A 94,594-nucleotide genomic window follows, 5' to 3' on the forward strand; every position below is an offset into this window, starting at 1 on the left:
CCCGCCTGAGGACAGCCCCATGAGCCAGAACCTCCAACTCTTCAGCGCCGACGCGTTCACCGCCATCGAAGCCGAGGCAGAACGCCTTGCCATCGCCAACGACGCAGACCCGCGCGAGGCCGACCTGAGCGGCATCCGCGTGATCGAACTGCACTTTCCCAAGTTCAACGATGGCCGCGCTTTCAGCCAGGCCTTCCTGCTGCGCCGCCGCCTGGGCTTCAACGGCCAGATCCGCGCCACCGGCGACGTGCTGATCGACCAGCTGGTGCAGATGCAGCGCAGCGGCTTCACGCAGGCCGTGCTGCGTGCCGACCAGAACCTGGCCCACGGTCAGGCGCTGCTCGCGCACTACCCGGCCTTCTACCAGGGCGACGCGGTGCACACCTCGCCGCACTTTGCCACCGCCTGAGCACCGAAAGCCGACACCATGAGCAGCATCGACCTCGCACAAGTCAACGCCGAACTGGGCCGCAACGCCTCCGGGCTGGTGGCGTGGGCACTCGGCCTGGGCCAGCCCGCCATCGTCACCACCAACTTCCGCCCGTTCGAGGCCGTGATCTTGCACCTGGTCACACGCGTGAAGCCCGATGTGCCCGTGATCTGGATGGACAACGGCTACAACACCGAAGCCACCTACCGCTTTGCCGACGAAGTGAGCAAGCAGCTGAATCTGAACCTGCGCATCTACCTGCCGCGCCGTTCGCGCGCGCACCAGGAAGCGGTGGACGGCCCGGCACCGGCACTCGACGACCCGCGCCATGCCGCCTTCACGGAGGAAGTGAAGCTGGAGCCTTTTGCACGCGCGCTGCGCGAGACGGCACCCAAGGTGTGGTTCACCGCGCTGCGCGCCACCGACACCGCAGTGCGCGCCCAGATGGACCCCGTCAGCATCAACCCGGATGGCCTGATCAAGGTGGCGCCGCTGCTGCACTGGTCTTCCAAAGAGCTGCACCAGTACTGCGAAGACCATGGCCTGCCCAACAACTTCGACTACCAGGACCCGACCAAGGCCGAAGACAACCGCGAGTGCGGCCTTCATCTGGCCCACTGAACCGCACCGATCCGAGCTTGAACCAAGGTTCCCCACACCCATGAACGCCCGCACCGAAACCGCCGTGATCCAGACCGCGCTGCAACACGCCAGCGACCACCACCTGAGCAATGCCCACCTGGACGCGCTGGAAGAAGAAACCATCTTCGTCCTGCGCGAAGTTGCCGCCGCCTTCGAGCGCCCCGCGCTGCTCTTCTCTGGCGGCAAGGATTCGCTCGTCATGCTCCGCTGTGCCGAGAAAGCCTTTGGCGTGGGTCGCATCCCCTACCCGCTGCTGATGATCGACACCGGCCACAACTTCACTGAAGTGACCGACTTCCGTGATCTGCGCGCGAAGGAACTGGGCGCCGAGCTGATCGTGCGCAATGTCGAAGACTCCATGGCACGCGGCACCGTGCGCCTGGCGCACCCGGGCGAAAGCCGCAACGTGCACCAGTCGGTGACGCTGCTGGAAGCGATTGAAGAGTTCCGCTTCGACGCCTTGATCGGTGGCGCCCGGCGCGACGAAGAAAAGGCACGCGCCAAGGAGCGCATCTTTTCCCACCGCGACAGCTTCGGCCAATGGCAGCCCAAGGCCCAGCGCCCCGAACTCTGGACGCTGTTCAACACGCGCCTGCAGCCGGGCGAACACTTCCGCGTGTTCCCGATCAGCAACTGGACCGAGCTGGACGTCTGGCAATACATCGCCCGCGAGAACATCGCCCTGCCCTCGATCTACTACACGCACAAGCGCGAAGTGGTGGACCGCCGCGGCCTGCTGATGCCGGTGACCGAACTCACACCGCCGCGCGACGGTGAAACGGTGCAGGTGCGCGACGTGCGCTTCCGCACCGTCGGCGACATCACCTGCACGGCACCGGTCGAGAGCCTGGCCGCCTCGGCCGACGACATCGTGATCGAAACCCTGGCCGCCGAAGTGAGCGAGCGCGGTGCAACCCGCATGGACGACAAGACCTCCGACGCCTCGATGGAGAAGCGCAAAAAGGACGGGTACTTTTGACGCCCCGCGCCGCCCTTGAACAGACATCTCTCGCAGAAAGATCGCCATGACGACTGTTGAACACATTCCCACCGCCCAGGACACCCGTTCCGCCCTGCGCCTCATCACCTGCGGCAGCGTGGACGACGGCAAAAGCACCTTGATCGGCCGCCTGCTGGTGGACAGCAAAGCCGTGCTGCAAGACCACCTGGCCGGCGTGCAGCGCCAGGGCCAGACCGACCTTGCCCTGCTCACCGACGGCCTGTCTGCCGAGCGCGAACAGGGCATCACCATCGACGTGGCCTACCGCTACTTCAGCACCGAGGCGCGCAAGTTCATCATTGGCGATGCCCCTGGCCACGAGCAGTACACGCGGAACATGGTGACCGCCGCATCCAGCGCCGACGCCGCCGTCGTGCTGGTCGACGCCACCAAACTGGCCTGGGCCGATGCCGCACTCAAGTTGCTGCCGCAGACGCGCCGCCACAGCCTGTTGCTCAAGCTGCTGCGTGTGCCTTCGGTGGTGTTTGCGGTCAACAAGCTCGATGCCGTCGAAGACAGCACGCTGGCTTTTGAGCACATCGGAGCGGCACTGCGCCAGTTCGCCGAACAGGCCGGCATTCCAGTCACCGCCATCGTGCCGGTCTCCGCCCTCAAGGGATGGAACGTGGTCGACGCCAGCGAGCAAACCAACTGGTGCGGCTACAACGGCCCCACGCTGTTGCAGATCCTCGAAGGCCTGCCGGTCACGCCGGCCGACAGCGAGCTGCCGTTCGCCTTTGCCGTGCAATGGGTGGAGAAGTTCAGCAGCTCGGCCGACACATCCAAAGGCCGACGCGTGTTCTGGGGCCGCGTCGCCACCGGTAACGTGCAGGCCGGCCAGGCCGTGCGCATCCTGCCCAACGGACAAACCGCCGTGGTGGCACAGGTGCTCAACCACGTGCGCCAGCCACAAGGCGTGCAGGCCGGCCACAGCGCCGGCATCGTGCTCGACCGCGAGGTCGACGTCTCGCGCGGCGACTGGCTGCTCGCCGACGGCGAAGGCGGCGCCCTCGCGGGCAGCCGCGAGATCCGCGCCACGGTCGCCTGGCTCGACGACGAAACCCTGGTGCCCGGCCGCGTGTACTGGGCGCTGCACGGCCACCGCTGGGTCAAGGCCAAGATCAAGCGCATCGTGCACCGCCTCGACATCCACACGCTGGCAGAAGAAGACGCCACGCAGCTCGAACCCAACGCCATCGGCCACATCGAACTGAGCCTGCAAGAGCCCCTGGCCACCCTGCCTTTTGCGCAGTCGCGAGCCCTCGGCTCACTGGTGCTGGTCGACACCGCCAGCCACCGCACGGCCGGCGCGCTGCTGGTGCAATGAGGCCAGCCGCCACGCATGCCCTTTCGCTTCTCCCTGGCAAGGGCCACGCTGCGGCCCGGCTCCGCCGGACCGCCTAAAATCACGGCTTCCACCGATTCTCCAGAACACCATGACTCACGTTGTCACCGAAGCCTGCATCCGCTGCAAATACACCGACTGTGTGGACGTTTGCCCAGTGGACTGCTTCCGCGAAGGTCCGAACTTCCTCACCATCGATCCGGATGAGTGCATCGACTGCGCGGTCTGCATCCCCGAGTGCCCGGTGAGCGCCATCTACGCCGAAGAAGACCTGCCCAAGGACCAGCAGCACATGATCGCGCTCAACGCCGATCTGGCGCGCCTGCCAGGCTGGAAGAGCATCACCAAGCGCAAGGCTGCGCTGGACGATGCCGAAGAATGGAAAGACCGCACCGACAAGCTGTCGGAGCTGGTGCGCTAAGCTCAGCGCACGATGACGCCGGAGCCCAACGCACACCCCATCCCCTCACACCCCCATACGTTAGACGGCGCGATCGAAACCGATGCCGTCATCGTGGGGGCCGGCCCCGTGGGCCTGTTCCAGGTGTTCGAGCTGGGCCTGCTGGAAATCCAGTCCCACGTGATTGACGCCCTGCCCTACCCGGGCGGGCAACCGACCGAGCTGTACCCCGACAAGCCGATCTACGACATTCCGGCCATTCCGGTGTGCACCGGCCAGGAGCTGACCGAGCGCCTGCTGCAACAGATCAAACCCTTCGGCGCATCCTTCCACCTGGGCCAGGAAGTGAGCCAAGTGCAGCCTCAGCCAGACGGGCGATTCCTCGTCGGCACATCACAAGGCAACCGCTTTCTCACCAAAACGCTGTTCATCGCAGCCGGCGTGGGCGCCTTCCAGCCGCGTCCGCTGAAGGTTGAGGGTATCGACCGCTTCAACGGCACACAGCTGTTCTACAACGCACGCAACCCGGCGCAGTTTGCCGGCAAGCAACTGGTCATCGTCGGCGGTGGCGACTCCGCACTGGACTGGGCACTGCACTTCGCCAGCGAAGGGCCGCACCGCGCCGAGAGCGTGATCCTGCTGCACCGCCGTGACGGCTTCCAGGCCGCGCCCGCCTCCGTGGCCAGGATGCGCGCGCTCTGCGAGCAACACCAGATGCAGTTCGTGGTCGGCCAGGTCAACGGCTTCGAGGAACAGGCGGGCCGGCTCAGCGCCATCAAGGTCGCCGGCGCCGATGGCGTCACGCGTGTGGTGCCGGCTGACATGCTGCTGGTGTTCTTTGGCCTCTCGCCCAAGCTCGGCCCGATCGCAGACTGGGGCCTGGACATCGAGCGCAAACAACTGGTGGTGGACACGGAGAAGTTCTCCACCAGCATCCCCGGCATCTTCGCCGTCGGCGACATCAACACCTACCCGGGCAAGAAGAAGCTGATCCTCTCGGGCTTCCACGAATGCGCACTCGCAGCCTACGGCGCAGCACCCATCGTCTTCCCCGACAAGCAGGTGATGCTGCAATACACAACCACCAGCCCGAAGCTGCACAAAGTACTGGGGGTGGATTCACCGGTCTTTGACTGAGGCCGGTATCGGTGGCCATTCGCTGAGCGAGTGGCACCAAAAACAAAGGCCTTCCGAAGAAGGCCTTTGTCTGTCTGTCTATGGCTCCCCGACCTGGACTCGAACCAGGGACCTGCGGATTAACAGTCCGTCGCTCTACCGACTGAGCTATCAGGGAACAGCCTCGAATTATAGCGTTGTTTTTGCCAATTTTTTATGTCACGCCCAATCTCTTTGTTCAAAGTACTTTTCTGGCTGAGTTTGATGATGCTCACCATCGCTTCACTCGTGCCCGTCACCATGCTGCCGCCGCAGACTTTCAACATCTGGGACAAGGCGCAACATGCGTTTGGCTTCGGCTGGCTGGCCTTGATCGGATTGCTCGCCTACCCCGAGCGGCCCTGGCGTCTGGCCGCGTGCTTGCTGCTCTACGGCGGCGCCATCGAACTGGCGCAAGCCGCCACAGGCTGGCGTTATGGTGAGTGGCTGGACCTGTTGGCCGATGGGGTGGGCATTGCACTGGGCGCGCTGCTGTGGTTTGGTCTGCGCAACGTGCTGCCGACACAGCGCTTGAAAGCCTTTGGCCGCCGCGCACAATAGCGGCATGTCGCAGAGTCCACCCAACCGCGCTTTGCCCTGGCTTGAGCCCGGGCAGGCGTTTCCTCCGGTCGAAGAAGCCTGGAAGGAAACCGACCCGGCGCCGGGTCTGCTGGCGGCCGGTGGTGTGCTGGACGTACCCACCCTGGTGGCAGCCTACTCGCGTGGCATCTTCCCCTGGTACAGCGCAGGCCAACCGATCCTGTGGTGGAGCACCGACCCGCGCATGGTGCTGGAAACGGCGGCATTCCGTCTGCACCGCTCCTTGCGCAAGACCATCATGCGGCTGTTGCGCGAAGGCCGCCTGGAGGTGCGCTTTGACCACGGCTTCGAGCGCGTCATCAAGGCCTGCGCGCACACCGTGCGCGACGGCCAGAGCGGCACCTGGATCCTGCCCGCCATGGTCGATGCTTACGTGCGCCTGCACCAGACCGGCGTGGCGCACAGCGTGGAGACCTGGATAGACGGCGAACTTGCAGGCGGTCTCTATTGCATCAACCTGGGCGCGATGGTCTACGGCGAATCCATGTTCAGCCGCCGAAGCGACGCATCCAAGATCGCACTCGCCGCACTGGTCGGCTTCTGCCGCGCCCATGCGCTGCCCCTGATCGATTGCCAGCAGAACACCGCCCACCTCGCCTCGCTCGGCGGCAAGCTGATGGCCCGAGACGCCTTCTCGCGCCATGTGCGGATGGCACTGCTGCACCCGACCCCGCGCTGGAATTTCACGCCCATATACTGGCAGCACATTCTCTCTGAAGACGGTTCTCAGGCGTGACCCATCTCAAAGAACTCCCGCTTCAGGCGCTGCAGTTTTACGCGACAGCGCCTTACCCTTGCAGCTACCTGCCCGATCGGCAGGCACGCTCGCAAGTGGCCACGCCCAGCCACCTGATCCACAACGACGCCTACTCGGATCTGGTGACGCACGGCTTTCGCCGCAGCGGCATGTTCACCTACCGCCCCTATTGCGACGGCTGCCAGGCCTGTGTGCCCCTGCGTGTGCCGGTGACCACGTTTTCACCGACCCGCAGCCAACGCCGCTCCAGGGCGCAACACGGCGCCCTGCAAACGCGTGTGCTCAAGCTCTGCTTCATTCCCGAGCACTACCAGCTCTACCTGCGCTACCAGAACAGCCGGCACGCTGGCGGTGGCATGGACCACGACAGCATCGACCAGTACACCCAGTTCCTGCTGCAGAGCCGCGTCAACTCGCGGTTGGTGGAGTTCCATGCACCCGGTATCGACGGCCAGCCGCCGACATTGAAGATGGTGTCCATCATCGATGTGCTCAACGACGGCCTGTCCGCGGTCTACACCTTCTACGAACCGGAAGAAAAAAGCAGCTATGGCACTTACAGTGTGCTGTGGCAGATTGAGCAGGCACGCGCATTGGATTTGCCGCATGTGTACCTCGGCTACTGGATCGCACAGAGCAGCAAGATGAGCTACAAGGCAGGCTTTCGCCCCCACGAGCTGCTGGTGAATGGCCGCTGGGTCGAAAACCGCTGACGTGGGCACGGTTGCCCCGCATGCTGCGGCGTATGGCGATTTCATCTTGTAAAATCGCGCACAACTTCAGGCCACCATGACCAAACGCTCCGAGTCCCCTCCCAGTACGCCCACCGTCCAGGTCATCGAACGCATGTTCAACCTGCTGGAGGTTTTGGCGTCTCGCGAAGAGCCGGTGTCGCTGAAAGAGATCAGCGAAAAAACCGGCTTGCACCCCTCAACAGCACACCGCATCCTCAATGACCTCACGATCGGCCGTTTTGTCGATCGCCCCGAGGCCGGCAGTTACCGCCTCGGCATGCGGCTGCTCGAACTGGGCAATCTGGTGAAGGCACGCCTGAGCGTGCGTGATGCCGCGCTGCTGCCCATGCGCGAGCTGCACAAGCTGATCCAGCAGCCGGTCAACCTCAGCGTGCGCCAGGGCGACGAGATCGTGTACGTTGAGCGCGCCTACAGTGAACGCTCGGGCATGCAGGTGGTGCGGGCCATCGGTGGCCGTGCACCGCTGCACCTGACCTCGGTGGGCAAACTGTTCCTGGCCGACGACGAGCCGCAACGCGTGCGCGCTTATGCAACCCGCACCGGTCTGGCCGGCAATACGCGCAACAGCCTGACGCAACTCAGCACGCTGGAACGCGAGCTGCTGCAATGCCGACAAGCCGGCGTGGCGCGCGACAACGAAGAACTGGAGCTGGGTGTGCGCTGCATGGCCGCCGGCATCTACGACGACCAGAGCAAGCTGGTGGCGGGCCTGTCGATTTCCGCGCCGGCCGATCGCATCGATGAAAACTGGGTGCCCAAGCTGCGCTCTACTGCGGCCGACATCTCCGCCGCCCTGGGTTGCCCGAAGATTCCGGAACCGTTGGTGGCTTACGCGCGCTGAGCACCATCGCTTGCAGCGTTTGAAGCCCCATGAAAAAACGGCCCCGCGGGGCCGTTTTTTTCATGGGCAGTGAGCCCGCGGGCTTCAGCCTTGCGGACGCACCAGCTGGCGCGCGTCGTTCTGCACTTCCACCCAACGCCGCACGCGCTCGGCGTCCTGCATGCGGTTGAGTTTGCCGGTGGCGTCCAGGAACACCATGATCAGCTGCCGACCGGCCACCGTGGCCTGCATCACCAAGCAACGACCAGCCTCGGAGATGTAGCCGGTTTTCTGCAGGCCGATGTCCCAGGACGGGTTCTTGATCAGGCCGTTGGAGTTGTTGTAGTGCAGCGTGCGGCGACCCAGGTCCACTTCGTGGCTGGGCGAGGTCGACAGGTTGCGCAGGATGGGGCGTTGGTAGGCGACCGACACCAGCGTGGCCAGGTCGCGTGCGCTGGACTGGTTGGAGCTGGACAGGCCGGTGGGCTCCACATAGCGCGTGTCGAACATGCCGAGCTCGACCGCCTTGCGGTTCATGAGGCGCACGAATTCGTTCAGACCACCGGGATAGGTGCGGCCCAGTGCGTGAGCGGCGCGGTTTTCGCTGGACATCAGAGCCAGGTGCATCAGTTCGCCACGGCTCAGCGTGGTGCCCACGGCCAGGCGCGAACTGCTGCCCTTGTAGGTGTCCACATCGTCCGTCGTGATGGTGATCATCTCCTGCATGTTCAGGTGCGCGTCGGCCACCACCAGGCCGGTCATCAACTTGGTCAACGAAGCGATCGGCAACACGGCCGCATCGTTCTTGCTGAACAGCACTTCGTTGGTGGCCTGGTCCACCACCAGGGCGACGCTGGAATTGAGCTCGAGCGCGTGGTCGCCGAGGGAACGCAGGCCGAGGCGCTCACCTTCCGAAAGTCGGGGCGCCACGGCAGCGCGCACCACGGCCGCGCGCGCCTCGGTGGGCTTGCGTTGCACCGCCACCTTGTGCAGCGAAGTGGTCTTGCCTGCCGCAATCTGCACCTTGACGCGGCCTTGCTGCGTCTTGCGAGATGCCACCACCGGCGTACGGGCCGTGGGGTTGGCCTTCGCCTTGGCGGTTTGCTGGGGTTTGCTCTTGGCGCTGGCGGCGACGGTGCGTTTGGCCACAGGTTTGGCCGCAACCGCTTTTTTGCTGGTCTTCGCCGTTTTGGCCTGCGTTGCCGCGGTGGCGGGTGTCGGCGCGATCGAGAGGATCACCCAGCCGGCAACGGCCGTGGCCAGCAGGATTTTGCGAAAGCGATCAACGCCGATGACCATGGCTTACTCCAACAACAGATTTGCGCAGGACCGGAGTATAGACAAGCAGAAAAAAACTAGCAATATCAATTGCTTGGGTTGCTGTCTTGATTGATCAGTGGAACAGATGCTACTTTTGGCACCAATTCCAAAGATCAAGAAACAATTTCACCCAAGTCTTTGATTCTTATAGATTTTTATCCCTGCGCCGCGACACGGTCAGATTTGCTGTGCAACTTGTTGAGTGCGCTCAGATACGCCTTGGCCGAAGCCACCACGATGTCCGGATCTGCGCCCACGCCGTTGACCACGCGTCCGCCGTGCTGCAGGCGCACCGTCACTTCGCCCTGGCTTTCGGTCGATCCGCTGGTGATGGCGTTGACCGAGTACAGCACCAGCTCGGCGCCGCTCTTGACGTGCAGTTCGATCGCCTTGAGCGATGCGTCCACAGGCCCGTTGCCATCGCTTTCGCCATGGATCTCGGTGCCATCGACGGTGAAAACCACGTGGGCATGCGGGCGCTCACCGGTCTCGCTGCGCTGCTTGAGCGACACCAAGCCGTATTGCTCCTTCTCCGCCGTGACGCTCTCGTCGCTGCACAGGGCCAGGATGTCCTCGTCGAAGATCTCGCTCTTGCGGTCGGCGAGTTCCTTGAACGCCGCAAACGCGGTGTTGATCTCACTCTCCGACTCCATCTCGATGCCCAGGTCCTGCAGGCGCTGCTTGAACGCATTGCGGCCACTGAGCTTGCCCAGCACGATCTTGTTGGCGCTCCAGCCCACGTCTTCGGCGCGCATGATCTCGTAGGTGTCGCGCGCCTTGAGCACGCCGTCCTGGTGGATGCCGCTGGCATGCGCGAAGGCGTTGGCGCCCACCACGGCCTTGTTGGGCTGCACCACGAAACCGGTGGTCTGGCTGACCATGCGGCTGGCCGGCACGATCTGCGTCGCGTCCACACCGACCTCCAGGCCAAAGTAGTCGCGCCGCGTGCGCACGGCCATCACGATTTCTTCCAGCGAGCAGTTGCCGGCGCGTTCGCCCAGGCCGTTGATGGTGCATTCCACCTGACGCGCGCCACCGATCTTCACACCGGCCAGCGAGTTCGCCACCGCCATGCCGAGGTCGTTGTGGCAGTGCACCGACCAGATGGCCTTGTCGGAGTTGGGCACGCGCTCGCGCAGCGTGCGGATGAACTCGCCGTACAGCTCGGGAATCGCATAACCCACGGTGTCGGGAATGTTCAGCGTGGTGGCGCCTTCCTTGATCACGGCTTCCAGCACGCGGCAGAGAAAGTCGGGGTCGCTGCGGTAACCGTCTTCCGGGCTGAATTCGATGTCGCTCACCAGGTTGCGCGCAAATCGCACCGACTGCCTGGCCTGCTCCAGCACCTGCTCGGGCGTCATGCGCAGCTTCTTCTCCATGTGCAGGGCACTGGTGGCGATGAAGGTGTGGATGCGCGCGCTCTGCGCCCCCTTCAGGGCCTCGGCCGCACGCGCGATGTCACGGTCGTTGGCGCGCGCCAGCGAACACACGGTGGAGTCCTTGATGGTGTTGGCGATGGCCTGCACGCAGTCGAAATCGCCATTGGAGCTGGCGGCAAAACCGGCCTCGATCACGTCCACCTTCAGGCGTTCCAGCTGGCGCGCGATGCGCAGCTTTTCGTCCTTGGTCATCGACGCGCCGGGCGACTGTTCGCCGTCACGCAAGGTGGTGTCAAAAATGATCAGTTTGTCGCTCATGGGGAGGCTCCGTTGGAAGGGTGTTCGTGGGCCGGTCGGTTCAGCCGACCTGCTGGATCTCGGATGTTTGGTTCGATGACGGCGCCACGCGCTGCAGGCCGGACACGATGGCCTTGAAGGACGCGGAGACGATGTTCGCATCGATGCCCACACCGAACAAGGTGCGGCTGTCATCGACGCGCAATTCGACATAGGCGACGGCGCGCGCTTCGGCGCCCGAGCCGATCGCATGCTCATGGTAGTCGAGCACGCGAAGCTGCCGGCCGGTGGCCGCGGCCAGGCCGTTGACGAAGGCTTCGATCGGGCCGTTGCCCTGCCCGTCCACCGCCACCGGCCCGTCAGCCAGTTCCAGCCGCGCCGAGACCCGCACGCTCTGACCGTCCACGTCCTGCATCACCGGCTGCAAGGGCACCGGTGCATCGGCCAAGCCGTACTCGCGCTCGAAGATCTGCCAGAGGTCGGCCGCCGACAGTTCCTTGCCCGCCGCGTCCATGACGGCCTGCACCGCCTGGCTGAACTCGATCTGCAGGCGCCGCGGCAGCTCCAGGCCGTACTCGCTGGCCAGCAGATAGGCCATGCCGCCCTTGCCCGACTGGCTGTTGACGCGGATCACCGCCTCGTAGCTGCGGCCCAGGTCCTTGGGGTCGATCGGCAGGTAGGGAATGGCCCACACATCGCCGTCCTTGCGGACCGCAAACGCCTTCTTGATCGCATCCTGGTGCGAACCCGAGAACGAGGTGTAGACCAGCTCGCCCACGTAGGGATGGCGCGGGTGCACCGGCAACTGGTTGCAATGCTCCACCTCGGAGCGGATGGCATCGATGTCGGAGAAGTCGAGGTTCGGCGAGACGCCTTGCACATACAGGTTGAGCGCGACGTTCACCACATCGAGGTTGCCGGTGCGTTCGCCGTTGCCGAACAGGCAGCCCTCCACGCGATGCGCGCCGGCCATCAAGGCCAGTTCGGCGGCGGCGGTGCCGGTGCCGCGATCGTTGTGCGGGTGCACCGACAGGATCACGTTGGGCCGGTCGGCAAAGCGCCGGCTCATCCACTCGATCTGGTCGGCGAACACGTTGGGCGTGGCGTTCTCCACCGTGGTCGGCAGGTTGAGGATCACCGGTCGGCCCGCACCCCAGGCCTCGATGGCGGTCTCACAGGCCTGCGCCGAGACGTCCAGTTCGGCCATGCTGAAGGTCTCGGGCGAATACTGCAGCACCCACTCGGTCTCGGGCTGCGCGTCGGTCAGGCGGCGGATCTGGCCCACGCTGCGCTGCACCAGGCCCATCACCTCGGGCACGCTCATGCCGAACACCACCTCGCGCCAGACCGGCGCCACGGCGTTGTAGACGTGCACGATGGCCTTGCGCGCACCCCGCAACGACTCCACGGTGCGGGCGATGAGCTCTTCACGCGCGGGCGTCATCACCTGGATCGTCACGTCGGCCGGGATACGGCCCTCATCGATCAAGCGGCGCAGAAAATCGAACTCCACCTGCGAGGCCGCGGGGAAACCGACCTCGATCTCCTTGAAACCGATCTTCACCAGCAGGTCGAACATGCGCAGCTTGCGCGCCACGTCCATGGGTTCAATCAGCGCCTGGTTGCCGTCGCGCAGATCGGTGCTCAGCCAGATGGGGGCCTGCGTGAGCACGGCGTCGGGCCAGGTGCGGTCCTTGAGGCCAATCGGCTTGAAGGCGGGGTACTTGCTGGAAGGCTGTTTCAACATGCTGCTCTTTCAATGTGATCGAAACCCACAGCCCCAAAATGCAAACGGCCCGCTGCGGGTGCAAACGGGCCGTTTTGAATGGAATGCGCGCGCGCTACCAAGCCTGCCCGTGTCGGACACCCAGTAGTAGAGCGAAAGCGCGAAAAATCATGCTGGGAACTGTATCACAAGCCCGAGCCGTATTGCGTTGAAGCCTTCAATCGTGCAAGCCACGTTCATCTGGCTCATCGGTCGAGGTGCTGATCACGCTGGTCGGGCGGCCCTTGGCCTTGCGCCAGAAGTACATGCCATAGCCAGACAGGCCATACACCACGAACAGCGCAAACAGCACGGTTGGCGGATGGATGTTGATGACTGCGATGCCGAGTGCCACCAGCACGATGGACGCGAACGGCACGCTCTTCTTCAGGCTCAGGTCCTTGAAGCTGTAGAACGGCACGTTGGTCACCATGGTCAGGCCGGTGTAGAGGGTGATGGCGAACATTGGCCAGGTCACGTCCTGCGGCTCGACGCCGAGTTCGGTCATGAGCCAGATGAAGCCGGCCACCAGGGCGGCAGCCGCAGGCGATGGCAGGCCCTGGAAGAAACGTTTGTCCACCACCGCGGTGTTGACGTTGAAACGCGCCAGGCGCAAGGCGGCACAGGCGCAGTACACGAAGGCCGCGATCCAGCCCCAGCGGCCGATGTCGCGCAGCGTCCATTCGTAGGCGATCAGCGCAGGTGCGGCACCAAAAGACACCATGTCGGACAGCGAATCCATCTGTTCACCAAACGCGCTCTGCGTGTTGGTCAGGCGGGCCACCCGGCCGTCGAGGCTGTCGAGCACCATGGCCACGAAGATGCCCACCGTGGCGAGGTCGTAGCGGCCGTTCATGGCCATGACCACCGAGTAGAAGCCGCCGAACAGTGCGGCCAGCGTGATCATGTTGGGCACCATGTAAATGCCCTTGGGGCGGCGCGGCCGTTCTTCACTCGGCGTCATGTGGGATTCGGTTCCGTCGTGCATCTGTGGTTTGTGGCTACTTTGTGTGTCGCGGGCCCGGGGTTATGGCACAGCGCACCGGGTCAGAAAGCCCAGTGTAAGGCAGTGCGCCACCGCATGGCAGAAACGAAAAGGGCCACCGAAGTGGCCCTTTTGTGTGGCGGGCGCGCTGGCGGGCAGCGCGTCCGGGCACGATCAGTTGCGGGTCTGGTCGACCAGCTTGTTCTTGGCGATCCAGGGCATCATGGCGCGCAGCTGGGCACCCACCACTTCGATGCTGTGATCGGCGGTGTTGCGGCGGCGGGCGGTCATGCTCGGGTAGTTGGTGCGGCCTTCGGAGATGAACATCTTGGCGTATTCACCGTTCTGGATGCGCTTGAGCGCATTGCGCATGGCCACGCGCGACTGCTCGTTGATCACCTCGGGTCCCGTCACGTACTCGCCGTACTCGGCGTTGTTCGAGATCGAGTAGTTCATGTTGGCGATGCCGCCTTCGTAGATCAGGTCAACGATGAGCTTGAGCTCGTGCAGGCATTCGAAGTAGGCCATTTCGGGCGCGTAGCCGGCTTCGACCAGGGTTTCGTAACCCATCTTGATCAGCTCGACAGCGCCGCCGCACAGAACAGCTTGCTCGCCGAACAGGTCGGTCTCGGTCTCTTCCTTGAAGTTGGTCTCGATGATGCCGGCCTTGCCGCCACCGTTGGCCATGGCGTAGGACAGGGCCAGGTCACGCGCCTTGCCGCTCTTGTCCTGATGCACCGCCACCAGGTGGGGCACACCGCCACCCTGGGTGTAGGTGTTGCGCACGGTGTGGCCAGGGGCCTTGGGTGCGACCATCCACACGTCCAGATCGGCACGTGGCACGACCTGGTTGTAGTGCACGTTGAAGCCGTGGGCGAAAGCCAGCGAAGCGCCTTGCTTGATGTTCGGCGCGACGTTGTTGTTGTAGACCTCGGCGATCTGCTCGTCAGGCAACAGGATCATGACCACGTCGGCAGCCTTGACCGCGTCGTTGACTTCCAACACGTTCAGACCGGCCTTGCCGACCTTGTCCCAGGAAGCGCCACCCTTGCGCAGACCAACCACGACCTTCACGCCGCTGTCGTTCAGGTTTTGCGCGTGGGCGTGGCCCTGGCTGCCGTAACCGATGATGGCGACGGTCTTGCCCTTGATCAGGGACAGGTCACAGTCTTTGTCGTAGAAAACTTTCATGCTTTGCTCCAATGGAATAGATATCGAAGGGTTGTGCCGTTCTTCTCGAGCCTGTCGAAGGGCTCTCGGTACCTCGGCCCGCCACGGGTGCGGACCAGGGCTTCGACAGGCTCAGCGCGAACAGGCAAAGGCTGAGCCCCGAAAAAATCAGACGCGCAGGATTCTCTCACCTCGGCCGATGCCGCTGGCGCCGGTGCGCACGGTCTCCAAAATGGCGGTGCGGTCGATCGCCTCCAGGAAGGCGTCGTTCTTGCCCTGGTCGCCGGTGAGCTCGATGGTGTAGCTCTTCTCGGTCACGTCGATGATGCGGCCACGGAAGATGTCGGCCATGCGCTTCATCTCCTCGCGCTCCTTGCCGACCGCACGCACCTTCACCATCATGAGCTCGCGCTCGGTGTAGGCGCCTTCGGTGAGGTCGACCACCTTGACCACTTCGATCAAGCGGTTCAGGTGCTTGGTGATCTGCTCGATGACGTCGTCCGACCCCGTGGTCTGGATCGTCATGCGCGACAGGCTCGGGTCTTCGGTGGGTGCCACCGTGAGCGATTCGATGTTGTAGCCCCGGGCCGAAAACAGGCCGACCACGCGCGACAGGGCGCCGGGTTCGTTTTCGAGCAGGACAGCGATGATGTGTTTCATGTGCGATTCCTCTTTTCGCCGCCCTCCCCCACGCACGGTAATGCGTGGGCTCGGCGGACAATAGATTCGTCTGAGGGGATGAAGCGGCGGCACCCGGCCACCGATTCGCGGAAGAAAAGCGGCGCTGCTTACAGGTCTTCGGAACCCAGCAGCATCTCGGTGATGCCCTTGCCGGCCTTGACCATCGGGAACACGTTTTCCGTCGGGTCGGTGCGGAAGTCCATGAACACCGTGCGGTCCTTGAGCTTGCGCGCCTCGCGCAGCGCCGGCTCCACGTCCTGGGGCCGTTCGATCAGCATGCCGACGTGGCCATAGGCCTCGGCGAGCTTCACGAAGTTGGGCAGCGCGTCCATGTAGCTGTGGCTGTAGCGGCCTTCGTAGTCGATTTCCTGCCACTGGCGCACCATGCCGAGGTAGCGGTTGTTCAGCGCGCAGATCTTGATTGGCGTGTTGTACTGCAGGCAGGTCGAGAGTTCCTGGATGTTCATCTGCACCGAGCCTTCGCCGGTGATGGTGAACACCTCGGCGTCGGGCTTGGCCAGCTTGATGCCCATGGCGTAGGGAATGCCCACACCCATGGTACCCAGGCCGCCGGAGTTGATCCAGCGGCGCGGCTCGTCGAAGCGGTAATACTGCGCGGCCCACATCTGGTGCTGACCGACGTCGGACGTGATGTAGGCGTCGGCGTCCTTGGTCATGTTCCACAGCGTTTCCACCACGTACTGCGGCTTGATCACGTCGGTGTTGCCACGGTCGTACTTCAGGCAGTCCTTCGAGCGCCACGTCTCGATGGTCTTCCACCACTCGCCCAACGCCTTGTCGTCCGGCCGGCTGCTGCTCTCGCGGACCATGTTGATCAGCTCGGTCAGCACGTCCTTGACGTCGCCGACGATCGGCACGTCGACCTTGACTCGCTTGGAGATGCTCGACGGATCGATATCGATGTGGATGATCTTGCGCTCGTTCTGCGCAAAGTGCTTGGGGTTGCCGATCACGCGGTCGTCGAAACGCGCCCCCACCGCGAGCAGCACGTCGCAGTTCTGCATCGCGTTGTTGGCTTCAACCGTGCCGTGCATGCCCAGCATGCCGAGGAACTTGCGGTCCGAGGCCGGGTAGGCGCCCAGGCCCATCAGCGTGTTGGTCACGGGGTAGCCGAGCATGTCCACCAGTGTGCGCAGCTCGTTGCTGGCGTTGCCCAGCAGCACACCACCGCCAGTGTAGATGTACGGGCGCTTGGCCGCCAGCAGCAGTTGCAGGGCCTTGCGGATCTGGCCGCCATGGCCCTTGCGCACCGGGTTGTAGGAGCGCATCTCCACCGACTCGGGGTAGCCGTGATAGGGCACCTTGTTGAAGGAAACGTCCTTCGGCACGTCCACCACCACGGGGCCGGGCCGGCCGCTGCGTGCGATGTGGAAGGCCTTCTTCATCACCATGGCCATGTCGCGCGCATCCTTCACCAGGAAGTTGTGCTTGACGATGGGGCGCGTGATGCCGACGGTGTCGCATTCCTGGAAGGCGTCCAGGCCGATCGCGGCCGTGGGCACCTGGCCGGAGATGATCACCATCGGGATCGAATCCATGTAGGCGGTGGCGATGCCGGTGACGGCATTGGTCAGGCCGGGGCCCGAGGTCACCAGGGCCACGCCGACGTCACCGGTGGCACGGGCATAACCGTCGGCCGCGTGCACGGCCGCCTGCTCGTGGCGCACCAACACGTGCTGGATGGTGTCCTGCTTGTAGAAAGCGTCGTAGATGTGCAGCACAGCACCACCGGGGTAACCCCAGATGTACTTCACCTCTTCGGCCTGAAGGGCCTTGATGAGGATTTCTGCGCCGCGGAGGTCTTGAGAAGCTGCGCCGGATGCGGCGGCAGCCGAGGCCAGTTCGGCCTTGCTGATTTCCATGATGAACCTTTCGAGAATTTCTCTGACGAAAAACCTTGGGTGCCTCTTGACCAACTCTTGTGAAGCGGTGTCGAGACTTGAGACCAATGGCCATGAACGGGCACATACCCCGCCGGACCCTGATCCGTTTGCCTTGTTTTGAATTGCAGCGCGCATTATCGCACTGCAACACAGTCTTTTCGGCCCGCCACGCGGCGGCCACGCTCAAATAATCGCCGCCCTGTGCGGCGATGCGACAATTCCCGCTTCCCGGCCAGCCGGCCGCGCACCCGTTTTCTCCTTCTCCATGTCCGTCTCCCCGCCCTCCCCGATGCCCACCGAGGCCAGCCCCGACACCGGCCTCAGCCTGACGGCACCGTCCCTGCGCCGGCGCATGGCCTGCTGGCTCTACGAGGGCATGCTGATGTTCGGCGTGGTCTTCATCGCCGGCTACCTGTTCTCCACGCTGACGCAGACCCGCAACGCACTGGACAACCGCCACGCCCAACAGGCCTTTCTGTTCGTGGTGTTCGGCATCTACTTCACCTGGTTCTGGGCCAAGGGCCAGACCCTTGCCATGAAGACCTGGTACATCCGCGTGCTGGACCGCCAGGGCCGGCCGCTCTCGCAATCGCGCGCGCTGCTGCGGTACGTGCTGTCGTGGCTGTGGCTGCTGCCGCCGCTGGCGCTGTCCGGCCTCATGACGGTGTCGGGCGGCGAGCTCACCGTGCTGCTGATCGGCTGGATCGTCATTTGGGCCCTGCTCTCGCGTTTTCACCCGCAGCGCCAGTTCCTGCACGACGCGCTGGCCGGCACGCGGCTGGTGCACCAGCCGCCGCCCCCACCCAAGCCCCGCGCCAAACGCTGAACACGCCGCCGCCATGACCGAACAGGAACCCGTCGACGCGCAGAAGCGCCGCACCGGCCTCACACGCATGGTGCACGCCCTGGGTTATTCCCTCGCCGGGCTGCGCGCCGGCTGGGGCGAAACCGCCTTCCGCCAGGAAGCGCTGGCCGCGCTGGTGCTGGTGCCTGCGGCCTTCTGGGTCGGGCGCAGCTGGATGGAGACGGCCTTGCTGGTCGCCGCCGTGGTGCTGGTGATGGCGGTGGAACTGCTCAACACCGGCATTGAAACCGCCATCGACCGCATCGGCCCCGAGTGGCACGACCTGTCCAAACGCGCCAAGGACATGGGCAGCGCCGCGGTGCTGCTCAGCCTGCTGCTGTGCGCCGGCATCTGGCTGGCCGCCCTGTGGGCGCACTGGGGCTGAACGCCCGCCCTCTTCCCTTCATTCGATTCACCATGACTGCTCCTGCCTTCTCCCTCTGCGTTTACTGCGGCTCCCGTCCGGGCGTTGACCCGGCCTTCACCGAACTCGCCCGCACCGTCGGCCAATGGATCGGCAGCCGAGGCGGCCAGCTGGTGTACGGCGGTGGGCGCAACGGTTTGATGGGCGTGGTGGCCGACGCCACCATGGCCGCCGGCGGCAGCGTGGTCGGCATCATCCCCAAGGCCCTGGTGGAGAAGGAATGGGCCCACAACGGCTGCACTGAGCTGCACGTGGTGGACACCATGCACGAGCGCAAGCGCCTGATGGCCGAGCGCGCCGACGCTTTCCTGGCACTGCCGGGCGGCATCGGCACCTTTGAGGAATTCTTCGAGGTCTGGACCTGGCGCCAGCTCGGTTACCACGACAAGCCGGTGGGCCTGCTCAACGCGTCGGGCTACTACGACGGTCTGGAGTTGTTCCTGCGCACCGGGGTTGAACAGCAGTTCATGAACCCCTGGCAGATGGATCTGATCCGCATCGGCACAGATCCGGAGGCCTTGCTGCCCGAGCTGGTGCAGTCGGCCGGACTGGCGCCCGAGGCCCGCATCGAGGCCATCTGAGCGCCCGGCAACCGCGGCTCAGACCGCGGTTTCGTCCTCTTCACCGGTGCGGATGCGCACCACGCGTTCGACCGAGGTCACGAAGATCTTGCCGTCACCAATCTTGCCGGTGCGTGCGGCGCGGATGATGGCGTCCACGCAACGGTCGACGTCGTCGGTCTTGACCACCACCTCGACCTTGACCTTGGGCAGGAAGTCCACCACGTACTCGGCGCCGCGGTAGAGCTCGGTGTGGCCCTTCTGGCGACCAAAGCCCTTGACCTCGGTCACGGTCAGGCCCGTCACGCCCTGCTCGGCCAGTGCTTCACGCACCTCCTCGAGCTTGAACGGTTTGATGACGGCGGTGATTTGTTTCATGCGGGATCTCCGGGGGCGTTGCTTGAAGAAGTCGGTTGCGTTTCATTATGCCCAAGCACATCGGCGCGGCATGCGGGGCTCACGCGCGGTACTTGCTGGTGATCGGGTATCGCCAGTCCTTGCCGAAGCTGCGGTGGGTCACGCGGATGCCCACCGGCGCCTGGCGGCGCTTGTATTCGTTGATGCGGATCAGGCGCACCACCTTGTCCACGTCGGCGCGTTCGAAGCCCGCCGCCACGATGCTCTCGGGGCTCTGGTCGTTCTCCATGTAGCGCTCGATGATGGCGTCGAGCACAGGGTACTCGGGCAGGCTGTCCTGGTCGGTCTGGTCGAGCCGCAACTCGGCGCTCGGTGGGCGCGTGATGATGCGGTCGGGAATGGGGTCGGCACCGGTACCGTAGGGGTCGTGCGCATTGCGCCAGCGCGCCAGCTTGAACACCATGGTCTTGGCCACGTCCTTGATGACGGCAAAGCCGCCGGCCATGTCGCCGTAGAGCGTGCAATAGCCGGTGGCCATCTCGCTCTTGTTGCCGGTGGTCAGCACGATGCTGCCGAACTTGTTCGACAGCGCCATCAGCAGCGTGCCGCGGATGCGCGCCTGCAGGTTCTCTTCCGTGGTGTCCTCGGGCAAGCCGGCGAACTCGTTCGCCAGGCTGGCCTTGAAGGCCTCGAACTGCGGTGCGATGGCGATCTCGTCGTAACGCACGCCCATGCGCTGCGCCATGTCGCGCGCGTCGATCCAGGAAATGTCCGCCGTGTAGGGCGAAGGCATCATCACCGTGCGCACACGGTCCTTGCCCAGCGCGTCCACCGCAATCGCCAGCACCAGCGCGGAGTCGATGCCGCCGGACAGGCCCAGGATGGCGCCGGGGAAACCGTTCTTGCCCAGGTAGTCGCGCACACCCAGCACCAGCGCGTGCCAGAGATCGGCCTCGGGGCTGTGGTCACGGTCGGTCTCGGCGCGGATCTGCCAGCCGGCGCCGCTGCGGGCAAAGGCGACGTCGAACAGCGCCTCTTCAAAACTCGGCGCACGCCCGGCCAGCTGGCCATCGGCCGCCAGCACGAAGCTGCGGCCCTCGAACACGATCTCGTCCTGCCCGCCCACCAGATGCGCATACACCAGCGGCAGGCCGGTCTGTTCCACGCGCTGGCGCATGGTCGCCTCGCGCTCGCTGCCCTTGCCGGCATGGAAGGGCGATGCGTTGATGACCGCCAGCAGCTCGGCGCCGGCGGCGCGGGCGTCGGCCGCCGGCGCCGGGAACCAGGCGTCTTCGCAGATCAGCAGACCCACACGCACCGGCTTGCCGCCGTCGGCCTGGACGTCGATGACGCAGTGGCCCTCGCCCGGCACGAAGTAGCGCCGCTCGTCAAACACCTGGTAGTTGGGCAGCTCGCGCTTGGCGTAGGTGTGTGTCACCCGGCCTTCGAGCAGCACGCTGGCCGCGTTGTGCAACTGCGCCACGGCAACGCCGCGCTCGCGCCGTTCGACCGCACCTGCGCGCGCCGGATGTCCCACCACGATGTGCAGGCCTTTGAGGTGGGCGGTCGCGCTGGCAATCTGTTTGAGGGCATCATCGCAGGCGTCGATGAAGGCCGGGCGCAGGAACAGGTCTTCGGCCGCGTAGCCGCAGATCGCCAGTTCGGGTGTGAGCAGCAGCCGCACGCCGCGTGCGTGGGCCTGTTCTGCGGCGTCGATGATTCTCCGGGCATTGCCCGACATGTCACCCACCACGAAGTTGAGCTGGGCGACACAAATGGAAAGCGTCATGGGGTTTGAAAACCTTGCTGGAAGGGCCGCGACAGCGCGGCGGGCAGGAGCTGCTGTTGTCTGAAATCGATTATGTCATTCGGGTTTTTGACTCGCCTGCGGGCGTGCCCGCCAGCGACTGGGACGCCCTGCTGGCGCTGGAGAGCGACCCCAGCCCCTTCATGCGGCACGCCTACCTGAGCGCCCTGCACGAGAGCGGCGGCGCACGCGAGCACGCCGGCTGGCAGGCCCAATTCGTGACGCTGTGGCAAGGCGATGTGCTGCAGGCCGCCTGCCCGATGTACCTGAAGAACCACTCGTATGGTGAGTACGTGTTCGACTGGGCCTGGGCCAATGCCTACGCCGAGCATGGCCTGGCGTATTACCCGAAGGCGCTGGTGGCGGTGCCGTTCACCCCGGTGCCGGGTGCGCGGCTGCTGGCGCGCAACGCCGATGCGCGTGCGGCTCTGGTGCGGGCGCTGATTGCCCATGCGCGCGAAGAAGACCTGTCTTCGCTGCACCTGCTGTTCGGCCAGCCGCAAGACATTCAAGCCTGTGCCGACGCCGGCATGATGCTGCGCCACACGGTGCAGTTCCACTGGACCAACGAAGCCGCCGATGGCAGGCCGTTCCAGGACTTCGAGCAGTTTCTCGCCGGCATGCAGCAGGACAAGCGCAAGAAGATCCGACAGGAGCGACGCAAGGTGCGCGACGCCGGTGTGCGCATGCGCTGGTCGCGCGGCAGCGACATTTCGGCCGTCGACTGGGATTTCTTCTACCGCTGCTACGAGCGCACCTACCTCGAACACGGCAACGCGCCCTACCTCAACCGGGATTTCTTCCAGCGCATGGCCCACACCATGCCGCAGCACTGGCTGCTGTTCGTGGCCGAGCGCGACGGCCAGCCCATGGCCTGCAGCCTCATCGGCATCGACGAGCACACGGGCACGGCCTATGGCCGTTACTGGGGGGCGCTGGAGCGGGTGGACTGCCTGCACTTCGAGGCTTGTTATTACCAGCCGCTGGTGTGGTGCATCGCACACGGCTTCAAGCGCTTTGAAGGCGGCGCCCAGGGCGAGCACAAGATGGCGCGCGCCCTGCTGCCGGTAAAGACGTCCAGCGCACACTGGCTGGCGCACCCGGCGTTCGCCGACGCGGTCGAGCGATTCCTGCAGCGCGAAGACCAGGGCATCGGGGCGTACCTCGACCACCTGGCCCAGCGCAGCCCGCTCAAGGCGCTGCCCTGAGCGGCGTCGGGACGATCAGGCCTGGTTGGCCTTGTCGTAGTTGGCGATGCCGTCAAGGATTTCCTTGTGCGCGGCATCACGACCTTCCCAGCCGATGACCTTGACCCACTTGCCGGGTTCCAGATCTTTGTAGTGCTCGAAGAAGTGCTGAATCGTGTTCAGGCGCATCGGGTTCAGGTCTTCGGGCTTTTGCCACTGGGTGTAGATCGACAGGATCTTGTCGGTCGGCACGGCCAGCACCTTGCCGTCTTCGCCGGCTTCGTCCTGCATCTTCAGGATGCCGATGGCGCGGCACGGCACCACCACACCCGGCACCAGCGGCACCGGGGTGATCACCAGCACGTCCACCGGGTCACCGTCGCCAGAGATGGTGCGTGGCACATAACCGTAGTTGGTCGGGTAGTGCATGGACGTGCTCATGAAACGGTCGACAAACATGGCGCCGGTTTCCTTGTCCACCTCGTACTTGATCGGGTCGGCGTTCATCGGGATTTCGATGATCACGTTGAACGAATCGGGAACGTTTTTTCCTGGGGTGACGTTTTCAAGAGCCATGTTGATGAGGATGGTTGGTAAAGAAACGGACGCCCTGTCGGATGTGTGCACCGGCAGGCAAACAAAAGCGCGCTCAACAGGTAGGGCGCGCCTAGGATTTACCCTGATTTTACTGATTCCAGGCTGACGCCCCGGCGCCGGGGTGGTGGTGCAAGGCAAATGCCGCTAAATTCGCGCTGTTGGCCAATCGCCCTGTTTTAACGTTGCGCAATGCAGCGTGAACCGGCAACGAGGAAGCAACGCAGCGGGGGCAGCCCCGGAGGCGTTGCCCCCTCCGTGTCGAAACAAGCAGGAGTAAATCTCATGGTTGGACAATCTGCGCTGATCTTTGCGTTGGTCTGTGGGCTGGTTGCCGTCATCTACGGCTTCTGGTCGCGCAGCTGGATTCTTTCTCAGGACGCGGGCAACGCCCGCATGCAGGAAATCGCCGGGGCGATCCAGACCGGCGCCGCGGCCTACCTGGCCCGGCAATACAAGACCATCGGCATCGTGGGCATCATCATCACGGTGCTCATCGGTTTCTTTCTCGGTGCCACCACCGCCATCGGTTTCGTGCTCGGCGCCGTGCTCTCGGGCGCCTGCGGCTTCATCGGCATGAACATCTCGGTGCGCGCCAACGTGCGCACCGCGCAGGCCGCCACCCGCGGCATCGGCCCGGCGCTGGACGTGGCCTTCCGCGGCGGCGCCATCACCGGCATGCTGGTGGTGGGCCTGGGCCTGCTTGGCGTGGCCGGCTTCTTCTGGTTTCTGGTGGGCAATGGCAACCTCACACCCGACAAGAGCCTGGCCACCCTGCTCAATCCCTTGATCGGCTTCGCCTTCGGCTCCTCGCTCATCTCCATCTTTGCGCGCCTGGGCGGCGGCATCTTCACCAAGGGAGCCGACGTGGGTGCCGACCTGGTGGGCAAGGTGGAGGCCGGCATTCCGGAGGACGACCCGCGCAACCCGGCGGTGATCGCCGACAACGTGGGCGACAACGTGGGCGACTGCGCCGGCATGGCGGCCGACCTGTTCGAAACCTACGCGGTCACGCTGATCGCCACCATGGTGCTCGGCGCGCTGATGGTGGCCGCTGCACCGATGCAGGCCGTGCTCTACCCGCTGGTGCTCGGTGGCGTGTCCATCCTGGCCTCCATCGTGGGCTGCTTCTTCGTCAAGGCCAGCCCGGGCATGAAGAACGTGATGCCGGCGCTGTACAAGGGCCTGGCGATCGCCGGCGTGCTGTCGTTGATCGCGTTCTGGTTCGTCACCGCCTGGATCGTGCCGGACAACGCCATCACCGCCACGGGCAGCCAGCTGCGCCTGTTCGGTGCCTGCGCGGTCGGGCTGGTGCTGACCGCCGCGCTGGTCTGGATCACCGAGTTCTACACCGGCACCCAGTACTCACCGGTGAAACACATCGCGCAGGCCTCCACCACCGGCCATGGCACCAACATCATTGCCGGCCTCGGTGTGTCCATGCGCTCCACCGCCTGGCCGGTGCTGTTCGTCTGCATCGGCATCGTGGCCTCTTACACGCTGGCCGGCCTGTACGGCATCGCCATCGCCGCCACCGCCATGCTGAGCATGGCCGGCATCGTGGTCGCGCTCGACGCCTACGGCCCGATCACCGACAACGCCGGCGGCATCGCCGAAATGGCCGAGCTGCCGAGCAGCGTGCGCGACATCACCGACCCGCTGGACGCGGTGGGCAACACCACCAAGGCGGTGACCAAGGGCTACGCCATCGGCTCGGCCGGCCTCGCCGCCCTGGTGCTGTTCGCCGACTACACGCACAAGCTGGAGATCTACGGCCACCAGGTCAAGTTCGACCTGAGCGATCCGATGGTCATCATCGGCCTGTTCATCGGCGGCATGATCCCCTACCTGTTCGGCGCCATGGCCATGGAAGCCGTGGGCCGCGCCGCCGGTTCGGTGGTGGTGGAGGTGCGGCGCCAGTTCAAGGAGATCCCCGGCATCATGGAAGGCACGGCCAAGCCCGAGTACGGCAAGGCGGTGGACATGCTGACCACCGCGGCCATCAAGGAAATGGTGATCCCCTCGCTGCTGCCGGTGGTGGTGCCGATCCTGGTCGGTGTGCTGCTCGGCCCGAAGGCGCTGGGCGGGCTGCTGATGGGCACCATCGTCACCGGCCTGTTCGTGGCCATCTCCATGTGCACCGGCGGCGGCGCCTGGGACAACGCCAAGAAGTACATCGAAGACGGCCATCACGGCGGCAAGGGCAGCGAGGCGCACAAGGCGGCCGTGACCGGCGACACCGTGGGCGACCCCTATAAGGACACGGCCGGCCCGGCGGTCAACCCGCTGATCAAGATCATCAACATCGTGGCACTGCTGATCGTGCCGCTGCTGCCCATGGCGGGCTGAGGCGCTTCCGCCTGGCTCAGGAGGCCCGCTTCGGCGGGCCTTTTTTCTGCCGCGCGGGCGCTGCGGGCGCTGGGGGTGCCGCGGGCGCACCGGCCAGCCGCCGCACCACCTCGCTGGCGCTGGCCGTGAGGCGGTCCAGCTGCGCCGCCTCGCCGCGTTCGATGGCCTGCAGCACCAGCTCCTGGATGCCACCCACTGCCGCCACCGCCATGGTGGGCGCGAGCACCTCGTGTTCGGCGTTGATGGTCTCGAGCATGAAGTCCGCGAGGTGCTGCATCACCTCGCGGCGCACCAGCGCGCCGGCCGGCCCGAGGTGGTGGACTTCCACGAACAGCATGCGGATCAGCTGCGGCCCCTTGGCCAGATGGGTCAGGTAGGCGCCGAGGGCGTGCTCCACCTGATCCTGCCAGGGGCGGTCGGCCTCGACCGACTCGCGCAGGGTACGCAGTGCCAAGGCGCTGGCGGCACGGTAGAGCGCGAGGAAACAGGCGTCCTTGTCGGCGAAGTGTTCGTAGAAGGTGCGCTTGGAGACCCCGGCCTCGGCCACCACGGCGGCGATGGAGGTCGCGGCCAGGCCCTGCGCTGCCGCCACGCTGGCCATTGCCTGCAGCAGGCGCGCGCCATGCTCGTTGGGCGCGGCGTCGTGCTGGCGGGAGCGGGTTTTTCGGGTCATGGTCCGGCATCTTAGAGCCATCTCCCGGTTGCCTTCGACTTGACAGCCGGGCCGCCAGCGCGCACCATCGCCCGACTGGTACCACGTCGTACCAAACCAAACACCCACACGATTCACACCCTGCCCACCGACGCCATGACCGAACTTGTTGTCCGCCGCCTGCTGATCGACCTGGAGCAACCGGTGCAGCGCCACTGGTGCGCGGGTGATGCCTTCCTCACCGCCTGGTTCAATGCCTTGTCGATGAGCTTTCCCATCGGCGAGCAGTTCTTCATCGACTCGGTGCGCGAGGGTTTCAAGGCCCTGCCGGCCGGGCAGCAGGCCGAGCTGAAGACCGAGGTGCAGGGATTCGTCGGACAGGAGGCGACACACCGCCGCATCCACGCCCTGTTCAACGCGCAGATCGAAAAACACGGCCTGGTCAACGAATGGGAGCCCCGGGCGCGCGAGCGCATGCAGCTGCTGGCCGGCACCGACCTGCGCCACAGCCTGGCCGTCACCGCCGCCAACGAACACTTCACCGCCCTCTTCGCCGAATGGCTGCTGGCGCGCCCGCAGCTGTTCGACGGCAGCGAGCCGCGCCTGAAAACCCTGTGGCTGTGGCACAGCGCCGAAGAGGCCGAACACAAGTGCACCGCCTTCGACCTGTACCACGCCCTCGGCGGCAGCCACGCCTGGCGCAAAACCTGGATGCGCCGCATCACCCTCATCTTTCTCAGCGACACGCTGCGCCAGACCGTGTCCAACCTGCGGCGCGACGGCACGCTGTGGCGCTGGAGCACCTGGCGCAGCGGCGCGCGCCACATGCTCGGCCGCGACGGCCTGCTGCGCCAGAGCTTCCGGCCCTGGCGCGCCTACTTCCGGCCCGACTTCCACCCCAGCCAGCAAACCAGCGAACTCTCGGCCGACTGGCTGCGCGACAACACCTCGTCGTACAGCCGCGTCGGCCAGCCCGAAGCGGCCTGAGCACGCCTGCACGCCAGGGGCGGCACGAGACCCTAGGGAAAACCGCAGTACCCGCCGGCAGCGGCGGTGCGGCACCGGGGCTCGCCCATAATCGACGCATGTCGGAACGTGTCATTCCCCTGATCGATCAACGCCTGCGCTCGGTGGCTGCGCGCGTGCCGTCCGTGTTGACGCCGCCCGGCGGCCTGCTCGCCGACTCCATGGGCCGGCCGCTGCGCGACCTGCGCATCAGCGTTACCGACCGCTGCAACTTCCGCTGCAGCTATTGCATGCCCAAGGACGTGTTCGACAAGGACTACCCCTACCTGCCGCACAGCTCCCTGCTCAGCTTCGAAGAAATCACCCGCGTGGCGCGCCAGTTCGTCGCCCACGGTGTGCACAAGCTCCGCCTCACCGGCGGCGAGCCGCTGCTGCGCAAGAACCTCGAAATCCTCATCGCCCAATTGGCCGCGCTGCGCACGGTGGACGGTGAGCCGCTGGACATCACGCTCACCACCAACGGCTCGCTGCTCAAACGCAAGGCCCAGGCGCTCAAGGACGCCGGGCTGCAGCGCGTCACGGTGAGCCTGGACGGACTGGACGACCGCATCTTCCGCGCCATGAACGACGTCGACTTCCCGGTCGCCGACGTGCTCGACGGCATCGCCGCGGCACAGGCCGCCGGCCTCGGCCCGATCAAGGTCAACATGGTGGTCAAGCGTGGCACCAACGACCACGAGATCCTGCCCATGGCGCGCCACTTCAAGGGCACGGGCGTGGTGCTGCGCTTCATCGAGTACATGGACGTCGGCGCCACCAACGGCTGGCGCATGGACGAGGTGCTGCCCAGCGCCGAGGTGGTTCGGCGCATCCAGCGCGAGCTGCCGCTGGTGCCGCTTGGCGCCACCACCCCGGGCGAGACCGCCGAGCGCTGGGGCTATGCCGACGGCAGCGGCGAGATCGGCGTCATCAGCAGCGTCACGCAGGCCTTCTGCGGCGACTGCAACCGCGCCCGCCTGTCCACCGAAGGCCATCTCTACCTCTGCCTGTTCGCCAGCCAGGGCCACGACCTGCGCCACCTGCTGCGAGGCAACGTCAGCGACGCCGAACTGGCCAGCGCCATCGCCGCCATCTGGCAGGGCCGTAGCGACCGTTACTCCGAACAACGCGCCAGCCTGCCACCCGACGCCGGCACCGGCACGCGGCGGGTCGAGATGAGCTACATCGGCGGCTGACCACCATGCCCCCTGCGCCGCTTCGCGCCTGCCCGGCACGCCCTCGCTTTGATCGGACCTTCCCTTGATCCACTCCAATGAAATCACGGGCCTCGTGCTCGCCGGTGGCCGCGGCTCGCGCATGGGCGGCGTTGACAAGGGTCTGCAGAACTTCCATGGCACGCCGCTGGCGATGCACGCGCTGCTGCGCCTGCAGATGCAGGAGGGCGGGCTGCTCGGCGAGCAGATGGTCAACGCCAACCGCAACCTGGCGGCCTACGAGGCCTTCGGCGTGCCGGTCTGGCCCGACACGCTGAACGACTACGCAGGCCCTCTGGCAGGTTTCATGACCGGACTGGAGCGCTGCAACACGCCCTACATGCTCACCGTGCCCTGCGACACGCCGCGCTTCCCGCTCGACCTCGCCCGGCGCCTGGCGCAGGCCTTCGAGGACAAACGCACCGAGATCGCCATGGCCGCGGCGCCGGAAGAAGACGGCCAACTGCGAGCCCAGCCGGTGTTCAGCCTGATACGGGTGGAGCTGCTGGAGAGCCTGGTGGTGTTCACCCAGGCCGGCGGCCGCAAGATCGACCGCTGGACCGACCAGCACCGCACGGTGCTCGTGCCCTTCGACCAGCCGGGCGACGACCCGCGCGCCTTCTTCAACACCAACACCCTGGCCGAACTGCACGCGCTCGAAAAGAGCTGAGCCACCGGCCCTGTCTTGCCCATGAAATCCATCGAGCAGATCGCGGCCGAGCTGCAGGGCTACGACCCGCAGGCCCTGAGCGCCGAACGCGTCAAACACTTCCTGGCCCGCCTGGTCGAGCCGGTGACCGAGACCGAGCAGATCGCCGTGTTCGACGCGCTCGGCCGTGTGCTGGCACAAGACGTGGTCTCGCCCATCAACGTGCCGCCACACGACAACTCGGCCATGGACGGTTTCGCGTTCAACAGCGCCCAGCTGCCCCCGGGCGAAGCGCTCACGCTGCGCAGCGTGGGCACGGCCCTGGCCGGCAAGGCCTGGGTGGGTTCGGTGGGCGCGGGCGAGTGCGTGAAGATCATGACCGGCGCCATCATGCCGGCCGGGCTCGACACCGTGATTCCGAACGAGTTCGTGCGCGTCGAGGGCGACCGCGTCGTGGTCCCGCCCGACGTGGTGGTGGCGGGCGACAACCGCCGCGAACTCGGCGAAGACCTCAAGGCCGGCCAGCCCGCCCTGCGCCAGGGCATCACGCTCGGCCCGAGCGCCCTGGGCCTGGTGGCCAGCCTGGGCCTGCCGCACGTCACGGTGTTCCGCCGCATCCGCGTGGCGTACTTCTCCACCGGCGACGAAATCCTGAGCCTGGGCGACGCGCCGCGCGAAGGCGCGGTGTACGACAGCAACCGCTACACCGTGTTCGGCCTGCTCACGCGCCTGGGCGTGGAAGTGATCGACCTCGGTGTGGTGCCCGACGCCCCGGCGCAGCTCGAAGCCGCGTTCCGCCATGCCGCCACCCAGGCCGACGCCGTCATCACCAGCGGCGGTGTGAGCGTGGGCGAAGCCGACCACACCAAGGCCATGATGAAACAGCTGGGCGACGTGGCCTTCTGGCGCATCGCCATGCGGCCCGGCCGCCCGATGGCGGTGGGCCGCATCCAGGGCGTAGGCCACAACCCGGTGTTGTTCGGCCTGCCCGGCAACCCGGTGGCGGTGATGGTCACCTTTCTCGCCTTCGTGCGCCCTGCCCTGCAGCGCCTGATGGGCGGCACGGCCACCGAACCGCTGCTGCTGCAGGCACACAGCGCCAAGGCCTTGCGCAAGAAGCCGGGCCGCACCGAGTACCAGCGCGGCATCGTCACGCGCGCGGCCGACGGCTCGCTGAGCGTGTGCACCACCGGCGACCAGGGCTCGGGCGTGTTGCGCTCCATGGTCGAGGCCAACGGCCTGATCGTGCTGCCGCACGAACGTGGCAACGTGGCCGCGGGCGAGATGGTGGAAGTGCTGATGTTCGTCGGCGCGATCTGATCCACGCGGCAACCACGCCACCCACAAAAAAGCCACGGCACGCCGTGGCTTTTTGGTGTCTGCTGCCTGGCAGCGACGTACGCCTTCAGCGCGGCACGCCCCGGTTGGCCAGCATGTCGGCGCGTTCGTTGCCCGGGTCACCCGCGTGGCCCTTGACCCAGTGCCATTCGATCTGGTGCACACCGCCGTGCACCATGGCGTCGAGCTTCTGCCAGAGGTCGGCGTTCTTCACCGGCTGCTTGGCGGCCGTCACCCAGCCCTTGCGCTTCCAGCCGTGGATCCACTCGGTGATGCCCTTGCGCACGTACTCGCTGTCCAGATACAGCGAGACCTTGCACGGCCGCGTGAGCGCCGTCAGCGCCTCGATCACCGCAGTGAGTTCCATGCGGTTGTTGGTGGTCACGCGTTCACCGCCGCACAGGTCGCGCTCGAACTCGCCCGACTTCAGGTACACGCCCCAACCACCCGGGCCCGGGTTGCCCTTGCAGGCGCCGTCGGTGTAGATCACCACATGGTTCAAAAGAAACACTCCAGATAAAAAAAGAAAGAGGTTGCGGCGCCACACGATGGCGCATCAGGCTCAGTGCCGGTTGGCCACCGACACCGGCGCCGACGAGGCCGCACGGCGCGGTTTCCAGGCTGGGCCCAGCAGCCGCATGCCACGCACCCGCTTGACCGCAACGACAAAATACACCGCGCCAAAAATCGGCCACCAGCGTGCGCCGGCGCGGTCCAGCCAGGCATATCGCTGCAGCCACTTCTGCGTGCGCATCGCCGGCCGGTAGCAGCCGAAGCGGTCCGACTCTACTTCAAAGCTCAACAGGCGCAGCCAGTCGCGCAGGCGCCAGGGGCCGATGAAGTCGCCGGCCGACGGCAGGTACAGGTTGGAAGCGCCGAACGCGTTCAGGCCGATGCGGCCGCACAGGTGGCCTCGGCCCTGGCGCAGGCCCCACAGGCTGGTCGGGTTGAAGCCCGAGATCACCACCCGCCCCTCGGGCACCAGCACCCGCTCCACTTCACGCAGCACGTGGTGCGGGTCGGCGCTGAACTCCAGCGTGTGCGGCAACACCACCAGGTCCAGGCTGGCTTCGGGAAACGGCAGCGCCGCGGCGTCGGTGATCAGCGCCACCCGCGGCGGCCTGGTCGGGCGGCTGGTTTTGCCCCCTTCGGGCTCGGGCCACACCTCCGGCAGGGCCAGCCAGCGGTGTGGCATGCGGTTGGCCTGCAGGCCTTCCAGCTCGGGCAAGCCCAGCTGCAAGGCGTTGTAGCCAAACAGGTCGGCCACCGCCAGGTCGAACTGCGCCTGCTCCCAGGTCAGCAGGTACTGGCCGGGCGCGGTGGCGAACCACTCGGGCAAACCTATAATTTTTGCGGTCATGGAATGTGGGACAACAGCCATCTGCGGCGGGAAGTCTGCGACACTGCAAACCACCCGCCACAAGGCCAGCCCGCACTCTACACGCCCGCCCCCATCCCGCGCCATGCACCGGTTCCCCCCCCCCGCTTTTCTGACCGCTTCGCCGCACCAGGCGGCGCACGGCCAGCAACGCCGGTGTCACCGGTCGGGCCGATGCGCGGTGTGTGCAAGACAGACCGAACTTTCCGGCACGGCCTTGCTCCATTGGGCTGAATCTGCGGATTCCCCCCTTCCTGCACAGCGGCGCCCGCGCCACCGTGCCTCCCGCCATGGCCTCCGTGCCCGACAGCGCCGCCACCATTTCGCCGATGGCCGCCATGCGCTGCGCCCGACCTGACGTTTCCCGATGACCACTGCCTGCCCGCCTGCCCACTTCCCACTCCCCGCCCTGCACGCCACACCGCTGCTGCGCCGATCACTCACCTGGGCCGCGCTCGCCGTGGCCGTTTTTCTGGCCGGTTGCGCCACCACCGTAACGCCCGACAACAGCGGCACCGCGAGCCCGGGCGGCAGCGCCAGCAGCAGTACCGGCACCAGCACGCACGCCACCGGCCGCAACACGCCTTCCGGTCTGCCGTCCTACCGCCTGCCTTCCGACGTGCCGCTGAGCGCCATCGGCACCGCAGAAACCCAGCTGCCGACCGTGATCACGCTGGACGCACCGGCCGATCTGTGGGACCGCATCCGCCGCGGCTTCGCCATGCCCGATCTGGATGGTGACCTGGTGCGTGACCGCGAGCAGTGGTACGCCACCCGGCCCGACTACATGCAGCGCATGACCGAGCGCTCCAGCCGCTACCTGTTCCACATCGTCGAGGAGATCGAGCGCCGCAACATGCCGATGGAGCTGGCCCTGCTGCCCTTCATCGAGAGCGCCTTCAACCCGCAAGCCGTCTCCAGCGCCCGCGCCGCCGGCATGTGGCAGTTCATGCCGGCCACCGGCCAGTCCTTCGACCTCAAGCAGAACGCCTTCCGCGACGACCGCCGCGACGTGCTGGCCTCCACCCGCGCCGCGCTCGACTACCTGCAGCAGCTCTACGTGCGCTTTGGCGACTGGCACCTCGCGCTGGCGGCCTACAACTGGGGCCAGGGCAATGTGAACCGCGCCATCACCAACAACCAACGCGCCGGCAAGCCCACCGGCTACACCGACCTCACCATGCCGGCCGAAACGCGCCAGTACGTGCCCAAGCTGCAGGCGGTGAAGAACATCATGGCGCGGCCGCAGGATTTCAACGCCACGCTGCCACTGATCGGCAACCACCCGTTCTTCGACACCGTCACCCTGCAGCGCGACATGGACGTGGCCGTCATCGCCACCCTGGCCGAGGTGGACGAAAAAGACTTCCGCGCCCTCAACCCCTCGCTGCGCCAGCCGGTGGTGATGGCCGCGGGCACGCCCACGGTGCTGCTGCCCTGGGACAACGCGGTGATCTTCCAGCGCAACCTGCAGTCGCACACCGGCATGCTGGCGAGCTGGACGGCCTGGGTCGTGCCCACCACCATGACGGTGGCGCAGGCCGCGGCCAAGGTCGGCATGAGCGAAGCCGAGCTGCGCCAGGTCAACAACATCCCGCCGCGCATGCAGGTGCGGGCCGGCTCCAGCCTGCTGGTGCCGCGCACCGACAAACGCAGCGCCGACGTGCCGCTGCACGTGGCCGACAACGGCCAGATCAACTTCCAGCCCGAGGTCATCCTGCGCCGCACCACGGTGAAGGCACGCAAGGGTGAAAACCTCGCCCGGCTGGCGCAGCGCTACGGCGTGAGCGCCGCCAGCGCGGCCGGCTGGAACAAGCTGGCAGTGAACGCTTCGCTGAAGCCGGGCCAGTCGGTGGTGCTGATGCTGCCGCGCCGCGTGACCACCAGTGCCCCGGCAACCGCCACCGCCTCCGCGTCGAAGAGACCCGTGGCCAAACAGGCCGCCGCACCGGCCACGCGCAAGGTGGCGGCCAGCGCCAGCAAGCCCGCCAAGGCCAGGGCCAAGGCGCAGAGCACCACGGCCAAAGCCAAGGCCGCCCCGGCCAGCAAGACCCGCGTGGCCAGCAACAACAGCAGCGGCAGCAAGTCGAACCCGAGAAAGAACTGAGCGCAGCAACGACGGCTGCGGCAGCGGCGGCGAAGCCGCTGCGCCTCAGGCGCGGAAACGGGCCTTGGCCTTGCGCGCGAAGTCGTTGGTGAAGGTCTGCGCGAGGTCCACGCGCTGCAGCGAGCCCGGCTCCTCGAACTGCGCCAGCATGCGCGCCGCCGTCGCCGGGCCGGTCTCGGGCATCAGCCCGTCCACCGTCCAGGCCTCGCGCACGCGCTGGAACGCCGCCAGGTACAACGACCGGTCACCCTGGAAGTAACGCTCGGGCACAGTCTTGATGATGTCCGACGGCCCCGCCGTCTGCAGCCACTTGAGCGCATGCACCATGGCGTCGGCCATGGCCTGCGTGGCCTTGGGGTACTGCGCCAGGAAGGAGCCCGGCGCGCACAGGCAGGCCGAAGGGAACGGCCCACCGAACACCTCGGCCGTGCCGCGCGTGCTCCGCGTGTCGGCCACCACCTTGAGCGTGCCCAGCTGTTCGAGCTGCGTCACCGTCGGGTCGGTGTAGCTGATGGCGTCGAGGTCACCACGGCGGAACGCCTGCACGGCGGCGGCGGCATTGGCCAGGGGCACGTATTGCACGTCGGTGGCACGCAGGCCTGCCTTGCCCAGCACCAGACTCGCCACACGGTGCGAGGCCGAGCTGCTGCTCATCACCCCCACCCGGCGGCCACGCAGATCGGCCACACCACGGTAGTGGCCCATCGTGTCCAGCGACACCCCCACCACCACCAGCGGCGCGCGCCCCTGCAGCACGAAGGACTGCAGGCTCTGGCCCCGTGCCTGCAGCGCAATGGTGCTGGCGTAAGGGCCCGAGAGCGCATGCACGGCGCCGCCCTGCATGGCCAGCAGCGATTGCGTGGCGTCGGGAAACTCGCGCAGCTCCACGTCCAGGCCTTCGCGCACGAAGTAACCCAGGCGCTCCGCGATGGTCAGCGGCAGGTAGCAGAACGAGCTGCGGTTGTCGACCGCGATCACCAGCCGCGTGGCGCCGGGCCGCGGTGTCGCCGCAGATGCGGCGCCGTTGGCCGGTACCAGTTGCGCACGCAACGCGGGCATGGCCGCGGCGGCAACGCCCAGCGCACACAAACGACCCCATTGACGGCGACTCCACATGGCCAGGCTTCCTCTCTGTTCCCGTTGTTCTCGGCACGTCCTTAGCGTAGGCACATGGGCAAAAACCCGCATCGGGACGAATCCCGAGCGGGTTTGTACGGATCGATTGAAAGCCTATGTAGCCGGCGAGGCTGGTGCGCTCAGACGAACAGGATCGCGATGTTCGTCATCAGGGCCAGCGCCCAGATCAGGCTGCGCGCGTTCGCCATGTTGGCCACGTACATCATGATGTACAGCAAACGCAGTACGACAAACAGGAAGGCCAGCACATCAAGGCGCATCTGCACCGCGCCGAGCTGGTGGGCGATGATGACCGCGCCAATGAAGAACGGCAGTGCCTCGAAGCTGTTGGCCTGGGCCGCGTTGGCGCGTGCGCGCCAGTCGGTCTGGCGCGCCAGCCATTCGCGCGGGTGCTGATTGTCCAGGCCGCCTTTGCTGCGCGCCTTGGTCATGTAGCCCGATTTGGCGAGCCACGCGCAGCCGATCGGCAGCAGGGCCGCCACCAGCACGCACCAGTACGCCACGGTCAGTCCAGCCAGTTTCATGTGCGGCTTTCGATGAAGGTTTGAATCGGAATGTCTGTTGCGTGGCGCGGCTCAGCGCCGGTCCACCAGGGCGTGGGCGATGGTGCCCAGGTCCACGTATTCAAGCTCGCTGCCCACCGGCACACCACGCGCCAGGCGCGTCACCTGCACATCGTCGCGGCCCTTGAGGGCCTGCGCAATGACGTGTGCGGTGGTCTCGCCTTCAGCGGTGAAGTTGGTGGCGAGGATCACCTCGTGCACCGCAGGCTCACCCTGCTCGGCGGGTGCGCTGATGCGGTCGAACAGCTTCTGCAGACCGATGTCGCGCGGGCCCACGTCGTCGAGCGGGCTGAGCTTGCCCATGAGCACGAAGAACAGGCCCTTGTAGGCACCGGTGCGCTCCATGGCGGCCTGATCGGCGGGCGTCTCCACCACGCAGAGCTGCGTGCGGTCGCGCCGCGGATCGCGGCAGGTGTGGCACAGCTCTTCTTCGGTGAAGGTGTTGCACAGCTTGCAGTGCTTCACCGATGCGGTGGCGTGCTCCAGCGCGCGCGCAATCTGCAAGGCGCCGGGGCGGTCGTGCTGCAGCAAATGGAAGGCCATGCGCTGCGCCGACTTCACGCCCACACCGGGCAGGCGACGCAGTGCCTGCACCAGCAGTTCCAGCGAGTGGTTCTCAGCCATCGAGCGGGGGATGCCCGGACCGCGGCGATCAGAACGGGAACTTCATGCCACCGGGCAGGCCCGGCATGCCGGCGGTGAGCTTGCCCATCTTCTCGGCAGAGGTTTCTTCGGCCTTGCGCACCGCGGCGTTGAAGGCCGCGGCCACCAGGTCTTCCAGCATGTCCTTGTCGTCGGCCAGCAGGCTGGGGTCGATGGTCACGCGCTTGACGTCGTGCTTGCAGGTCATGAGCACCTTCACCAGGCCGGCGCCAGATTCGCCCGTGACTTCGATGAAGGCCAGTTCGTCCTGCGCCTTCTTCAGGTTGTCCTGCATGGCCTGGGCCTGCTTCATGAGGCCGGCGAGTTGTCCTTTGTTGAACATGGGTCTTCCTTGTGTTGTCGAGATGAATGGGGGGATGGGTCAGGCGCTGATGGCCTTGAGCGTGCCGGGCACGATTTTGCCGCCAAAGTCGCGCATCATGCTTTGCACGAAGGGGTCGGCCAGGATCTGGGCTTCGGCCTCGCGCTGGCGGCGCGCGGCCTCGGCGGCCACGCGGCGCGATGGTGAATCGGTCACGCTGCCGATCTCGACCACCAGGCGCACCTGATGGCCCAGGGTCTGCAGCGCAGTGGCGAGCCGCTCGCGGGTGTTGCCCTGGTTGAGCGAGCTGCGCTCCACGCGCAGCACCCACTGGTCGGCATCGCGTGCCACCAGTTGCGACTGCAGGCCAAGCTCACGCACCAGCGCGGTGATGGTTTCGGCGCGTGCGAGCTGCATCACGGTGTCAAACCAGAAGTCGCCTTCAACGCTGCCACCCGGCGCGGCCGGCAACACGGTCTGCGTGCCCGCCTCGGCCTGCGCTTGTGGCTGGTCGAGCGGACCGGGCTCACCCGCGTCGCGCACCGGAATCGAGACCACGCGGCGGCTCTGGCTCTGCGCCGGTTCGGATGCGTCGTCCCACGGCGGGCCGTCGTCTTCGGGCCAGGGCGCGTCGTCGTCCATGGGCCCTGACGGCTGTGACAGTTGCGGCGGTGGCGCACTGGCCGCCGGCGGCATGGTGACCGGGGCGGATTGCACGGGCGCGCTCACGGGCGCGGCCGGCGCTTGTGGTGTGGGCGGTGGCGGCGCCGGTGGTTGGCTCACCACCGGCACCGGCATCATCGCTGGCGCCGGTGCGGCAGCCACGGGAGGCGCCAGCGGCGCAGCAGCCACAGGTGCGGCTGCCGGTGCAGCCACGGGCGAGGCAACGGCTGCGGCAGGCGCCTCAGCCGTTTTCAGTGTTTTTTTTTCCGCCGTGGCGGTGTTGCCGCTGCCAGTACCCGCCGGTTTGAAGGCCATCAGCCGCAGCAGCACCATGGTGAGCGCCGCGTATTCGTCGGGCGCCAGGCCCAGCTCGGCGCGGCCGTGCAGGCACAGGCTGTAGAGCAGCTGCGTCTCGTCGGCCGGCAGGCTCTGCGCCAGTTGCGCAATCTGCGCTTCGTCCGGATCTTCGAGGCCTTCGGTCTGCGCAACACGCCCCGGCACCGCCTGCAGCACCGCCATGCGCTGCAGCACGCCGGTCATTTCTTCCAGCGTGGACGCCGCGTTCAAGCCATTGAGGCGCAGCGCGTCGATGGTGTCGACCACGGTGGCGCCATCGGCACGCGCCAGTGCATCGATCAGGCGCAGCACATAAGAACGGTCCACCGCGCCCAGCATCTGGCGCACGGTGGCTTCCTGCAACTGGCCGCCGCCAAAGGCAATCGCCTGGTCGGTGAGCGAGAGCGCATCGCGCATGGAGCCGCGTGCGGCGCGCGAGATCAGGCGCAGCGCCTGCACCTCGGCCGGCACCTGCTCGGTCTGCAGCACCTGCTGCAGGTGTTCCAGCACCGTCTCGGGCGCCATCGGCCGCAGGTTGAACTGCAGGCAACGCGAGAGCACCGTCACCGGCACCTTCTGCGGGTCGGTCGTGGCGAGCACGAACTTGAGGTATTCGGGCGGCTCCTCCAGCGTCTTCAACATCGCGTTGAAGGCGGTGTTGGTGAGCATGTGCACCTCGTCGATCATGAAGACCTTGAAGCGCCCCTGCACCGGCTTGTAGACCGCCTGCTCCAGCAGGGCCTGCACTTCGTCCACGCCGCGGTTGGAGGCGGCGTCGAGCTCTGTGTAGTCGACGAAGCGGCCGCTGTCGATGTCGGTGCAGGCCTGGCAGACGCCGCAGGGTTCGGCCGTAATGCCACCCTGGCCGTCGGTGCCCAGGCAGTTGAGCGACTTCGCCAGGATGCGCGAGACCGTGGTCTTGCCCACGCCGCGCGTGCCGGTGAACAGGTAGGCATGGTGCAGCCGCTGCGTCGTCAGCGCATTCGAGAGCGCCTGCACCACATGCCCCTGCCCCACCATTTCGGTGAAATTGCGCGGGCGGTATTTGCGGGCCAGAACGACATAGGACATGCGAGCGATTCTAAGCGGCGGGGGGTATGCCACCCCGGCCAGCGGCACGATGCCGCATCGCCTACAATCGACCCCGACGGGCCTTCCCGCATGGTGAAGCGGCCAACCGGGTCAGGTGGGGAACCAAGCAGCCCTAACTGTGAATCCAGTGCCGGGGTCAAGGCTCGTCACCTTTTTCCAAGAGCCCGTTGTGCATCAACGGGTTGACGGGACCAAAGGCCTTGCAAGGCCGGCTTGTAGCACCTGACTGTGACACGTTGAATCCAACGTGAGGTCTGGTGGCAGGTTTTCTGGTCTCTCCAAACGCGGTGGTTTCTTCAACCTCCGCATTGCTCTCCCCCACGCGGCATCTCATCCAGGGCAAGTGCGCTAACGGCCGCTTTGTTCAGTCCTTGGGCGCGTGCAGCCAGACAGGCAGGCATCAGCAATCACTTCTGCACCGCTTCAGGCCGCCACCGGGCTGTGACTCATTCTTTTGGGGCTTGCCCATGCGCCCTCCCGAGGGGTATTCGTAGAACACCCACACCCGCCCATGTCCCGGCAAGCAGAATGCCATTTCTGTTGCGTGAGCAGCAGTGGGTTCTGACGCGAAACTGAAAGGGAGTTCAAGGTGAAATTTTCGGCACGACTTGCGTTCTGCACCGCCGCCCTGCTGGGCTTGGCTGCCTGCGCCACCAACCAGGCACCAGGCGCCTCGGCACCTGCGGGCGCCCTGGACAAGACATTGCAGGCCTTCCACTGGGATATGGAGAAGGCCACCGACGGAGGCGGCCTGCCGCTGGAGGGGTTTTCGTCAGCGCCGCCCGACAAGCGCGTGCGGTTGAATTTTGTGGGCGATGCCAGGCCCGGCGCCCCGCTGCTGGTGGTCGAGCGGCTCTGCAACCACATCAGCGCCGGCTACACGCTCGACGGCGACAAGCTCACGGTGTCTCGGGCCGTCAGCACCGCAATGGCCTGTTCCAACCCGGCATTGATGCAACTGGAGCAGAGCGTGGCGACGAAGCTGAGCGGCGTGCACCGCGTGCAGCTGGTGGATGGCGGGCAACCACCGCGCCTCGTGCTGCAGCTCGCGAGTGGCGAGCGCTGGTATCTGAACGGCACGCCAACGGCTGCCACGCAATACGGCAGCGCAGGCGAAACCATGTTCCTGGAGGTGGGGCCTGAGCTGAAGCCCTGCTCGCACGGCGTCATGAAGGATGCGCAGTGCATGCAGGTTCGTGAGGTGAAGTACGACAAGGCGGGCGTCAAAACCACCACCGGTGAGTGGAGCGCTTTCTACGGAATGATCGAGGGCTTCAGCCACCAACCGGGGGTTCGCAACGTGCTGCGCGTCAAGCGCTACACGTTGGCCCAGCCTCCGGCGGATGCATCCAGGTTCGTCTACCAGCTCGACCTGCGCGTTGAAACCGAAACGGTGCGCAGCCGCTAACGCAGGCAGCGCACCGGTGCGCTACTAGGCCTTGGCCGGTGGGCGTTCCGGGGCATCCTGCCCCGGGTACAGTGCAAACCGCTCCAGGCCCGCGCCGTGTGTGGGCGCTGGGGTGTCCCAGGGCCAGCCACCGAAGCGCGTGCGCATGTAGTCGACGCGCGCCTGGTGCAGCTCGGCCTGGGTGTTCATGACGAAGGGCCCGGCGGCGGCCACCGGTTCGTTCAGCGGCACACCCTGCATCAACAGCACCTGCACGTTGCCATGGCCGGCATTGGACAGGCGCGTCGTCACGTTGGTCGTGATGCGCACGATGCGCTCGCCGCCCACAGCTTCACCACCAACCGACAAACCATCCCCTTCAAAAACGTACAGGGTCCTCAGGGCCTGCGCGGAGTTCGCCGCGGGCAGCTCCAGCGACGCACCCGGCTGCAGGTGCAGCAGCCACAGCGCGAGATCCGATGCGGCCTGCGCGCCCCAGCTGTCGGGTGGGGGAGACACGGGCTGCAAGGCTGCGCGCCCGTTCACCGGCCGGTACGCACCCGCGATCACGGTGACTTCAACGCCGTCCTCCGTGTAGTGGGGGATGTCTTCCGCCCACAACATCTTGAATGCCGGCGGCGCGAACTTGCTGCGCGCGGGCAGGTTGAGCCAGATCTGAAAAAGCTCCAGCGGGTTGTCGCGGTCGGTGTGCAGCAAGGGAAACATTTCGGCGTGCTGGACGCCTGCGCCTGCGGTGAGCCATTGCACGTCACCCACTCCGTAGCGCGCCTTGGCGCCGAGCGAGTCGGCGTGGTCCACATAGCCCTGGCGCACGATGGTCACGGTTTCAAACCCGCGATGCGGGTGGCTGGGGAAGCCCGGCACCATCTCGCCGTGGTACATGCTGTAGCCGTTCTCGCCGCTGAAGTCGCTGCCGAGCGGGCGGCCTTGCAGCGCGCCAGCGTCGATGCCCAGGCGGCCGTTCCCGGGCGGGTACTGGTCCGTGTGGTACATGCAGAACAGAAACGGATCAACGCCCGTCCACGGGCGGTTCATCGGGACGTTTTCGAGAATGGTGGGCGTGTCGTTCATGCGGTCTTCTTCAAATCCATGTCAAACGGGCTGGTGGGGTTTGCGCAAAAGAATACGCCGGTGCACAGCGCCTGACATGGCCAAGGTCATTCGCCGCCGCCCTGCTCGGCTAGCATGGAAGCCCATTCACGCCCTGCGCAACACACCGACATGCAACCGAGAACACCCGACACCATTTCGAGCTGGCACGCTCACGTCTACTTCGATGCCGCAACGCGCGACGCTGCATGGGGCTTGCGTGAGCTGATCGCCAGCGCGCTCGGCACACGCGTCGAGATCGGCCGCTTTCACGAAAAGCCCGTGGGGCCGCACCCGGTCTGGACATACCAGTTGGCGTTCGACGCTGCCGAGTTCGCCTTTGTCGTGGGCTGGCTCGCGCTCCACCATGGCGCGCTGGATGTCTTCATCCACCCCAACACCGGCGACGAGCTGGCCGACCACCGCGATGCGGCGCTCTGGCTCGGCAAGTCCTACACCTTGAAGCTGGAAGCCCTGACGGGCTGAGCGTGTTGAGGGGTGGCCGGTGTCAGGCCGGCGCGCTGGTGCTCAGCCATTGGCGCACACCCTCGCCCGCCGCCACGCCACTGGCCAGGCAGGCCGTGAGCAGATAACCGCCGGTGGGCGCTTCCCAGTCCAGCATTTCGCCAGCACAGAACAGGCCGGGGCGCGCCTTCACCATCAGCCCCGCATCCAGCGCTTCCCAGCGCACACCGCCGGCGGTGCTGATGGCTTCGTTGATCGGGCGGGTTGCCTTGAGCGTGATCGGCAGGCCCTTGAGCGCGGCGGCCAGGCGCACCGGGTCGTGCATCGCGTCTTTTTCCACCAGCTCGTTGACGATGGCCATCTTGATGCCGTCCAGCCCCAGCCGGCTCTTGAGGTGGCTGGAGAGGCTGCGCGAACCGCGTGGGTGCGCCACATGCGCCAGCACCTGTTCGGCATGGCGGTCGGGCAGCAGGTCGAGTTCAAACGTGGCCTGGCCCTTGCGCGCGATTTCGTCGCGCAGCAGGCTGGAGGCGGCGTACAGCAGGCTGCCTTCCACGCCGGTTTCGGTGGCGACGAATTCGCCCTTGCGCTGGAAGCTCTGGCCCAGGCTGTCGGTGGCGCGGATGCCGACCGACTTGAAGGGCTGGCCCGCAAAACGCTCACGGAAGAACGTGCTCCAGCCGCCCGCCACCTCGAAGCCGCAGTTGCTCGGCAGCAGCGGCGCCACGTCCACGCCCGCCGCTTGCAGCGGTGGCAACCAGGCGCCATCAGACCCCAGGCGGGCCCAGCTCGCACCACCGAGTGCGAGCACGGTGGCGCGTGCCTGCACCTGCAAGGCGCCGTGCGGCGACTCGAACTGCAGCGACGCGCCCTGCTCATCCCAGCCAATCCAGCGGTGCCGCATGTGAAAGACCACCGGCGCTCCATCGCCCGAAGGATGGCGCAGGCGGTGCAGCCAGGCGCGCAGCAGCGGCGCGGCTTTCATGTCGACCGGGAACACGCGCTGCGAGCTGCCCACGAAGGTGCTGATGCCCAGGCCCGCGGCCCAGTCGCGCACGGCTTGCGGGCCAAAGGTGTCGAGCAGCGGGCGCAGGCGTTCGGCATGCGTGCCGTAGCGGCCGACGAAGGCCGACAGGGCTTCGGCGTGGGTAAGGTTCATGCCGCCCTTGCCGGCCAGCAAGAACTTGCGGCCGACCGAGGGCATGCGGTCGAACAGGTGCACCGACAGGCCGGCGCGGCTCAGCACTTCGGCGGCCATCAGGCCGGCGGGGCCGCCACCGATCACGGCGACATCAACAATCAAGGGCGAAGGCAAATCAGGACTCATTCGGAAAGGGGCGCATCGGCCAGCTCAATGAGCCGGCCCTGTGCATTGATGAAAGCGAGGCGCACCGTGTCGCCGGGCCGCGCCGCGGCCATGGCCTGGCGGTAGCCCTGCATCTGGGCCAGCAGCTCGGGCTTGTGTTCGGGGTGGGCAGCGCTCTTGTAGTCCAGCACCCACCAGTGGCCGCTGTCGCGCCGGCGCACCAGGCGGTCCAGGCGCAGCAGCGTGCCCTGGTGGAACAGCTCGACCTCGTTGCCCCAGTGGTTCAACACCTCGGCGTCCCAGGCCCAGGCGGCTTCACCGGCGACGATGCGCTGGGCCATGGCCAGGGTGTCACGCGCCTGTGCGGCGCTCAGCGCAAATTCGCGCGCCACGGCCTGCGTGTGTTCGCTGGACCAGTCGAAGCCCTGCGTGGGTGTGGGCCGCCATTGCAACAGGCGGTGCAGGGCCAGGCCGATGCGGTTGACGGTGTCGTCCACCGGTGCCGCAGGTTCGGCGGCCAGGTCGGCCACGGCGGTCGTCGTGGCTGCGGGCAAAGCGGTGAGCGCGGGCAGGCACGGCAGGCTGAAGCGCTCTGCGCCCTGCCCCGCGGCCGGGCCGACCGGTGCCACCACCGGCGGCGCTTCGGCGGCGGCGCTGAGCGGCTGCAGGCGCTGGTACCAGGTGGTGGTGTTGCGTTTGTGCGGCTCGAAACTGGAGACCACGAGGCGGATCTCGGCACGCGTCAGCGCCACGTAGAGCGCGTTGAGTTCTTCGAGCGAGCGCGCCTCCTGCTCCAGGCGCAACACGTCCACCGCGCAGGCCGGTGGCGACTTCTCGCTGGCGAGAAAGATGAAGCGGCGCGGCAAGGGGTCTTCACCCGGCCAGTCCACCAGCACGCCCATGCTCTCGGGCCGCGCCGAACCGCTGTCGGTGTCGAGCAGCAGCACGGTGTGGGCTTCCAGGCCCTTGGCGCCGTGGATGGTGAGCAGGCGCACGGCGCCGGGCGTCTGCACCGGCGTGGCCTTGATGCCGCCGGCCTTGAGCGCGCGCACCAGGCGGTAGGGTGTGAGGAAACGGCCACCGTCCTGCGCCAGCGACTGTGTGAGCAGATCACGCAGCTGCACCAACACGGCACCGCGTTGGCTGGCGGGCACGGCTTGCGCGAAGCGCGCCAGCACGTCGCCGTGGTCGTAGAGCGCCGACAGCGCGTCGTGCGGTGGCAGCGCCAGCAGCCAGCCGCGGTACAGCGCCAGGCGCAGCGCGGTCTCGCGCAGCTGGGTGGCCTGTTCGGCGTTCTGGCACAGCGCCAGCAGCTCGTGCTCGGGCAGTTCGGCGCAGCGTTGCAGCGCCTGCCACCACGAGAGGCGCGCGGGAGCGGCGGCGCTTGCATCGTCGCCACGCGGCGGCGTCCAGCGTTGGCGCAGGCGCGCGAGCTGGGCCAGGTCTTCGTCGTACCAGCCGCACAACGGGGACTTGAGCGCGTGCGCCAGGCTCAGGTCGTGGCGGGTGGACACCAGGGCGTCGAGCAGCGCCACCACGTCCTGCACCGCAGGCGCTTCACCGAGTTGCAGCTTCTCCGGCTGTTCGCTGTTGATGCCGCGTTCGCGCAAGGCTTCGTGCATCCAGGCCAGGCGTTCGCGCCGGCGCGCCAGCACCATGATGTCGTCCGGTTTGATGCGGCCATCGGCGACCTGCTCGGCCAGCCAGTCGGCCGCCTGCGCGGCTTCGAGCGCGGCCATGCTGTCTTCGGGCAAGACACGAGGTTTGACCAGGCTGTCGCGCCAGACCGTGGGGTCGCCCCCGGCCGAGGTCTCGCGCAGGCTGCGTGGCAGTTGCGGCAGGCACAGCGCTTCGCCGTCCTTGGTGCTTTCGGTGGTGTGGCTGCGGTAGTCGCTGCTGTATTCACCGGCGAGCACGGCCGCGCCCATGGCGGCGTTGAGCAGGTTCACCACGGCGGGCGCGCAGCGGCGCGTGTGGTCGCAACTCAGCAGCGCACCGGCCAGGCCCTGCACCACGAAGGCCTGCGCGGCCTTGAACACCTGCGGCTCGGCACGGCGGAAGCGGTAGATGGATTGTTTGGGGTCGCCGACCAGGAACACGTTGGGCGCTTCGCCCGGGCCGGCGCCGGCATAGGCCGACAGCCAGCCGTAGAGCGCCTGCCACTGCAGCGGGTTGGTGTCCTGGAATTCGTCGATCAGCACGTGGCGCAGCCGCGCGTCCAGCCGCTGCTGCAGCCAGCCGGAGAGTTCGGCGTCACCGAGCAGGCGGCGCGCGGCGCCTTCCACGTCGTTCATGTCGACCCAGCCGCGCTCGCGCTTGAAGGCGGCGAAGCTGCCGATCAGCACGCGCGCCAGGCGCGACAAACGTTGGTGGTGCAGCCAGGCGCGGTGCTGGCGCTGGGCGTCGAGCGTGCGTTGCGCCAAGTCTTGCGCAGCGCGCACGGCCTCGATGCCGGCGAGCTTGTCGCTGAACTTGCGCGGTTCGTCTTTCTGCGTCAGCAAGGCGGTGAGCACACCGGCGGCATCGGCCTGCGTCAGCGCCTGCTCCAGCTCCACGCCCTTGGCGGCGAAGGTGACGGCGCTGGCGCGGCCGAGGGCCTGGGCGGCTTCGCGCAACAGCGTGGCGGCGCGTGCATCCTGCACCAGCCACTGCCGGGGCGGCTCGAAGCCGGTGAACTCGGGGAAACGTTCGGCCATCGGCTCCACCGAGGCGTCCAGCACGCCGGCGGCGTCGGCCAGCACGAACTCCACGCGCTTGTCCAGGGCCTTTTTCAGCGCCACCAGCGTCTGGTGGCGGCCGTGTTCGGCCACGCTGTCCATGAAGTCCTGGCGCTCCTGCGGGTGCCGCGTCAGCGCGGCGTAGAAGCGCGGCCAGACCTGGGCCACGGCTTGTGCATCGTCTTCGAGCAGCTCGTATTGCACCGGCAGGTCCAGCTCCTGCAGCACCGACAGGGGCGCGCCGCGCAACAAGGCAGCGAACCAGCTGTGGAAGGTGCGCACCTGCACCGGGCGGCCGATGGCGGTGATGCGCGCATACAGGCTGCGCGCTTCGGGCACACGGCGCAGCGCGTCGGCATCGCTCAGGCCACGCGCGCGCAGCTCACCGGCCAACGCGTCGTCGGACAGCGTGGACCAGCGGCGCAGCTCGGTGTTGAGCCGGCTGCGCATTTCGCCCGCGGCCTTTTTGGTGAAGGTGATGGCCAGGATGTCTTGCGGCGCACAACCGTCGAGCAGCGCGCGCAGGATGCGCGAGACCAGCATCCAGGTCTTGCCCGCGCCGGCACAGGCTTCGACGGCAATGCTGCGCGCCGGGTCGCAGGCCAGCGCGTAAAAGGCTTCGCGTGCGGCGGGGGCGCCGTTGATGCGGTAGGCGGGTGCATTCATGCCGCGGCCCAGAAGTCTTTGCGGCACAGGCCACGCGCGGCGCAATACTCGCACACGCGGCCTTCGCCCAGCGCCGGCATGGGGTGGCCGGCGGCCACCCGCGCCATGTCGTGCGCGATGCCTTCGCGCAGGTGTTCACGTGCCATCAGCACCTCGGGTTGCTCCACCAGCCAGGTGGGCGTGTCCTTGCCGCCGTCGCCGCGTTTGTCGGTGATGCTGAGGTAGGCCGCGCGCAGGGTCTCGTCGGGCAGCAGCGCGGCGTAGAACGCGAGCTGGGTGTCTTCCAGCGGTTCCTTCACGCGGTCGTTGGTCTTGCTGCGGCTCTCGGTCTTGTAGTCGATCACGAACGGAATCGCGCCTTCGGGGCTGTCCTGCGCATCGATGCGGTCGAGCTTGCCGTAGAGCGTCCAGGGGCCAGCCATGGCGTTGAGCGCGGCCTCGGCCTGCACAAAACGCGGGCCGGGCTGGCCGGCCTGCGCTTCATAGCCCGCGAGCCAATCCAGGTAACCCTCACGCAGAGCCGGCCACACGGCCTGGTACGGCAGGAAGCCGGCACCGCCCTCGCCCGCGTTCAGGCCCATGGCGCTGGCGGTCTCGTTGCCCAGCTGATCGAGCCGTTCGCGGTCGACGTCGCGGCCCGGGCGTGTATCGCCGCGCTCTTCATGAAAAGCGCGCAGCACCGCGTGCAACCAGTTGCCAAGGTCGCGCTGATCGGGCTCGGCTTCGAGCTCGGGCGCCTCCACCAGGCGCAGCTGGCGCAGGGCGAAAAAGCGGTAGGGGCAGTCGCGCAAATCCTGATACGCGCTGGCCGAGAGCGACTCGGGCAACACATCGGCGGCCGAGGGTGCGGGGCGTGGCCGGGCTTGGGCGCTGAGGCCACGTTGTCCACGCGGGTCGACTTGGGTATCCGCATGCTGCGGCAGGGCCTGCACCCAGGCACTGGGCAGCACCGCCTCACCGCGCTCCTGCGTGCGCCAGAGCAGATCCAGTTCGGGCATGGCGAGGGTCGAATGCCAGGCGCTTGCTGCCGCTTCGGTCAGTGCTTCGCGCGACGGCAGGCCCAGCAGCTCGCGCTGCGCCACGGTCCACTCGCCCGGCGGTTCGGGGCTCGGGCTCAGATGCGCTTCGTCGCAGCCGGGCACCACGGTGGCGGCGAACGCGCGGCCCAGCAGCTGCGCCATGGGCAGCACCACCACGGCGGCTTCGCCCTCGTGGCGCGGCGTGAAGCTGGCACCTTCGAGCACGTCGCGCACCCAGGCGGTGAAGGCCGGGAGCGACAGTCGCGCGCCGTTGCGTGGCGCGTCGGTGCCGCGGATGGTGTCGGCCACCGCTGCCAGCTCCATCGCCGCGCCGTCACTGAGGCGCAGCGCCTGCAACAGCTGCTGGCCAGCCGGATCGGCTTCGAGCGACTCGCGCAAGCCACAGTGTTCAAGTGCCTCGGCCACGTCGCTGAGCCACTGCGTCAAGGGCCGTCCGGTCTGCAAGGCCTCCAGCACGGCGGCCAGACCCTCGGGCAGGCTGGCGCCGATGCGGTGGTGTTGCAACGCGGCCGACCAGCGCGAAATGCCGGCCTCGCGCACCTGTTGTTCGAGTTGCTGCACCTGGGCCTCGCTCCAGCGGCGCGCCTGTTTGAGCAGGTCCAGCACCTCGTCCATGGACGCACGTGCATCGGCCGCACGCAGCAGGCTCATGAGCTGTGCGGCCGCGTGGGTGGTGGAGAGCTTCCAGCCGGTTTCATCGCGCACCACCACGCCCGCACCGTGCAGCAAGGCGCTAACGCGGCGCGTGAGCAGGCGGTCGTTGGCCACCAGGGCCACCGGCGTGTGGCCGGCATTGAGCTGCTGGATCACGCAGGCAGCGGCGCGCTGGGCTTCGTCTTCGGCGTCGCCGCAGGCATGCAGGCGCACAGTGGTGCTGTCGCCCCCCCCAACCGATTCGTGCAGCGGCAACACCAGCGCGCGCTCGCCCCAGTGCGCGGCCAGCGCGTTGGCCAGCGGGTCTTGCTGGAAGCCCGGCAGCAGCACCAGCAGATCGGCGTATGCGCCGGGCCCGGCCTGCGCGCTCCACAGCACATCGGTGGCATAGGCCGAGGTGCTGGCCCAGGTGAGGGCCAGCGTGGCCAGCATGCCTTCCCAATGCAGGGACGGCTGGGACGGCACCAGGCCGGCACGCAGGGGTTCGGCCCAGGCCAGGCGCTGCTCGGGCGGCACCGCCGCGGCCAGCGGCGCCAGCTGGCGCGCTGCCTCGACCAGGCGGCTGACCATGGTGGCGCGCAAGGCGGTGTCGGCGCGCGCCGGGGCCACGCGTTCGATCAGGGCGGCGGCGATCAGGCTGTCGCGCGCCATGTCCATGCTGAGGTCACCCGGTCCGGGCAGGAAAGGTTGCAGGCTCGCGGCCCAGTTGCGGCTGGACTCGAAGCGCGGCGCAAAACCGCTCGGGTGGGCGCTGGCCCAGGCGCGTTGGCCGCCCTTCATCAGTTGCGCGTAGGGCACCAGCACCACGGCGCGTGCGGCCGGCAGGGCGCGCGCTTGCAGCGCCTCATCGAGTTGCGCCACCAGCCGCACCCAGGCCTGGTCTGCCGGATGCGGCGTCGTTGCAGGCAAGCCAGGGGCGTCGGTCGGGCTTACAGGCGGCATGGAAATGGGGGTTTCTGTCACAATGATGCGGACCGTGTGCCCAGAGGGTGTGAGAACACCTTGAACTGCCGGCACGGGCCCCAAACTGTAACCTCCCCTGTCAACGACTTTTAGGACGAATCATGGCCAGCGACCTGATCAAACACGTTTCCGATGCCAGCTTCCAGGCTGATGTGCTGGACGCCGGAGCGCCGGTGCTGGTGGACTTCTGGGCGGAGTGGTGCGGCCCTTGCAAGATGATCGCCCCCATCCTGGACGAAGTCGCAGGCTCGTACAACGGCAAGCTGCAGATCGCCAAGCTCAATGTGGACGACAACCGCGACGTGCCCGCCAAGTTCGGCATTCGTGGCATTCCCACGCTGATGCTGTTCAAGGACGGCCAGCTCGCCGCCACCAAGGTCGGCGCCGTGAGCAAGGCACAGCTGACCGCCTTCATCGACCAGCAACTGGCCTGAGTCCGCGCGGCGGGGCCCCGGGTGCAATGCCCGGGTCCCGTTTCCCCGCCAGCCGCATTTTTTTCCTGTCATAATTTGTGCCAGCAGGCCTGACAGACGCCTGCCCTTCTTTCAGCGCACCGTCCGCCATCCGGACGCCGGCGCCCCCTCCCCCGATCGTTGTCTCGACTCCCTCCCGGAGTGAATTCCATGCACCTTAACGAACTCAAGGCACTGCACGTGTCTGAAGTCCTCAAGCAGGCTGAAGCGCTTGAGATCGAAAACACTGGCCGCATGCGCAAGCAGGAGCTGATGTTCGCCATCATCAAGAAGCGCGCCAAGGGCGGCGAACTGGTGTATGCGGACGGCGTGCTGGAAGTGCTGCCCGACGGTTTCGGTTTCCTGCGCGCGCCGGACACCAGCTACACCGCCAGCACCGACGACATCTACATCTCGCCCAGCCAGATCCGCCGCTTCAACCTGCACACCGGCGACATGATCGAGGGCGAGGTTCGCATCCCCAAGGATGGCGAACGTTATTTCGCACTCAACAAGCTCGACAAGATCAACGGCCGTCCTCCCGAGGACAACAAGCACAAGATCATGTTCGAGAACCTGACGCCGCTGTTCCCCAAGGAACAGATGCGGCTCGAGCGCGACATCAAGAACGAAGAGAACATCACCGGCCGTGTGATCGACATCATCGCCCCGATCGGCCGCGGCCAACGTGCCCTGATCGTGGCGCCGCCCAAGAGCGGCAAAACGGTGATGATGCAGCACATCTGCCATGCCATCACCGCCAACCACCCCGACGTGGAACTGATGGTGCTGCTGGTCGACGAGCGTCCGGAAGAAGTGACCGAAATGCAGCGCACCGTGCGCGGCGAGGTCATTGCCTCCACCTTCGACGAACCCGCTGCGCGCCACGTGCACGTGGCCGAGATGGTGATCGAGCGCGCCAAGCGCCTGGTCGAACTCGGCAAGGACGTGGTGATCATGCTCGACTCCATCACCCGCCTGGCCCGTGCCTACAACAACGTGCTGCCCTCCAGCGGCAAGGTGCTGACCGGTGGTGTGGACGCCAACGCACTGCAACGCCCCAAGCGTTTCTTCGGCGCCGCGCGCAAGATCGAAGAAGGTGGCTCGCTCACCATCATCGCCACCGCCCTGGTCGACACCGGCAGCCGCATGGACGAAGTGATCTTTGAAGAATTCAAGGGCACGGGCAACTGCGAAATCCACCTCGACCGCCGCCTGTACGAAAAACGCGTCTTCCCCTCGATCCAGCTCAACCGCAGCGGCACCCGCCGCGAAGAGCTGCTGCTGCAGCCCGAGATCCTGCAGAAGACCCGCATCCTGCGCCAGTTCATGTACAACATGGACGAAATCGAGGCCATGGAGATGGTGCTCAAGAGCATGAAGTCGACCAAGAACAATTCGGAGTTCTTCGACATGATGCGCAGGGGCGGCTGAGTCTCCTGCTTGACGGGCCCTTCCCTTCAGGAAAAGCAGACCGGGAATGGCCTGATCGGGCCGCATCCCGGCTGTTTCTGGCTGAAAAGCGGCTGGGCCCTGGTTCCACGGCTATAATCCAAGGCTTTGCTAATTGCGGCAAGTACAACGAAATGGTTTCGTTGCGGCTGCGGCACCTGAATTGAAAGAAACGCCATGAAAGACGGCATTCACCCCAACTACCGGGAAGTCTGCTTCCAGGACCTGTCCAACGGCTTCAAATTCGTGACCCGCTCCTGCGCGAACACGAAAGAGACCATCAAGCTGGAAGACGGTCGCGAGCTGCCGCTGTACAAGCTGGACACCTCGAGCGAATCGCACCCCTTCTACACCGGCACGCAAAAAAGCGTGGACAACATGGGTGGTCGCGTGGAACGTTTCCGCAACCGCTACGGCAAGGGCACGCCAGCTGCCAAGTAAGCAGCGGGCTTCAAACCGGACACCCAGGTGCCCGGTGCCTTGCAAAAAAAAAGCAGCCTGTTCACGGCTGCTTTTTTTTCGCCCCTCTCCCTCCCATGGCTGCGGCCCACGCCGCCGGCCCCGGCCCTGTATATTCGCCGCAGTGAATCAGCCCACCCCCGCCATCGTCACGCAATCGGCCGTGCGCCGCCTGCCCCGGCTCGCACTCATCCTGTTCTGCGCCGCCTACGTGCTGCCCGGCTTCCTCGGCCGCGAGCCCTGGAAAAATGCCGACGTCTCGGCCTTCGGCGTGATGCTGGAGATGGCGCTCGGCCACAGCAGCTGGTGGAACCCGCACCTGCTGGGCCAGGCTGTGGACGAAGCCGGCCCGCTGCCCTACTGGCTGGGTGCGGTGTTCATCAAGCTGCTGCCCTTTGTCTCGCCCGAATTCGCGGTGCGCATTCCGTTTGCGCTGCTGCTCGCCCTGACGCTGGTCTGCACCTGGTACACCGTGTACCACCTGGCCCGTCAGCCGGCCGCCCAGCCGGTGGCCTTTGCCTTTGGTGGCGAGGCCCGCCCCACCGACTACGCGCGGGCCCTGGCCGACGCCGGCCTGCTGGCCCTGATGGCTTGCCTGGGCCTGGCCCAGCTCTCGCACGAAACCACGCCCGACCTGGCACGCCTGGCCTGGGTGTCGCTGCTGCTGTTCGCCGCCGCCCGGCTGGCCCATGCAGGCAACCGCCACCCGATGCGCAGCGTGCTGTGCTGGGGCATTGCGGTGCTGGCGTTGATCCTCAGTGGCGCACCCTGGATCGCGGCCCTCCTGGGCGTCGGTCTGTTGCTGGTGCTGTCCCTGTCCCGCCAGAGCGCGCGCCCCCTGGTCGCCGAAACAGGCTGGCTGACCGACACCCCGGCGCCCAAGCACGACACCCTGCTCTGGTCGGCCTTGCTGCTGGCCGCTGCCTTCGTGGTCACCGTGACCGCCGGCCTGGTGCCGGCACCGGCGTTGCAGACGCCGCTGTCGGCGATTGAATGGCAAAGCTGGGGCAGGCTGCTGGTCTGGTTCACCTGGCCGGCCTGGCCGCTGATGCTCTGGACCCTGTGGCGCTGGCGGCGCCAGCTGGTGCAGCCCCATGTGGCGCTGCCGCTTTGGGCGGTGCTGGTGAGCGTGGTCGACAGCGCCCAGTCGGACCAGCGCGACCGCGCCCTGCTGCTCGCCCTGCCCGCCCTGGCGGCCCTGGCGGCATTCGCCCTGCCCACCCTGCGCCGCAGCGTCGCGGCGCTGGTGGACTGGTTCACGCTGGTGTTCTTCTCGGGCTGCGCGCTGGTGATCTGGGTGGTCTGGTTTGCCATGCAGACCGGCGTACCGGCCAAACCCGCGGCCAACGTGGCGCGGCTGGCGCCCGGCTTCGTGCCTGAGTTTTCCTTCTGGCTGTTTGCCTTTGGCGCGCTCGCCACCGGCGCCTGGCTCTGGCTGGTGGCCTGGCGCGCGGGCCGGCACCGTGCGGCGCTGTGGAAGAGCCTGGTGCTGCCGGCTGCAGGCACCACGCTGTGCTGGCTGCTGCTCATGACGCTGTGGCTGCCGCTGCTGGACTTCGGCCGCAGCTACGGCCCGATTTCACGCAGCATCGCCCGCCTGGTGCCTGCGAACAGCTGCGTGCTGACCGACGGCCTGAGTCAGCCGCAGATCGCGGCCCTGCAGTACCACGGGCAACTGCGGCTCGTGCGCACCGAAAGCGCTGGCGATGCCGGCTGCCGCAGCCTGGTGGTGGCGCCCGAGAAGCAGGCCACCCTGGACCAGCGCGTGGACCTGACGCAGTGGGCCTTCAAGGCCACCGTCCGGCGCCTGACCGACAACAAGGAAAGCCTGCTGGTTTACCAGCGCATCAGCCGTTGAGGTGATCGCGCGGCCGCTCGCGCACTCGCGAGGGCGGCAGCGCGATGGCAAAGGTCGAACCCGCGCCGACCACGCTCTGCACATCGATGTGCCCACCATGGCGCTGCGCCACGTGCTTCACGATGGCCAGGCCCAGGCCGGTGCCGCCGGTCTCGCGTGAGCGGCTTCGGTCAACCCGATAGAAGCGCTCGGTGAGCCGCGGAATGTGTTCGGCGGCAACACCCGGACCGGTGTCGCTGACAAAAAACTCGATGCCCCCGTCCCCGCGCATGCGCCAGCCGGAGCGGATACGGCCACCCCCTGGCGTGTAACGCACGGCGTTGCTCATCAGGTTGGACATGGCGCTGAGCAACTCGGTGCGTGCGCCCGAGACCCAGACCGCAGGCCCGGGCACCGGCTCGACGTCGTGCGGCGTGGCGGAAATCGCCTGGCTCAGGCCCCGGGCTTCCTGCACCACGTGGGTCAGCAGCTCGTCACCGTCGATCCACTCACCCGGTCCGGGGGCCGGACTGCCTTCGAGGCGCGAGAGCGTGAGCAGGTCGCTGACCAGGGTCTGCATGCGATGAGCCTGCTGGCTCATGAGGTCAAGGTAACGCGAGCGGTCGGCCTCTTCCAGCGGAATGCTCTGCATGGTTTCGACGAAGCCGCTCAGCACCGTGAGCGGCGTGCGGATTTCGTGCGACACGTTGGCCACGAAGTCGCGCCGCATGGTCTCGGCCAGTTGCACCGCCGTCACGTCGCGCGTGAGCATCAGCTTGCGCTTCTTGCCGTAGGGGTGGATCTGCAGCGAAATCTTGGTCGGCTGTGAAGGCCGTGGCCCCGGGCCGTCGACCTGGATCTCGTAGGTGAAGTCGCCACCGGCCAGGTAGGCGGTGAAGGCCGGGGTGCGCACCAGGTTGCGCACGTACTGGCCCAGATCGCGTTGGGGATCAAAACCCAGGTGATTGGCGGCAGTGAGGTTGGACCATTCGATCCGGCCCGACGAATCGAGCAGCACCACGCCGTTGGGCGAGGCCTGGATGGCGGCGAGAAAATCTTCCAGCCGCGCATCGCTGCTCTGCGCCTTTTTCTCGAGCTTCTTGATCAGCTTGCGGCAGCGCTCCACGAGCTCGCCCCAGGCACCGCTGATGTTGGGTGCGCGCGAGGCTTCGGCCTTGTTGAGCCAGCGCAGCACGCGCCGGGCACGCAGTCCGTCGATGAACGACCAGACGAGCGCGCCGGCGAGGCCACCGGCAAACGTGATGGCGGCCGAGTCGTGTGTCCAGCCCCACACTGCCCCCAGTGCGACCAGGAGCAGCAGTTCGATGGCGCGACGGGTCATGCGGCGGAGATCGGGGTGCCTTGAGCCGGTTTGCCGGTCTGGTTCATCGCCGTGAGACGGTAGCCCGCGCCGCGCACCGTTTCCACCATGCCGGACGCTTCACCCAGTGACTCTCTCAATCGCTTGACATGCACGTCCACGGTACGCTCCTCGATGAACACATGGTCTCCCCAGACCTTGTCGAGCAGAGTACCACGGGTGTGGACGCGCTCGGCGTGTTTCATGAGGTAGTGCAGCAGCTTGAATTCGGTCGGGCCGACCTTGAGCTCGGAGCCGCGGAAGGTCACGCGGTAGGTGCCGGCGTCGAGTGCGAGCTCGCCGACCTGCACCGAGTCGTTGACGATCTCGGGCGCGCGGCGGCGCAGCACGGCGCGGATGCGCGCGAGCAGCTCCTGGGTGGAGAACGGCTTGGTGATGTAGTCGTCGGCGCCGGCGTCCAGGCCCTGGACCTTGTCGCTCTCGTCGCTGCGCGCGGTGAGCATCAGGATCGGCACGGTCTTGGTGCGCTCGTGCTTGCGCCACTGACGCGCCAGCACCGCACCGCTCTCGCCAGGCAACATCCAGTCGAGCAGGATCACATCGGGCAGCACCGCATCGACTTCGCGCTGGGCGGCCGCACCGTCGAACACGACGGTGGGCGCAAAGCCGTTGTGGCGCAGGTTGACCGCGATCAGCTCGGCGATGGAAGGTTCGTCCTCGACCACGAGGACGCGAGGTAGTTTTCTCATCCGGCTGCCGACTCCACGGCCGACATCGGGGCGTGTCGCACGTCTTCACCCTTGACGATGAAGATGATCTGCTCGGCGATGTTCTTGGCGTGGTCGCCCACGCGCTCGATCGACTTGGCCAGGAACAGCAGGTCCAGGCTGGGCGAGATGGTCCGGGGGTCTTCCATCATGTAGGTGATGAGCTTGCGCAGGAAGCCGTTGTACTCGTGGTCGATCGCGTCGTCGCCCTTGATGATGGCCACCGCCATGGTGGTGTCCAGGCGGGCGAACGAGTCCAGCGTCTTGCGCAGCAGGGCAGCAGCCAGGTCGGCGGCGACACGCAGCTCGGAGCTGGGCAGGTTGCGCGGCGAGCCGGTCTGGATGATGGACTTGACCATGCGGGCAATGCGCGCGACTTCGTCGCCGGCGCGTTCCAGATTCTGGGTCGTGCGCGAGATCGCCATCAGGAAGCGCAGGTCGCGTGCGGTGGGCTGGCGCCGGCCGATGGTGGAGATGATCTCGTGATCGATCTGCATCTCCATCTGGTTGATCCGGGCTTCGTTTTCCAGCACCTGCTCGGCCGACTCGAGGCTCATGTGGATCAGGGCATACACCGCCTGGTGCAGCTGGGATTCAACCAGGCCGCCCATTTCGAGCACGTTTGTGGAAATCGAGTTCAGTTCGGCGTCGAACTGGCTGGACAGATGTTTGTCGCTCATGTGGAGGGTCTCCTTGGGATCGCTGAAGGTTCGCTCGCTGGGGCTCAGCCGAAGCGGCCCGTGATGTAGTCTTCGGTTTCCGTCTTGTTCGGCTTGAAGAAGATCTGCTCGGTGGCACCGAATTCGATCAGTTCGCCCAGGTACATGTAGGCGGTGTAGTCGCTGCAGCGGGCGGCCTGCTGCATGTTGTGGGTGACGATGGCAATGGTGTAGTCCTGCTTGAGTTCGTGCACCAGCTCTTCCACCTTGCCGGTGGAGATCGGGTCCAGCGCCGAGGTGGGCTCGTCGAGCAGCAGCACCGAAGGCTTCACCGCCACGCTGCGAGCGATGCACAGGCGTTGCTGCTGGCCACCGGAGAGCGACAGGCCACTCTGGTTCAGCTTGTCCTTCACTTCGTTCCACAGCGCGGCCTTGGACAGCGCCCATTCCACGCGGTCGTCCATCTCGCCACGGCTCAGGTCTTCGTAAAGCTTCACGCCGAAGGCGATGTTGTCATAGATCGACATGGGGAACGGCGTGGGCTTCTGGAACACCATGCCGATGCGCGCGCGCAGCAGGTTGATGTCCTGCTTGGCGTCCAGGATGTTCTGGCCGTAGAAGTTGATCTGGCCTTCGGCGCGCTGGCCGGGGTACAGGCTGTACATGCGGTTGAGCGTGCGCAGCAGCGTGGACTTGCCACAACCCGAGGGGCCGATGAAGGCGGTGACCTTGCGCTCCTCGATGTTCATGTTGACGTTCTTCAGGCCCTGGAACTTGCCGTAGAAGAAGTTCAGGTTGCGCAACTCGAGCGCGTTCTTGGCGTTGGCAGTGGCGGCGGCCGGTGCTTGTGCGGTGGCGGTAGCAGGCATGTTGGGTTCCGTATCTTGAATGAGGGCTGTCTAGCAGGGATCTGGCGGGCGTCAGCCGGCCTTCTTCTCGCGCAGGAAGACCCGCGCCACGATGTTGAGCGCCAGCACCGAGAGGGTGATCAGCAGCGCCCCGCCCCAGGCCAGGCGGATCCAGTTGTCGTAAGGGCTCAGTGCGAACTGGAAGATCACCACCGGCAGGTTGGCCATCGGTGCGCCCATGTCGGTGCTGAAGAACTGGTTGTTCAGTGCGGTGAACAGCAGCGGCGCGGTTTCGCCACTGATGCGGGCCACGGCCAGCAGCAGGCCGGTCATGACACCGCTCTTGGCTGCGCGCAGGGTCACCAGCGTGGCGACTTTCCAGCGCGGCGCGCCGAGGGCAAACGCCGCTTCGCGCAGGCTGCCCGGCACCAGGCGCAGCATGTTCTCGGTGGTGCGCACCACCACCGGCACGGCGATCAGCGACAGCGCCAGGCTGCCGGCCCAGCCGGAGAAGTTGCCCAGCGTCGCCACCGCGATGGCGTAGACGAACAGGCCCAGCACGATGGACGGTGCCGACAGCATGATGTCGGTGACGAAGCGCGTGAGTTCGGCGGTCTTGCTGGTGTCGCCGTACTCGGCCAGGTAGACACCGGCAAAGATGCCGATGGGGGTGGACACCAGCACCGAGAAGCCGACCATCATCAGGCTGCCGACGATGGCATTGGCCAGGCCACCACCGTCCGTGCCCGGCGCGGGCGTGGAGTGGGTGAACATGTTCCAGTCCAGCGCGGCGAAGCCGTTGGTGAACAGCACGCTCAGGATCCAGAGCAGCACGAACAGGCCCAGCACCATGGCACCCATGGACAGGGTCAGGCCCACGGTGTTGGCCAGCTGGCGGCGCTTGTAGAGGCGGTTGTTGAATTCCATGATGGTATTGATCCTCAGAGGCCCTTGGCCTTTTCGGCGCGGATCAGCATGATCTTGGCGGCCGACAGCACGATGAAGGTGATGACGAAGAGCAGGAAACCGAGGGCGAACAGGGTGGAGAGGTGGAAGTCGGCGGCTTCGCCGAACTCGTTGGCCAGCGTCGAGGCGATCGAGGTGCCGGGCGAGAACAGCGAGGTCGGCAGGCGGTTGGCGTTGCCGATCACGAACGTGACGGCCATGGTTTCACCCAGGGCACGGCCCAGGCCCAGCATGATCCCGCCGATCACACCCTTCTGGGTGTACGGCAGCACCACGCGGCGCACCACTTCCCAGGTCGTGCAACCCAGGCCGTAGGCCGATTCGCGCAGGATGGGGGGCACGATCTCGAACACGTCGCGCATCACCGCGGCAATGAAGGGCAGCACCATGAAGGCCAGCACGATGCCGGCGGCCAGGATGCCGATGCCGTTGGTGGCGCCGCCAAACAGCGAGCCGATCAGCGGCATGGAGCCCAGCAGGCCCTGCATGCCGGGCTGCACGTAGTCGGCGAACAAGGGCGCGAACACGAACAGGCCGAACATGCCGTAGATGATGGAAGGCACGGCAGCCAGCAGCTCCACCGCGGTACCGAGCGGGCGGCGCAGCCACACCGGGCAGTTTTCGGTAAGGAACAGCGCGATGCCGAAGGCCAGTGGCACGGCGATCAGCAGGGCGATGCCGGCGCTGGCCAGCGTGCCCACGATGGCGATCGCGGCGCCGAACTCTTCGTTGACCACGTCCCATTCGACGCGCCACACGAACCCCAGGCCGAACTTCTGGAAAGCCGGCCAGGCGTTGACAAACAGGGAAATGATGATGCCCATCAAGGCGACCAGCACCAGCAGCGAGAAGCCCTGGGTGATGCGATGGAAAAAGATGTCTTCGATGCGTTGCCGTTTGGCAATCGCCACCATGCTGGGATTGCCGGACTGTGCCGGCACAGACTTCGAACTCATGGTTGTTCCCACGCTCATGTTGATGCCCTTATTGTGATCTTGAGAACAGCGAAATCCGCCGGTCGGTGTGGTTCCCGCCGGCGGATGTCATAAAGACCCTGTGCTCTTTACTTCTCGATCTGGCCCCAGACCTTGGAGCGGATCTCGTTGGTCAGGCTGTCAGGCAGGGCCACGTAGTCCAGGTCGGCGGCCATTTGCTTGCCGCTCTTGAACGACCAGTCGAAGAACTTCAGAACTTCGGCCGACTGGGCCTTGTCGGTGGGCTGCTTGTACATCAGGATGAACGAAGCGGTGCTGATGGGCCAGCTGTCGGCGCCCTTGGCATTGACCATGGACACGCCCATGCCGGGCACGCTGAACCAGTCCACGCCAGCAGCGGCAGCGGCGAACGTCTTGTCGTCGGGGTTCACGTACTTGCCGTCCTTGTTCTGCAGTTGCAGGTAAGGCATGTTGTTCTTCTTGGTGTACGCGTATTCCACGTAACCGATCGAGCCCTTGACGCGGCTCACGTTGGCGGCCACGCCTTCGTTGCCCTTGCCACCGACGGAAGAAGCGGCCGGCCATTTCACGGCGGCGCCCTTGCCCACCTTGTCGGCCCAGTCCTTGCTCACGGCGGTCAGGTAGTCGGTGAAGTTGAAGGTGGTGCCCGAGCCGTCCGAACGGTGGACCACGGTGATGGCCTGGTCAGGCAGGGTCTTGCCCGGGTTCAGGGCGGCCAGCTTGGGGTCGTTCCACTTGGCAACGGTGCCCAGGAAGATGTCGGCCAGCACGGGGCCGGTCACGCGCAGTTCGCCCGGCTTGAACCCCTCGAGGTTGATCACGGGCACGGTGCCGCCGATGATGGCGGGGAACTGCACCATGCCGTCTTTGTCCAGGTCTTCACCCGACACCGGCGCGTCGGTGGCGCCGAAAGCCACGGTCTTGGCCTTGATCTGGCGGATGCCGCCCGACGAGCCGATGGACTGGTAGTTCAGGCCGACATTGGTTTCTTTTTTGTAGGCTTCTGCCCACTTGCCGTAGATCGGATACGGGAAGGAAGCGCCAGCGCCGGTGATGTCGGCGGCCAGTGCCGCGCCCATGCCAGCGGTGGCCATGGCAGCTGCGGCCACGGTCTTGAGGAAAATGCGTTTGTTGATCATGTAGAGACTCCAGACGGTTGGGGATGCGGAACAGGGTGGACTTTAGGCAGGCAATGTGACAGCCACGTGACATCAACCACTTGTCACACAAACCCGTGCGCTCCCGAGGCGGGCCCGTCACGGGCATGCGTCACAATCCGGGTTTTCCGCACCATCCCGCTCCCTGGGCCTGTTCACGGCCCACGCCTCCCCCACGCATGCAAAACGGTACCCTCCTCGCCGCCGTCGACCTCGGCTCCAACAGCTTCCGGCTTGAAATCGGCCGCTACCACTCGGGCCACATCGAACGCGTCGAGTACCTCAAGGAAACCGTGCGCCAGGGCAACGGGCTGGACGAGGACAAGAACCTCAGCCAGGCCGCCATGGAGCGCGGCTGGGAGTGCCTGGCGCGTTTTGCCGAGCGCCTGCACGGGTTCAAGAAACAACAGGTGCGCGCCGTCGCCACCCAGACCTTGCGCGAGGCCCGCAACCGCGAGGAATTCCTGCGCCAGGCCCAGGCCATCCTGGGTTTTTCCATCGACGTGGTCTCGGGCTACGAAGAAGCGCGCCTGATCTACCAGGGCGTGTCGCGCCTGCTGCCGCATTCGGACGAAAAACGCCTGGTGGTCGACATCGGCGGGCGCTCCACCGAGATGATCCTGGGCCAGGGCTACACCGCGCGCAACATGGAGTCGTACCGCCTGGGCAGCGTGGCCTGGTCAACGCGGTATTTCGCGCGCGGCCAGCTCACCGCCGGCGCCTTCAAGACCGCCGAGGTGGCGGCCAAGGCGGTGATCGACGAAGCGCTGGACAAATTCCCCCCCAACGAGTGGACCATCGCCTACGGTTCCTCGGGCACCGCGGGCGCGGTGGCCGACATCCTGGCCGCCAACGGCTGGGCCTCGGGCGTGATCACCCGCTCGGGCCTGGACTGGTTGACCGACCGCCTGATCAAGGCCGGCCACATCGACCAGCTGCGCCTGGAAGGCCTGAAGGACGACCGCCGGGCCGTGATCGGCGGCGGCGTGAGCGTGCTGCGCGCCATCTTTGACCTGTTCGGCATCGCGCAGATGCTGCCGGCCCAGGGCGCGCTGCGCCACGGTGCGCTGTACGACCTGCTCGACCGCGACACCGACGGCGGCGACGTGCGCGAACGCACCGTGCGCTGGCTGGAGCAGCGTTTTTCGGTCGACGAGGGACAGGCCACCCGCGTGAGCGACGTCAGCACCGCCCTCTTCGCGCAGGTCGCGGCCGTGGACGAGCGTTACTCGCAGAAACTGGCCTGGGCGGCGCGGCTGCACGAGCTGGGCACACACATCTCGCACGACCGCTCCCACCACCACGGCGCCTACATCCTGGACAACGTGGACGCCCCGGGCTTCTCCCTGCCCGAGCTGCACCGCATGAGCCAGCTGGTGATGGGCCAGCGCGGCAAGTTGCGCAAGCTCGAAGAGGCGCTGGCGGACGAGCTGTTCGCCAAACAGCTGATGTCCTTGCGCCTGGCGGTGCTGCTGTGCCATGCGCGCCAGTTGCCCGAGTACGAATCGGTCAAGCTCAGCTACAAGCCACGCGCCTTCAAGCTCTCCACCAACCCCGGCTGGGCCAAGCGGTACCCGCAATCGGCCTGGCTGCTGGGTGAAGAGGTGGTGGCGTGGCAGAAGTCGGGCTGGAAGTTCGCCGCCGACATCCGCTGAAACAGCCGCAACGAGGGCCCCGGCCCGCCTGCACTGTCATACAGACGTCACGATTCTGCGGTAGACGGGAAACGGTATATACGGTTTATACTCCGGCCCCTTTTTAATTTCCCGGAGTGCATCCATGGCCAGTCAGAGCAGCAAAACCAGCCCCAAGAAACCCAAGCTGGTGCGTGACAGCTTCACCATCCCCAAGGCCGAATTTGCCGCGATCGACAAGCTCAAGACCCGTGCGGTGGCCCTGGGCACGAGCGTGAAGAAAAGCGAACTGCTGCGCGCCGGCCTGGTGGTGTTGCAAGGCCTGAGCGACGCGGCCTACAAGGCGGCCCTGTCGGCCGTGCCCACGCTCAAGACCGGCCGCCCGGCGGTGACCAGCCAGAAGCCCGCCGCCCAGCCTGTGGCAAAGAAGGCCGCCAAGCCGGCCGCAAAACCCGCTGCAAAGCCGGCCACCAAAGCAGCCGCCAAGCGCGCCAGCAAACCGGCCACCCAGGCCGCAGCCAAACCTGCTGCTAAACCCGTTGCCAAGCCCGTGGCGAAAAAGGCAGCCGCCAAACCCGCCGCCCCCAAGGCCGCAGTGAAGAAACCGGTTGCCACGAAGGCGCGCACGGTGGTGGCCAAGCCCGCTGCCAAGCCGGTGGCCCGCAAGGCCGCCCCGGTCAAGGCCGTGGCACCCGCTGCACCGAAGCCGGTCGCCAAGCCCGCCGCCAAAGCCGCTGCACCGAAGAAGGTCGCCCCCAAGGCCGCCGTGGTGGCGCCAGTGGCCCCCGTCGTGCCGGCGGCCAAAACCGCAACGACTGCCGCTTGAGTTCTTGCGCCGCTGGCGCGGCGCATTTTTTCAGATGAGTTCGGGGGTCTGCACCGTGACGATCACGGTCTGGCCCGCGCTGCCGCGCTCGCGGTGGCGCAGCCACCACACGGCACCCTTCTTCACCGAGCACTCGGGCTCGGTGAGCCCCAGCAAGCGGGCCACCACGCGACCCAGCGTGGGTTGATGCCCCACCACCACCACCGGCGACTTGCCGGTCGGCCACTGCACCAGCTCCAGCAGGGCCAGCGGATCACCATCGGGGCGCAGCTCCTCACGCAGTTTGAACTTGCGGCCCAGCGCCAGCGTGGTCTGCTCACAGCGCAAGGCCGGGCTGCTCCAGATGCGCGCGCCATCGGGCAACTGGCGGTCCAGCCAGGTCGCCATGCGGGCCGCCTGCTTCTCGCCGCGCGCGGTCAGGCGACGCGCCATGTCCTGCGCATCTCCCGGCTCGCCTGTCAGCGGTTCGGGGTGCTCGTGCGCCTCGGCATGCCGCCACAGGATCAGGTCCATGGTCCGTCCTTCCATCATGGCTGCTCCTCAGCCCCTGCTGCCGTACAGGGCCATCAGGCTGGACTGTGCCGAGAGCAGCTTGACGCGGCCCTGCAGCGCCTTGCCACCCGGACCACCGCCATGGCCATTGCCGCCATTCGCGCTGGCCGGCACGTAGCTGCCGTCGGGCCGCAGCAGCCAGGCGTCCTTGGTGTCGTGCAGGCAGGCCTGCAGGCACTCGTCGATGATGCGCTGGCGCAGCGCGGCGTCGGTCACCGGCCAGGCCAGTTCGATGCGGCGCAGCATGTTGCGGTTCATCCAGTCAGCGCTGGAGAGCCACAGCTCCTCGTCTTCGCCGGTGCGGAAATAGAACACGCGCGAATGCTCCAGCAGGCGCCCGATCACCGAGCGCACGCGCACGTTGTCGGTGAAGCCCGGCACCTGCGCCGGCAGGATGCAGGCGCCGCGCACGATCAGGTCGATCTTCACGCCCTGTTGCGAAGCCAGCGCGAGTGCGCGCGCCAAGGGCTCGTCGGTCAGGGCGTTCATCTTCAGCACGATGCGCGCGTCCTTGCCGGCCTTGGCGGCGGCACCGGCGGCGTCCACCCGGTCCAGCATGGCCTTGTGCAGGTGGAACGGCGCGATCAGCGCCTTGTTGAGCTTGGGCAGGCGATTCTGGCTCGCCAGGTGCAGGAAGATCTGCTCCAGGTCGGCGGTGAGCGCGTCGTCCGCCGTGAGGTAGCTGATGTCGGTGTAGAGCCGGGCCGTGGCCGGGTTGTAGTTGCCGGTGGCCACGTGGGCGTAGCGGCGCAGGCCGCTGGCCTCGCGGCGCGTCACCAGCAGCATCTTGGCGTGGGTCTTCAGCCCCACCACGCCATACACCACCTGGGCCCCCACCGACTCCAGCCGCTCGGCGTAGTTGATGTTGGCCTCTTCGTCGAAGCGGGCCTTGAGCTCCACCACCGCCGTCACTTCCTTGCCACGGCGCACCGCCTCGCGCAGCAGGTCCATCATTTCCGACTTGGCGCCGGTGCGGTAAATGGTCTGCTTGATCGCCAGCACGTCGGGGTCTTCCACCGCCTCGCGCAGGAAGGCCAGCACGGCGTCGAAGCTCTCATAGGGCTGGTGGATCAGCACGTCGCCGCGCCGCAGTCGCTCGAAGTACGACTGCCCGGGCGTGAGCTGCGCCGGCCAGCCGGCGTGATAGGCGCCGAAACGCAGGGCGGGGGCGTCCACCTGGTCGATCAGCTGGTTCAGCCGCACCAGGTTCACCGGGCCGGGCACGCGGTACAGCGCGCGATCGGGCAGGCCGAACTGCTCCAGCAGGAAGTTGGAGAGGTGCACGGAACAACCTGCCGACACCTCCAGCCGCAGGGCCTGGCCGTAATGGCGCTGCTGCAAGCCCTTGCGCAGCGCGGTGCGCAGGTTTTTCACCTCTTCTTCGTCCACCGCCAGATCGGAGTGGCGCGTGACGCGGAACTGCGAGAACTCGGTCACCTGCCGGCCCGGGAACAGGTCGTTGAGGTGCGAGCGGATCAGGCTGGAGATGGAGACGAAGTGCGTCTGCTTGGAACCCTTGACCGGCGGCATGCGGAAGAAACGCGGCAGGATGCGCGGCACCTTGACGATGGCGATCTCGTTCTCGCGGCCAAAGGCGTCCTTGCCGGTCAGGCGCACGATGAAGTTGAGCGACTTGTTGGCCACCTGCGGGAACGGGTGCGACGGGTCCAGCCCCACCGGCATCAGCAGCGGCTGCACCTGCTTGATGAAGAACTCCTTCACCCAGCGGCGCTGGCGCGGGTTGCGCTCGCCGTGCGCGATCAGCTTGATGCCCTTTTTCTCCAGCAGGGGCAGCAGCTCGTCGTTGTAGATCGCGTATTGCTGGGACACCAGGTCGTGCACCTTGTCCGCCAGCTGCTCGAACGACTGCGCGGTGTAGGGGCCACGTTGTTCGTTGGCCTGCGCGGCCGTCATGTGCGGCGCCATGCGCACTTCAAAGAACTCGTCCAGGTTGCTGGAGACGATGCTCAGGTAACGCAGGCGCTCCAGCAGCGGCACGTCTGGCCGACGGGCCCAGTCCATCACGCGCTCGTTGAACGCCAGGATGCTGTGATCGCGATCGAGAAAAGGCAGTTTCAGGTGCTGGTGGTTGCTGCTCATGGGTTCCGCTGGAATCGGGAAGTCCGCCCGCGGCCCACCGTTTCCGGTCGTGCTCGCTGGCGCACGATGTGTCGATTATTCAACGGCACGATGACGTTTGTGTGACAGTTTGACGGCGCCCGTCGCACTCACCTCCAGCGGCGACAACATCGGGCGGCTGCGCTGGCGGCGCGGGTGCGTCAACATGCTCAGGTGCGAGACGAACAGGCTGGCGGCTTTGGCCCATCCGAACTGCAATGCACGGTCGCGCGCTTCGTGGCGCTTGACCTTGAGCGCTTCACGCCAGGCTTCCTGCAAGTCGTCGTGCAACGCACCGCCACCGCTGCGCCCCACCACCTGCAACGGCCCGTCCACCGGGTAGGCCGCCACCGGCACACCACTGGCCATGGCCTCCAGCATCACCAGGCCAAAGGTTTCGCTGCGGCTGGGAAACACGAACACATCGGCCGCGGCGTACACCTGCGCCAGTTCGTGGCGCGGCAGCAGCCCCAGCCAGTGCACGTTGGGGTAACGGTGGCGCAAGGCCCGGGCCAGGGGGCCGACGCCACAGACCACCTTGCTGCCGGGCACGTCGAGCTGCAGGAAGTCGTCGATGTTCTTCTCGGCCGAGATCTGGCCCACGTACAGGCTCACCGGATGCGCCAGCGGACCCAGCGGCGAATAACCGGCGGGCGGGTCGGTGAGCGCGAACAGGCGCGTGTCCACGCCGTGTGTCCAGGCGCGCAGCTGGCCGAAGCCGCGCGTGGCCAGCATGTCCTGCACGCCCTGGGTCGGCACCATCACGCCACTGCTGGGGCGGTGAAAGCGGCGCAGCAGCGCATAACCCCAGGACAAGGGCAGCCGCAGCATGGCGTGCAGGATCTCGGGGAACTTGGTGTGGAAGGCGGTGGTGAAGGCCCAGCGGCGGCGCAGGCAGTGGCGGCGCGCGGCCCAGCCCAGCGGGCCCTCGGTGGCGATGTGGATCGCGTCCGGCTCGGCCGCGTCCATCAGCTCGCGCAGGCGCCGGCCGGGGAAGAAGGCCACCGGTATGCCGGGATACCCCGGACAGGGCCAGGTGCGGAACTGCCCGGGCTGGACCACCACCACCACATGGCCGCTGGCCTGCAACTGGCGCACCAGCTCCACCAGGGTGGTCACCACACCGTTGACCTGGGGCTGCCAGGCATCGGTCACGAGCAATATCTTCATTCTTTCTTGTCTCCCTGTCGGTCGCTGCTGGTGGTGCTCAGGACATCGTCTGCTCTTCGGCAACCGGTTCGGCCACCGGCGGTGCGACATCCCGCTGCGCCATCGCAGCGCCGTGAGCGCCACCCCAGTGCACCAGCTCAAGCCGGCCGTCGTGGTGTTCCACCAGCGCGGTCAGGCTCTCGACCCAGTCGCCATCGTTGCAGTACAGCGTGCCGTCGATCTCGCGCATCTCGGCGCGGTGGATGTGGCCGCAGACCACACCCTGGTAACCGCGCGCCCGGGCTTCGGCGGCCACGGCGCGCTCGAAGTCGGTGACGTAGTTCAGCGCGCTCTTGACCTTGTGCTTGAGGTACTGCGACAGCGACCAGTACGGCAGCCCCATGCGGGCACGCAGCGAGTTCAGGTGGCGGTTCATGCGCAGCGTGAACTCGTAGGCGTTGTCGCCCACGTAGGCCAGCCATTTGGCGCACTGGATCACGCCGTCGAAATGGTCACCGTGCACCACCCACAGGCGGCGGCCGTCGGCGGTGGTGTGCACCGCTTCGTTGGCGACTTCGATGCCACCGAAGTTGTGGCCATCGAACTGGCGCGCGAACTCGTCGTGGTTGCCCGGCACGAAGACCACGCGGCAGCCCTTGCGCGAGCGGCGCAGCAGCTTCTGCACCACGTCGTTGTGCGCCTGCGGCCAGAACCATTTGCGGCGCAGTTGCCAGCCGTCGATGATGTCGCCCACCAGGTACAGGGTGTGGCTCGGGTGGTGCTTGAGGAACGCCAGCAGCGGCGCCGCCTGGCAGCCTGCGGTGCCCAGGTGCAGGTCGGAAATGAAAACGGCCCGGTAGAGCGCACGCTCCAGGGGTTCATGCCCGCTCTCGTCGTTCCTGCCCGGGTCGATGGGCAAGGCCTCGCCCGCCCCCGATGGCCATCCGCCGCGCGCGAGGTAACTCAGCCCGGGGACACCATGGAACGGGCTTTGCCGGGCCATGGGTGCCGCCCCCGGAAGGGGGTCACGCGGAGCGTGGCGGGGGAGATCCATGTTCAGGCCCCCAGGAAGTGTTTGCGGTAGCGCGCCGGCAGGTCCGAGATGCGCATCAGCATGGGCAGGTCGGCGGCGTTGAAGTCTGGGTCCCAGGCCGGTGGGCCCAACACCTTGGCGCCCAGGCGCAGGTAGCCCTTGATCAGCGCCGGTGGCTCCACGTCCAGCGTGTCGTCGAGCCGCTCCACCGGCAGTGGCAGGCGCGGGCGCACGTGGAAATCGATCGGGGCCAGGTGCGTCGCCTTGACCTGGCGCCAGATGCTGGCCGCCGCATGGCCGCCGGCAACCACGCCGTGCGGGCCATCGTGCTGCATCGGGATGCTGGCGCAGCCGATCATGGTGTCGAGTTGGTTGCGCACCATGAACTCGGCCAGGGCGCCCCACAGCGCCATGATCACGCCGCCATGGCGGTGGTCGCCGTGCACGCAGCTGCGGCCCAGCTCGACCATGCGCGAACGCACCTGGCGCAGGCGGGTGAGGTCGAACTCGGTGTCGCTGTAGGTGCTGCCCACGCGCTTGGCCTGGGCCGGCGTGAGCACGCGGTAGGTGCCGATCACCTGTTGCGTGGCGGCATCGCGCACCAGCAGGTGTTCGCAGAAGTCGTCGAACAGGTCCACGTCGTGACCAGGCACCTGCTGCGGCAGGCGCGCGCCCATCTCGGTGGCGAAGACGCTGTACCTCAGCCGTTGCGCCTCACGAACTTCGTCCAGATGCCGCGCCCAGGAGACGGCGATGCCGGCGCTGCCAGCGACTTGCGGTGCCGGGACAGGCGCAAAAATCGGTCGGGGATGAAGTGACCCCCGTGGCAGTGCGACCGGAGAGAGGTCCAGCGTTGGCGTGGGAAGGTCTTTCATGGCGGGCTCCTGCGACAGTGCGCCCGTCATGGGCGCGGAGGTGAATGAAGCTGTGGTCATGAACAGGCAGTGTGCAAACCCGGCATGTCCTTCGCATGGCAAGCACATGAACTTTTGATGACAGCCCGGCCGCCTCTGCGCGGCCTGCCAGAATACGAAGCTGTGAACGCCCTCCCCAGCCCCCTGAACGCCCAGCTGCGCTGCCACCCCGCCACCCCGGCCGGTGTGCCGCTGGCCCTGGCGGTGGAGGTGCAGACCCGGGCCGATGGCCTGTGGCTGCGCTACACGCTGCGGGGCGACACCGGCGCGCTGCGCATCCCGGCACCGGCCGCGCCCATGGCCACCGACGGCTTGTGGCAGCACAGCTGCTTCGAGGCTTTTGTGGCCGCCGAAGGCGATGCCCGCTACCGCGAGTTCAACTTCTCCCCGTCCAGCCAGTGGGCCGCCTACCGCTTCGCGGCCGAGCGCGAGCGCGACACCGCGGCCGAAGCGCGCGAGCCCGTGCCAGCGATCTGCGCCCAGGTTCAGCGCGATGCGCAGTGCCTGCAACTGAGCGTGTGCCTGCCATCCAGCACCCTGCCCCGCAGCCCCGCCCTGCTCTCGCTCGGCCTGAGCGCGGTAATCGAAGAAACCGACGGCCGCCTGAGTTTTTGGGCGCTGCACCACCCGGGCGAACTGCCCGACTTCCACCATGCCGCCGGCCGCTGCCTGCGGCTGGCCGCCCCTTGAACTGACCTTTCACCAGACGCCTCCCATGCAATTCGGTCTCGAACGTTTCCTGCAAGACCCGGCCCTGCGCGCACCGCTGCAAGGCCGGCGCGTCGCGCTGCTGGCGCACCCGGCTTCTGTCACCCGCGAGCTGACCCACTCCCTGGACGCACTCGCCGCCCTGCCTGACGTGAAGCTCACGGCCGCCTTCGGCCCGCAGCACGGCCTGCGCGGCGACAAGCAGGACAACATGGTGGAGTCGCCCGACTACAACGACCCGCAGTTGGGCATTCCGGTGTTCAGCCTGTACGGCACGGTGCGGCGTCCAACCGACGCCATGATGGACAGCTTCGACGTGCTGCTGGTCGACCTGCAAGACCTGGGCTGCCGCATCTACACCTTCATCACCACCCTGCGCTACGTGCTGGAAGCGGCGGCACACCACGGCAAGGCGGTGTGGGTGCTGGACCGGCCCAACCCGGCGGGCCGCCCGGTGGAAGGCCTGACCTTGCGCGAAGGCTGGGAGAGTTTTGTCGGTGCCGGCCCCATGCCGATGCGCCACGGCATGACCATGGGCGAACTCGGCCACTGGTTCATCGCCACGCTCGGCCTGCAGCTGGAATACCGCGTGATCACCATGCAGGGCTGGTTGCCCGACGCGGCACCGGGCTTTGGCTGGCCCGAGGGCCGCAGTTGGGTCAACCCGAGCCCGAACGCGGCCAACCTCTCCATGGCGCGCGCCTACGCCGGCACCGTGATGCTGGAAGGCACGACGCTGAGCGAAGGCCGTGGCACGACGCGGCCGCTGGAGCTGTTCGGTGCGCCGGGTATCGACACCCGCCGCCTGATCGACGACATGCAGCGGCTGGCGCCGCAATGGCTGCGGGGCTGTGTGCTGCGACTGTGCTTTTTCGAGCCCACCTTCCACAAACACGTGGGCCAGCTCTGTGCGGGCGTGCAGATCCATGTGGAAGACCCGGCGCACTACGACCACGCAACCTTCAAGCCCTGGCGGCTGCAGGCCCTGGCCTTCCGCGCGCTGCGCCTGCAGGCGCCCGACTACCCGCTGTGGCGCGATTTCCCCTACGAGTACGAACACGACCGCCTGGCGATCGACCTCATCAACGGCGGCCCGCTGCTGCGCGAATGGGTGGACGACGTGACGGCCGCACCCGAGGTGCTGGAGGCCGCGGCGGCGGCAGACGAAGCCGCCTGGCTGGAAGCCCGCAAGCCGCACCTGCTTTACTGAATCCTGAAGCCCCGCTGGGCGCCTCGGCGCCCAACGCCTGAAGGCGTCAGGCCTTCAACCACTTCTGCAGGAACTGTGCGGAGCCCATGGCGGGATCGAGCTGGTAACCGGCAAACCCGATGCGTTCGTACAAACGCACCGCGGGCACGTTACCCGACAGCACCTCCAGCGTGAGCTTCACCGCACCGCGCTCGCGCGCGATGGTCTCGGCCAGGGCCAGCATCTGTTCGGCTACGCCGCGCCCGCGGTGGCTGGACAACACGGCGACGTCGTGCACGTTCACCAGCGGCCGGCAGGCAAAGGTGGAAAAACCTTCGATGCAGTTGACCAGCCCCACCGCCTGCTCGCCGTCGAAGGCCAGCACGCTGTAGGCCTGCGGCCGCGCGGCCAGGCCGGCCACGAGGTTTGCCTTGGCAAAGTCCGACAGGCCTTCGCCACCACCGGCCGGGTCGCTGGCGTAGGCGTCGAGCAGCCGCACCAGCGCGGCCGCGTGGGCCGGGTTGGCGTAGTCGGCGCGCAGTGTGCTGATGCGGCCCTGCACGGCCTCGCTCATGCCGGCACCTGCGCCTTGACCGCGGCCACCAGCCGCTCGGCGCAGGTCTGGGCCTGCGTGGCATCACGCGCCTCCACCATCACGCGCAGCAGCGGCTCGGTGCCGCTGGCGCGGATCAGCACGCGGCCGGTGTCGCCGAGTTCGGCCTGCACCGCCTGCGTCTCCTCGCTCAGGAAGGTGTTGGTCTTCCAGTCCTGCCCGGGCAACAGGCGGACGTTGATCAGGGTCTGCGGGAACAGCGTGACGTCGGCCAGCAGCTGCGCCATGGTCTTGCCGCTGGCCACGCAGGCGCTCAGCACCTGCAGGGCCGAGACCAGGCCGTCACCCGTGGTGTGGCGATCCAGCACCAGCAGGTGGCCCGAGCCCTCACCGCCCAGGATCCAGCCGTGTTTGTGAAGCTCTTCGAGCACGTAGCGGTCACCCACCTTGGCGCGCACGAACTGCACGCCGCGCGCCTTCAGCGCCACCTCGACCGCCATGTTGGTCATCAGCGTGCCGACCACGCCGGGCACGGCTTGGCCGTCCGCCAGGCGCTGGGACGCGATCAGGTACAGCAGTTCGTCGCCGTTGTACAGCCGGCCTTCGGCGTCCACCATCTGCAGGCGGTCGGCATCGCCATCGAGCGCCACACCGTAGTGGGCGCCGTGGGCCTTCACGGCCTCCAGCAAGGCCTGCGGATGCGTGGCACCCACGTCTTTGTTGATGTTGAGACCGTCGGGCGAACACCCGATCTTGATCACCTCGGCCCCGAGTTCGTGGAACACCGCCGGAGCGATCTGGTAGGCCGCGCCGTTGGCGCCGTCCACCACGATCTTCAGGCCCTTGAGGGTGAAATCGTGGTCGCAGGTGCTCTTGCAGAATTCGATGTAGCGCCCATCCGCGTCGCCCAGCCGGCGCGCTTTGCCGAGCTCGCCCGATGCAACCCACACCGGCGCTTCGTCCAGGGCCGCTTCCACCGCCAGCTCCCAGTCGTCCGGCAGCTTGGCGCCCAGGGCGCTGAAGAACTTGATGCCGTTGTCGGCAAACGGGTTGTGGCTGGCCGAGATCACCACGCCCAGGCTGGCGCGCTGCGCCCGCGTGAGGTAGGCCACGGCCGGCGTCGGCACCGGGCCGAGCAACACCACGTCCACGCCCGCCGAGTTGAAGCCGGACTCCAGCGCCGACTCCAGCATGTAGCCGGAGATGCGCGTGTCCTTGCCGATCAGCACCGTCGGGTGCGCTTCGGTGCGGCGCAACACGCGCCCCACCGCGTGCGCCAGGCGCAGCACGAAGTCGGGGGTGATCGGGGACTGGCCCACGGTGCCACGGATGCCGTCGGTGCCAAAGTACTTTCGTGCCATTTTTTGAGCAGCCTCTCTTTTTTAGTGATGCAGGATTATCGCGGTGCCGCGGTGCCGCGGTGCCGCCCTCAGGCAGCCTGCATGCTCTGCCAGACCTGGAGGGCGTCCACGGTTTCGCGCACGTCGTGCACCCGCACCACGCGAGCGCCCCGCTCCACCGCCAGCAGCGCCGCCGCCACGCTGGCCGAGACCCGCTCGGTCGGCACCTCACGCCCGGTCACCGCGCCCAGGGACGACTTGCGCGACCAGCCCGCGAGCAGCGAAAAACCCAGCGGCAGCAACGCCTCCTGACGCGCCAGCAGGCTGAAGTTCTGCGCCACGGTCTTGCCGAAGCCGATGCCGGGATCGAGCACGATGCGCGCCGGCGCCACGCCCAGCGCGGTCAGGGCATCCGCACGCTCACGCAGGAAGCCCAGCACCCCGGGCAACACGTCGCCCTCCATCGGAGCCACCTGCATGGTCTGCGGGTCGCGGTGCATGTGCATCAGGCAGGCGCCGCAGCGCGGGTGCGCTGCCACCACCTGCAAGGCATCACCCTGGCGCAGCGCCCAGATGTCGTTGACGATGTCGGCACCGGCATCGAGCACCGCGCGCATCAGTTCGGGCTTGTAGGTGTCGACCGAAATCGGCACACCCAGCCGCACCGCCTCACGCACCACCGGCAGCACCCGCGCCAACTCTTCGTCCAGCGGCACCACCGGGCTGCCGGGGCGGGTGGATTCGCCACCGATGTCGAGGATGTGGGCGCCATCCCGGATAAGGCGCTCGCAGTGCCGCAGCGCCGCCGCGGTGCCGGCGTGTTGCCCACCGTCGGAGAACGAGTCGGGCGTGACATTGACGATGCCCATGACGCGTGGCGCGCTCAGGTCGATCTGAAAGCGGGTGGTCAACCAGTGCAGCATGGCTTCGTGGGCAGGAAACGTTGGAAACGACAACGGGGCCGAAGCCCCGTTGTCAGATTGGTCGCGACCGTTCAGGCGGCCGACGGCGCCGGGTCGGTGGTGACGGCTGCGCCGCCACCGCTGCCACCGCCACCCACCGAGGGATTGCGCGGCGTCCAGTCCTTGGGCGGACGCGGCGGCTTGCCGGCCATGATGTCGTCGATCTGGTCGGCGTCGATGGTTTCCCACTCGAGCAGGGCCGTGGCCATGGCGTGCATCTTGTCGCTGTGCTGTTCGATCAGGTCGCGTGCCAGCTTGTACTGGGCGTCGATAATGCGGCGCACCTCGCCATCCACCTTCTGCATGGTGGACTCGCTCATGGTCGTGGTCTTGGTGACCGAACGGCCCAGGAACACCTCACCCTCGTTCTCGGCGTACACCATCGGGCCGAGCGCGTCGGTCATGCCGTAACGCGTCACCATGTCGCGCGCGATCGAGGTGGCGCGCTCGAAGTCGTTCGAGGCACCGGTGGTCATCTGGTTCATGAACACCTCCTCGGCGATGCGGCCACCGAACAGCATGCTGATCTGGTTCAGCATGTAGTCCTTGTCGTAGCTGTAGCGGTCTTGCGAAGGCAGGCTCATGGTCACACCCAGCGCGCGGCCACGCGGGATGATGGTGACCTTGTGCACCGGGTCGCACTTGGGCAGCAGCTTGCCGATCAGGGCGTGGCCGGACTCGTGGTAGGCCGTGTTGCGGCGCTCTTCCTCGGGCATGACCATGCTCTTGCGCTCGGGGCCCATGAAGATCTTGTCCTTGGCCTTCTCGAAGTCCTGCATCTCGACCACACGCGCGTTGCGGCGCGCGGCCATCAGCGCGGCCTCGTTGCACAGGTTGGCCAGATCGGCACCGCTCATGCCGGGCGTGCCGCGTGCGATCACACTGGCGTTCACGTCCGTGCCCAGGGGCACCTTGCGCATGTGCACGTTGAGGATCTGCTCGCGGCCGCGGATGTCGGGCAGCGTCACGTAGACCTGGCGGTCGAAACGGCCCGGGCGCAGCAGGGCGGCGTCCAGGATGTCCGGGCGGTTGGTGGCCGCGACCACGATCACGCCCAGGTTGGTCTCGAAACCGTCCATCTCGACCAGCATCTGGTTGAGGGTCTGTTCGCGCTCGTCGTTGCCACCGCCCAGGCCGGCGCCACGCTGGCGGCCGACGGCGTCGATTTCATCGATGAAGATGATGCAGGGCGCGTTCTTCTTGGCGTTCTCGAACATGTCGCGCACGCGGGCCGCGCCCACGCCAACGAACATTTCCACGAAGTCGGAGCCCGAGATGCTGAAGAACGGCACCTTGGCTTCACCCGCGATGCCCTTGGCTAGCAAGGTCTTGCCGGTACCGGGAGGGCCGACCAGCAGCAGGCCGCGCGGAATGCGCCCGCCGAGTTTCTGGAACTTGGCAGGGTCTTTCAGGAAGTCCACGACTTCCTTCACTTCCTCTTTGGCCTCGTCGCAACCTGCCACGTCGGCAAAGGTCACGGTGTTGTTGTTCTCGTCGAGCATGCGGGCTTTGCTCTTGCCGAAGCTGAACGCGCCGCCCTTGCCGCCGCCCTGCATCTGTCGCATGAAGTAGATCCAGACGCCGATCAGCAGCAGCATCGGGCCCCAGCTGACCAGCAGGGTCATGAGCAGAGAGCTTTCTTCGCGCGGACGCACGTCGAACTTGACGTTGTTGTTGATCAGGTCACCGACCAGACCACGGTCCAGGTAGGTGGCCGTGGTGCGCACGCGGCGGTCGTCCTGGGTGATGGCCACGATCTCGGTGCCGCCCGGACCTTCCTGGATGGTCGCGCTCTTGATGCGCTGGCCCTTGACTTCTTCAAGAAACTCGGAATACCCGATCTGCCCGGAACCGGCGGCAGAGCGTGTATCGAACTGCTTGAAGACGGTGAAAAGCACCATGGCGATAACCATCCACACGGCGATTTTCGAAAACCACTGGTTGTTCAAGTGCAGCTCCTGGAGACGATAGTGACTGACAAGCTCATATGTTCCTCATTCTAGGACTTTCAAGTGCCCATGCCTTGCGGGCGTGACGCGACAATGTCAATCAAAGGGTTTGGTTTTCTGGATGCGGGCGCAAGCAATTGCATCAAGCGGTCTTTTTCAGACCCATGCCGACCAGGAAGGTTTCCGACGATTTGTCCCGCGACGCCTTGGGCTTGACCGCCTTCACCGTGCGGAATGTGGCCCGGAACAGCGCCACCAAGGGGTCGTAGGCGCCGCCATGGAAGAGTTTCACCACCAGCGCGCCGTCGGGCTTGAGGTGATGAACGGCAAAGTCCACCGCCAGCTCCACCAGGTCGCTGATGCGCGCAGCGTCTGTCATGCCGATGCCGGAGAGATTGGGCGCCATGTCGGACACCACCACATCGACCTGCTGCACGCCCCGGTCCACCAGCGCTTGCTCCAGTTCTGCCAGCACGCCGGCCTCGCGGAAGTCGCCCTGGATGAAGTGCACCCCTTCCACCGCCTCCATCGGCAGCATGTCCAATGCCACGATGGTGCCGTGCAGCTCCCCCACCGCTGCGCCGTTCGGGCTCAGGCGGCGGCGCAGGTACTGGCTCCAGGCGCCGGGCGTCGAGCCCAGATCGACGACACATTGCCCGGGCCGGATCAGGCCCAGGGTTTCGTCGATTTCCTGCAACTTGTAGGCGGCCCGCGCACGGTAACCGTCCTTCTGCGCCAGACGCACATAGGGGTCGTTGACGTGCTGGTTGAGCCAAGCCTTGTTGACCTTCTTGCTCTGCGTTTTGACTTTCATGCCCATGAGGGACGCCCGGGGTCTGTGTAAACGATAATTGTCCCATGCCCCAGATCACACTCACCCCCGCCCAGCGCAAAGTCCACCGAGCCGAGGCCCACCACCTCGATCCCGTCGTCCACATCGGGGGCGACGGACTGAGCGCCGCGGTGAAGAAGGAAGTCGATGCCGCACTCAAGGCGCACGGCCTGATCAAGATCCGGGTCTTGAACGACGACCGCACCGCCCGCGACCTCATGCTGCAGACCCTGGCCGACGAGCTCGACGCAGCGCCCATCCAGCACATCGGCAAGCTGCTGGTGCTCTGGCGCCCCCTGCCGGAAAAGGAAAAGGCCGTCGACGAAGACCGCAAGCCGGGCCCGCGCGATGTGAAGGTGCTGAAGTTCAGCAAACGCGGCGGCCAGCGCCCCGAGGTCAAGCTGGTGCGCGTGCTGGGCAACCAGCGCCTGACCACCGGCGGCCAGATCAAGCGCGCCAAGGTGTTGAAAAAGAGCCTGAAGAAGAGCGCGCAGTCCCAGTAAAAGCGCCCGCTTTCGCCCCGTTCGTGCCTGGCTCCGGCCTTGAACTTCGCCCACCGCACCACATCTGAACCAGCATGAACGACCGCACCACCCCATCCGCCCTCAATCCGCTGCTCGATTTCGGCGACCTGCCGTTGTTCGATGCCATCACGCCGGCCTCCGTGGGCCCTGCCATCGACACCCTGCTGGCCTCGGCCAGCAGCGCGCTGGAGACCGTGACGGCGGCCGACTTCCCCAACGACTGGGCGCGCATCTCGCTCACGCTCGATGTGCCGACCGAGCAACTGTCACGCGCCTGGGGCGCGGTGAGCCACCTCAACAGCGTGGCCGACACGCCCGATCTGCGCGCGGCCTACAACGAGGCCTTGCCCAAGGTCACCGAGTTCTGGACCCGCCTGGGTGCCGACGAACGCCTGTACGCCAAGTACAAGGCGATGGACCCGGCCACCCTCAACCCCGAGCAGGCACGCGCGCACCACAACGCCATGCGCGGCTTCGTGCTGGGTGGTGCAGCGCTGGAAGGCGAGGCCAAGGCGCGTTTTGCCTGGCTGCAGGAGCGGCAGGCCGAGCTGGGCCAGAAGTTCAGCGAGAACGCGCTGGATGCCACCGATGCCTTCACGCTGGTGGTGAATACCGAAGAGCTGGCCGGCGTGCCCGATGACGTGCTGCAGGCCACCGCCGCAGCGGCCAAGGCCGATGGCCAGACCGGCCACAAGCTGACGCTGAAGATGCCTTGTTACCTGCCGGTGATGCAGTTCGCCCACAGCAGCCCGCTGCGCGAGAAGCTCTACCGCGCCTATGCCACCCGCGCCAGCGACCAGGCCGGAGGCGATGCCACGAAGTTCGACAACACGGCCATCATGAGCGAGCTGCTGGCGCTGCGCCACGAAGAATCCCGCCTGCTCGGCTACCGCCACTACGCCGACGTGTCGCTGGTGCCCAAGATGGCCGAGTCGCCCGAACAGGTGGTGGGCTTCCTGCGCGACCTCGCCGGCAAGGCCCGGCCCTATGCCGAAAAAGACCTGGCCGACCTGCGCGCCTTCGCCGCCAGCGAACTGGGCCTGCAAGACCCGCAGCCCTGGGACTGGCCCTATATCGGCGAAAAGCTCAAGGAAGCGCGTTACGCCTTCAGCGAGCAGGAAGTCAAGCCCTACTTCACCGCACCTAAGGTGCTGGGCGGCCTGTTCCAGATCGTCGAAACCCTGTTCGAGGTTGCGATCCGTCCCGACCAGGCGCCGGTGTGGAACCCCGGCGTGCAGTTCTTCCGCATCGAACGTTCGGGCCCGCAAGGTGCCGAGTTGGTCGGCCAGTTTTACCTCGACCCCGCAGCCCGCACCGGCAAACGCGGCGGCGCCTGGATGGACGACGTGCGCGCCCGCTGGCTTCGCCCCGACACCGGCCGCCTGCAAACCCCGGTGGCGCATCTGGTGTGCAACTTCGCCGAAGGCGTGAACGGCAAACCGGCGCTGCTCACGCACGACGACGTCATCACCCTCTTCCATGAGTTCGGCCACGGACTGCACCACATGCTGACCCAGGTGAACGAGCGCGATGTCTCGGGCATCAGCGGCGTGGAGTGGGACGCGGTCGAACTGCCGAGCCAGTTCATGGAGAACTTCTGCTGGGAGTGGGACGTGCTCAAGCACATGACCGCCCACGTGGACACCGGCGAACCGCTGCCGCGCGCGCTGTTCGACAAGATGCTGGCGGCCAAGAATTACCAGAGCGGCCTGCAGACACTGCGCCAGGTGGAGTTCTCGCTGTTCGACATGCTGCTGCACAGCCAGGCCGAACCGGCCACCACGGGTGCCGCCATCCTGGCGCTGCAACAACAGGTGCGTGACGAGGTGGCGGTGCTGCAGCCGCCGGCCTACAGCCGCTCAACGAACACCTTCAGCCACATCTTTGCCGGTGGTTATTCGGCGGGCTACTACAGCTACAAGTGGGCCGAGGTGCTGTCGGCCGACGCCTATGCCGCGTTCGAAGAAGCGGCGCTGCAAAATGGCCACAGCACGCTGGACGTGGCCACCGGGCGCCGCTATCGTCAGGCGATCCTCGAGGCTGGCGGCAGCCGCCCCGCGATGGAGTCGTTCAAGGCCTTCCGCGGCCGCGAACCGAGCATCGACGCCCTGTTGCGCCACCAGGGCATGGCTTGATCGATTGGATTTTTGTCCCGTGGCCTGCCGATAGGAACTGTCATGCGCCTCATGCCCCCCGCCTCCAGACTGTTGGCCCTGACCTTGTTGAGCGGCCTGCTGGCCGGCTCTGCGCTGGCGCAAGGCATGTACCGCAGCGTCGGCCCCGACGGCACGGTCAGCTACTCCGACAAACCGCCGGCCACCGCCGCCACGCCCGTCAAACCGGTGGGCAATGCGGGTGCCCGGACGGCGGCCGGTGGCCAGTTGCCGTTCGAGTTGCGCCAGGTGGCCAGCCGTTTCCCCGTCACGCTGTACACCAGCAGCGACTGCGCGCCATGCAACAGCGGGCGCAACCTGCTCAACGCGCGCGGCATCCCGTACACCGAGAAAACCGTGAACACGGTGCAGGACGGCGAGGCCCTCAAACGCCTGAGCGGCGAGGCCTCCCTGCCCTTCCTGACCATCGGCAGCCAGCAGATCAAGGGCTATTCCGACGGTGAGTGGTCGCAGTTCCTGGACGCCGCGGGTTATCCCAAACAATCGGCCTTGCCGTCCAGCTACCGCGGCCCAGAGGCCAGCCCGCTGGTGGCCGCACGCCCGGCAACCCCGGCCGCGCCTGCAACGACGCCCCGCCCCGGGGCCGCAGCGCCAGCAGGCCCGGCCGAGGTGCCGGTGAACCCACCGCCGCAGAACCCGGCCGGCATCCGTTTCTGAGGCAAGCGGCCCGGGCGGCTGCAGAGCCGCCGCAGCGCGCAGTGGCTACTCAGAACGTGAGCGTCTTCACACCTTCGGACGTGCCCAGCAGGCACACGGCGGCCTTCTGGTGCGCGAACACGCCCACCGTCACCACACCCGGCCACTGGTTGATGCTGGACTCAAACGCCAGCGGGTCGGTGATCTGCAAACCGGTCACGTCGATGATGTGCTGGCCGTTGTCGGTCACCAGCGGTGCACCATCTTTCAGGCGCACTTGAGCCGTGCCGCCCAGCGCCGCAAACTGGCGCACGATGCGCGCAGTGGCCATGGGGATCACCTCCACCGGCAGCGGGAAAGCGCCCAGGGTCTTGACCAGCTTGGAGTCGTCTGCGATGCAGACGAAGCGGCGCGATTGCGCGGCCACGATCTTCTCGCGCGTGAGCGCGGCACCGCCGCCCTTGACCATGTGACCCGCGGCGTCGATCTCGTCGGCGCCATCGATGTACACCGAGAGCTCGCCCACGGCCTGGGCCTCGAACACCGGAATGCCAAGCGCCTTCAGGCGCAGCGTGGAAGCCTCCGAGCTCGACACCGCGCCGGGAATCTGGTCCTTCATGCTGGCCAGTGCATCGATGAATTTGTTGACGGTCGAACCGGTGCCGACCCCCACGATATCGCCTGGGGTCACATACTGCAGGGCGGCCTGGCCCACCAGGGCTTTGAGTTCGTCTTGGGTCATTTGAGACAATCGGTAAAAACAACAGGCCCGATTATCCAATGTCGCTTCTCCCCTACGCCGTCGCCCGCCCCTTCCTGTTCGGGATGGACCCCGAGGCCGCGCACGAACTCACCCTGAATTCGATCGCGCGCCTGCAGCACTCGCCGCTGACCTGCCTGTACAGCGAACCGCGCGTGCACGATCCCTATACCCTGGCAGGCCTGCAGTTCCCCAACCGCGTCGGCCTGGCGGCCGGACTCGACAAGAACGCCCGCTGCATCGACGGCCTGGCGGCCATGGGTTTCGGTTTTGTCGAAGTCGGCACCGTGACGCCCAAGGCCCAGGCCGGCAACCCGAAACCGCGCATGTTCCGGCTGCCGAAGGCGAACGCGCTGATCAACCGACTGGGCTTCAACAACGAAGGCCTGGACGCTTTCCTGAGCAACGTGCAGAAGGCGCGCTTTCGCCGCCAAAGCGGCGCCAGCCCCATGCTGCTGGGCCTGAACATCGGCAAGAACGCCAGCACGCCGATCGAACGCGCCACCGACGATTACCTGACCTGCCTCGACGGCGTTTACCCGCACGCCGACTACGTCACCGTCAACATCTCCAGCCCCAACACGCAGAACCTGCGCAGCCTGCAGACCGACTCCGCGCTGGACGCCCTGCTCGGCGCCGTGGCGGAACGCCGCGAGCAACTGGCCCAGCGCCACGGCCAGCGCCTGCCGGTGTTCGTCAAGATCGCACCGGACCTGGACGACACCCAGGTCGAGGTGATCGCCACCACCCTGATGCGCTACGGCGCCGACAGCGAAGGCCGTGCCACCAACGCGTTTGGCGTCATCGCCACCAACACCACGCTCAGCCGCGAAGCGGTGGCGGGCTTGCCGCACGCGCAGGAAACCGGCGGCCTGTCGGGTGCGCCCGTGCTGCAAGCCAGCAACCGCGTGATCCGGCAACTTCGGGCATGTCTGGGCAAGAGCTTTCCCATCGTCGGCGTGGGCGGTGTGCTCAGCGCGGAAGACGCGGTAAGCAAGATCCAGTCGGGTGCGAACGTGGTGCAGATCTACACCGGCCTGATCTACAAGGGCCCGGCCCTGGTCTGGGAATCGGCCCGTGCCCTGCAGGCGCTGACGAAGACCTGATCTGGGCCGATCAGGCCAACGCGGCCACGTGATCGGCGATTGCCAGGCAACTGGTGAGGCCTGGCGACTCGATGCCGAACAGGTTCACCAGCCCCGGCACACCGTGCAAGGCCGGCCCCTGGATCACGAAATCGGCAGCGGGCTCGTGCGGGCCATTGATCTTGGGCCGCATGCCGGCATAACCCGGCATCAAAGCGCCATCCGGCAGCCCGGGCCAGTAACGCCGCACCTCGGCGTAAAACGCGTCACCACGTGCCGGGTCCACCTGCAGGTCGTCGGCGCGCTCCACCCACTGCACGTCGGGGCCGAACTTGGCCTGTCCGCCGAGGTCGATGGTCAGGTGCACGCCCAGGCCTGCCAGGTGCTTGTCGGGTTCCGGCGCGGGATAGATCAGGCGGCTGAAAGGCGAACGGCCGGCCAGCGTGAAATAGCTGCCCTTGGCAAACCAGGCCTGCGGCACATGGCGGGCGTCCAGCCCCTGCACCCGCGCCGCCAATACACAAGCACCGTGGCCTGCTGCGTTGATCAGTGTGCGTGCCAGCAAACGCGTGCCGTCTGCGGTGTGCACTTCCAACCCGTCGGGCGTCGCGTTGATCCGCTCCACCACGGCATGGCAGATCACCATGCCGCCGGCGTTCTCGAGCTCGCCCTGCAACGAGAGCATCAGACCGTGACTGTCCACGATGCCGGTTGACGGTGAATACACCGAACCCAGACACTCCAGGCCAGGCTCCAACTGAAGCGCCTGCTGCCGATCCAGCAGTTGAAGATCGTGCACGCCGTTGGCACGTGCCTTGTCCAGAATGGCGGGCAGCGCCGCCAGCTGGCTCTGTGTGTTGGCGACGATGAGCTTGCCGCAACGCCGGTGCGCCACGCCGCGCTCCGCGCAATAGGCGTACAGCATGTCGCGCCCCGCCACGCAGAGACGGGCCTTGAGCGAACCCGTGGGGTAGTAGATGCCGACATGCACCACCTCGCTGTTGCGTGAGCTCGTCGCGGTGCCGATCGCTGCTTCCTGCTCCAGCACCATCACCTCGCGGCCCGCCAGCCCGAGCGCCCGCGCCACCGCGAGCCCGACCACGCCGGCACCGACCACCACCGCATCAACCTGTTCAACGGCCGCGTTCAAGATGCACTCACTGCCGTCGCGCTGCCCGTCATGTCAACCCGCGCAAATGGATCACTCATTCCATCGTCCGGCCGTCGCCGATCATGTACGAACCACCCGAGAGGCCACGGTTGATGATGAGCTTGGTCCACACCGGAGGCAGATTTTCCACCCACCCATTGATCCAGTCTGCGTGGATGGAGTAACCGCCCTGCCCGCCCACGTAGTTGTCGCTGGACAAACGCCAGTTGGAGGTGTCGCGCCCCGGCGGAATCGGGAAGTGCATCACGTACGAAATCACCGGCAGCGGCACCGGGTGCGAGGCCGGGCAGCCGTTGCGTGCATAGGCCATATGGCTTTTCTGATCGGGCGAGGTGAGATTCACACCGTCCCAACACTGGGGAAAAGAGATCTGCATGTCCAGGCGACCAGTCGTACAGCCTGCGGGGATGGCGGTTTCTCGCTTGTCGCCACAGCTAAAGTCGTGAAAACTGAACCATTTGTCCTTCGTCGACTTCTTCATGTCGCCCGCAATGATGCGCAGACCCGCCGGGATCGGCTTCACATCCTCGTTGCGCACGCCGTGGTAGCCAGCCTTGTAGTACACGTCGGCGTACTCGAGATCGATCACCGTGCCGTCGCTGGTGTCGATGATCGCCGGCACCCAATAGGTTGATCGGTTCGCAATGCCCCCTCCGCATGTGCCGTTGCCGGTCTCACGAATGCTCTGCGGGGTGCTGTTGGCATCACTGGCGGTATTGCCGAAATACATGTGCAGATGAGCGCGCCCAACCTGGGCGGGGTAAAGCAGGCTGTCGTCCCGGTTGAAGTGGGATCGTTTGCACATGGTGCGAAAAGCGCCTGTGCCGTCTTCGTCGCGATACGGCTGCGCATTGCCGTCTCGCACACGGTATTCGCCAGATCCCACCGCTGGCACCGGAATGGACGCAGGGTTGTAGCGCGGCATATTGCCTTCGTGCCGACCGCCCTGATGGGGGTCTGTCGCCGTGGGGGCCGGCGGGTTCACCGAAGTGACGCCTGCGATGGCCGCGGTCGCCGTCCAGCAAAGTGCAATAAGTGCGCGCTTCATGAGTCCTCCAATCCGTTCAACCGAAGAATGCCTCAATTATTCCTTGCGATGTGAATCGTGAAGACCGTTGGGCGTGACCGGCGCAAAGAGCGCCAGTGTGCATGAGCGGGATCCCTGCACGCAGATGATCAAGCACATGCCGGCCGCAGGATGCAGCACACAAAGAAAAACGGGTTGGAGCTTTTGGCTCCAACCCGTTGATCTGTTTTGAAAAATGGTCGGCGTGGCGGGATTCGAACTCGCGACCCCTTGCACCCCATGCAAGTGCGCTACCAGGCTGCGCTACACGCCGACAAGCCTCAAATTATAGCGTCCAATTGGGCCACTTCAGGGTTGATACCGAAGAAGCTCGCGAATTTCGAGCAACTCGCGGCGCACGTCGCGCAGCACGCTACTCGCTCCGGTGAGCGCCGCGGTCTCGGCTTCGACGAAAGGAATCACGACTTCGGCCTGGATCACCTCGTCCAGCTCAATGACTTCGATCGCTTCATCGTCGTCTTCGGTACGGCGCTTGTCGCGCTCGGCTTGAACGATTTCCTGCAGCTTGTTGCGGGCACCGCTGATGGTGAAGCCCTGGTCGTACAGCAGATCGCGGATGCGGCGGATCATCAGCACCTCGTGGTGCTGGTAGTAGCGCCGATTGCCACGGCGCTTCATGGGTCTGAGCTGTGTGAACTCCTGCTCCCAGTAGCGCAGCACGTGGGGCTTGACGCCACACAGCTCGCCAACTTCACCGATGGTGAAGTAGCGCTTGGCAGGGATGGGCGGGAGCGTTTTTTCCATGAAAATCAAGGCGGTACGGACCAAACCTTGAAATCTACTCTAACTCAGGGCAGCGCGCTCGGAGATTGATCAATTCTCTGGGAAGTGTTGCAGCCAGCCGCCAGATGCGCGCATTCCGGCACACCCGGTGAGCAATATTTACCACCGCTTCTGCAGCGATGGAACACCACCGAAACCGCGCTCAGCCGCCAATGATGGCAGTCTGCACCTGCTCTTTGAGCTTGGGGCTGGCGTGAAAGGTGACCACGCGGCGCGCTTCAATGGCCACCGGCTCACCGGTGCGCGGGTTGCGGCCGGGGCGTGGTGCCTTGGTGCGAATCTGGAAATTGCCGAAGCCCGAGACCTTGACGTCCGTGCCTTCCACGAGGCTGTCGGTGATCAGATCGAAGAACGCGTCGATCATGTCTTTGGACTCGCGCTTGTTCAAACCGATCTGGTCGAACAGCAATTCGGCCAGCTGCGCCTTCGTCAGCGCCGGCGTTTCCAGACTTTCAACAGCGAGTTCCATTCAGGCTTTCTCCATCCTCTTTTCATCAGGCACGCAGCCGTCCGGCCACGCGTTGCTGCAAGGCTTCGACCGCGGCCTTCACCGTCGCATCGATATCCTCTTCGGTCAGTGTAGCGTCGTCGCGGTTGAGCACGAGGCGCACAGCCAGACTTTTTTCGTCGGCGGCCAGAGCACCGGCAGGCAACGTGTCGGCGGCTTGCGCCTTCTTCGGGCGGTACACATCGAACAGCACCACGTCGCGCAACCAGGGATTGGCCGGTGCACGGATCGCCTCCACCACCGCTGCATGGGTCACCGATTCCTTGACCACGATGGCAAGGTCACGCTCGACCGCCTGGTGGCGGCTGACGGTCTGGTAGGCCGGCACCGTGCGGTCGAGCACGGCGTCGAGCTCCAGCTCGAACAGCACTGGCGCCTGGGCCAGGTCGTGGCTCTGCCGCCAGCGGGGATGCAACTCGCCCACATGACCGATGCAACGCCCGTTCAACCACACCGCTGCGCAACGTCCTGGGTGCATTGCCGGGTGTTCCGCCACCTTGAACTCCGGCCGATGTGGCGCCAGCAGCGCCTGCACGTCGCCCTTGAGGTCAAAGAAATCGACTGATCGCTCGCTCTCACCCCACTGCAGGGTGTTCACCGAACCGTAGGCCAGACCGGCCACTCGCATCGGCTGGTGGAACCCGGCCACGGTGGTATCGCTGTCTTGCACGGCCGCGTCCTTGAAGAACACACGGCCCACCTCGAACAGGCGCACGCGCTCGGCGCGCCGGTCCAGGTTGAACTTCAGCACAGCCACCAGGCTGCCCAGCAAGGACGAGCGCATCACGCTCATCTGGCTGGCAATCGGGTTGAGCAGGCGGATCGGGTCGGCATTGCCGGCAAGCTCATGCTCCCAGCGCTCTTCCACAAAACTGAAATTGATCGTTTCCTGGTATCCCAGGCGCGCCAGATCGCGCCGCACCGCGAACGGCCCACGGCGCGCTTCGGTGCGGATCTTGGCGGTGATGGGCGCCAGCGGCGGCGTGTCCGGCAAGTGGTCATAGCCAATCAGGCGCGCGACTTCCTCGATCAGGTCCTCTTCGATCTGCAGGTCAAAGCGGTATGCCGGCGGCGCCACCGTGAGCACACCGTCAGCCTCCGTCACATCCAAGCCCAGGCGGCGCAGGGCACCCGCGCACTGCGCCTGCGTGAGCGGCATGCCGATGACCTTGATGGCCCGCGCCACGCGCAGGCTGACCGGCTTGGCCATCGGCAGGTTGACGACCTGGTCGTCCAGCTCGGCCACCTGGCCACCACACACCTCCAGCACCAGTTGCGTGATGCGCTCCACGTGTTCGCGCGTGGTCGACGGGTCGACACCGCGCTCGAAACGGTGGCCGGCGTCGGTGGAGAAATTGAAACGGCGCGAGCGGCCGGCGATGGCCTTGGGCCACCAGAAGGCCGCTTCGATGTAGATGTTCTGCGTGTCGTCCGACACCGCGGTGGCGTCGCCACCCATGATGCCAGCCAGCGACTCGACGTTCTGGTCGTCGGCGATCACGCCCACTTGCGCGTCCACTTCGATGGTGTTGCCGTTCAGCAGCTTGAGCGTCTCGCCCGCGCGGCCCCAGCGCACCTGCAGACCGCCGTGGATCTTGTCGAGGTCAAAGATATGGGACGGACGACCCAGCTCGAACATCACGTAGTTGGAGATGTCCACCAGGGGCGACACGCTGCGTTGGCCACAACGCGCGAGCCGCTCGACCATCCAGGCAGGGGTAGTGGCGCGCGTGTTGACGCCGCGCACGATGCGGCCGGTGAAACGACCACACAGGTCGCTGGCCTGCACCTGCACCGGCAGGCGATCCCTGAGCGTCGCTGCCACGGCCGGGAACGACGGCTCGATCAGCGGGGCACCGGTGAGCGCCGAAAGCTCACGCGCAATGCCGTACACGCTCAGGCAGTGCGCCAGATTGGGCGTGAGCTTGAGCGTGAACAACATGTCGTCCAGCGCCAGCTGCTCGCGGATGTCGCGCCCCACCGGCGCGTCCTCGGGCAACTCAAGCAGGCCACCATGGTCTTCAGACAGTTTGAGTTCGCGCGCCGAGCACAACATGCCCTGGCTCTCCACGCCGCGCAGCTTGCCAAGCTTGATGAGGAAAGGCTTGCCGTCTTCGCCCGGAGGCAACTCGGCCCCCACCAGAGCGCAAGGCACCTTGATGCCCACGCGGGCATTGGGCGCGCCGCACACGATGTTGAGCGGCGTGCCCTGCCCGACATCCACCTGGCAAATGCGCAGGCGGTCGGCGTTCGGGTGCTGCTCGGCCGCGACGATGGCGCCCACCACGATCTTGGTGAACGGCGGTGCCACGGGCTCCAGCTCTTCCACCTCGAGCCCGGCCATGGTCAAGGTATCGGCCAGTTGCTGGCTGGTCAGGGGTGGGTTGCAGAAGGCGCGCAGCCAGGATTCGGGAAATTGCATGTCGTGGCCTCAGCGGAACTGGGCGAGAAAACGGACGTCACCGTCGAAGAACAGACGCAGGTCATTGACCCCGTAACGCAGCATGGTCAGCCGGTCCGGCCCCATGCCGAACGCGAAGCCGATGTAGCGCTCGGGGTCCAGCCCCATGTTGCGCACCACGTTCGGGTGCACCTGACCGGAGCCCGCCACCTCCAGCCAGCGGCCGGCCAACGGGCCCTGCTGGAACTGAATGTCGATTTCGGCGCTCGGTTCGGTGAACGGAAAGAAGCTGGGGCGGAAGCGCAGCACCAAGTCGTCAGACTCGAAGAAGGTGCGGCAGAAATCGTTGAAGACGTGCTTGAGGTCTTTGAAGCTGACGTTCTCGCCCACCCACAGGCCCTCGCACTGGTGGAACATGGGCGAGTGCGTGGCATCGCTGTCCACCCGGTAGGTGCGGCCGGGGGCGATGACACGAATTTCGGGCATGGAGCGGCCAGCATCCAGATCGGCACGGTGGCGCTTGACATGCTGCACTGCATGCCGTATCTGCATCGGGCTGGTGTGCGTGCGCAGCAGGTTGGGCGCCTTGTCACTGCCTCCTTCCACATAGAAGGTGTCATGCATCGAACGCGCGGGATGGTCTTCGGGCGTGTTGAGCGCGGTGAAGTTGAACCAGTCGGACTCGATCTCGGGACCGTCGGCGACCTCAAAGCCCATGGAGCCGAAGATCGCTTCGATGCGCTCCAACGTCAGGCTCACCGGGTGCAGGCCACCTTGACCACGTTGGCGGCCGGGCAGGCTCACATCGAGCGCCTCGGCTTTGAGCTGGGCCTGCAACTCGGCGTCGGCCAGGGCCTGGCGCCGCTCCGTCAGTGCCGCCTCGATGGCTTGCTTGGCCTGGTTGATGGCCGCACCGCGGGATTTCTTCTCGTCCACCGACAGGGCGCCCAGGCCCTTCATCAGTTCGGTGATGCGCCCCGATTTGCCGAGGTACTGCGCCTTGGCATTCTCCAGATCGGCCGGCGTGGCGGCTTGCGCAAAGCCTGCGCGGGCGCCGTCGACCAGTGCGTCCAACTCATTCATGTGTGTGCTTGACTCGATGGGAAACAAAAAAGGGGCTGAAGCCAGCGGGGGAACCCCTCAAGCCTCAACCCCTTTGAGCGACCGGGGGCGCGCCACCGTGAAGCGGCGGCGCGCGTCCCTGCCGTGAATCAAGCGGCCAGCTTGGCTTTGACTTGCTCCACGATGCTGCCAAAGGCAGCCGGGTCGTTCACGGCCAGATCGGCCAAGACCTTGCGGTCGATTTCGATCGAAGCCTTCTTCAGACCGTTGGCGAACTGGCTGTACGTCAGGCCGCATGCGCGAGCACCGGCGTTGATACGGGCAATCCACAACTGACGGAAGACGCGCTTCTTGGTACGGCGGTCACGGTAGGCATATTGCCCTGCCTTCATCACCGCCTGTTTGGCGATGCGGAAGACGTTACCGCGGCGGCCGCGGAAACCTTTGGCCAGAGCCAGAACTTTTTTGTGTCGGGCGCGAGCCGTTACACCACGTTTGACGCGAGGCATGTGTGTTCTCCTTGTTCGTCGTTGATCAAATGCCCTGGCCGGGCAGCATCTGTGCCATGTGACCCATGTTGGTCTCATGCACGGTGACTGCTCCACGCAGGTGGCGCTTGTTCTTGGTGGTCTTCTTGGTCAAGATGTGACGCTTGAAGGCTTGACCGCGCTTGACGGTGCCACCGGGACGAACGCGAAAACGCTTTTTCGCGCTGCTCTTGGTCTTCATTTTGGGCATCTTCATGCTCCTTTTGATTTGTGCTCGTGAGGCGCCGCGAACCTTCCGCGGACTTGTTGGCCCCGAGCCACTTTTATGGACAGCCTTTCGGCTCTCCGATTCGGCGTCCGGCTTTTCAGCCAGCGCCTCGAACCGGCAGGAGACTACCCCGCCCGTTCAATCCTGTTTCTGTTGCCAGCCGCCCTCAGGCTGCTGGCTGGCTCGCCGCCGGTGCTGCTGCCTCAGCGGGCTTCGCAGCACCACCAGGCTTCTTGCGGCCGGGCGCGATCATCATGATCATCTGGCGCCCTTCGAGCTTGGGGAACTGCTCCACCACGATCGAATCGGCCAACTCATCGCGAATGCGGTTCAACAAGGCCAGCCCCAGATCCTGGTGGGTGATTTCACGGCCGCGGAACCGCAGCGTGATCTTGCACTTGTCACCATCGTCCAGAAAGCGCCGGATGTTGCGCATCTTGATGTTGTAGTCGCCGTCGTCCGTACCGGGCCGGAACTTGATTTCCTTGATCTCGATGACCGTCTGCTTGGCCTTGGCTTCCGCCGCCTTCTTCTGCTCCTGGTACTTGAACTTGCCGTAGTCCATCAGGCGACATACAGGAGGGACCGCGGTGGCCGCGATTTCGACCAAGTCCACATCCAGCTCACCGGCCATTCGCAGCGCCTCTTGCAGACTGACGATGCCCAATGGCTCGTTTTCAGGTCCATTGAGGCGGACCTCGGGGGCCATGATTTCCCGGTTCAGTCTGTGCGCGCGCTCTTCACGTTGGCGGCGGTCGCGAAAGTTGGTAGCTATGGTGAGTTCCTTTGTGTGGGCTGATCAAGCGGAATGGCGGCCAACCGGCCGCCACCATGCACACGAGGGCGTCACGGCAGCGGGAGCCTCAACCGAAATGTTTGAAATCAAACCCTGGATGAAACGTCTGCCGCAATCAGTTTGGAAAAGGCTTCCAGCGGCATGACACCGAGGTCTTTATTCCCTCGAGCCCGCACAGCCACAGCGCCAGCTTCTTTCTCTTTGTCGCCCACGACAAGGATAAAAGGCAGCTTTTGCAACGCGTGCTCCCGTATTTTATACGTAATTTTTTCGTTGCGCAGATCAGTTATGACCCTAAGCCCTTGATTCTGCAGAGAATTCGCTATTTCACGACAGCGATCGGCCTGGGCATCGGTGATATTGAGCACCGCAACCTGCACCGGAGACAGCCAGGTCGGGAGCGCGCCGGCGTGCTGCTCGATCAGAATGCCGATGAAACGCTCCAGGCTTCCGACGATGGCCCGGTGCAACATGATCGGTCGGTGGCGCGCGCCATCCTCGCCCACAAACTCCGCATCCAGCCGCTCCGGCATGTTCGGATCGACCTGGATCGTGCCGCATTGCCAGGGGCGGCCCAGCGCATCCTTCAAGGTGTATTCGATCTTGGGACCATAGAAGGCGCCCTCGCCCGGCAGGTACTCGAATTCGCAACCCGAAGCGCGCAGTCCCTCGGCCAGCGCTTGCTCGGCGCGGTCCCAGCCTTCTTCCGAGCCGATGCGCTTTTCCGGCCGCGTGGACAGCTTGTAGATGATGTTCTCGAAACCAAAGTCTTTGTAGACCTTCTGCAGCAGGGTCGTGAAAGCCACCACTTCGGACTGGATCTGGTCCTCAGTACAGAAGATGTGGCCGTCGTCCTGCGTGAAGGCGCGCACGCGCATGATGCCGTGCAGACCGCCCGACGGTTCGTTGCGGTGGCACTGGCCGAACTCCCCGAAACGCAGCGGCAGGTCGCGGTAGCTCTTGATGCCCTGATTGAAAATCAGGATGTGGCCCGGGCAGTTCATCGGCTTGAGCGCGTAATCACGCTTTTCCGATTCGGTGACGAACATGTTCTCGCGGTATTTGTCCCAGTGGCCGGTCTTCTCCCACAGGCCCTTGTCGAGGATCTGCGGACCCTTGACCTCCTGATAGCCGTTGTCCCGGTACACGCGTCGCATGTACTGCTCCACTTCCTGCCACACCGTCCAGCCCTTGGGATGCCAGAACACGGTGCCGGGCGAGTGCTCGTCGATGTGGAACAGATCGAGCTCGCGGCCGAGCTTGCGGTGGTCGCGCTTCTCCGCCTCCTCCAGCATGGTGAGGTATTGCTGCAGCTCGTCCTTGGTGGCCCATGCCGTGCCGTAAATGCGCTGCAGCATCTCGTTGCGATGGTCGCCACGCCAATAGGCGCCGGCCACCTTCATCAGCTTGAAGTGTTTGAGCTTGCCCGTGCTGGGCACGTGCGGGCCGCGGCAGAGGTCTTCGAACGCGCCTTCCCGGTACAACGACACGTCCTCGTTGCTCGGAATGCTGGCAATGATCTCGGCCTTGTAATGCTCGCCCAGGCTTTTGAAATACGCCACAGCTTCATCGCGGGGCAGCACACGGCGCACCACTGGCTCGTCTTTTGCGGCCAGGGCGGTCATGCGCTTTTCAATTGCCGCCAGGTCTTCCGGGGTGAAGGGGCGCTTGTACGAGAAGTCGTAGAAGAAGCCGTGCTCGATCACCGGCCCGATGGTCACCTGTGCATCAGGGAACAACTCTTTCACCGCATAGGCCAGCAAGTGGGCGGTCGAGTGGCGGATCACCTCCAGGCCGTCGGCGTCCTTGGCGGTGACGATCGACAACGGGCTGTCCTGCGTGATCAGGAAACTGGTGTCGACCACCTTGTCGCCGATCTTGCCGGCCAATGCGGCCTTGGCCAGGCCACTGCCGATGGAGGCAGCCACCTCGCCAACCGTCACCGGGCCGGGGTATTCACGTTGGGAACCGTCGGGGAGCGTGATGTGCAACATGTGGGGATCCAGAAAACAAAAAAGCGCGGCAAGGGCCGCGCTGGTGTGGGTCAAGAAAGTATCAATCGGGCAGGCGCGAACTGCAGGCCTCAGCGGGCCGTGGAAGTGAACTCCATAGTTCGCGGTGTCATAACCAGACTGCCTTTCTCGCTCTTGTGATTTCAGTAGAGGCGCGATTTTCCCACAAAAACAGCCGCCTCGAAGAATGGCCCCGCCCGGCAGGACTGGTCAGCGCTTTCACGCTGGACGAGCCAACGTGCGCATCCACCATAGAAGCGCACCACCCACCGCGCCTGAGCTGCCACGTGCAAGAAGGGTGGCGTTCGAATGATGGACTTGGCACGAGCGGCAAAGGGCGCTGGACGTCGAAGAACAGCACTTGAGCAGTACTGCGCGCAGTTCCACCGAAACCCGATGAGGCGCACTCCTGACTCTCGCCCGCAGCACCTGCGGCCAGATTCCGGGTGACCAAACAGCAGTATCTCGGTCTACCATCACGAAACACCGACTCGATGCACAGGAGGCCAGATGAATCGGACCGAGCAGCTACTCGCGGATATCGACTACCTTGAAAAGATCGGTATGACAGTCGATCAACTTCGGTCACTGCATCATTGGTCCGTTCGTCCTGAAGCAAGCAAACGAGTGACGTTCAGCAGCGTACGAGACTACTTTTCTCCTGGCCAAGAGATGAAGTCAAACAATGCCGCATTCGCGGACCGGCTTCATCTGGTTGCAGACCTGCATCAACGTGGAATCGCGGGTCTCGTTGAGTCTGCAATTCAAAGGCATCTCCTCTAACGGACCGCCACGCGGACGATATGCTGCTCAAAACCCGCCCCTGCCCCGCATGCAACGCCGACCACGGGCACACCCGTTGGGCTGTTGCCAATAGCTCCTACATGAAGGGGCTGAGGTGTCAGCATTGCAAGGAAGTCTTCTACCAAGCCGGCCTGGGCATGTGGTTCTGGTCGCTCCTTGTACTACCGACCACACCTTTCTTCTTCATCCACTGGGGCGTTGGCCTGCTGGCGATGGCCGTGGAAGTCGGGCTTGTCATGCTCTACATCAATCGCAGAAAGCCTCTGATGACCGCGCATCGCCGGTATGAGTGAGGGGCACTGGCTACAGGACTGGATCGGACTTCCTTCGCCTTGATTGAACTGGCGAAGAACAGTCCGAGCATGCAGTTGGTGCTTGAGCATCTGCGGCACGCGGGACGCCACAACATCAGTCCTCATGAAGGACGTCGATCAGTGCATGCCTACAAGGTGCCGGCGAATACCCGGCCATGATTTTTACAAGCCGGAGATTTCATGGACCGACGAGAACTGATTTTGGGCGCTCTTGCCAGCGGCCTCTACACGTCGCCTGCAACGGCGAACTCCGACAAATGGGGAAAAGCAGCTGGCTACCCGTCAGGGATGCGTTCGGGCTTGAACCGAGCACCCGAAACGCGGGTTGGCAATTACTCCGGTGGCTATGAAAACCTGTTGCCACACAACAAGATTGCCAATGGCGACGGTGTGTTCACGCTGGCTCGTCAACCAGCCGACTTGTCGTATCGATGGGGCTTGTTCAGGAAGACCCCCGACGAGTACATGAGGTCTTGGCCAATCACCGGCCTGCTCATTGCCAGAGACAAGCAGATTCTCCTGGAGTCGTACGGATTTGAACGCAACGAATCCATGCGATTCACCAGTTGGTCGATGGCCAAAAGTGTGACGTCACTGCTTCTTGGCGTTGCACTCGACCAAAAGCTCATAGGCTCCTACGATGACCACGCCAGCAAGTACGTCCCCGAGCTGGAAGGAACCTTGCATGGCAGTGTGACCTTGCGAAATCTGAGCAACATGTCCAGCGGAGCCGACGTGCTGCATGAAAGAGACAACCACACCATCTATCCAAGAGCCTTGCTTGGCCCGCATGCGAGTATTCGAGAGACCGTAAAAAGCTGGAATGCTCGCCGCGAAGAGCAAGGTCGAACATTCAACTACAACGAGCTGAGCCCACTGACGCTGGGCATGGTTCTGAGACAGGTAAGCGGGAAATCACTTGCCCAATACTGCGAAGACGTTCTCTGGAAGCCTCTCGGCGCAGAGGCCGCCGCCACCTGGATGACCGACCCCGAGAAGAACGAGTTCAATTGCATCGGCATCGGCGCCATCTTGAGAGATTGGGCGCGGCTCGGTTTTCTGATGGCCGATTCTGGCGTTGCCAACGGCACACAAATCGTCAGTCAGAGCTGGATACGGGAATGTTGCAGTTGGGGCCCACAGGACAAGCACACCAGGTTCGGCTACGCGGGCCCGAACTTCGGCTACAAGGCCCACATGTGGCATGCCAACAGGGAAGGTACACGACCCTTCTTCAACGGACACCACGGACAGCGCGTCATCGTCGACATACCAACGAAAACCGTGCTCGTTCAAACTGCCGTTGACCATGATGGGTCCTGGCAACCTGAACTGTTTGCCCTGTTCGATGCTGTGACACGGATGTAGACATCGTGCTGATGCTCAGCCCGGCCAAACCTCTTTGGCATAGAGAACCGTGACTAGGCTAGAGCCAGCGACGCACGCGGGAAACATAGGAGTCGAAAGCGCTACCAAATCGCGCACGCAAGGCGCTCTCCTCGGGCTTGATTTGAAACTCGTTGAGATAGACGACGAAGAGCGGCAGCACGACGAAGGCGGTCAATTTGCCGAGGTACAGCGCAAGCGCGAGCAGCACCATTAGAAAGCCCAGGTACATGGGGTTTCGGGTCACGCGGTAGATGCCACCGACGACCAATGAGGACGCCGCATCGGGCGTGCGTGGATCCACCGTCGTGCGGGATTGTCGAAAGGCGCCCACGCCCGCGAAGCAGATGGCCAGGCCGGTGGCCAGAACGACGGCGCAGAGAATCCCATGCCAGGCCCCACTCCTAGGAAACTCCACCCAGCCAGGCAGGCCGTACATCAATGCGGCGGCGAGCGCCGTCAGCGCCAATGGCGGAACTTTCAGGGCCAGTACCCTGGTGGCTTGGGAACGGGTGGAATCGTTTTTGGTCATCATGGCCACGATGCTAAAGCCTGTAGTCCGTACAGGCTCAAGCCATCTTTTAAAGAATTTGACCGCCACATCTTCCACCCCTCACATCACGCGGTCCACAACGAAAAAGCCACCCCGAAGGGTGGCCCTGTCTCCTCTACCTGATGACAGCAAAACTCAGTGGAACTGTTCTTCCGCGGTCGAACCCGTCAGTGCCTTCACGCTGGAAGAACCGCCCTGCATCACCGTGGTCATGTT

At 66.0% G+C, this 94,594-nt stretch carries 88 protein-coding genes, 2 tRNA genes and 1 other RNA gene (1 of these 91 running past the window's edge); 38 read left to right on the forward strand and 53 right to left on the reverse strand.

Translation table 11 applies throughout. The features are described 5' to 3' along the window. From HPA01S_RS02030 to HPA01S_RS02060, 7 genes are all read left to right on the forward strand, one after another. Positions 1-9, forward strand: the end of a protein-coding gene (locus HPA01S_RS02030) for a nitrite/sulfite reductase (RefSeq protein WP_066265937.1). It extends 1,767 nt beyond the left edge of the window; only the last 9 of its 1,776 coding nucleotides appear in the window; the start codon falls outside the window, past its left edge; its stop codon occupies positions 7-9. Between the two features lie 10 nt (positions 10-19). Next, on the forward strand, positions 20-409 hold the full coding sequence (locus tag HPA01S_RS02035) for a DUF934 domain-containing protein (protein ID WP_066265938.1): 390 nt from the start codon (positions 20-22) through the stop codon (positions 407-409). Positions 410-427: 18 nt separating this feature from the next. Further along, positions 428-1,051 (forward strand): phosphoadenosine phosphosulfate reductase domain-containing protein, encoded by a 624-nt coding sequence (locus tag HPA01S_RS02040; RefSeq protein ID WP_066265940.1) that lies wholly within the window; start codon positions 428-430, stop codon positions 1,049-1,051. Positions 1,052-1,091: 40 nt separating this feature from the next. Next, complete coding sequence (gene cysD / locus HPA01S_RS02045; RefSeq protein WP_066265944.1) at positions 1,092-2,051, forward strand: sulfate adenylyltransferase subunit CysD; 960 nt, start codon at positions 1,092-1,094, stop codon at positions 2,049-2,051. A gap of 46 nt (positions 2,052-2,097) precedes the next feature. Further along, entirely contained in the window at positions 2,098-3,399 is a 1,302-nt protein-coding gene (locus HPA01S_RS02050; RefSeq protein WP_066265949.1) for a sulfate adenylyltransferase subunit 1, read from the forward strand. Positions 3,400-3,508: 109 nt separating this feature from the next. After that, entirely contained in the window at positions 3,509-3,838 is a 330-nt protein-coding gene (gene fdxA, locus HPA01S_RS02055) for a ferredoxin FdxA (RefSeq protein ID WP_066265951.1), read from the forward strand. A gap of 12 nt (positions 3,839-3,850) precedes the next feature. Next, positions 3,851-4,954, forward strand: coding sequence for an NAD(P)/FAD-dependent oxidoreductase (locus tag HPA01S_RS02060; protein WP_066265956.1), 1,104 nt, complete (start codon positions 3,851-3,853; stop codon positions 4,952-4,954). Between the two features lie 81 nt (positions 4,955-5,035). Here HPA01S_RS02060 and HPA01S_RS02065 read toward each other — a convergent pair. Beyond that, positions 5,036-5,111 (reverse strand) — tRNA-Asn (locus HPA01S_RS02065). Positions 5,112-5,200: 89 nt separating this feature from the next. Here HPA01S_RS02065 and HPA01S_RS02070 point away from each other — a divergent pair. The 4 genes from HPA01S_RS02070 (at position 5,201) to HPA01S_RS02085 (ending at position 7,925) form a co-directional block, all read left to right on the forward strand. Next, positions 5,201-5,533 (forward strand): VanZ family protein, encoded by a 333-nt coding sequence (locus tag HPA01S_RS02070; RefSeq protein ID WP_174525270.1) that lies wholly within the window; start codon positions 5,201-5,203, stop codon positions 5,531-5,533. A 4-nt stretch (positions 5,534-5,537) separates the two neighbouring features. Further along, positions 5,538-6,308, forward strand: coding sequence for a leucyl/phenylalanyl-tRNA--protein transferase (gene aat / locus HPA01S_RS02075; protein ID WP_066265962.1), 771 nt, complete (start codon positions 5,538-5,540; stop codon positions 6,306-6,308). Continuing rightward, positions 6,305-7,042, forward strand: a complete 738-nt coding sequence (locus HPA01S_RS02080; RefSeq protein WP_066265963.1) for an arginyltransferase — start codon at positions 6,305-6,307, stop codon at positions 7,040-7,042. Before aat ends, HPA01S_RS02080 begins: the two co-directional genes overlap by 4 nt. Before the next feature lie 76 nt (positions 7,043-7,118). Beyond that, the gene (locus HPA01S_RS02085; protein WP_066265966.1) at positions 7,119-7,925 is read left to right on the forward strand and encodes an IclR family transcriptional regulator; all 807 of its coding nucleotides are present in this window, start codon (positions 7,119-7,121) and stop codon (positions 7,923-7,925) included. A gap of 84 nt (positions 7,926-8,009) precedes the next feature. Here HPA01S_RS02085 and HPA01S_RS02090 read toward each other — a convergent pair whose 3' ends face one another. From HPA01S_RS02090 to HPA01S_RS02120, 7 genes are all read right to left on the reverse strand, one after another. Beyond that, a complete protein-coding gene (locus tag HPA01S_RS02090) occupies positions 8,010-9,203 on the reverse strand; it encodes a serine hydrolase (RefSeq protein ID WP_066265968.1) in 1,194 nt (397 codons plus the stop codon). A gap of 176 nt (positions 9,204-9,379) precedes the next feature. Further along, positions 9,380-10,921 (reverse strand): 2-isopropylmalate synthase, encoded by a 1,542-nt coding sequence (locus tag HPA01S_RS02095; RefSeq protein WP_066265969.1) that lies wholly within the window; start codon positions 10,919-10,921, stop codon positions 9,380-9,382. 40 nt (positions 10,922-10,961) lie between these two features. Further along, a complete protein-coding gene (gene leuA, locus HPA01S_RS02100; protein WP_066265972.1) occupies positions 10,962-12,647 on the reverse strand; it encodes a 2-isopropylmalate synthase in 1,686 nt (561 codons plus the stop codon). A gap of 196 nt (positions 12,648-12,843) precedes the next feature. Further along, on the reverse strand, positions 12,844-13,653 hold the full coding sequence (gene pssA, locus HPA01S_RS02105; RefSeq protein ID WP_066265974.1) for a CDP-diacylglycerol--serine O-phosphatidyltransferase: 810 nt from the start codon (positions 13,651-13,653) through the stop codon (positions 12,844-12,846). A 171-nt stretch (positions 13,654-13,824) separates the two neighbouring features. Continuing rightward, entirely contained in the window at positions 13,825-14,841 is a 1,017-nt protein-coding gene (gene ilvC, locus HPA01S_RS02110) for a ketol-acid reductoisomerase (protein WP_066265976.1), read from the reverse strand. A 147-nt stretch (positions 14,842-14,988) separates the two neighbouring features. Next, a complete protein-coding gene (gene ilvN / locus HPA01S_RS02115) occupies positions 14,989-15,480 on the reverse strand; it encodes an acetolactate synthase small subunit (RefSeq protein WP_066265979.1) in 492 nt (163 codons plus the stop codon). Between the two features lie 128 nt (positions 15,481-15,608). Then, positions 15,609-17,384 (reverse strand): acetolactate synthase 3 catalytic subunit, encoded by a 1,776-nt coding sequence (locus tag HPA01S_RS02120; protein ID WP_066265981.1) that lies wholly within the window; start codon positions 17,382-17,384, stop codon positions 15,609-15,611. 286 nt (positions 17,385-17,670) lie between these two features. Here HPA01S_RS02120 and HPA01S_RS02125 point away from each other — a divergent pair, with 286 nt between their 5' ends. The 3 genes from HPA01S_RS02125 to HPA01S_RS02135 are packed head-to-tail and all read left to right on the forward strand — an operon-like array spanning position 17,671 to position 19,254. Further along, on the forward strand, positions 17,671-18,231 hold the full coding sequence (locus HPA01S_RS02125; RefSeq protein ID WP_084360388.1) for an RDD family protein: 561 nt from the start codon (positions 17,671-17,673) through the stop codon (positions 18,229-18,231). A gap of 13 nt (positions 18,232-18,244) precedes the next feature. Continuing rightward, on the forward strand, positions 18,245-18,634 hold the full coding sequence (locus HPA01S_RS02130; RefSeq protein ID WP_066265983.1) for a diacylglycerol kinase: 390 nt from the start codon (positions 18,245-18,247) through the stop codon (positions 18,632-18,634). 32 nt (positions 18,635-18,666) lie between these two features. Then, positions 18,667-19,254: an LOG family protein gene (locus HPA01S_RS02135; RefSeq protein WP_066265985.1), complete on the forward strand. Its 588-nt coding sequence runs from the start codon at positions 18,667-18,669 to the stop codon at positions 19,252-19,254. Positions 19,255-19,272: 18 nt separating this feature from the next. Here the strand turns inward: HPA01S_RS02135 and HPA01S_RS02140 are convergent, their stop codons facing one another. Together HPA01S_RS02140 and HPA01S_RS02145 are read right to left on the reverse strand one after the other, a co-directional pair. Further along, entirely contained in the window at positions 19,273-19,611 is a 339-nt protein-coding gene (locus tag HPA01S_RS02140) for a P-II family nitrogen regulator (RefSeq protein ID WP_066265986.1), read from the reverse strand. Positions 19,612-19,690: 79 nt separating this feature from the next. Beyond that, the gene (locus HPA01S_RS02145) at positions 19,691-21,379 is read right to left on the reverse strand and encodes an NAD+ synthase (protein ID WP_066265988.1); all 1,689 of its coding nucleotides are present in this window, start codon (positions 21,377-21,379) and stop codon (positions 19,691-19,693) included. A 56-nt stretch (positions 21,380-21,435) separates the two neighbouring features. Between HPA01S_RS02145 and HPA01S_RS02150 the strand changes: the two genes are divergently transcribed. Then, on the forward strand, positions 21,436-22,605 hold the full coding sequence (locus HPA01S_RS02150) for a GNAT family N-acetyltransferase (RefSeq protein ID WP_066266214.1): 1,170 nt from the start codon (positions 21,436-21,438) through the stop codon (positions 22,603-22,605). 15 nt (positions 22,606-22,620) lie between these two features. On the opposite strand, the gene ppa is transcribed toward HPA01S_RS02150, so the two are convergent. Next, positions 22,621-23,160 carry an inorganic diphosphatase gene (gene ppa / locus HPA01S_RS02155; protein WP_066265989.1) on the reverse strand — a complete coding sequence of 180 codons (540 nt, stop codon included), beginning with the start codon at positions 23,158-23,160 and terminating at the stop codon, positions 22,621-22,623. Positions 23,161-23,463: 303 nt separating this feature from the next. On the opposite strand from ppa, the gene HPA01S_RS02160 reads away from it, so the two are divergent. Beyond that, positions 23,464-25,527: a sodium-translocating pyrophosphatase gene (locus tag HPA01S_RS02160; protein ID WP_066265991.1), complete on the forward strand. Its 2,064-nt coding sequence runs from the start codon at positions 23,464-23,466 to the stop codon at positions 25,525-25,527. A gap of 16 nt (positions 25,528-25,543) precedes the next feature. On the opposite strand, the gene HPA01S_RS02165 is transcribed toward HPA01S_RS02160, so the two are convergent. Continuing rightward, complete coding sequence (locus HPA01S_RS02165) at positions 25,544-26,200, reverse strand: TetR/AcrR family transcriptional regulator (RefSeq protein WP_066265993.1); 657 nt, start codon at positions 26,198-26,200, stop codon at positions 25,544-25,546. Between the two features lie 135 nt (positions 26,201-26,335). Here HPA01S_RS02165 and HPA01S_RS02170 point away from each other — a divergent pair, with 135 nt between their 5' ends. The 4 genes from HPA01S_RS02170 (at position 26,336) to moeA (ending at position 30,367) form a co-directional block, all read left to right on the forward strand. After that, the gene (locus HPA01S_RS02170; protein ID WP_066265996.1) at positions 26,336-27,166 is read left to right on the forward strand and encodes a metal-dependent hydrolase; all 831 of its coding nucleotides are present in this window, start codon (positions 26,336-26,338) and stop codon (positions 27,164-27,166) included. Between the two features lie 98 nt (positions 27,167-27,264). Beyond that, positions 27,265-28,380: a GTP 3',8-cyclase MoaA gene (gene moaA, locus HPA01S_RS02175; RefSeq protein ID WP_066266003.1), complete on the forward strand. Its 1,116-nt coding sequence runs from the start codon at positions 27,265-27,267 to the stop codon at positions 28,378-28,380. Positions 28,381-28,444: 64 nt separating this feature from the next. Then, a complete protein-coding gene (gene mobA / locus HPA01S_RS02180) occupies positions 28,445-29,068 on the forward strand; it encodes a molybdenum cofactor guanylyltransferase MobA (RefSeq protein ID WP_066266005.1) in 624 nt (207 codons plus the stop codon). 21 nt (positions 29,069-29,089) lie between these two features. Beyond that, the gene (gene moeA / locus HPA01S_RS02185; protein ID WP_066266008.1) at positions 29,090-30,367 is read left to right on the forward strand and encodes a molybdopterin molybdotransferase MoeA; all 1,278 of its coding nucleotides are present in this window, start codon (positions 29,090-29,092) and stop codon (positions 30,365-30,367) included. A gap of 85 nt (positions 30,368-30,452) precedes the next feature. On the opposite strand, the gene rnhA is transcribed toward moeA, so the two are convergent. Continuing rightward, complete coding sequence (gene rnhA, locus HPA01S_RS02190; protein ID WP_066266010.1) at positions 30,453-30,887, reverse strand: ribonuclease HI; 435 nt, start codon at positions 30,885-30,887, stop codon at positions 30,453-30,455. 60 nt (positions 30,888-30,947) lie between these two features. Continuing rightward, entirely contained in the window at positions 30,948-31,745 is a 798-nt protein-coding gene (locus HPA01S_RS02195; RefSeq protein WP_084360389.1) for a class I SAM-dependent methyltransferase, read from the reverse strand. A gap of 385 nt (positions 31,746-32,130) precedes the next feature. Here HPA01S_RS02195 and HPA01S_RS02200 point away from each other — a divergent pair, with 385 nt between their 5' ends. Further along, positions 32,131-33,870, forward strand: a complete 1,740-nt coding sequence (locus HPA01S_RS02200) for a transglycosylase SLT domain-containing protein (protein WP_084360390.1) — start codon at positions 32,131-32,133, stop codon at positions 33,868-33,870. A gap of 45 nt (positions 33,871-33,915) precedes the next feature. On the opposite strand, the gene HPA01S_RS02205 is transcribed toward HPA01S_RS02200, so the two are convergent. The 5 genes from HPA01S_RS02205 to dnaX all read right to left on the reverse strand — a co-directional run bounded on the left by HPA01S_RS02205 (position 33,916) and on the right by dnaX (position 38,604). Further along, the gene (locus HPA01S_RS02205; protein WP_066266015.1) at positions 33,916-34,986 is read right to left on the reverse strand and encodes an ABC transporter substrate-binding protein; all 1,071 of its coding nucleotides are present in this window, start codon (positions 34,984-34,986) and stop codon (positions 33,916-33,918) included. A gap of 140 nt (positions 34,987-35,126) precedes the next feature. Next, entirely contained in the window at positions 35,127-35,531 is a 405-nt protein-coding gene (locus HPA01S_RS02210) for an MAPEG family protein (RefSeq protein ID WP_066266016.1), read from the reverse strand. A gap of 51 nt (positions 35,532-35,582) precedes the next feature. Next, entirely contained in the window at positions 35,583-36,194 is a 612-nt protein-coding gene (recR, locus tag HPA01S_RS02215; protein WP_066266018.1) for a recombination mediator RecR, read from the reverse strand. A gap of 28 nt (positions 36,195-36,222) precedes the next feature. Then, positions 36,223-36,555 (reverse strand): YbaB/EbfC family nucleoid-associated protein, encoded by a 333-nt coding sequence (locus tag HPA01S_RS02220; protein ID WP_066266019.1) that lies wholly within the window; start codon positions 36,553-36,555, stop codon positions 36,223-36,225. A gap of 39 nt (positions 36,556-36,594) precedes the next feature. Further along, the gene (dnaX, locus tag HPA01S_RS02225) at positions 36,595-38,604 is read right to left on the reverse strand and encodes a DNA polymerase III subunit gamma/tau (RefSeq protein WP_066266021.1); all 2,010 of its coding nucleotides are present in this window, start codon (positions 38,602-38,604) and stop codon (positions 36,595-36,597) included. 75 nt (positions 38,605-38,679) lie between these two features. Here dnaX and ffs point away from each other — a divergent pair. Both ffs and HPA01S_RS02235 read left to right on the forward strand, forming a co-directional pair. Continuing rightward, positions 38,680-38,776, forward strand: an RNA gene (ffs, locus tag HPA01S_RS02230) — signal recognition particle sRNA small type. A gap of 438 nt (positions 38,777-39,214) precedes the next feature. Beyond that, positions 39,215-40,033 (forward strand): META and DUF4377 domain-containing protein, encoded by an 819-nt coding sequence (locus tag HPA01S_RS02235; protein ID WP_066266024.1) that lies wholly within the window; start codon positions 39,215-39,217, stop codon positions 40,031-40,033. Between the two features lie 24 nt (positions 40,034-40,057). Here HPA01S_RS02235 and HPA01S_RS02240 read toward each other — a convergent pair whose 3' ends face one another. Further along, positions 40,058-41,104: a pirin family protein gene (locus tag HPA01S_RS02240; protein ID WP_066266027.1), complete on the reverse strand. Its 1,047-nt coding sequence runs from the start codon at positions 41,102-41,104 to the stop codon at positions 40,058-40,060. A gap of 150 nt (positions 41,105-41,254) precedes the next feature. On the opposite strand from HPA01S_RS02240, the gene HPA01S_RS02245 reads away from it, so the two are divergent. After that, a complete protein-coding gene (locus HPA01S_RS02245; protein WP_066266030.1) occupies positions 41,255-41,608 on the forward strand; it encodes a DOPA 4,5-dioxygenase family protein in 354 nt (117 codons plus the stop codon). Between the two features lie 22 nt (positions 41,609-41,630). Here HPA01S_RS02245 and HPA01S_RS02250 read toward each other — a convergent pair whose 3' ends face one another. Genes HPA01S_RS02250 through HPA01S_RS02260 form a run of 3 tightly spaced genes read right to left on the reverse strand, consistent with a single transcriptional unit; the run spans position 41,631 to position 48,912 of the window. Further along, complete coding sequence (locus HPA01S_RS02250; RefSeq protein ID WP_370670975.1) at positions 41,631-42,887, reverse strand: TIGR03862 family flavoprotein; 1,257 nt, start codon at positions 42,885-42,887, stop codon at positions 41,631-41,633. 23 nt (positions 42,888-42,910) lie between these two features. Continuing rightward, a complete protein-coding gene (locus HPA01S_RS02255; RefSeq protein ID WP_066266034.1) occupies positions 42,911-46,276 on the reverse strand; it encodes a UvrD-helicase domain-containing protein in 3,366 nt (1,121 codons plus the stop codon). Continuing rightward, entirely contained in the window at positions 46,273-48,912 is a 2,640-nt protein-coding gene (locus HPA01S_RS02260) for a PD-(D/E)XK nuclease family protein (RefSeq protein WP_084360391.1), read from the reverse strand. The genes HPA01S_RS02255 and HPA01S_RS02260 overlap by 4 nt, the downstream gene beginning before the upstream one ends. 122 nt (positions 48,913-49,034) lie before the next feature. On the opposite strand from HPA01S_RS02260, the gene trxA reads away from it, so the two are divergent. From trxA to HPA01S_RS02280, 4 genes are all read left to right on the forward strand, one after another. Then, the gene (trxA, locus tag HPA01S_RS02265) at positions 49,035-49,367 is read left to right on the forward strand and encodes a thioredoxin TrxA (RefSeq protein WP_066266039.1); all 333 of its coding nucleotides are present in this window, start codon (positions 49,035-49,037) and stop codon (positions 49,365-49,367) included. A 189-nt stretch (positions 49,368-49,556) separates the two neighbouring features. Beyond that, entirely contained in the window at positions 49,557-50,819 is a 1,263-nt protein-coding gene (gene rho / locus HPA01S_RS02270; protein ID WP_066266041.1) for a transcription termination factor Rho, read from the forward strand. Between the two features lie 195 nt (positions 50,820-51,014). After that, positions 51,015-51,278, forward strand: coding sequence for a type B 50S ribosomal protein L31 (locus tag HPA01S_RS02275; RefSeq protein ID WP_066266043.1), 264 nt, complete (start codon positions 51,015-51,017; stop codon positions 51,276-51,278). Positions 51,279-51,420: 142 nt separating this feature from the next. Continuing rightward, on the forward strand, positions 51,421-53,154 hold the full coding sequence (locus tag HPA01S_RS02280) for a hypothetical protein (RefSeq protein ID WP_066266045.1): 1,734 nt from the start codon (positions 51,421-51,423) through the stop codon (positions 53,152-53,154). Here the strand turns inward: HPA01S_RS02280 and phoR are convergent. The 7 genes from phoR to pstS form a co-directional block, all read right to left on the reverse strand. Beyond that, a complete protein-coding gene (phoR, locus tag HPA01S_RS02285; protein WP_084360392.1) occupies positions 53,144-54,475 on the reverse strand; it encodes a phosphate regulon sensor histidine kinase PhoR in 1,332 nt (443 codons plus the stop codon). The genes HPA01S_RS02280 and phoR overlap by 11 nt on opposite strands. Beyond that, positions 54,472-55,203, reverse strand: a complete 732-nt coding sequence (phoB, locus tag HPA01S_RS02290; protein WP_066266047.1) for a phosphate regulon transcriptional regulator PhoB — start codon at positions 55,201-55,203, stop codon at positions 54,472-54,474. Before phoB ends, phoR begins: the two co-directional genes overlap by 4 nt. After that, positions 55,200-55,901, reverse strand: a complete 702-nt coding sequence (phoU, locus tag HPA01S_RS02295) for a phosphate signaling complex protein PhoU (protein ID WP_066266048.1) — start codon at positions 55,899-55,901, stop codon at positions 55,200-55,202. Before phoU ends, phoB begins: the two co-directional genes overlap by 4 nt. Positions 55,902-55,945: 44 nt before the next feature. After that, positions 55,946-56,749, reverse strand: coding sequence for a phosphate ABC transporter ATP-binding protein PstB (gene pstB / locus HPA01S_RS02300; protein WP_066266050.1), 804 nt, complete (start codon positions 56,747-56,749; stop codon positions 55,946-55,948). 51 nt (positions 56,750-56,800) lie between these two features. Continuing rightward, a complete protein-coding gene (gene pstA, locus HPA01S_RS02305; protein ID WP_066266053.1) occupies positions 56,801-57,655 on the reverse strand; it encodes a phosphate ABC transporter permease PstA in 855 nt (284 codons plus the stop codon). Positions 57,656-57,669: 14 nt separating this feature from the next. Beyond that, positions 57,670-58,650 (reverse strand): phosphate ABC transporter permease subunit PstC, encoded by a 981-nt coding sequence (gene pstC, locus HPA01S_RS02310; protein ID WP_245638546.1) that lies wholly within the window; start codon positions 58,648-58,650, stop codon positions 57,670-57,672. Between the two features lie 107 nt (positions 58,651-58,757). Continuing rightward, the gene (pstS, locus tag HPA01S_RS02315) at positions 58,758-59,789 is read right to left on the reverse strand and encodes a phosphate ABC transporter substrate-binding protein PstS (protein ID WP_066266058.1); all 1,032 of its coding nucleotides are present in this window, start codon (positions 59,787-59,789) and stop codon (positions 58,758-58,760) included. A gap of 197 nt (positions 59,790-59,986) precedes the next feature. Between pstS and ppx the strand changes: the two genes are divergently transcribed. Beyond that, complete coding sequence (gene ppx, locus HPA01S_RS02320) at positions 59,987-61,462, forward strand: exopolyphosphatase (RefSeq protein ID WP_066266059.1); 1,476 nt, start codon at positions 59,987-59,989, stop codon at positions 61,460-61,462. A gap of 124 nt (positions 61,463-61,586) precedes the next feature. Then, positions 61,587-62,267: a hypothetical protein gene (locus HPA01S_RS02325; protein WP_066266062.1), complete on the forward strand. Its 681-nt coding sequence runs from the start codon at positions 61,587-61,589 to the stop codon at positions 62,265-62,267. Between the two features lie 30 nt (positions 62,268-62,297). Here the strand turns inward: HPA01S_RS02325 and HPA01S_RS02330 are convergent, their stop codons facing one another. From HPA01S_RS02330 to HPA01S_RS02350, 5 genes are all read right to left on the reverse strand, one after another. Beyond that, entirely contained in the window at positions 62,298-62,780 is a 483-nt protein-coding gene (locus HPA01S_RS02330; protein ID WP_066266064.1) for a SixA phosphatase family protein, read from the reverse strand. A gap of 27 nt (positions 62,781-62,807) precedes the next feature. Beyond that, a complete protein-coding gene (gene ppk1, locus HPA01S_RS02335) occupies positions 62,808-64,919 on the reverse strand; it encodes a polyphosphate kinase 1 (protein ID WP_066266066.1) in 2,112 nt (703 codons plus the stop codon). Between the two features lie 75 nt (positions 64,920-64,994). Beyond that, positions 64,995-66,107, reverse strand: coding sequence for a glycosyltransferase family 4 protein (locus HPA01S_RS02340; protein ID WP_066266074.1), 1,113 nt, complete (start codon positions 66,105-66,107; stop codon positions 64,995-64,997). Between the two features lie 37 nt (positions 66,108-66,144). After that, positions 66,145-67,089, reverse strand: a complete 945-nt coding sequence (locus HPA01S_RS02345; protein WP_084360393.1) for a UDP-2,3-diacylglucosamine diphosphatase — start codon at positions 67,087-67,089, stop codon at positions 66,145-66,147. Positions 67,090-67,142: 53 nt separating this feature from the next. After that, complete coding sequence (locus HPA01S_RS02350) at positions 67,143-67,994, reverse strand: GNAT family N-acetyltransferase (RefSeq protein WP_066266219.1); 852 nt, start codon at positions 67,992-67,994, stop codon at positions 67,143-67,145. A gap of 162 nt (positions 67,995-68,156) precedes the next feature. On the opposite strand from HPA01S_RS02350, the gene HPA01S_RS02355 reads away from it, so the two are divergent. Beyond that, the gene (locus tag HPA01S_RS02355) at positions 68,157-68,723 is read left to right on the forward strand and encodes a DOMON-like domain-containing protein (RefSeq protein ID WP_218005312.1); all 567 of its coding nucleotides are present in this window, start codon (positions 68,157-68,159) and stop codon (positions 68,721-68,723) included. A 25-nt stretch (positions 68,724-68,748) separates the two neighbouring features. After that, a complete protein-coding gene (locus HPA01S_RS02360; RefSeq protein WP_066266220.1) occupies positions 68,749-69,951 on the forward strand; it encodes an exo-beta-N-acetylmuramidase NamZ family protein in 1,203 nt (400 codons plus the stop codon). Between the two features lie 46 nt (positions 69,952-69,997). Here HPA01S_RS02360 and HPA01S_RS02365 read toward each other — a convergent pair whose 3' ends face one another. From HPA01S_RS02365 to HPA01S_RS02385, 5 genes are all read right to left on the reverse strand, one after another. Then, a complete protein-coding gene (locus tag HPA01S_RS02365) occupies positions 69,998-70,504 on the reverse strand; it encodes a GNAT family N-acetyltransferase (RefSeq protein ID WP_066266081.1) in 507 nt (168 codons plus the stop codon). Further along, positions 70,501-71,844 carry a phosphoglucosamine mutase gene (glmM, locus tag HPA01S_RS02370; RefSeq protein WP_066266082.1) on the reverse strand — a complete coding sequence of 448 codons (1,344 nt, stop codon included), beginning with the start codon at positions 71,842-71,844 and terminating at the stop codon, positions 70,501-70,503. The genes HPA01S_RS02365 and glmM overlap by 4 nt, the downstream gene beginning before the upstream one ends. Before the next feature lie 68 nt (positions 71,845-71,912). Further along, positions 71,913-72,743, reverse strand: coding sequence for a dihydropteroate synthase (gene folP / locus HPA01S_RS02375; protein ID WP_066266221.1), 831 nt, complete (start codon positions 72,741-72,743; stop codon positions 71,913-71,915). A gap of 74 nt (positions 72,744-72,817) precedes the next feature. Next, positions 72,818-74,734: an ATP-dependent zinc metalloprotease FtsH gene (gene ftsH / locus HPA01S_RS02380; protein ID WP_066266084.1), complete on the reverse strand. Its 1,917-nt coding sequence runs from the start codon at positions 74,732-74,734 to the stop codon at positions 72,818-72,820. 142 nt (positions 74,735-74,876) lie between these two features. Then, the gene (locus HPA01S_RS02385; protein ID WP_066266224.1) at positions 74,877-75,548 is read right to left on the reverse strand and encodes an RlmE family RNA methyltransferase; all 672 of its coding nucleotides are present in this window, start codon (positions 75,546-75,548) and stop codon (positions 74,877-74,879) included. A 44-nt stretch (positions 75,549-75,592) separates the two neighbouring features. Between HPA01S_RS02385 and HPA01S_RS02390 the strand changes: the two genes are divergently transcribed. The 3 genes from HPA01S_RS02390 (at position 75,593) to HPA01S_RS02400 (ending at position 78,921) form a co-directional block, all read left to right on the forward strand. Then, a complete protein-coding gene (locus tag HPA01S_RS02390; protein WP_066266086.1) occupies positions 75,593-76,069 on the forward strand; it encodes a YhbY family RNA-binding protein in 477 nt (158 codons plus the stop codon). A 74-nt stretch (positions 76,070-76,143) separates the two neighbouring features. Then, entirely contained in the window at positions 76,144-78,225 is a 2,082-nt protein-coding gene (locus tag HPA01S_RS02395; protein ID WP_066266087.1) for a M3 family metallopeptidase, read from the forward strand. A gap of 42 nt (positions 78,226-78,267) precedes the next feature. After that, positions 78,268-78,921: a DUF4124 domain-containing protein gene (locus HPA01S_RS02400; protein WP_066266090.1), complete on the forward strand. Its 654-nt coding sequence runs from the start codon at positions 78,268-78,270 to the stop codon at positions 78,919-78,921. Positions 78,922-78,970: 49 nt separating this feature from the next. Here HPA01S_RS02400 and rpiA read toward each other — a convergent pair whose 3' ends face one another. Then, positions 78,971-79,642 carry a ribose-5-phosphate isomerase RpiA gene (rpiA, locus tag HPA01S_RS02405; protein WP_066266096.1) on the reverse strand — a complete coding sequence of 224 codons (672 nt, stop codon included), beginning with the start codon at positions 79,640-79,642 and terminating at the stop codon, positions 78,971-78,973. Between the two features lie 38 nt (positions 79,643-79,680). Between rpiA and HPA01S_RS02410 the strand changes: the two genes are divergently transcribed. Further along, positions 79,681-80,766 carry a quinone-dependent dihydroorotate dehydrogenase gene (locus HPA01S_RS02410; protein WP_066266097.1) on the forward strand — a complete coding sequence of 362 codons (1,086 nt, stop codon included), beginning with the start codon at positions 79,681-79,683 and terminating at the stop codon, positions 80,764-80,766. A 10-nt stretch (positions 80,767-80,776) separates the two neighbouring features. Here the strand turns inward: HPA01S_RS02410 and HPA01S_RS02415 are convergent, their stop codons facing one another. The 11 genes from HPA01S_RS02415 to thrS form a co-directional block, all read right to left on the reverse strand. Continuing rightward, complete coding sequence (locus tag HPA01S_RS02415; protein WP_066266099.1) at positions 80,777-81,895, reverse strand: NAD(P)/FAD-dependent oxidoreductase; 1,119 nt, start codon at positions 81,893-81,895, stop codon at positions 80,777-80,779. A gap of 55 nt (positions 81,896-81,950) precedes the next feature. Next, positions 81,951-82,964, reverse strand: a complete 1,014-nt coding sequence (locus tag HPA01S_RS22510; protein ID WP_084360394.1) for a DUF1996 domain-containing protein — start codon at positions 82,962-82,964, stop codon at positions 81,951-81,953. Between the two features lie 215 nt (positions 82,965-83,179). Further along, positions 83,180-83,256, reverse strand: a tRNA-Pro gene (locus HPA01S_RS02425). Positions 83,257-83,291: 35 nt separating this feature from the next. Continuing rightward, on the reverse strand, positions 83,292-83,747 hold the full coding sequence (locus tag HPA01S_RS02430; protein WP_066266106.1) for a MerR family transcriptional regulator: 456 nt from the start codon (positions 83,745-83,747) through the stop codon (positions 83,292-83,294). A 181-nt stretch (positions 83,748-83,928) separates the two neighbouring features. Then, positions 83,929-84,255: an integration host factor subunit alpha gene (locus HPA01S_RS02435; RefSeq protein ID WP_066266108.1), complete on the reverse strand. Its 327-nt coding sequence runs from the start codon at positions 84,253-84,255 to the stop codon at positions 83,929-83,931. A gap of 25 nt (positions 84,256-84,280) precedes the next feature. Beyond that, complete coding sequence (gene pheT, locus HPA01S_RS02440) at positions 84,281-86,716, reverse strand: phenylalanine--tRNA ligase subunit beta (RefSeq protein ID WP_066266111.1); 2,436 nt, start codon at positions 86,714-86,716, stop codon at positions 84,281-84,283. Positions 86,717-86,725: 9 nt separating this feature from the next. Continuing rightward, positions 86,726-87,778: a phenylalanine--tRNA ligase subunit alpha gene (gene pheS / locus HPA01S_RS02445; protein ID WP_066266113.1), complete on the reverse strand. Its 1,053-nt coding sequence runs from the start codon at positions 87,776-87,778 to the stop codon at positions 86,726-86,728. 128 nt (positions 87,779-87,906) lie between these two features. Continuing rightward, positions 87,907-88,266: a 50S ribosomal protein L20 gene (gene rplT / locus HPA01S_RS02450; protein ID WP_056274988.1), complete on the reverse strand. Its 360-nt coding sequence runs from the start codon at positions 88,264-88,266 to the stop codon at positions 87,907-87,909. A gap of 25 nt (positions 88,267-88,291) precedes the next feature. Continuing rightward, the gene (rpmI, locus tag HPA01S_RS02455; RefSeq protein WP_066266229.1) at positions 88,292-88,495 is read right to left on the reverse strand and encodes a 50S ribosomal protein L35; all 204 of its coding nucleotides are present in this window, start codon (positions 88,493-88,495) and stop codon (positions 88,292-88,294) included. Between the two features lie 184 nt (positions 88,496-88,679). Then, complete coding sequence (gene infC, locus HPA01S_RS02460; protein ID WP_084360395.1) at positions 88,680-89,288, reverse strand: translation initiation factor IF-3; 609 nt, start codon at positions 89,286-89,288, stop codon at positions 88,680-88,682. Positions 89,289-89,395: 107 nt separating this feature from the next. Then, positions 89,396-91,303, reverse strand: a complete 1,908-nt coding sequence (gene thrS / locus HPA01S_RS02465) for a threonine--tRNA ligase (RefSeq protein ID WP_066266119.1) — start codon at positions 91,301-91,303, stop codon at positions 89,396-89,398. 821 nt (positions 91,304-92,124) lie between these two features. Between thrS and HPA01S_RS02470 the strand changes: the two genes are divergently transcribed. Together HPA01S_RS02470 and HPA01S_RS02475 are read left to right on the forward strand one after the other, a co-directional pair. Continuing rightward, positions 92,125-92,418 carry a hypothetical protein gene (locus tag HPA01S_RS02470; RefSeq protein ID WP_066266120.1) on the forward strand — a complete coding sequence of 98 codons (294 nt, stop codon included), beginning with the start codon at positions 92,125-92,127 and terminating at the stop codon, positions 92,416-92,418. 201 nt (positions 92,419-92,619) lie between these two features. Beyond that, complete coding sequence (locus HPA01S_RS02475; protein ID WP_084360396.1) at positions 92,620-93,807, forward strand: serine hydrolase domain-containing protein; 1,188 nt, start codon at positions 92,620-92,622, stop codon at positions 93,805-93,807. A gap of 58 nt (positions 93,808-93,865) precedes the next feature. On the opposite strand, the gene HPA01S_RS02480 is transcribed toward HPA01S_RS02475, so the two are convergent. After that, positions 93,866-94,360, reverse strand: a complete 495-nt coding sequence (locus tag HPA01S_RS02480; RefSeq protein ID WP_245638547.1) for a methyltransferase family protein — start codon at positions 94,358-94,360, stop codon at positions 93,866-93,868. Between the last annotated feature and the right edge of the window lie 234 nt (positions 94,361-94,594).

Origin of the sequence: Hydrogenophaga palleronii NBRC 102513, assembly GCF_001571225.1 — a bacterium.
Lineage (GTDB): Bacteria > Pseudomonadota > Gammaproteobacteria > Burkholderiales > Burkholderiaceae_C > Hydrogenophaga > Hydrogenophaga palleronii.

Coding starts and splice junctions, on each gene's coding strand:
- HPA01S_RS02035 (WP_066265938.1), top strand. CDS start 20: ATGAGCCAGAACCTCCAACTCTTCAGCGCCGACGCGTTCACCGCCATC.
- HPA01S_RS02040 (WP_066265940.1), top strand. CDS start 428: ATGAGCAGCATCGACCTCGCACAAGTCAACGCCGAACTGGGCCGCAAC.
- cysD (WP_066265944.1), top strand. CDS start 1,092: ATGAACGCCCGCACCGAAACCGCCGTGATCCAGACCGCGCTGCAACAC.
- HPA01S_RS02050 (WP_066265949.1), top strand. CDS start 2,098: ATGACGACTGTTGAACACATTCCCACCGCCCAGGACACCCGTTCCGCC.
- fdxA (WP_066265951.1), top strand. CDS start 3,509: ATGACTCACGTTGTCACCGAAGCCTGCATCCGCTGCAAATACACCGAC.
- HPA01S_RS02060 (WP_066265956.1), top strand. CDS start 3,851: ATGACGCCGGAGCCCAACGCACACCCCATCCCCTCACACCCCCATACG.
- HPA01S_RS02070 (WP_174525270.1), top strand. CDS start 5,201: ATGCTCACCATCGCTTCACTCGTGCCCGTCACCATGCTGCCGCCGCAG.
- aat (WP_066265962.1), top strand. CDS start 5,538: ATGTCGCAGAGTCCACCCAACCGCGCTTTGCCCTGGCTTGAGCCCGGG.
- HPA01S_RS02085 (WP_066265966.1), top strand. CDS start 7,119: ATGACCAAACGCTCCGAGTCCCCTCCCAGTACGCCCACCGTCCAGGTC.
- HPA01S_RS02090 (WP_066265968.1), bottom strand. CDS start 9,203: ATGGTCATCGGCGTTGATCGCTTTCGCAAAATCCTGCTGGCCACGGCC.
- HPA01S_RS02095 (WP_066265969.1), bottom strand. CDS start 10,921: ATGAGCGACAAACTGATCATTTTTGACACCACCTTGCGTGACGGCGAA.
- leuA (WP_066265972.1), bottom strand. CDS start 12,647: ATGTTGAAACAGCCTTCCAGCAAGTACCCCGCCTTCAAGCCGATTGGC.
- pssA (WP_066265974.1), bottom strand. CDS start 13,653: ATGCACGACGGAACCGAATCCCACATGACGCCGAGTGAAGAACGGCCG.
- ilvC (WP_066265976.1), bottom strand. CDS start 14,841: ATGAAAGTTTTCTACGACAAAGACTGTGACCTGTCCCTGATCAAGGGC.
- ilvN (WP_066265979.1), bottom strand. CDS start 15,480: ATGAAACACATCATCGCTGTCCTGCTCGAAAACGAACCCGGCGCCCTG.
- HPA01S_RS02120 (WP_066265981.1), bottom strand. CDS start 17,384: ATGGAAATCAGCAAGGCCGAACTGGCCTCGGCTGCCGCCGCATCCGGC.
- HPA01S_RS02125 (WP_084360388.1), top strand. CDS start 17,671: ATGTCCGTCTCCCCGCCCTCCCCGATGCCCACCGAGGCCAGCCCCGAC.
- HPA01S_RS02130 (WP_066265983.1), top strand. CDS start 18,245: ATGACCGAACAGGAACCCGTCGACGCGCAGAAGCGCCGCACCGGCCTC.
- HPA01S_RS02135 (WP_066265985.1), top strand. CDS start 18,667: ATGACTGCTCCTGCCTTCTCCCTCTGCGTTTACTGCGGCTCCCGTCCG.
- HPA01S_RS02140 (WP_066265986.1), bottom strand. CDS start 19,611: ATGAAACAAATCACCGCCGTCATCAAACCGTTCAAGCTCGAGGAGGTG.
- HPA01S_RS02145 (WP_066265988.1), bottom strand. CDS start 21,379: ATGACGCTTTCCATTTGTGTCGCCCAGCTCAACTTCGTGGTGGGTGAC.
- ppa (WP_066265989.1), bottom strand. CDS start 23,160: ATGGCTCTTGAAAACGTCACCCCAGGAAAAAACGTTCCCGATTCGTTC.
- HPA01S_RS02160 (WP_066265991.1), top strand. CDS start 23,464: ATGGTTGGACAATCTGCGCTGATCTTTGCGTTGGTCTGTGGGCTGGTT.
- HPA01S_RS02165 (WP_066265993.1), bottom strand. CDS start 26,200: ATGACCCGAAAAACCCGCTCCCGCCAGCACGACGCCGCGCCCAACGAG.
- HPA01S_RS02170 (WP_066265996.1), top strand. CDS start 26,336: ATGACCGAACTTGTTGTCCGCCGCCTGCTGATCGACCTGGAGCAACCG.
- moaA (WP_066266003.1), top strand. CDS start 27,265: ATGTCGGAACGTGTCATTCCCCTGATCGATCAACGCCTGCGCTCGGTG.
- moeA (WP_066266008.1), top strand. CDS start 29,090: ATGAAATCCATCGAGCAGATCGCGGCCGAGCTGCAGGGCTACGACCCG.
- HPA01S_RS02195 (WP_084360389.1), bottom strand. CDS start 31,745: ATGACCGCAAAAATTATAGGTTTGCCCGAGTGGTTCGCCACCGCGCCC.
- HPA01S_RS02200 (WP_084360390.1), top strand. CDS start 32,131: ATGACCACTGCCTGCCCGCCTGCCCACTTCCCACTCCCCGCCCTGCAC.
- HPA01S_RS02205 (WP_066266015.1), bottom strand. CDS start 34,986: ATGTGGAGTCGCCGTCAATGGGGTCGTTTGTGTGCGCTGGGCGTTGCC.
- HPA01S_RS02210 (WP_066266016.1), bottom strand. CDS start 35,531: ATGAAACTGGCTGGACTGACCGTGGCGTACTGGTGCGTGCTGGTGGCG.
- recR (WP_066266018.1), bottom strand. CDS start 36,194: ATGGCTGAGAACCACTCGCTGGAACTGCTGGTGCAGGCACTGCGTCGC.
- HPA01S_RS02220 (WP_066266019.1), bottom strand. CDS start 36,555: ATGTTCAACAAAGGACAACTCGCCGGCCTCATGAAGCAGGCCCAGGCC.
- dnaX (WP_066266021.1), bottom strand. CDS start 38,604: ATGTCCTATGTCGTTCTGGCCCGCAAATACCGCCCGCGCAATTTCACC.
- HPA01S_RS02240 (WP_066266027.1), bottom strand. CDS start 41,104: ATGAACGACACGCCCACCATTCTCGAAAACGTCCCGATGAACCGCCCG.
- HPA01S_RS02245 (WP_066266030.1), top strand. CDS start 41,255: ATGCAACCGAGAACACCCGACACCATTTCGAGCTGGCACGCTCACGTC.
- HPA01S_RS02255 (WP_066266034.1), bottom strand. CDS start 46,276: ATGAATGCACCCGCCTACCGCATCAACGGCGCCCCCGCCGCACGCGAA.
- HPA01S_RS02260 (WP_084360391.1), bottom strand. CDS start 48,912: ATGCCGCCTGTAAGCCCGACCGACGCCCCTGGCTTGCCTGCAACGACG.
- trxA (WP_066266039.1), top strand. CDS start 49,035: ATGGCCAGCGACCTGATCAAACACGTTTCCGATGCCAGCTTCCAGGCT.
- rho (WP_066266041.1), top strand. CDS start 49,557: ATGCACCTTAACGAACTCAAGGCACTGCACGTGTCTGAAGTCCTCAAG.
- HPA01S_RS02275 (WP_066266043.1), top strand. CDS start 51,015: ATGAAAGACGGCATTCACCCCAACTACCGGGAAGTCTGCTTCCAGGAC.
- phoR (WP_084360392.1), bottom strand. CDS start 54,475: ATGACCCGTCGCGCCATCGAACTGCTGCTCCTGGTCGCACTGGGGGCA.
- phoB (WP_066266047.1), bottom strand. CDS start 55,203: ATGAGAAAACTACCTCGCGTCCTCGTGGTCGAGGACGAACCTTCCATC.
- phoU (WP_066266048.1), bottom strand. CDS start 55,901: ATGAGCGACAAACATCTGTCCAGCCAGTTCGACGCCGAACTGAACTCG.
- pstB (WP_066266050.1), bottom strand. CDS start 56,749: ATGCCTGCTACCGCCACCGCACAAGCACCGGCCGCCGCCACTGCCAAC.
- pstA (WP_066266053.1), bottom strand. CDS start 57,655: ATGGAATTCAACAACCGCCTCTACAAGCGCCGCCAGCTGGCCAACACC.
- pstC (WP_245638546.1), bottom strand. CDS start 58,650: ATGAGTTCGAAGTCTGTGCCGGCACAGTCCGGCAATCCCAGCATGGTG.
- pstS (WP_066266058.1), bottom strand. CDS start 59,789: ATGATCAACAAACGCATTTTCCTCAAGACCGTGGCCGCAGCTGCCATG.
- ppx (WP_066266059.1), top strand. CDS start 59,987: ATGCAAAACGGTACCCTCCTCGCCGCCGTCGACCTCGGCTCCAACAGC.
- HPA01S_RS02325 (WP_066266062.1), top strand. CDS start 61,587: ATGGCCAGTCAGAGCAGCAAAACCAGCCCCAAGAAACCCAAGCTGGTG.
- HPA01S_RS02330 (WP_066266064.1), bottom strand. CDS start 62,780: ATGGACCTGATCCTGTGGCGGCATGCCGAGGCGCACGAGCACCCCGAA.
- ppk1 (WP_066266066.1), bottom strand. CDS start 64,919: ATGAGCAGCAACCACCAGCACCTGAAACTGCCTTTTCTCGATCGCGAT.
- HPA01S_RS02340 (WP_066266074.1), bottom strand. CDS start 66,107: ATGAAGATATTGCTCGTGACCGATGCCTGGCAGCCCCAGGTCAACGGT.
- HPA01S_RS02345 (WP_084360393.1), bottom strand. CDS start 67,089: ATGGCCCGGCAAAGCCCGTTCCATGGTGTCCCCGGGCTGAGTTACCTC.
- HPA01S_RS02350 (WP_066266219.1), bottom strand. CDS start 67,994: ATGAAAGACCTTCCCACGCCAACGCTGGACCTCTCTCCGGTCGCACTG.
- HPA01S_RS02360 (WP_066266220.1), top strand. CDS start 68,749: ATGCAATTCGGTCTCGAACGTTTCCTGCAAGACCCGGCCCTGCGCGCA.
- HPA01S_RS02365 (WP_066266081.1), bottom strand. CDS start 70,504: ATGAGCGAGGCCGTGCAGGGCCGCATCAGCACACTGCGCGCCGACTAC.
- glmM (WP_066266082.1), bottom strand. CDS start 71,844: ATGGCACGAAAGTACTTTGGCACCGACGGCATCCGTGGCACCGTGGGC.
- HPA01S_RS02385 (WP_066266224.1), bottom strand. CDS start 75,548: ATGAAAGTCAAAACGCAGAGCAAGAAGGTCAACAAGGCTTGGCTCAAC.
- HPA01S_RS02390 (WP_066266086.1), top strand. CDS start 75,593: ATGCCCCAGATCACACTCACCCCCGCCCAGCGCAAAGTCCACCGAGCC.
- HPA01S_RS02395 (WP_066266087.1), top strand. CDS start 76,144: ATGAACGACCGCACCACCCCATCCGCCCTCAATCCGCTGCTCGATTTC.
- HPA01S_RS02400 (WP_066266090.1), top strand. CDS start 78,268: ATGCGCCTCATGCCCCCCGCCTCCAGACTGTTGGCCCTGACCTTGTTG.
- rpiA (WP_066266096.1), bottom strand. CDS start 79,642: ATGACCCAAGACGAACTCAAAGCCCTGGTGGGCCAGGCCGCCCTGCAG.
- HPA01S_RS02410 (WP_066266097.1), top strand. CDS start 79,681: ATGTCGCTTCTCCCCTACGCCGTCGCCCGCCCCTTCCTGTTCGGGATG.
- HPA01S_RS22510 (WP_084360394.1), bottom strand. CDS start 82,964: ATGAAGCGCGCACTTATTGCACTTTGCTGGACGGCGACCGCGGCCATC.
- HPA01S_RS02430 (WP_066266106.1), bottom strand. CDS start 83,747: ATGGAAAAAACGCTCCCGCCCATCCCTGCCAAGCGCTACTTCACCATC.
- HPA01S_RS02435 (WP_066266108.1), bottom strand. CDS start 84,255: ATGGAACTCGCTGTTGAAAGTCTGGAAACGCCGGCGCTGACGAAGGCG.
- pheT (WP_066266111.1), bottom strand. CDS start 86,716: ATGCAATTTCCCGAATCCTGGCTGCGCGCCTTCTGCAACCCACCCCTG.
- pheS (WP_066266113.1), bottom strand. CDS start 87,778: ATGAATGAGTTGGACGCACTGGTCGACGGCGCCCGCGCAGGCTTTGCG.
- rplT (WP_056274988.1), bottom strand. CDS start 88,266: ATGCCTCGCGTCAAACGTGGTGTAACGGCTCGCGCCCGACACAAAAAA.
- rpmI (WP_066266229.1), bottom strand. CDS start 88,495: ATGCCCAAAATGAAGACCAAGAGCAGCGCGAAAAAGCGTTTTCGCGTT.
- thrS (WP_066266119.1), bottom strand. CDS start 91,303: ATGTTGCACATCACGCTCCCCGACGGTTCCCAACGTGAATACCCCGGC.
- HPA01S_RS02470 (WP_066266120.1), top strand. CDS start 92,125: ATGCTGCTCAAAACCCGCCCCTGCCCCGCATGCAACGCCGACCACGGG.
- HPA01S_RS02475 (WP_084360396.1), top strand. CDS start 92,620: ATGGACCGACGAGAACTGATTTTGGGCGCTCTTGCCAGCGGCCTCTAC.
- HPA01S_RS02480 (WP_245638547.1), bottom strand. CDS start 94,360: ATGATGACCAAAAACGATTCCACCCGTTCCCAAGCCACCAGGGTACTG.